This is a genomic window from Bacillus sp. FSL W7-1034 (assembly GCF_038593365.1).
In the GTDB taxonomy this organism is placed as follows: domain Bacteria; phylum Bacillota; class Bacilli; order Bacillales; family Bacillaceae; genus Bacillus; species Bacillus altitudinis.
Window position 1 is genome coordinate 2,302,680 of sequence record NZ_CP151989.1, and the last position, 115,343, is coordinate 2,418,022.

At 40.8% G+C, this 115,343-nt stretch carries 121 protein-coding genes and 3 pseudogenes (2 of these 124 cut by a window edge); 25 read left to right on the forward strand and 99 right to left on the reverse strand.

The window, feature by feature from the left end:
• The 5 genes from NST73_RS11860 to NST73_RS11880 form a co-directional block, all read right to left on the reverse strand.
• On the reverse strand, window positions 1-533 hold the 5' portion of the coding sequence (locus NST73_RS11860) for an ROK family protein (protein ID WP_284725471.1). Its footprint begins 385 nt before the window's first position; only the first 533 of its 918 coding nucleotides appear in the window; the start codon lies at window positions 531-533; its stop codon lies off the left edge, out of view.
• A gap of 140 nt (window positions 534-673) precedes the next feature.
• Window positions 674-1,102 carry a Fur family transcriptional regulator gene (locus NST73_RS11865; RefSeq protein ID WP_003217433.1) on the reverse strand — a complete coding sequence of 143 codons (429 nt, stop codon included), beginning with the start codon at window positions 1,100-1,102 and terminating at the stop codon, window positions 674-676.
• On the reverse strand, window positions 1,080-1,940 hold the full coding sequence (locus NST73_RS11870; RefSeq protein ID WP_007501274.1) for a metal ABC transporter permease: 861 nt from the start codon (window positions 1,938-1,940) through the stop codon (window positions 1,080-1,082). Before NST73_RS11870 ends, NST73_RS11865 begins: the two co-directional genes overlap by 23 nt.
• Window positions 1,940-2,716 carry an ABC transporter ATP-binding protein gene (locus NST73_RS11875; protein ID WP_008342368.1) on the reverse strand — a complete coding sequence of 259 codons (777 nt, stop codon included), beginning with the start codon at window positions 2,714-2,716 and terminating at the stop codon, window positions 1,940-1,942. The genes NST73_RS11870 and NST73_RS11875 overlap by 1 nt, the downstream gene beginning before the upstream one ends.
• Window positions 2,717-2,852: 136 nt before the next feature.
• Window positions 2,853-3,734 carry a YitT family protein gene (locus NST73_RS11880; RefSeq protein ID WP_007501276.1) on the reverse strand — a complete coding sequence of 294 codons (882 nt, stop codon included), beginning with the start codon at window positions 3,732-3,734 and terminating at the stop codon, window positions 2,853-2,855.
• A gap of 140 nt (window positions 3,735-3,874) precedes the next feature.
• Between NST73_RS11880 and NST73_RS11885 the strand changes: the two genes are divergently transcribed.
• Complete coding sequence (locus tag NST73_RS11885) at window positions 3,875-4,129, forward strand: DUF2624 domain-containing protein (RefSeq protein ID WP_008342377.1); 255 nt, start codon at window positions 3,875-3,877, stop codon at window positions 4,127-4,129.
• Window positions 4,130-4,178: 49 nt separating this feature from the next.
• Here the strand turns inward: NST73_RS11885 and NST73_RS11890 are convergent, their stop codons facing one another.
• On the reverse strand, window positions 4,179-5,072 hold the full coding sequence (locus NST73_RS11890; RefSeq protein WP_017358005.1) for a deoxyribonuclease IV: 894 nt from the start codon (window positions 5,070-5,072) through the stop codon (window positions 4,179-4,181).
• Between the two features lie 9 nt (window positions 5,073-5,081).
• The gene (locus tag NST73_RS11895; protein ID WP_024718822.1) at window positions 5,082-6,401 is read right to left on the reverse strand and encodes a DEAD/DEAH box helicase; all 1,320 of its coding nucleotides are present in this window, start codon (window positions 6,399-6,401) and stop codon (window positions 5,082-5,084) included.
• A 155-nt stretch (window positions 6,402-6,556) separates the two neighbouring features.
• Here NST73_RS11895 and vrrA point away from each other — a divergent pair, with 155 nt between their 5' ends.
• Together vrrA and NST73_RS11905 are read left to right on the forward strand one after the other, a co-directional pair.
• Entirely contained in the window at window positions 6,557-7,270 is a 714-nt protein-coding gene (vrrA, locus tag NST73_RS11900) for a VrrA/YqfQ family protein (RefSeq protein WP_342499108.1), read from the forward strand.
• A gap of 156 nt (window positions 7,271-7,426) precedes the next feature.
• Window positions 7,427-8,371: a 4-hydroxy-3-methylbut-2-enyl diphosphate reductase gene (locus tag NST73_RS11905; RefSeq protein WP_007501283.1), complete on the forward strand. Its 945-nt coding sequence runs from the start codon at window positions 7,427-7,429 to the stop codon at window positions 8,369-8,371.
• A 36-nt stretch (window positions 8,372-8,407) separates the two neighbouring features.
• Here NST73_RS11905 and NST73_RS11910 read toward each other — a convergent pair whose 3' ends face one another.
• From NST73_RS11910 to rpsU, 25 genes are all read right to left on the reverse strand, one after another.
• Window positions 8,408-9,529 (reverse strand): Nif3-like dinuclear metal center hexameric protein, encoded by a 1,122-nt coding sequence (locus tag NST73_RS11910; RefSeq protein WP_048001530.1) that lies wholly within the window; start codon window positions 9,527-9,529, stop codon window positions 8,408-8,410.
• Window positions 9,522-10,238, reverse strand: coding sequence for a tRNA (adenine(22)-N(1))-methyltransferase TrmK (locus tag NST73_RS11915; protein WP_135009252.1), 717 nt, complete (start codon window positions 10,236-10,238; stop codon window positions 9,522-9,524). Before NST73_RS11915 ends, NST73_RS11910 begins: the two co-directional genes overlap by 8 nt.
• A gap of 120 nt (window positions 10,239-10,358) precedes the next feature.
• Window positions 10,359-10,718 (reverse strand): cytochrome c550, encoded by a 360-nt coding sequence (gene cccA, locus NST73_RS11920; protein ID WP_008342390.1) that lies wholly within the window; start codon window positions 10,716-10,718, stop codon window positions 10,359-10,361.
• Window positions 10,719-11,019: 301 nt separating this feature from the next.
• Complete coding sequence (gene rpoD / locus NST73_RS11925; protein WP_008342392.1) at window positions 11,020-12,141, reverse strand: RNA polymerase sigma factor RpoD; 1,122 nt, start codon at window positions 12,139-12,141, stop codon at window positions 11,020-11,022.
• Between the two features lie 203 nt (window positions 12,142-12,344).
• Window positions 12,345-14,174, reverse strand: a complete 1,830-nt coding sequence (gene dnaG / locus NST73_RS11930; RefSeq protein WP_008342393.1) for a DNA primase — start codon at window positions 14,172-14,174, stop codon at window positions 12,345-12,347.
• A gap of 33 nt (window positions 14,175-14,207) precedes the next feature.
• Window positions 14,208-14,708 carry a YaiI/YqxD family protein gene (locus tag NST73_RS11935; protein WP_008342395.1) on the reverse strand — a complete coding sequence of 167 codons (501 nt, stop codon included), beginning with the start codon at window positions 14,706-14,708 and terminating at the stop codon, window positions 14,208-14,210.
• Window positions 14,709-14,969: 261 nt separating this feature from the next.
• The gene (locus NST73_RS11940) at window positions 14,970-15,791 is read right to left on the reverse strand and encodes a pyruvate, water dikinase regulatory protein (protein ID WP_008342399.1); all 822 of its coding nucleotides are present in this window, start codon (window positions 15,789-15,791) and stop codon (window positions 14,970-14,972) included.
• A 25-nt stretch (window positions 15,792-15,816) separates the two neighbouring features.
• Window positions 15,817-16,455, reverse strand: a complete 639-nt coding sequence (locus tag NST73_RS11945; RefSeq protein ID WP_024423017.1) for a helix-turn-helix transcriptional regulator — start codon at window positions 16,453-16,455, stop codon at window positions 15,817-15,819.
• A 166-nt stretch (window positions 16,456-16,621) separates the two neighbouring features.
• Window positions 16,622-18,667, reverse strand: a complete 2,046-nt coding sequence (gene glyS / locus NST73_RS11950; RefSeq protein ID WP_342499109.1) for a glycine--tRNA ligase subunit beta — start codon at window positions 18,665-18,667, stop codon at window positions 16,622-16,624.
• Window positions 18,660-19,547, reverse strand: a complete 888-nt coding sequence (gene glyQ / locus NST73_RS11955; protein WP_003217487.1) for a glycine--tRNA ligase subunit alpha — start codon at window positions 19,545-19,547, stop codon at window positions 18,660-18,662. Before glyQ ends, glyS begins: the two co-directional genes overlap by 8 nt.
• Before the next feature lie 329 nt (window positions 19,548-19,876).
• Complete coding sequence (recO, locus tag NST73_RS11960) at window positions 19,877-20,647, reverse strand: DNA repair protein RecO (protein WP_008342406.1); 771 nt, start codon at window positions 20,645-20,647, stop codon at window positions 19,877-19,879.
• Window positions 20,648-20,682: 35 nt separating this feature from the next.
• The gene (locus tag NST73_RS11965; RefSeq protein WP_008342408.1) at window positions 20,683-20,826 is read right to left on the reverse strand and encodes a YqzL family protein; all 144 of its coding nucleotides are present in this window, start codon (window positions 20,824-20,826) and stop codon (window positions 20,683-20,685) included.
• Window positions 20,827-20,973: 147 nt separating this feature from the next.
• Window positions 20,974-21,879 (reverse strand): GTPase Era, encoded by a 906-nt coding sequence (era, locus tag NST73_RS11970; RefSeq protein WP_007501305.1) that lies wholly within the window; start codon window positions 21,877-21,879, stop codon window positions 20,974-20,976.
• Window positions 21,872-22,270 carry a cytidine deaminase gene (locus NST73_RS11975; protein ID WP_008342410.1) on the reverse strand — a complete coding sequence of 133 codons (399 nt, stop codon included), beginning with the start codon at window positions 22,268-22,270 and terminating at the stop codon, window positions 21,872-21,874. The genes era and NST73_RS11975 overlap by 8 nt, the downstream gene beginning before the upstream one ends.
• A 112-nt stretch (window positions 22,271-22,382) precedes the next feature.
• Window positions 22,383-22,769 (reverse strand): diacylglycerol kinase family protein, encoded by a 387-nt coding sequence (locus NST73_RS11980; protein ID WP_024718818.1) that lies wholly within the window; start codon window positions 22,767-22,769, stop codon window positions 22,383-22,385.
• A complete protein-coding gene (ybeY, locus tag NST73_RS11985; protein WP_007501310.1) occupies window positions 22,747-23,226 on the reverse strand; it encodes an rRNA maturation RNase YbeY in 480 nt (159 codons plus the stop codon). The genes NST73_RS11980 and ybeY overlap by 23 nt, the downstream gene beginning before the upstream one ends.
• Window positions 23,227-25,317, reverse strand: coding sequence for an HD family phosphohydrolase (locus tag NST73_RS11990; protein ID WP_342468100.1), 2,091 nt, complete (start codon window positions 25,315-25,317; stop codon window positions 23,227-23,229). It abuts the gene before it with no gap.
• A gap of 138 nt (window positions 25,318-25,455) precedes the next feature.
• A complete protein-coding gene (locus NST73_RS11995; RefSeq protein ID WP_008342419.1) occupies window positions 25,456-26,415 on the reverse strand; it encodes a PhoH family protein in 960 nt (319 codons plus the stop codon).
• 3 nt (window positions 26,416-26,418) lie between these two features.
• Window positions 26,419-27,609 carry a sporulation protein YqfD gene (gene yqfD, locus NST73_RS12000; protein WP_041090989.1) on the reverse strand — a complete coding sequence of 397 codons (1,191 nt, stop codon included), beginning with the start codon at window positions 27,607-27,609 and terminating at the stop codon, window positions 26,419-26,421.
• Window positions 27,610-27,627: 18 nt separating this feature from the next.
• Window positions 27,628-27,909 carry a sporulation protein YqfC gene (gene yqfC, locus NST73_RS12005; RefSeq protein WP_012010618.1) on the reverse strand — a complete coding sequence of 94 codons (282 nt, stop codon included), beginning with the start codon at window positions 27,907-27,909 and terminating at the stop codon, window positions 27,628-27,630.
• Window positions 27,910-28,115: 206 nt separating this feature from the next.
• The gene (locus NST73_RS12010) at window positions 28,116-28,613 is read right to left on the reverse strand and encodes a hypothetical protein (RefSeq protein WP_024718815.1); all 498 of its coding nucleotides are present in this window, start codon (window positions 28,611-28,613) and stop codon (window positions 28,116-28,118) included.
• A 31-nt stretch (window positions 28,614-28,644) separates the two neighbouring features.
• On the reverse strand, window positions 28,645-29,637 hold the full coding sequence (floA, locus tag NST73_RS12015; RefSeq protein ID WP_008356247.1) for a flotillin-like protein FloA: 993 nt from the start codon (window positions 29,635-29,637) through the stop codon (window positions 28,645-28,647).
• Window positions 29,638-29,664: 27 nt separating this feature from the next.
• Complete coding sequence (locus NST73_RS12020) at window positions 29,665-30,978, reverse strand: nodulation protein NfeD (protein ID WP_073413896.1); 1,314 nt, start codon at window positions 30,976-30,978, stop codon at window positions 29,665-29,667.
• Between the two features lie 141 nt (window positions 30,979-31,119).
• Window positions 31,120-31,569: a GatB/YqeY domain-containing protein gene (locus NST73_RS12025; protein ID WP_007501319.1), complete on the reverse strand. Its 450-nt coding sequence runs from the start codon at window positions 31,567-31,569 to the stop codon at window positions 31,120-31,122.
• 14 nt (window positions 31,570-31,583) lie between these two features.
• On the reverse strand, window positions 31,584-31,757 hold the full coding sequence (gene rpsU / locus NST73_RS12030) for a 30S ribosomal protein S21 (protein ID WP_003152957.1): 174 nt from the start codon (window positions 31,755-31,757) through the stop codon (window positions 31,584-31,586).
• A 184-nt stretch (window positions 31,758-31,941) separates the two neighbouring features.
• Between rpsU and NST73_RS12035 the strand changes: the two genes are divergently transcribed.
• The gene (locus tag NST73_RS12035) at window positions 31,942-32,871 is read left to right on the forward strand and encodes a Na/Pi symporter (protein WP_039167243.1); all 930 of its coding nucleotides are present in this window, start codon (window positions 31,942-31,944) and stop codon (window positions 32,869-32,871) included.
• Window positions 32,872-32,911: 40 nt separating this feature from the next.
• Here the strand turns inward: NST73_RS12035 and mtaB are convergent, their stop codons facing one another.
• The 12 genes from mtaB to gpr all read right to left on the reverse strand — a co-directional run bounded on the left by mtaB (window position 32,912) and on the right by gpr (window position 46,912).
• Window positions 32,912-34,270 (reverse strand): tRNA (N(6)-L-threonylcarbamoyladenosine(37)-C(2))-methylthiotransferase MtaB, encoded by a 1,359-nt coding sequence (gene mtaB, locus NST73_RS12040; RefSeq protein ID WP_342468101.1) that lies wholly within the window; start codon window positions 34,268-34,270, stop codon window positions 32,912-32,914.
• Window positions 34,270-35,040: a 16S rRNA (uracil(1498)-N(3))-methyltransferase gene (locus NST73_RS12045; protein WP_342499110.1), complete on the reverse strand. Its 771-nt coding sequence runs from the start codon at window positions 35,038-35,040 to the stop codon at window positions 34,270-34,272. The genes mtaB and NST73_RS12045 overlap by 1 nt, the downstream gene beginning before the upstream one ends.
• 23 nt (window positions 35,041-35,063) lie before the next feature.
• The gene (prmA, locus tag NST73_RS12050) at window positions 35,064-35,999 is read right to left on the reverse strand and encodes a 50S ribosomal protein L11 methyltransferase (RefSeq protein WP_017358022.1); all 936 of its coding nucleotides are present in this window, start codon (window positions 35,997-35,999) and stop codon (window positions 35,064-35,066) included.
• A 22-nt stretch (window positions 36,000-36,021) separates the two neighbouring features.
• Window positions 36,022-37,155, reverse strand: coding sequence for a molecular chaperone DnaJ (gene dnaJ / locus NST73_RS12055; RefSeq protein ID WP_217966985.1), 1,134 nt, complete (start codon window positions 37,153-37,155; stop codon window positions 36,022-36,024).
• A 165-nt stretch (window positions 37,156-37,320) separates the two neighbouring features.
• Window positions 37,321-39,159, reverse strand: coding sequence for a molecular chaperone DnaK (gene dnaK, locus NST73_RS12060; RefSeq protein WP_282900826.1), 1,839 nt, complete (start codon window positions 39,157-39,159; stop codon window positions 37,321-37,323).
• 24 nt (window positions 39,160-39,183) lie between these two features.
• Entirely contained in the window at window positions 39,184-39,741 is a 558-nt protein-coding gene (gene grpE, locus NST73_RS12065; protein WP_096881636.1) for a nucleotide exchange factor GrpE, read from the reverse strand.
• Window positions 39,742-39,804: 63 nt separating this feature from the next.
• On the reverse strand, window positions 39,805-40,836 hold the full coding sequence (gene hrcA / locus NST73_RS12070; protein ID WP_008342473.1) for a heat-inducible transcriptional repressor HrcA: 1,032 nt from the start codon (window positions 40,834-40,836) through the stop codon (window positions 39,805-39,807).
• A gap of 81 nt (window positions 40,837-40,917) precedes the next feature.
• Entirely contained in the window at window positions 40,918-42,057 is a 1,140-nt protein-coding gene (gene hemW / locus NST73_RS12075) for a radical SAM family heme chaperone HemW (RefSeq protein WP_035390855.1), read from the reverse strand.
• 114 nt (window positions 42,058-42,171) lie between these two features.
• Window positions 42,172-44,010 (reverse strand): translation elongation factor 4, encoded by a 1,839-nt coding sequence (gene lepA / locus NST73_RS12080; protein ID WP_008342476.1) that lies wholly within the window; start codon window positions 44,008-44,010, stop codon window positions 42,172-42,174.
• Between the two features lie 165 nt (window positions 44,011-44,175).
• Entirely contained in the window at window positions 44,176-44,508 is a 333-nt protein-coding gene (locus tag NST73_RS12085; RefSeq protein WP_017358024.1) for a YqxA family protein, read from the reverse strand.
• 13 nt (window positions 44,509-44,521) lie between these two features.
• Window positions 44,522-45,730 (reverse strand): stage II sporulation protein P, encoded by a 1,209-nt coding sequence (locus NST73_RS12090; protein WP_007501337.1) that lies wholly within the window; start codon window positions 45,728-45,730, stop codon window positions 44,522-44,524.
• A gap of 66 nt (window positions 45,731-45,796) precedes the next feature.
• The gene (gene gpr, locus NST73_RS12095) at window positions 45,797-46,912 is read right to left on the reverse strand and encodes a GPR endopeptidase (protein WP_342499111.1); all 1,116 of its coding nucleotides are present in this window, start codon (window positions 46,910-46,912) and stop codon (window positions 45,797-45,799) included.
• Between the two features lie 198 nt (window positions 46,913-47,110).
• Between gpr and rpsT the strand changes: the two genes are divergently transcribed.
• Window positions 47,111-47,377, forward strand: coding sequence for a 30S ribosomal protein S20 (gene rpsT / locus NST73_RS12100; protein WP_024423042.1), 267 nt, complete (start codon window positions 47,111-47,113; stop codon window positions 47,375-47,377).
• Between the two features lie 135 nt (window positions 47,378-47,512).
• Here the strand turns inward: rpsT and holA are convergent, their stop codons facing one another.
• Window positions 47,513-48,532, reverse strand: a complete 1,020-nt coding sequence (holA, locus tag NST73_RS12105; protein WP_017358025.1) for a DNA polymerase III subunit delta — start codon at window positions 48,530-48,532, stop codon at window positions 47,513-47,515.
• Between the two features lie 238 nt (window positions 48,533-48,770).
• Here holA and NST73_RS12110 point away from each other — a divergent pair, with 238 nt between their 5' ends.
• Window positions 48,771-48,905, forward strand: coding sequence for a YqzM family protein (locus NST73_RS12110; protein WP_008342491.1), 135 nt, complete (start codon window positions 48,771-48,773; stop codon window positions 48,903-48,905).
• Window positions 48,906-48,944: 39 nt separating this feature from the next.
• Here the strand turns inward: NST73_RS12110 and NST73_RS12115 are convergent, their stop codons facing one another.
• The 3 genes from NST73_RS12115 to NST73_RS12125 form a co-directional block, all read right to left on the reverse strand.
• On the reverse strand, window positions 48,945-51,272 hold the full coding sequence (locus NST73_RS12115) for a DNA internalization-related competence protein ComEC/Rec2 (RefSeq protein ID WP_342499560.1): 2,328 nt from the start codon (window positions 51,270-51,272) through the stop codon (window positions 48,945-48,947).
• Window positions 51,265-51,834, reverse strand: coding sequence for a ComE operon protein 2 (locus NST73_RS12120; RefSeq protein ID WP_008342495.1), 570 nt, complete (start codon window positions 51,832-51,834; stop codon window positions 51,265-51,267). The genes NST73_RS12115 and NST73_RS12120 overlap by 8 nt, the downstream gene beginning before the upstream one ends.
• A 65-nt stretch (window positions 51,835-51,899) precedes the next feature.
• On the reverse strand, window positions 51,900-52,529 hold the full coding sequence (locus NST73_RS12125; protein WP_144679309.1) for a ComEA family DNA-binding protein: 630 nt from the start codon (window positions 52,527-52,529) through the stop codon (window positions 51,900-51,902).
• 90 nt (window positions 52,530-52,619) lie between these two features.
• Here NST73_RS12125 and comER point away from each other — a divergent pair, with 90 nt between their 5' ends.
• On the forward strand, window positions 52,620-53,468 hold the full coding sequence (gene comER / locus NST73_RS12130; RefSeq protein ID WP_008342498.1) for a late competence protein ComER: 849 nt from the start codon (window positions 52,620-52,622) through the stop codon (window positions 53,466-53,468).
• Window positions 53,469-53,515: 47 nt separating this feature from the next.
• Here comER and NST73_RS12135 read toward each other — a convergent pair whose 3' ends face one another.
• From NST73_RS12135 to NST73_RS12170, 8 genes are read right to left on the reverse strand one after another with little or no spacing between them, the layout of a single operon-like run.
• Window positions 53,516-54,259, reverse strand: coding sequence for a class I SAM-dependent methyltransferase (locus NST73_RS12135; protein ID WP_144668045.1), 744 nt, complete (start codon window positions 54,257-54,259; stop codon window positions 53,516-53,518).
• On the reverse strand, window positions 54,256-54,612 hold the full coding sequence (rsfS, locus tag NST73_RS12140) for a ribosome silencing factor (protein WP_342499112.1): 357 nt from the start codon (window positions 54,610-54,612) through the stop codon (window positions 54,256-54,258). Before rsfS ends, NST73_RS12135 begins: the two co-directional genes overlap by 4 nt.
• Window positions 54,613-54,624: 12 nt before the next feature.
• Window positions 54,625-55,188, reverse strand: a complete 564-nt coding sequence (gene yqeK, locus NST73_RS12145; protein ID WP_058336622.1) for a bis(5'-nucleosyl)-tetraphosphatase (symmetrical) YqeK — start codon at window positions 55,186-55,188, stop codon at window positions 54,625-54,627.
• A complete protein-coding gene (locus tag NST73_RS12150) occupies window positions 55,178-55,747 on the reverse strand; it encodes a nicotinate-nucleotide adenylyltransferase (RefSeq protein ID WP_160757513.1) in 570 nt (189 codons plus the stop codon). Before NST73_RS12150 ends, yqeK begins: the two co-directional genes overlap by 11 nt.
• Window positions 55,748-55,760: 13 nt before the next feature.
• Complete coding sequence (yhbY, locus tag NST73_RS12155; RefSeq protein WP_008342507.1) at window positions 55,761-56,051, reverse strand: ribosome assembly RNA-binding protein YhbY; 291 nt, start codon at window positions 56,049-56,051, stop codon at window positions 55,761-55,763.
• Window positions 56,045-56,887, reverse strand: coding sequence for a shikimate dehydrogenase (gene aroE / locus NST73_RS12160; RefSeq protein WP_047945491.1), 843 nt, complete (start codon window positions 56,885-56,887; stop codon window positions 56,045-56,047). The genes yhbY and aroE overlap by 7 nt, the downstream gene beginning before the upstream one ends.
• Window positions 56,888-56,908: 21 nt before the next feature.
• Window positions 56,909-58,009, reverse strand: a complete 1,101-nt coding sequence (yqeH, locus tag NST73_RS12165) for a ribosome biogenesis GTPase YqeH (protein ID WP_007501357.1) — start codon at window positions 58,007-58,009, stop codon at window positions 56,909-56,911.
• Between the two features lie 2 nt (window positions 58,010-58,011).
• A complete protein-coding gene (locus tag NST73_RS12170; RefSeq protein WP_008356191.1) occupies window positions 58,012-58,533 on the reverse strand; it encodes a YqeG family HAD IIIA-type phosphatase in 522 nt (173 codons plus the stop codon).
• A gap of 362 nt (window positions 58,534-58,895) precedes the next feature.
• Here NST73_RS12170 and NST73_RS12175 point away from each other — a divergent pair, with 362 nt between their 5' ends.
• Entirely contained in the window at window positions 58,896-59,036 is a 141-nt protein-coding gene (locus NST73_RS12175; RefSeq protein WP_003217327.1) for a sporulation histidine kinase inhibitor Sda, read from the forward strand.
• Window positions 59,037-59,172: 136 nt separating this feature from the next.
• Here the strand turns inward: NST73_RS12175 and NST73_RS12180 are convergent, their stop codons facing one another.
• From NST73_RS12180 to NST73_RS12195, 4 genes are all read right to left on the reverse strand, one after another.
• Complete coding sequence (locus NST73_RS12180; RefSeq protein WP_003217499.1) at window positions 59,173-59,322, reverse strand: hypothetical protein; 150 nt, start codon at window positions 59,320-59,322, stop codon at window positions 59,173-59,175.
• Between the two features lie 78 nt (window positions 59,323-59,400).
• Complete coding sequence (locus NST73_RS12185) at window positions 59,401-60,129, reverse strand: GDSL-type esterase/lipase family protein (protein ID WP_225310445.1); 729 nt, start codon at window positions 60,127-60,129, stop codon at window positions 59,401-59,403.
• A 71-nt stretch (window positions 60,130-60,200) separates the two neighbouring features.
• Entirely contained in the window at window positions 60,201-60,941 is a 741-nt protein-coding gene (locus NST73_RS12190; protein WP_017358034.1) for a polysaccharide deacetylase family protein, read from the reverse strand.
• Between the two features lie 166 nt (window positions 60,942-61,107).
• A complete protein-coding gene (locus tag NST73_RS12195) occupies window positions 61,108-62,229 on the reverse strand; it encodes a tetratricopeptide repeat protein (protein ID WP_007501361.1) in 1,122 nt (373 codons plus the stop codon).
• Between the two features lie 231 nt (window positions 62,230-62,460).
• On the opposite strand from NST73_RS12195, the gene sigK reads away from it, so the two are divergent.
• From sigK to NST73_RS12215, 4 genes and pseudogenes are all read left to right on the forward strand, one after another.
• Window positions 62,461-63,189 carry an RNA polymerase sporulation sigma factor SigK gene (gene sigK, locus NST73_RS12200; RefSeq protein WP_159145846.1) on the forward strand — a complete coding sequence of 243 codons (729 nt, stop codon included), beginning with the start codon at window positions 62,461-62,463 and terminating at the stop codon, window positions 63,187-63,189.
• Window positions 63,190-63,679: 490 nt separating this feature from the next.
• Window positions 63,680-64,339, forward strand: coding sequence for a hypothetical protein (locus NST73_RS12205; protein WP_058336616.1), 660 nt, complete (start codon window positions 63,680-63,682; stop codon window positions 64,337-64,339).
• Between the two features lie 27 nt (window positions 64,340-64,366).
• A pseudogene (locus tag NST73_RS12210) lies at window positions 64,367-64,519 on the forward strand (RNA polymerase subunit sigma-70); the annotation flags it as partial.
• A 230-nt stretch (window positions 64,520-64,749) separates the two neighbouring features.
• Window positions 64,750-65,451 (forward strand): FadR/GntR family transcriptional regulator, encoded by a 702-nt coding sequence (locus tag NST73_RS12215; RefSeq protein ID WP_178930350.1) that lies wholly within the window; start codon window positions 64,750-64,752, stop codon window positions 65,449-65,451.
• Window positions 65,452-65,524: 73 nt separating this feature from the next.
• Here NST73_RS12215 and NST73_RS12220 read toward each other — a convergent pair whose 3' ends face one another.
• The 12 genes and pseudogenes from NST73_RS12220 to NST73_RS12275 form a co-directional block, all read right to left on the reverse strand.
• Window positions 65,525-65,665 carry a GapA-binding peptide SR1P gene (locus NST73_RS12220; protein WP_017358037.1) on the reverse strand — a complete coding sequence of 47 codons (141 nt, stop codon included), beginning with the start codon at window positions 65,663-65,665 and terminating at the stop codon, window positions 65,525-65,527.
• A 129-nt stretch (window positions 65,666-65,794) separates the two neighbouring features.
• Window positions 65,795-67,135 (reverse strand): annotated as a pseudogene (locus tag NST73_RS12225) (MFS transporter).
• A 177-nt stretch (window positions 67,136-67,312) separates the two neighbouring features.
• The gene (fabG, locus tag NST73_RS12230) at window positions 67,313-68,071 is read right to left on the reverse strand and encodes a 3-oxoacyl-ACP reductase FabG (protein ID WP_008342528.1); all 759 of its coding nucleotides are present in this window, start codon (window positions 68,069-68,071) and stop codon (window positions 67,313-67,315) included.
• 16 nt (window positions 68,072-68,087) lie between these two features.
• Window positions 68,088-69,047 (reverse strand): transketolase C-terminal domain-containing protein, encoded by a 960-nt coding sequence (locus tag NST73_RS12235; protein WP_017358040.1) that lies wholly within the window; start codon window positions 69,045-69,047, stop codon window positions 68,088-68,090.
• Window positions 69,044-69,880, reverse strand: a complete 837-nt coding sequence (locus NST73_RS12240; RefSeq protein WP_017358041.1) for a transketolase — start codon at window positions 69,878-69,880, stop codon at window positions 69,044-69,046. The genes NST73_RS12235 and NST73_RS12240 overlap by 4 nt, the downstream gene beginning before the upstream one ends.
• 258 nt (window positions 69,881-70,138) lie before the next feature.
• A complete protein-coding gene (locus tag NST73_RS12245; protein ID WP_056705295.1) occupies window positions 70,139-70,411 on the reverse strand; it encodes a DUF3986 family protein in 273 nt (90 codons plus the stop codon).
• 30 nt (window positions 70,412-70,441) lie between these two features.
• Window positions 70,442-70,852, reverse strand: a complete 411-nt coding sequence (locus NST73_RS12250; RefSeq protein WP_058336613.1) for an Imm1 family immunity protein — start codon at window positions 70,850-70,852, stop codon at window positions 70,442-70,444.
• Window positions 70,853-70,872: 20 nt separating this feature from the next.
• Window positions 70,873-71,301, reverse strand: coding sequence for an NUDIX hydrolase (locus NST73_RS12255; RefSeq protein ID WP_144679962.1), 429 nt, complete (start codon window positions 71,299-71,301; stop codon window positions 70,873-70,875).
• A 228-nt stretch (window positions 71,302-71,529) separates the two neighbouring features.
• Entirely contained in the window at window positions 71,530-71,757 is a 228-nt protein-coding gene (locus NST73_RS12260; protein ID WP_342499113.1) for a hypothetical protein, read from the reverse strand.
• Between the two features lie 101 nt (window positions 71,758-71,858).
• Window positions 71,859-73,271, reverse strand: a complete 1,413-nt coding sequence (locus NST73_RS12265) for a polysaccharide deacetylase family protein (protein WP_342499114.1) — start codon at window positions 73,269-73,271, stop codon at window positions 71,859-71,861.
• A 154-nt stretch (window positions 73,272-73,425) separates the two neighbouring features.
• Window positions 73,426-73,980: a delta-aminolevulinic acid dehydratase gene (locus NST73_RS12270; protein ID WP_342473363.1), complete on the reverse strand. Its 555-nt coding sequence runs from the start codon at window positions 73,978-73,980 to the stop codon at window positions 73,426-73,428.
• Window positions 73,934-74,488 carry a GNAT family N-acetyltransferase gene (locus NST73_RS12275; protein ID WP_125589997.1) on the reverse strand — a complete coding sequence of 185 codons (555 nt, stop codon included), beginning with the start codon at window positions 74,486-74,488 and terminating at the stop codon, window positions 73,934-73,936. Before NST73_RS12275 ends, NST73_RS12270 begins: the two co-directional genes overlap by 47 nt.
• A gap of 335 nt (window positions 74,489-74,823) precedes the next feature.
• Between NST73_RS12275 and NST73_RS12280 the strand changes: the two genes are divergently transcribed.
• The 5 genes from NST73_RS12280 to NST73_RS12300 all read left to right on the forward strand — a co-directional run bounded on the left by NST73_RS12280 (window position 74,824) and on the right by NST73_RS12300 (window position 78,712).
• Window positions 74,824-75,150, forward strand: a complete 327-nt coding sequence (locus NST73_RS12280) for an uberolysin/carnocyclin family circular bacteriocin (protein WP_017358050.1) — start codon at window positions 74,824-74,826, stop codon at window positions 75,148-75,150.
• A 299-nt stretch (window positions 75,151-75,449) separates the two neighbouring features.
• Window positions 75,450-76,988, forward strand: coding sequence for a hypothetical protein (locus NST73_RS12285; protein WP_241215632.1), 1,539 nt, complete (start codon window positions 75,450-75,452; stop codon window positions 76,986-76,988).
• Window position 76,989: 1 nt separating this feature from the next.
• Window positions 76,990-77,490, forward strand: coding sequence for a stage II sporulation protein M (locus tag NST73_RS12290; protein ID WP_024718785.1), 501 nt, complete (start codon window positions 76,990-76,992; stop codon window positions 77,488-77,490).
• Window positions 77,491-77,511: 21 nt separating this feature from the next.
• Window positions 77,512-78,057 (forward strand): hypothetical protein, encoded by a 546-nt coding sequence (locus tag NST73_RS12295; RefSeq protein ID WP_045034088.1) that lies wholly within the window; start codon window positions 77,512-77,514, stop codon window positions 78,055-78,057.
• A complete protein-coding gene (locus NST73_RS12300; RefSeq protein ID WP_243824328.1) occupies window positions 78,050-78,712 on the forward strand; it encodes an ABC transporter ATP-binding protein in 663 nt (220 codons plus the stop codon). The genes NST73_RS12295 and NST73_RS12300 overlap by 8 nt, the downstream gene beginning before the upstream one ends.
• A gap of 52 nt (window positions 78,713-78,764) precedes the next feature.
• On the opposite strand, the gene NST73_RS12305 is transcribed toward NST73_RS12300, so the two are convergent.
• Window positions 78,765-79,058 carry a CotD family spore coat protein gene (locus tag NST73_RS12305; RefSeq protein WP_008342559.1) on the reverse strand — a complete coding sequence of 98 codons (294 nt, stop codon included), beginning with the start codon at window positions 79,056-79,058 and terminating at the stop codon, window positions 78,765-78,767.
• Between the two features lie 184 nt (window positions 79,059-79,242).
• Between NST73_RS12305 and NST73_RS12310 the strand changes: the two genes are divergently transcribed.
• Both NST73_RS12310 and NST73_RS12315 read left to right on the forward strand, forming a co-directional pair.
• Window positions 79,243-79,560: a hypothetical protein gene (locus NST73_RS12310; protein ID WP_342499115.1), complete on the forward strand. Its 318-nt coding sequence runs from the start codon at window positions 79,243-79,245 to the stop codon at window positions 79,558-79,560.
• Window positions 79,561-79,587: 27 nt separating this feature from the next.
• The gene (locus tag NST73_RS12315) at window positions 79,588-79,809 is read left to right on the forward strand and encodes a hypothetical protein (protein ID WP_224558471.1); all 222 of its coding nucleotides are present in this window, start codon (window positions 79,588-79,590) and stop codon (window positions 79,807-79,809) included.
• A 36-nt stretch (window positions 79,810-79,845) separates the two neighbouring features.
• On the opposite strand, the gene NST73_RS12320 is transcribed toward NST73_RS12315, so the two are convergent.
• From NST73_RS12320 to NST73_RS12335, 4 genes are all read right to left on the reverse strand, one after another.
• Window positions 79,846-81,186: a sugar porter family MFS transporter gene (locus tag NST73_RS12320; protein ID WP_007501378.1), complete on the reverse strand. Its 1,341-nt coding sequence runs from the start codon at window positions 81,184-81,186 to the stop codon at window positions 79,846-79,848.
• Between the two features lie 85 nt (window positions 81,187-81,271).
• Window positions 81,272-82,693, reverse strand: coding sequence for an L-arabinose isomerase (araA, locus tag NST73_RS12325; protein WP_340959320.1), 1,422 nt, complete (start codon window positions 82,691-82,693; stop codon window positions 81,272-81,274).
• A 17-nt stretch (window positions 82,694-82,710) separates the two neighbouring features.
• The gene (locus NST73_RS12330; protein WP_007501382.1) at window positions 82,711-83,415 is read right to left on the reverse strand and encodes an L-ribulose-5-phosphate 4-epimerase; all 705 of its coding nucleotides are present in this window, start codon (window positions 83,413-83,415) and stop codon (window positions 82,711-82,713) included.
• Window positions 83,409-85,034, reverse strand: a complete 1,626-nt coding sequence (locus tag NST73_RS12335) for an FGGY-family carbohydrate kinase (RefSeq protein ID WP_326377813.1) — start codon at window positions 85,032-85,034, stop codon at window positions 83,409-83,411. The genes NST73_RS12330 and NST73_RS12335 overlap by 7 nt, the downstream gene beginning before the upstream one ends.
• 272 nt (window positions 85,035-85,306) lie before the next feature.
• Here NST73_RS12335 and NST73_RS12340 point away from each other — a divergent pair, with 272 nt between their 5' ends.
• Window positions 85,307-86,419, forward strand: coding sequence for a GntR family transcriptional regulator (locus NST73_RS12340; RefSeq protein WP_144668582.1), 1,113 nt, complete (start codon window positions 85,307-85,309; stop codon window positions 86,417-86,419).
• Window positions 86,420-86,424: 5 nt separating this feature from the next.
• Here the strand turns inward: NST73_RS12340 and NST73_RS12345 are convergent, their stop codons facing one another.
• The 11 genes from NST73_RS12345 to NST73_RS12395 form a co-directional block, all read right to left on the reverse strand.
• Entirely contained in the window at window positions 86,425-87,441 is a 1,017-nt protein-coding gene (locus NST73_RS12345) for a serine hydrolase (protein ID WP_342499561.1), read from the reverse strand.
• A 10-nt stretch (window positions 87,442-87,451) separates the two neighbouring features.
• Window positions 87,452-87,907, reverse strand: coding sequence for a MarR family transcriptional regulator (locus NST73_RS12350; protein ID WP_231101392.1), 456 nt, complete (start codon window positions 87,905-87,907; stop codon window positions 87,452-87,454).
• Between the two features lie 94 nt (window positions 87,908-88,001).
• On the reverse strand, window positions 88,002-88,727 hold the full coding sequence (locus NST73_RS12355) for a DsbA family oxidoreductase (RefSeq protein ID WP_019743620.1): 726 nt from the start codon (window positions 88,725-88,727) through the stop codon (window positions 88,002-88,004).
• 148 nt (window positions 88,728-88,875) lie between these two features.
• Window positions 88,876-89,433 carry a 6-phospho-3-hexuloisomerase gene (gene hxlB / locus NST73_RS12360; protein ID WP_041506847.1) on the reverse strand — a complete coding sequence of 186 codons (558 nt, stop codon included), beginning with the start codon at window positions 89,431-89,433 and terminating at the stop codon, window positions 88,876-88,878.
• Complete coding sequence (gene hxlA / locus NST73_RS12365) at window positions 89,430-90,062, reverse strand: 3-hexulose-6-phosphate synthase (RefSeq protein WP_045034095.1); 633 nt, start codon at window positions 90,060-90,062, stop codon at window positions 89,430-89,432. Before hxlA ends, hxlB begins: the two co-directional genes overlap by 4 nt.
• 398 nt (window positions 90,063-90,460) lie before the next feature.
• Window positions 90,461-90,817 carry a winged helix-turn-helix transcriptional regulator gene (locus NST73_RS12370; RefSeq protein WP_029708013.1) on the reverse strand — a complete coding sequence of 119 codons (357 nt, stop codon included), beginning with the start codon at window positions 90,815-90,817 and terminating at the stop codon, window positions 90,461-90,463.
• Between the two features lie 71 nt (window positions 90,818-90,888).
• A complete protein-coding gene (locus NST73_RS12375) occupies window positions 90,889-91,755 on the reverse strand; it encodes an alpha/beta hydrolase (protein WP_243173043.1) in 867 nt (288 codons plus the stop codon).
• A gap of 451 nt (window positions 91,756-92,206) precedes the next feature.
• A complete protein-coding gene (locus NST73_RS12380) occupies window positions 92,207-92,818 on the reverse strand; it encodes a hypothetical protein (protein ID WP_135009332.1) in 612 nt (203 codons plus the stop codon).
• A 10-nt stretch (window positions 92,819-92,828) separates the two neighbouring features.
• Window positions 92,829-99,848, reverse strand: coding sequence for a DNRLRE domain-containing protein (locus NST73_RS12385; RefSeq protein WP_342473368.1), 7,020 nt, complete (start codon window positions 99,846-99,848; stop codon window positions 92,829-92,831).
• Window positions 99,849-100,017: 169 nt separating this feature from the next.
• Complete coding sequence (gene blaBPU, locus NST73_RS12390; RefSeq protein ID WP_342499116.1) at window positions 100,018-100,806, reverse strand: BPU family class D beta-lactamase; 789 nt, start codon at window positions 100,804-100,806, stop codon at window positions 100,018-100,020.
• Between the two features lie 115 nt (window positions 100,807-100,921).
• Entirely contained in the window at window positions 100,922-102,091 is a 1,170-nt protein-coding gene (locus NST73_RS12395) for an acyl-CoA dehydrogenase family protein (RefSeq protein WP_041090868.1), read from the reverse strand.
• A gap of 120 nt (window positions 102,092-102,211) precedes the next feature.
• On the opposite strand from NST73_RS12395, the gene NST73_RS12400 reads away from it, so the two are divergent.
• From NST73_RS12400 to NST73_RS12415, 4 genes are read left to right on the forward strand one after another with little or no spacing between them, the layout of a single operon-like run.
• Window positions 102,212-103,000, forward strand: a complete 789-nt coding sequence (locus tag NST73_RS12400) for an amino acid ABC transporter ATP-binding protein (RefSeq protein ID WP_096881664.1) — start codon at window positions 102,212-102,214, stop codon at window positions 102,998-103,000.
• Window positions 102,997-103,857 carry an amino acid ABC transporter substrate-binding protein gene (locus NST73_RS12405; protein WP_039167149.1) on the forward strand — a complete coding sequence of 287 codons (861 nt, stop codon included), beginning with the start codon at window positions 102,997-102,999 and terminating at the stop codon, window positions 103,855-103,857. Before NST73_RS12400 ends, NST73_RS12405 begins: the two co-directional genes overlap by 4 nt.
• Window positions 103,854-104,552: an amino acid ABC transporter permease gene (locus NST73_RS12410; protein WP_342499117.1), complete on the forward strand. Its 699-nt coding sequence runs from the start codon at window positions 103,854-103,856 to the stop codon at window positions 104,550-104,552. Before NST73_RS12405 ends, NST73_RS12410 begins: the two co-directional genes overlap by 4 nt.
• Before the next feature lie 12 nt (window positions 104,553-104,564).
• Window positions 104,565-105,278, forward strand: a complete 714-nt coding sequence (locus NST73_RS12415; protein WP_041090876.1) for an amino acid ABC transporter permease — start codon at window positions 104,565-104,567, stop codon at window positions 105,276-105,278.
• A 40-nt stretch (window positions 105,279-105,318) separates the two neighbouring features.
• Here NST73_RS12415 and NST73_RS12420 read toward each other — a convergent pair whose 3' ends face one another.
• From NST73_RS12420 to NST73_RS12440, 5 genes are all read right to left on the reverse strand, one after another.
• Entirely contained in the window at window positions 105,319-106,359 is a 1,041-nt protein-coding gene (locus NST73_RS12420) for a 2,3-butanediol dehydrogenase (RefSeq protein ID WP_008342621.1), read from the reverse strand.
• A 70-nt stretch (window positions 106,360-106,429) separates the two neighbouring features.
• On the reverse strand, window positions 106,430-107,650 hold the full coding sequence (locus tag NST73_RS12425; RefSeq protein ID WP_047946482.1) for an MFS transporter: 1,221 nt from the start codon (window positions 107,648-107,650) through the stop codon (window positions 106,430-106,432).
• Between the two features lie 371 nt (window positions 107,651-108,021).
• On the reverse strand, window positions 108,022-108,771 hold the full coding sequence (locus NST73_RS12430) for an SDR family oxidoreductase (protein WP_047946483.1): 750 nt from the start codon (window positions 108,769-108,771) through the stop codon (window positions 108,022-108,024).
• 277 nt (window positions 108,772-109,048) lie between these two features.
• Window positions 109,049-110,263 carry a formaldehyde dehydrogenase, glutathione-independent gene (fdhA, locus tag NST73_RS12435; protein WP_017367682.1) on the reverse strand — a complete coding sequence of 405 codons (1,215 nt, stop codon included), beginning with the start codon at window positions 110,261-110,263 and terminating at the stop codon, window positions 109,049-109,051.
• 425 nt (window positions 110,264-110,688) lie between these two features.
• Window positions 110,689-111,291, reverse strand: coding sequence for a methyltransferase domain-containing protein (locus tag NST73_RS12440; protein ID WP_017367683.1), 603 nt, complete (start codon window positions 111,289-111,291; stop codon window positions 110,689-110,691).
• 318 nt (window positions 111,292-111,609) lie between these two features.
• On the opposite strand from NST73_RS12440, the pseudogene NST73_RS12445 reads away from it, so the two are divergent.
• Window positions 111,610-111,684, forward strand: a pseudogene (locus NST73_RS12445) (YjcZ family sporulation protein); the annotation flags it as partial.
• A gap of 43 nt (window positions 111,685-111,727) precedes the next feature.
• Here the strand turns inward: NST73_RS12445 and NST73_RS12450 are convergent.
• From NST73_RS12450 to mtnN, 6 genes are all read right to left on the reverse strand, one after another.
• Window positions 111,728-111,883, reverse strand: coding sequence for a hypothetical protein (locus NST73_RS12450; RefSeq protein WP_223255651.1), 156 nt, complete (start codon window positions 111,881-111,883; stop codon window positions 111,728-111,730).
• A gap of 165 nt (window positions 111,884-112,048) precedes the next feature.
• A complete protein-coding gene (locus NST73_RS12455) occupies window positions 112,049-112,183 on the reverse strand; it encodes a YrzI family small protein (RefSeq protein WP_008342648.1) in 135 nt (44 codons plus the stop codon).
• 647 nt (window positions 112,184-112,830) lie between these two features.
• Entirely contained in the window at window positions 112,831-113,061 is a 231-nt protein-coding gene (locus NST73_RS12460; protein WP_342467461.1) for a YrhC family protein, read from the reverse strand.
• Between the two features lie 72 nt (window positions 113,062-113,133).
• Window positions 113,134-114,282, reverse strand: a complete 1,149-nt coding sequence (locus NST73_RS12465) for a bifunctional cystathionine gamma-lyase/homocysteine desulfhydrase (protein ID WP_327878395.1) — start codon at window positions 114,280-114,282, stop codon at window positions 113,134-113,136.
• A 1-nt stretch (window position 114,283) separates the two neighbouring features.
• Window positions 114,284-115,207, reverse strand: a complete 924-nt coding sequence (locus NST73_RS12470; RefSeq protein ID WP_024718360.1) for a cysteine synthase family protein — start codon at window positions 115,205-115,207, stop codon at window positions 114,284-114,286.
• A 45-nt stretch (window positions 115,208-115,252) separates the two neighbouring features.
• On the reverse strand, window positions 115,253-115,343 hold the final stretch of the coding sequence (mtnN, locus tag NST73_RS12475) for a 5'-methylthioadenosine/S-adenosylhomocysteine nucleosidase (RefSeq protein WP_144679901.1). Its footprint extends 605 nt past the window's final position; the window shows 91 of its 696 coding nt (coding positions 606-696); the start codon falls outside the window, past its right edge — the gene reads right to left on this strand; the stop codon is at window positions 115,253-115,255.

Genomic DNA, 115,343 nt, shown 5'->3' on the forward strand with positions numbered 1-115,343 from the left:
GTCGAAGCACTGCTGTTGAGTGTGGTAAACTGACCATTTTCTGTTTCTGTCAGCATCATACCAAATTCACCGCCGCGAAAAGAGGCACCGCGCACAAGCTCGCCACCAGCAAAAATACCACCGCCGACACCAGTCCCAAGCGTCATACATATAAAGCTGTCACACTCTTTCGCATGACCACTAAATTTTTCAGCCAGAGCTGCACAGTTCGCATCATTTTCTACTTCTACACGAAGTGATGTTTTTTCTTCCAAAAGCGTTTTGACATTTTGGCCATTTAAAGCAATAATCGCTCCTGCAAATTCCGTATAACCCGTTTGACTGTCAACAAAACCCGGAAGACTCATCGCAATCCCTTTGATATCCCAAGTCCTTTGATACTCTTTCACCACGTTCTCCATGTCCTCTAAAAACGGCTCAAGTTGTCGGCAGTTTGTTACGTAGTCGCCGCTCGTGATCAGCTCACCATTTCGATCCATGACCCCATGCTTTGTTTTTGTTCCGCCTACATCGAAAACAACATAATACGCCACCTTTGACCACTCCCCTATTTCAAAAGACTCAATGATGTTTCAATAGATGATCTATTGTTCTCATTGTAATGAAACAGCTATCCTTTGTAAAACGTTTTCAAGATCACAAAACAAAAAGCCAGCCCATCGGCTGGCTTCTTTCATGAATGAACTTCTTTCGGTTCGCAAGAAGGACACGTTCCGTAAATTTCAAATTTATGTCCGCTAATGTGATAATCCTCTAGATCAGCATCAAGCTTGTCCATAGGGCAAGCGTCGATTTCCTTTGTTTTACCACACGTCAAACAAATAAAGTGATGATGATGGTGGGAAAACGAACATTTAAAACGGAACAGTTTCTCCCCTGATAATTCCGTTGTCTCTAATATCCCAAGATCTTCATATAAAGACAGGTTTCGATAAATCGTATCAAAACTAAGCCCTGGGTAATCTTCACTTAATGCTGTTAATACATTTTTAGCGGTCAAGTATTTATCAGAATCAGAAAACAATTGAAGCATATCTTCACGTTTGCTTGTATATTTATAGCCTTTTTCCTTTAATAAATCAAGCGCTTCTTGTACGTTCATGATGATTCCCCCTTCTGAATTTCCCAATACTAATACACCCGATTAAAATCAAGATAGACAGCATCACAATGGTTCCACCCGGCGCTAAATCAAGATAATAACTTAAAATCAAGCCGACCATGACAGACAATTCCCCAAATAAGATGGAAAGGAAAATCGCCTGTTTAAACCCTTTGGCAATCCGAATACTTGCCGCAACTGGCAGTGTCATGAGTGCGGACACTAGGAGTGTACCGACAATACGCATCGATGCTGCGATGACAAGTGCAACGACTAAAATAAAAATAAAATGAATCCACTTAGCTGAAATACCAGAAGCCTTCGCATGTTCTTCATCAAAAGAAAGCAAAAACAATTCTTTATACAAGAGCACAACCACTAATACAACGACCAGTGAGATCCCAACAATAATCCAAAGATCGAGTCTTGAAACCGCACTGACACTTCCGAACAAATAACTGAACAAATCTGTATTAAAACCATTTGCAAGTGAAATGAAAATAACAGAGATCCCAATACCACCCGATAAAATAATGGGAATCGCCAGCTCCTGATAATGTTTATACACAGAGCGCAGACGTTCGATAAACAATGAGCCAGCCACAGAAAAAGCCATTCCTAAGTAAAGCGGGCTAACCCCTGTCAAAAGTCCAAACTTTTTATCAAGGAATAAACTTGCCGCTATCCCAGCAAGTGACACGTGACTAAGCGCATCTGCGATGAGAGAGAGCCTTCTCACGACAATAAATACACCAAGTAAGGGCGCAATAAAGCCGATCAGCATACCTGCGATAAACGCATTTTGTAAAAATTCATAATGAAAAAATGGAAATAGCATTATTCATGTCCCCCATGATGGTGATGATCGTGATGAATCACTTGAATGTCATGTCCGTAAAACTGAGAAAGCGCCTGATCATCCATCGAATCAAACGTTTCCGCATCTCCATGAAAATGAAGTGTCTGATTTAAACAAGCCACATGCGTGACTTTGTCAGAAACGGTTCCTACATCATGTGTAACGAGAATTAAAGACATTCCTTTTTCTTTGTTCAATGTTTCTAACAGCTGATAAAAGCCCTCTACTGTTCTTTGGTCTACACCTACAGTCGGTTCATCTAAAATAAGCAGCTTCGGCTGACTGACGAGTGCACGGGCAATAAATGTACGCTGCTGCTGACCGCCTGAAAGCTCACCAATGTTTTGATGTTTTAAGTCTTGTATGCCAACTGAGCGGATCGCCTCATCTACTTGAAGCTTATCCTGCTTACTCATGCGTTTGAATAAACCAATCTTCGCCGTTAAACCACTTGCCACGACCTCGTATACAGAAGCAGGAAACCCTGTATTAAAGCTATTCGCCTTTTGAGAAACAAATCCAATTTGATCCCAGTCTTTAAATTTTTGAGCTGGTGTGCCAAAGAGCTTCAATTCTCCCTGCTGGGGTTTAATCAAGCCAAGCAGGCATTTTAATAAGGTTGTTTTACCAGATCCATTCGGTCCAACAAGTGCTAGAAAGTTTCCTTCCTCTACTGTTAAATGAATGTGATCGATGACATTTCGCTGTCCATATGAATACGAAATGTCCTTCATTTCAATAATTGGCTTTGCCATAAATCTTTCCACCTTTAATCCAATATAAAAAGAATGATTACGATTTATACAACAAAAAGAAAATGGCAAAAGCCATTTTCTTTGTCAATACATATATTTCATTATATAAAAGAAAGATAAAAAAGTAAAATAAAAGCTAATGAATGGCTGTTTTGAATTTACCGCCTTTTGTTTCATGCGTATCCATAATCGTAATAAAGGCTTGACCATCAATTTCAAACACGATAGATTTCAGCTTCGTAATTTCAAGTCTTGTCACGACGGCGTAAATGACATCTTTTTCTTCATCGGTATAGCCACCTTTTCCTCTAAGCTTGGTGGTTCCCCTGCCGAGACGATGAAGGATCGCATCTGAAATTTCATCATAATAATCCGAAACGATAATGACTGCTTTTGTTTCATCAAGCCCTTGAATAACAGCATCAATTGTTTTCATTGCCAAATAATATGTCATGACAGAATACATAGCTTGCTCCGGTCCGAAGACAAAGCCCGCCCAAATAAAAATGAACACATTGACGATCATGACAAACTCACCGACGGAGAAAGGAATTTTTTTCGTCAGAAGAATTCCTAAGATTTCCGTTCCGTCCATTGAGCCTCCATTCCGTATCACAAGCCCAACGCCAAACCCGAGTAACAGCCCTCCAAATACAGTAGCTAAAATCGGCTGCGTCGTAAATGCTTCTACATGATGGAGTGAAGATTCAATCACGGCCAAGCTGACTATCCCAATCACAGTGGAAATCAAGAAGGTTTTCCCAATATGTTTGTATCCTGATATCATAAATGGAATATTTAAAATGACAACAATCGTCGCAAAATTAATGAATGGGTTATCCGTAAAAAGATAATCCAAAATAAGCGAAATACCGATGATGCCTCCATCAATAATATTGTTTGGCACTAAAAATAATTCAATGCTGACTGCTGCACATGCAGCTCCTACTAGAATCAGAAAAATTCTCAAAATAAAATGAGGCACTGATTCCTTTTTATGCTGTTTACTATTTGCCATACGTTCTCCCTTCTACACATGTTTAGTTTTCAATGAACATTTTATTCACTTTACTATTTTATCATTTCACAGAGTAAAATAAAATTTTTTGCACATTTTCCGTTTTCGCCCATACATTGATACAGAGGGGAGGAATGGAATTGATTTTAATTCAAAAAATTGTGTTGCAGCGTCTGAATCAGATCACAGCAAATGACTTGTTAAGGTATGCAAAACAGTATGGGGTCAGCTTAACATCCAATCAGGCTGCAGAGGTCGCCAAACTTATGAATGGGAAAAACGTCAATATTTTTAACGATGCAGAGCGCAACCGGCTGCTTAAGCAAGTGGAAGCGATTACGTCTAAACAGACAGCACAGACCGTCAATGATCTGTTTAATCAATTCACAAATTAGGCAAAAAAGGGCCGCATTTAGCGGCACCTCATCACATTGCATGCACTTTTTATTGACCCGTAATCTTATCTAGTAAACCTTCATCAAATTGCTTTTCTTTCAGCATCGCAATTTCGAATTTATAAGGTGGTTTCTTGTTCTTTTTATCTTCACCTACATAAGGCGTTTCTAGAATCTTCGGCACATCTTGAAGCTGTGGATGATGAACGATATAGCTCAGGGCATCAAAACCAATTTCTCCAAAACCGATATTTTCATGTCGGTCTTTTCTTGCGCCTTGTACATTTTTACTATCATTAATATGAAGAACTTTGATTCGGTCGATCCCGACAATTCGATCAAATTCTTCTAATACTCCATCAAAATCACTCACAATGGGATAACCTGCATCGTGCGTGTGACACGTATCAAAGCAAACAGAAAGTGCTTCGTTATGTGTCACACCGTCAATAATTTGGGCAAGCTCTTCAAAGCTTCTTCCACACTCTGATCCTTTTCCCGCCATTGTTTCCAGCGCAATTTGAACCTCCTGCCCCTTCACAATGACTTCATTGAGACCTTCAATGATTTTTTGAATTCCAGCATCTGCACCTGCTCCAACATGCGCACCTGGATGAAGAACAATTTGTCTTGCACCTAGCGCTTCTGTACGCTCTATCTCAGAGCGAAGGAAGTCCACTCCAAGCTCAAATGTCGCTGGATTCACTGTGTTCCCAATATTGATAATATACGGTGCATGAACGACGATATCTGTCATACCATGCTCTTTCATATGCGCTTGTCCAGCTTCAATATTGAGATCTTCAATTTTTTTACGGCGCGTATTTTGCGGTGCACCTGTATAAATCATAAAAGTATTTGAACCATAAGAGGCAGCTTCCTCACTCGCTGCAAGTAGCATATGTTTTCCGCTCATGGATACATGTGATCCAATCTTCAACAATGTGTCCCCCTACTTTCCGTTACGCTTTGACTTTCTACGTTCTTGTCTTTTGATCTTATCCATCTCACGTGTCATTTTCTTTTTATATCCAGGTTTGACGGCTTTCGGTTTTCTGACAAGACGTTTTGCTTTTTCTTCAATTTCATTTGGTGCTTTTTTACGTCTTTGACGCTTCAAACGATCATCTGCATCTCGCCATTCGCCATGAACAATCGTTTTGTTTTCAAACACAACACCCATTTTTTCAATTTGAACGAGTGCATCCTCATCAGCAAGATCATAAATGGTCATCGCAATGCCAGATGAACCAGCGCGAGCCGTTCTTCCCACACGGTGAACATAAAAATCAAGATCGGATGGGAGCTCATAGTTAATCACGTGGCTGACACCCTTAATATCAATCCCACGGGCAGCAAGATCAGATGCCACAATATATGTGAACTCCAAATCTTCAATTTGTTTCATCACTTTTTTACGTTCACGAGGCGTTAAACCACCATGAAGTACCCCAATTTTCATTCCTTTTTCCTGTAGGAATGAGGCAATTTCATCAACAGTTGATTTTGTATTGGCAAAGATGATCCCTAAATAAGGCTGTACATTCGTCACCATTTCATGAAGTAATTTTAATTTATCACGTTGTTTAGATGGAACTAAAATATGCTGAATGTTTTCAGCCGTAATGCGTTTCGGTTCAACATGTGCATATTTCGGATTATCCATATATTTTTTGAGGAAAGGTTTTAATTTTTCTGGAATAGTTGCTGAGAACACAAGCATTTGCAACTGTTCTGGCATTTGTGAACCAATACGATCCACATCTTCTAAAAAGCCCATATCCAGCATAAGGTCGGCTTCATCAATGACAAGAGATGTTGCTTTGTACACATTCAGCGCTTGCTCATGAATAAGATCAGCAATACGTCCAGGAGTGCCGACCACTAAGTGCGGCTGATTCTTTAACTTTTGAATGGATTTCTGCTTGTCCGTTCCGCCAATGTAAAGCTTTGCCTTGATTTCTTCTTCTGGAGGCGTATTTTTTAAGATCGTTTGTGCTTCTTTAAAAATTTGATTCGCTAATTCTCGTGTCGGTGCAGTAATGACCACTTGTACTTGCTCTTTGCTTGGATCAATTGAATGAATAAGCGGCAATAAATACGCATGGGTTTTCCCTGTCCCTGTTTGAGACTGTCCAATCACGCTTTCACCTTTTAAAACAGCAGGTATGATTCTTTTTTGAATATCAGTCGGCTCATAAAAGCCCAGTTCATGAATAGCATCTATAATAAAAGACTTTAATTCATATGTCGTAAATTTCGTTTCTTTCATGTTTTCACTCCTTAAGGCAATGCCTTTTTGCTCATCTCCTCATTATAGCTGATTTCCCGCAAAAAAACCATGTCCGCTTTTCTCACAGGAAACCAAATGATACTTCCCTGCATAACCTATGAAGAGAAAGAGAATGCAGTAAGGGAGGTACAAGTATGTTAGGGCAAAGGCCTATGGGCGATTTTCAGCCGCATCGCCCCTCACGCCGGCACCTTGGAAATGGCGGACAGCCCGGGATTTTTCAACGGAGACAGCAGGCTCCGATCGAACAGCCTTTTCAAGGGCAAGGCAACCAATTTCAACAAATGATGCCTCGCTCTCCGTCTGTACAAGGCGGCGGTCTACGCGGGATGGGTGGCATTCCTGGAGGCGAAAGCCGTGCACTAGGCGGCGGAGCCGGAATTAAGGGCATGCTGGCAAAATTTCTTCCTGGAGCTGGAGGAGCAGGGATCTCTGGAGCTGGAGGTGGTGCGGGATTACAAGGAATCCAGAGCTTCGCAAACCCTGCGAACCTTTCAAGCATGTTAGGAAATGTTCAAAAAGTACTCGGAATGGCGCAGCAATTCACGCCTATGATTCAGCAATACGGTCCTTTAGTCAGAAATTTGCCTGCCATGATTAAACTCTATAGCCAGCTTGGCAGTGCGGATGATGATGAAACAAATACGAATGATGCAGACGAAGAACCACAAGAAATCACTGCAGAAACAGATGTTCCGCACGAACCAGTTGATGATGAAATAGAAGAAGGAAACGAAGAAGAACCAGAGGACATCCTTGTCAAAAAAGGGACTGTACACACATCAGCTGCTCCTGAAGCAAAACCGAAAAAAAGATCGGGTAGTTCCATTCCGAAACTATATGTCTAGTGATCTTTTAAAGGCGAAGTGTTTCCCATGTATAACAATCTTTGATATATGCGCTTACTTTGGCTATAATGAAGGAAGAGAATGATCAAAAGCCGTTTTTCACGGCTTTTTATATTGTTCTTCTCTAGCAGCACTTCCCTACAGGAGGACGAATAAATGAATGTAATTAAAATTTCGCCGCGTGGCTATTGCTATGGCGTTGTAGATGCAATGGTCATTGCTAAAAATGCCGCACTTGATAAAAACTTGCCACGCCCAATTTATATATTAGGTATGATTGTGCACAACAAACATGTCACAGATGCCTTCGAAGAAGATGGAATATACACACTGGACGGACCAAACCGTCTGGATATTTTAAAACAGGTTGAAAGTGGCACAGTGATTTTTACCGCTCACGGCGTATCTCCTGAAGTCCGTCAAATTGCAGAAGAAAAAGGCCTTGTCGCCATTGATGCGACCTGTCCAGATGTCACGAAAACACATGAACTCATTTCAGAAAAAACAGCTGATGGATATGACATTATTTATATCGGGAAAAAGGGTCACCCTGAGCCAGAAGGAGCCGTCGGTGTTGCACCTGACAAAGTGCACCTTGTCGAAACAGAAGCTGATATTAAAGCGCTCGATTTAACGTCAGATAAACTGCTCATCACCAATCAGACGACAATGTCTCAGTGGGATGTTCATGATCTGATGGAGCTCATTAAAGAAAAATATCCTCACGTCGAGTACCATCAAGAGATCTGCCTTGCGACACAGGTACGTCAGGAAGCTGTGTCACAGCAAGCAGGCCAAGCCGATCTGACCATTGTGGTCGGCGATCCAAAAAGCAATAACTCAAATCGTCTGGCGCAAGTGTCAATGGAGATTGCAGGAACGCAGGCTTACCGAATTGGTGATCTCAGTGAGTTAAAGCTTGAATGGCTCCAAGGGGTAAAAACAGTTGCCGTTACTGCAGGTGCTTCCACACCAACACCTATTACAAAAGAAGTCATTCGTTTCTTAGAAAACTACGAACCTGATGATGAATCAACATGGAAAATTGAACGGACGGTTCCTCTTTCTAAGATATTACCTCGTGTGAAAACAAAGAAATAAAAAAACGTCAGAGCTGCTATGCTCTGACGTTTTTGCTTACACAAATTGAAACGGGTTTGTGTTTGATTCTGATACAAAGAACTGCACATCATATTTTTTATCTGTACATAGTGATTCTAGCTTTGTCTTCACGCCCTCTTTCATGATCTTTTCTGCGTAATGACCTGGGTCCACTACATTCAGTCCGAGCATCATGGCATCGTGAGCGACATGGAAATAAAGGTCGCCAGTCACATACACATCTGCACCCATTCTTTTCGCTTGATGGATATATTTATTTCCGTCTCCTCCAAGCACAGCTACTTTTTTCACGACCGCTTCCTGATCTCCTACAAAACGCGCTCCATTCACATCTAACTTCGTTTTCACAAATTGAGTGAAGTCTTTAAGTGTCATAGGTTCTTTTAATTCACCAATACGGCCAAGGCCTTTTTGAATAGGAGGAAGATCTGTCGTGTGTACACTGTAAGCCACTTCTTCATAAGGGTGTGCTTTGATCATTTCACGAATCACTTGTTTTTCAATACTTGCTGGGAAAATGGTTTCGATTCGTACTTCTTTCACAAATTCCAATTTACCCGTCTCACCAATAAATGGCACAGCTTCTTCTGATGGCAGAAAACTGCCTGTCCCTTCATTTGAAAAAGCGCAATGACTGTAGTTGCCAATATGGCCAGCTCCCGCATTTCCTAAAGCCGTCCTGATGGCCTCTTCAAATTCCACGGGGACATACAATGCTAGCTGCTTAATTGGATCTTCGTATGTTGGAACTAGCACTTTTGTTTCCCCGAGCTCTAAAGCCTCTGCAAGCAAGTCATTGACTCCTCCATCAGCCACATCCAGGTTTGTATGTGCTACATACACCGCAATATCATGTTTGATGCATTTCTCAATGATCCGTCCTGCCGGCTGATCTGTCGCCACATGTTTTAATGGACGGAAAATTGGCGGATGGTGGGCAATAATGAGATCCACCTTCCGCTCAATTGCCTCATCTACCACATTTTCTAATACATCTAAGGTGATCATGACATTGGTCACTTTTTTATTCAGCGTTCCAATCTGGAGCCCAATTTTATCACCTTCCACCGCATATGCCTTTGGTGAGAATTGCTCAAATAATTGGATGATTTCATGCCCGTTCACTGTTTTAGCCAACAGTCAAAACCTCCTTTAGAATTTTTATTTTCGCATTCAGCTCATTCAGACGTTCTTTGTTCTCTTCCGTCGGCGCTGCTTGTTGAATCTGGCTTTCTATATGCTCCATGTGCTGAAGCTCATTCATCCATTTGCGCCGGAAGACATCATTTTGCTCTTTGGCAAGAAACGGACCAACGAGCATGCCTGTTTCAATCGACATGCCTTCATAAGCTTTATCTTTGTCGCCAGTTTCGGCAATGATGATTTCGTATATTTTGCCATCTTCTTCTAAAATCACTTCATCCATCAGTTCATACCCCTCTTGATAGAGCCATAAACGAATATGGTGGGCATGAATATTAGGCTGAAGAATAAGCCGCTCCTGCCCTGTGAGCTTGTGTTTACCTTCATTTAGAATGCTTGCAATGAGTGCCCCGCCCATTCCTGCAATTGTAACAGCATTTACCTCGCCTTTTTCAATCACTTCAAGGCCATTGCCTTTTCTGACTGAAATCTGCTCATCTAATTCAAGCCTATGTACTTGCTGCTTCGCAGATTGAAGCGGTCCATCAGTAATTTCACCAGCAATGGCTTTCAATGCTTTATGATGTAATATCGCATAACATGGCAAATAGGCATGATCTGAGCCGATATCAGCAAAGACCGCCTCTTTTGGTAAAAAGTCTGCGACTCTTTTTAATCGTTTTGACAAATTCATTTCATTCATCCATATCACTACTTTTCTTTAATGTTCATACTTGTCTATCTTATATAAATTATGGACTTTTTAAAAGTCGTTTTCAAATGAAAAAAGCTCTTCTGATGAAAAAGAGCTTTTTGCGCTTTATTATTTAATTTTGGATACCCATTCTGACATTTCATCGAGCTTTTCATTCGGAATTAGCCCGCCCGGCATCCCATTTCCGCCTTCTTGAATTTTCTTCTTGATGTCTGCTACTTCAAGCTTGTCGCCAACACCTTTTAATGCAGGACCAGCGCCACCTTCGTAGTTTTCCCCATGACAGCTAATACAGTTCTGCTTATACAATTCTTCCGGCGTTGCATTTGCGGTCTCTTCTTGCTTTTGCTCTTTGCCCCCAGAGGCAATTTTGTCTTCATCTTTCAGCCCCTTCATTGATAAGAAAAAAGTGAGTCCAATACCTAAAATGGCAATCAATAAGAATGGTATAAGTGGATTCCGTTTCATTTCTTTCATCCTCCCCTTTGTGAAAAACCCCTTTGAGACTATGCAAACAATTCTAATTCTACTTTAATTTTACAAAAAGTAAACGAATTATGATACAAAACTTTGGTCAAGTTCACAGATTAGACAAAAATGATTCAAAATGAGAAAAGAAGCCTTCAGCACATTTAGATGTATTTTTTATACATCTTTTCTCTAAGAACGTTGCAAATTCATTTGTTATTCAGTAAAATATAATCAGATCAAAAAAGCGTTTTCATTTTGATGAAGAAAGAACGGATCTCTCTCAAGATCCGTCCGGTTTCTATTCTAAGAAGTCTTTTAATCGTTTACTTCTGCTTGGGTGTCTTAATTTACGAAGAGCTTTCGCTTCAATTTGGCGAATACGCTCCCTTGTTACGCCAAACACCTTTCCTACCTCTTCTAATGTGCGTGTTCTTCCGTCATCTAGTCCGAAACGCAGTCTCAGCACATTTTCTTCACGGTCCGTTAGCGTATCTAATACATCTTCAAGCTGCTCTTTTAAGAGCTCATAGGCAGCATGGTCTGATGGAGAAGTCGCCTCTTGGTCTTCGATAAAATCACCAAGATGCGAGTCATCTTCCTCACCAATAGGTGTTTCTAAAGATACTGGCTCTTGCGCAATTTTAAGAATTTCTCTTACTTTCTCTGGTGTTAAATCCATGTCTTCCGCAATTTCTTCTGGCGTTGGTTCTCTACCTAGATCTTGTAGAAGCTGTCTTTGAACACGGATTAATTTATTAATGGTTTCCACCATATGAACCGGGATCCGGATTGTTCTCGCCTGATCGGCAATCGCACGTGTGATCGCCTGTCTAATCCACCAAGTCGCATATGTTGAGAATTTGTATCCTTTGCGGTAATCAAACTTCTCAACCGCCTTCATGAGCCCCATGTTTCCTTCTTGAATCAAGTCAAGAAACAGCATACCACGACCAACATAACGTTTCGCAATGCTGACAACGAGACGAAGGTTCGCTTCCGCTAATCTTCTTTTTGATTCCTCATCGCCTTCTTCAATCTTTTGAGCATACGTAATCTCTTCTTTAGCAGATAGCAAATTGACGCGCCCGATCTCTTTTAAGTACATACGAACAGGATCATTAATTTTGACACCTGGTGGTACGCTTAAATCATTCAGGTCAAATTCCTCTTCTGCCTTAGCCAGCTGCTGAACATTTGGGTCTTCAGTCTCTTCATTTTCACTGATGAGTTCTACACCCTGTTCGCCTAAGTATTCATAGTATTCATCCATCTGGTCTGATTCAATTTCAAAGCTAGACATACGCTCTGCAATTTCTTCGTATGTTAAAACGCCCCGTTTTTTACCCGTTTCAGTGAGCTTATCTCTCACCTGTTCAAAGGTTAATTCAGTTTCAGTTTCGTGGGCTTGTTTATCAGCCATTATGGATCCCTCCTTCCAAAGCTTGCAACGAATTCTAAAGTAACTTGCGATTTGCTTCTGCTCTGCCTTTCTCTCTCTATCAAACAGAATGAGCAAATAGGAATAAAATAAATAATGATGAAGGCAAGATGCTTGCGGTCTTATGCTCCTCCCATTAAAGGATTCATTGCCAGCCGTAAGTCTTGTCATAAATAGTAGACGTATTACTTCAGCGAACGGTTCAACTGAATAATTTCTTTTGCAAGTGTTGCCGCTTTGAAGAAATCTTTTTGTCTCTCCGCCTCTGCACGTTCTAGTTCTTTTTCCTTTATCATTGACAAATTCCGATGATTCAACACTTTTTTTACATAATCACTTAATTCAGCTTCACTTAGTTCGTCTCCAACTTGAATCATGAATATATCCGTCAGGAGCTGATTGATCACATCATCTTCTATACGGTTCATCAGATGCTGCGGGGTCGGCTCCTTGCCTTCTTCATACAATGCATAAATGTATGTTGCCAGCGCTCTGTGCGAATCTATATTAAATTCAAACCCTATCCTATCAAGCACTTTTCGGATCACGTCATCATTTTTCAACATATGTGCAAGGAGCATTCGCTCTGCGTTTTCATATGCCGGCCTTAGACGTTTTCGTCTTACCTGTGTTGACAGATGTGCACGCCGCTTTTCAAGTCCATTTTCTTCTTGCGAGCTCTTGGCCTCTTGTCGCTGCTGCTTTTCAAAAAGCTCCAATTGCTCCTTTAATGAGTCAAGTGAAATGGAGAACTCCCCAGCCAGCTGCTTCATGTAAATCTCTTGTTCCAAGGAACCGTTTAATCGGCTAATTTCTCGGAGAACCTGCTTCATATAAGTCAGGCGGTCTCCTTCGTCAGACAAATTCTTTCCTCTTCGGAAAAAATTCATCTTAAATGTCATTAATGTCACACTTGCATCTATGATGTCATTCCTAAATTTCTCGCCGCCATATTTACGAATGTAATCATCTGGATCAAGTCCATCTGGTATCATGGCAACGCGAACTTTACATCCTCTTTTTCCAAGCAAATCTGATGCTTTCATGGTCGCTTCATACCCGGCCGTGTCAGAGTCATAACATAAAATGATCTCTTCAACGTTCCGCCTAAGAAGCTTTACGTGCTCTTCTGTTAAAGACGTACCCATTGTTGCAACACTTTCACCAACACCACTTGTGACAGCCGAGATGACGTCAGCAAATCCTTCGAAAAGGACTGCACGTTCGCGTTTTCTAATATGCATACGCGCGTCATGAAAGTGATAAAGCAGCTTACTTTTATGAAAAAGTGGCGTTTCAGGACTATTCATATACTTTGGCTGCTGATCACCAAGTGATCTTCCAGAAAAAGCGACGACCGTCCCGTGATGATCATGAATTGGAAACATGACACGATCTCTAAAGCGGTCAAAAAAACCTGTGCCGTTTTCTCGTTGAATCAAAAGACCAGCCTTCTCCATCATCGCAGGATCAAACCCTCGTTTTTCTAAAAACTTGGTCACGAAATCCCACGAGTCGAGAGCATACCCGATCTCAAACTTGGCAATTGTTTCATCCGTAAAGCCCCTGGACCTTAAATAATCGAGTGCGTTTTGACCTTCCTTTGTATTTACCAGCAAATGGTGGTAAAATTTCTTAAGAAGCTCATGTGCCTCAATCATTTTATGATCTGCTGTATCCTCTTGCTGTGAGGAACTGATCTGCGCATTCGCTACATGATCCGGCAAATCAATATGGTACTTATCAGCAACATGTGAAACGGCTTCAATAAATGAGTAGCCTTCCATTTGTCTGAGGAACGAAAATACATTGCCTCCTGCACCACAGCCAAAACAATGGAAGATTTGCTTATCTGCTGAAACAGAGAATGAAGGAGTATTTTCACCATGGAATGGACAAAGACCGAAGTAATTCCGACCTTGTTTTCTAAGCTGTACGTATTCTCCAATCACTTCGACAATGTCTGCGTTTTTTTGGATTTGCTCCAAAAGTTCATCTGGTATACGTTTGCTCATCCTAATAACACTCCGTCGTACATTATTCGCCTTTTAATTCAAAAATCCTTCATGATTCGACAGGATTTTTTGTAGTTGGGCAATAAATCGCTTTTTATCCTCTTCTAAAAGCTTTTTGGGACCTTTTCCGTATACACCTTTTCTTCGCTGTTTACTGGAAACATGCCTGCGTTCCAAATCAAAATCAATTGTTTCGTTTGTGTACATTCGTCCTCTTTCAGACAGAACAATGACTTGTCTTGGAAGCAGTAAGGAGGCCAGACCAATATCCTGGGTGACAACAATATCGTGCTTGACAGCTAAGTTCGCAATGACTAAATCTGCTGCTTCCTTATGTGTATCAACAAACCGCCAATCTTCAAGTGGTGATCGTTTGGTTTGAAAATGCTCATATGAAGCAATGAAAGTCACAGGTACTTGAAATTGAGATGCGACAGAAAGGATTTCGTCTTTTACAGGACAAGCATCTGCATCGACATAAATCGTCCTTTCTTTTTTACGTTCATTCAGGTGACTAATTCTCCATCCCTCCACCTTATTCCTGCTTTAGAGAAGCAAAAAGACCATACTTTTCCCCCATAAAGCAATCAACAGTAAAACTCATTTTGTCGAAAAGTTATGTTCAGAATCACTTGACTTCTGCCAATATTAGTTTATTCGTTCTTGACTTAACTTAAACCTAAAATCAATCATTTTATCACAATTTTTTATTATAATACAAATGCAGCAAATATGCCATTGTTTTTGTTTACCCGTTTCCCACCATAGGAAAAACCCAGGAGGAGCATCCTGAGTTTATTCGGAACCTCTTTTGGTCAGCATTTGATGAATGACATTTGCTGTCTCCTCAACTGCTTTATTCGATACATCAACAACTTGACAGTTAATGCGGTCAACCACTTTTTCAAAATATTCTAGTTCCTCTTTAATCCGCTCGATATTCGCATAAATGGCACGGTCATTTAAACCGAGTGATTTTAAACGTTCTTTACGGATATGATTTAGTTTATCTGGACTAATTTTCAGGCCGATGCATTTTTTTGGATCAACTGAGAATAACTCCTCTGGCGGATCAACTTCAGGAACAATCGGAACGTTTGCTACCTTCAAGCGTTTATGTGCTAAGTATTGAGAAAGTGGTGTCTTAGACGTACGCGATACACCAATCAGCACAATATCAGCCTTTAGAATACCTCTTGGGTCCCGGCCATCATCATATTTCACAGCGAACTCAATGGCTTCTACCTTTTTAAAATAGTCCTCATCTAATTGACGTACACGACCTGGCTCATGTTTCGCTTCATTTCCATATGCCGTCTCCATTTTATCAATAAGTGGACCGATAATGTCATAGTACACGACGCCATTCGCTTCTGCTTCTTCTATTAAGAATTGGCGCATTTCTGGCACAACAAGAGTAAAGCAAACGATCCCATTATCTGCTTTCGCCAATGAAATCACTTCTTTAATCGTACCGACATCCTCTACATATGGGATTCTTCTAATATTTGAATGGTCGGATGAGCCGCCATCAAATTGGCTAAGTGCCGCTTTGACCACGAGCTCTGCCGTTTCTCCTACTGAATCTGATACAACAAAAATTACGCGATTACTCATAACATCCCCTCGCAGTCTTCTGTAATTAGATAATTTCGTTCTCTGATAAGCTAACAAGTATTTTCGTCATGTTTGTTTTCGTAATTCTGCCGACCACTTCAAAGCCTTTATCCGTATCTTTTATAACAGGAAGTGCATCTATTTGCTTTTCAATCAAGTGCTTGGCCACATCCATAATAAAATCTTCTTTGCGGCAAACGGTAATGTTCGGCATTCTTGTCATAATAATATGGACAGGTATAGATGGAAGCTCTTGTTTCCCAATACTTGCTCGAAGGAGGTCTTTTCTTGATAACACGCCTGTTAAAATAGAGTGATCGTCCACAACGAATAATGTGCCCACATCCTCTAAAAACATCGTACAAATCGCATCATAAACCGAAACATTCTCGTGTATCACGACCGGAATGGACTGAAAATCTTTCACTTGAAGTTTTTTCAGCTTATCTGCCAGAAGCTGCGTGCCTGTTTTGCCTGTAAAAAAGTAGCCGACCCTTGGTCTTGCTTCTAAAAAGCCAGACATCGTTAAAATGGCTAAATCCGGTCTGAGGGTAGCCCTTGTTAAGTTCAGCCGATCGGCGATATGCTCTCCAGTGATCGGACCATTCTCTTTGACAATCTGTAAAATCTGCTCTTGCCGTTTATTTAACTCGATTGTACTCACCACCTTTAAATAGAGAGAGCGAATCCTTACTTTATGTATATCAATTTCATAACTCATCATATTATAGCGCATCTTCGTCCGAATGAAACAAAAATCCACTCAAAAACCGTGAATTAAATGAGTAAAAAACGATTGCCCTTCGAAAAAGGCAACCGTTCTTAGGTATTTATTTTACAATTAAATTGTTCATATTCGCAAATGATTGAATGACTTTTGCAAGTTTGACCATTTGTGCCAAACGATTTTGTTTCAGTTTTTCATCATCGGCATGAACCATGGTATGGTCGAAATAATGAACAATTGGTGCTTTTAACGTATCTAACGCTTCAAGTGCTGATTGGTACTGACCTTTTGCCATATACTCGCTGACGGCTTTTTCCGCTTGCTGATACGCTTCAAATAGCTTTTGTTCGTGTTCATTTTCAAACAGTTCAGGCTGAATCTGTGCGTCTTCCCCTTTTTTACTGATTGAAATGACGCGGCCTAGTGCCTCAGCCGTTTCTTTGAAACTCTCCTGTTTCACGCTCTCTTCAAGAACAGCCGCTTTTTTCACAACCGCATATGGTTCAATATTTTCAACATCAAGGACTGCTTCCACCACGTCATGACGGATATGTTCTGCTTGGAGAACATATTTCAAACGGTGTGTTAAAAATTCAATGAGAGCCGCTTCATGTTTTGCATCTACTTGAGCTAGTGCTAAAAGCTCTTTAAATGAAAGATTCCATTGGCGGTCGAGCAGGATTTGAACGATACCGCTCGCTTGTCTTCTTAATCCATAAGGATCTTGAGAGCCCGTTGGAATGACATCAATTGAGAAGAATGAACAAATAGAATCTAACTTATCCGCCACTGCAACAATCGCCCCAATAAGTGTTGACGGCGCATCGTCACCGGCAAAACGCGGCATATAGTGCTCGTTGATACTCTTTGCCACTTCTTCATGCTCGCCAAGTGCTCTAGCATATTTTTCACCCATGATTCCTTGCAGTTCTGGGAATTCATAGACCATCTGAGTCACAAGGTCAAATTTAGAGATACTAGCTGCTCTTGCAGCGCGTTTAGACGTTTCTTCATCTGCACCCACATGACTAGCAAGGCGGACGGCAATGTCTGTTACTCTTTTCAGCTTGTCGCCAATCGTGCCAAGTTTCTCATGGAATACGACTTTATCAAGCTTTTGAATGTTGTCTTCAATGACGAGTTTTTCGTCTTCTTTATAGAAAAATGCCGCATCTGATAAACGTGCACGAAGGACCTTTTCGTTCCCTCTTGCCACATTTTCAAGTGCCTCACTGTTTCCGTTTCTGACCGTAATAAAGTGCGGCAGTAATTCCCCTTGTTCATTTTTCACTGGGAAATAACGCTGATGCTCTTTCATTGTCGTGACAAGCACTTCTTCCGGCAGCGCAAGAAATTCTTCTTCAAAAGAACCAAATAGAACGGTTGGATATTCAACGAGATCGTTCACTTCTTCTAGAAGCTCAGGATCAACTGGAATGACCCAGCCTTTTTTGGAAGAAAGGTCATGTAATTGCTCAGTAATTAATTGTTTTCTTTTATCTGAATCAACAATGACAAATTGATCTCTTAATGTTTGCTCATAAGAAGCTGGTGTGTCAATGCTGGCTGTCGTCCCTAGGAAACGATGTCCTCTAGTCTCCCGTCCACTTTTCACTCCTGCAATTTCGACAGGAATGATCTCTTGACCAAATAAGCAAACAATCCATTTAATTGGACGGATATAGCGTAAATCCTCGCTTCCCCATCTCATGTTCTTTGGAAAACTTAATGAAGCGGCAATGTCCCCCAATGCTGGAAGAAGGTCTTTGACTTGCTTACCTTCTTGAAACTTTTGGACATGAACATAATCCACACCTTTGATGTCTTTGAAATACAGATCATCTGTTGAAGCGCCTTGTCCGCGGGCAAAACCTTCGGCAGCTTTTGTCCAATTGCCTTCAGCATCTTGAGCAATCTTTTTAGCCGGTCCTTTTGCTTCTTCTTTGATGTCCTCTTGTTTTTCTGCAACACCTTTGACGAGTACAGCTAGACGTCTTGGTGAATTAAATAAAGCAACGTCTTCGAATGAAATATTTTGCGCTACGAACCAAGCTTTTACTTTGTCACCTAGCTGCTTTGTGCTTTCTGGCATGAAACGAGCCGGCATCTCTTCTAAGCCGATTTCAAGTAATACATCTTGTTTATTCATGAGAAGCCGCCTCCTCTTTTAGCATAGGGAATCCTAGTTTTTCTCGTTCTTCGTAATACGTTTTGGCTACTTTTCTCGCTAACTGACGTACTCTTCCGATATAGCCTGTTCGCTCAGTCACAGAAATCGCGCCTTTGGCATCAAGCAGGTTAAATGTGTGAGAACATTTGAGTACATAATCATATGCCGGGTGAACAAGCCCTTTGTCCATTTGGCTATGTGCTTCTTTTTCATATGTTGTAAATAAATCGAACAGCATATCCGTATTAGATGTTTCAAACGTATACACAGAATGCTCGTATTCAGCCATTAAGAATAAATCTCTTACAGTAAAGCCATCTGTCCATTCAAGATCAAATACATTTTCTTTGTCCTGGATGTAAGAAGCAAGACGCTCAATTCCGTATGTGATTTCAACAGAAACTGGCTTACATTCTAAACCGCCGACTTGCTGGAAATACGTAAATTGCGTAATTTCCATTCCATCAAGCCAAACTTCCCAGCCAAGTCCTGCGCAGCCAAGAGATGGGTTCTCCCAGTTGTCTTCAACAAAACGAATATCATGTTTCAGCGGGTCAATGCCAAGCGCCTTCAATGATTCCAGATACAGTTCTTGAATATTGTCAGGTGATGGCTTAATGATCACTTGAAATTGATGATGTTGATACAATCTGTTTGGGTTTTCTCCATATCTGCCGTCAGCCGGGCGTCTTGAAGGTTCTACATAGGCTACCTTCCATGGCTCTGGCCCAATGCTTCTGAGGAACGTGTATGGGCTCATCGTTCCAGCACCTTTTTCTGTGTCATATGCCTGCATTAATACGCAGCCTTCATTTGACCAATGCTTTTGCAGTGTCAAAATCATGTCTTGAATATTCAATGATCGCACCTCCATCTTTTTTACACCATCCGCTATGTATGGCGGTGGGGCCTAGAACCTTTTTGCAAAACACAAAAACTCCCGTCTCTATGCTCACAAGGTTCCTTGCAAACATAGGGACGAGAGTTTTTCCCGCGGTTCCACCCTATTTGCTGGTGTCGTAGCACCCAGCCGCTTTGTTTTACGTTGCTCAAGAATGCCTTTCGTTACGTGTCCATCCTTAGCTCACACCGCCCTAAGGTCGCTTTTATGGCTGATACGTAAGTACTTCTTTCTGTCAATGCAACATATTTGATCTTAGATGATCTTACAAAAAGTCACGAGAGATGTCAACTTTTGTTTTCACCGTCCATTAGCTTTTTCATGGATTCCATTTGATTCATGAATTTTTTTGATTTTAAATAAAGACCTGAATACTCTTCATAATAATGATCGAGCACTTGACGAATTTCTTGTTTCGTTTGTGGTTTCACGTCAACCTGACCAAGCCTTGATAAATCAAAATAATGAAACAAACGGAGCAGTCTTGCTGCTGCTGGGGATAAGGGCAGTTTATATGGATCTTTAGAAAAGCATTGCTTACAGATGAATCCGTTATCTCTAATTGAGAAATGGAACTGCCCTTCTTTTTGACCGCAGTGTACACATTGGTCCAGTTCAGGCTTCAACCCCATCACTGACAGCATTTTAACCTCTACGATAAATAAAATAATATCAGCATCTGTGCCTTCATTGAGATGGCGTAAAGATTGAAGAAGAAGTTCAAACAAGTAAGGGTTTGGCTTCTTTTCTTCTGTTCCTTTATCAAGTAATTCTGTCATATATGCGGCATATGCGGTCAGAAATAAATCTTCCCGAATGGTTCGCATGCTTTCCATCATTTCACCTTGCTGGAGCGTTCCAAGTCCTGTTGATGATTGGATCAGGAAGGTTCCGTATAAAAACGGCTGGCTTATGGCTGACAGGCGGCTGTTCGATTTCTTAGCGCCCCTTGCCATCACACCAATTTTCCCATGTTCTCTAGTGAGCAGCGTGACAATTTTGTTTGTTTCGCCATAATCTGTTGTTCTAAGGACGATTCCTTCACTTTTAATGAGCATTTGTCTACACTCCGAGCGTTGGAGGGGGTCAAGAATTATAAGATTGGAAAATCAAGTCGTGCTATTTCTTCTTCAAGTACATCGGGTCTTTCCAGGTTCTCCTTTTCTAACTCTTTGAAAAGCAGATACGTGTCAACGCTTCCTGTTTGTGAAAATACGTTCCATGTAAAATTCAACATAAAAACCCCACCTTTCTTTATTAGAAGCAGCAACGCTACATCCAACATATTAACTTTATCTTGACCAGGCTACCTCCATTTCATGATAAACAATTTTTACTAATCGAACCGCACCATTGTCAGATCTACTAACAACTGTATCGGTTTTTAATATTCGTCTTCTCTAAATCCGAAATCACGAAGATGTGTGGATTTATTACGCCAGTCCTTCTGCACTTTTACCCAAAGCTCTAAATACACCTTTGAGCCTAAAAGTGCTTCAATGTCTCTGCGCGCTTTTTGTCCCACTTCTTTTAATAAGCTGCCGCGCTTACCAATCACAATCCCTTTTTGTGAATCACGTTCGACGACGATGGTCGCTGCAACATGAATCTTGCCGTTTTCATCTGGCTTGATCGATTCAATCGCAACCGCAATACTGTGAGGGATCTCTTCTCTCGTTAAATGCAGCACTTTTTCACGAATTAATTCAGAAATAATAAATCGCTCTGGGTGATCTGTTACTTGATCTGCCGGATAAAATTGAGGGCCTTCTGGAAGATAACCTTCAATTTGCTGAAGAAGCGTATCAATGTTGTTGCCTTCAAGTGCTGAAATTGGCACAATTTCCTTAAATGGGTAACGTGTGCGGTATTCATCAATTAAAAGGAACAGTTCATCCGGATGAATTTGGTCAATTTTATTGACGACAAGGAACACCGGTGTCGATGTTTGCTTTAGTCGTTCAATGATGAATTCATCACCTTTTCCATAGCCTTCCTGTGCGTTGATCATAAACAAGATCAGATCAACTTCCTTGAGTGTATTTTGAGCCACCCTCATCATAAAATCGCCAAGTTTGTGCTTCGGTTTATGAATTCCTGGTGTATCGATAAAAATCGTTTGTGACGTGTTCGTTGTCAGAACACCTTGCACTTTGTTTCGAGTCGTTTGGGGCTTATCACTCATAATCGCAATCTTTTGCCCAATCACACGATTAAGAAAGGTCGATTTCCCTACATTTGGTCTTCCAATAATTGATACAAATCCTGATTTGAAGCTTTCGTTAGTCATTTAAATCCTCCGGTGAAAATGCGCCTGGCAATAGTTCGTTTACTGTCGTTTCGTATATATGTCCTTTTAAGTTCGTTAGAATCACTGGCATATCAGGTGCACATAGCTCTGAAATGACCTGTCTGCATGCGCCGCATGGTGAAACAGGTCGATCTGTATCAGCCACTACTGCAAGCATTTGAAAAGATGTGATGCCCTCTGAGTAAGCTTTAAAAAGTGCTGTTCTTTCTGCACAATTACACATACCATATGCTGCATTTTCAATATTGCAGCCGCCATACACTTTTCCGTCATGCGATAATAATGCTGCACCGACTTTGAATTTAGAATAGGGTACATATGCAAAATCTCTTGCTTTGACTGCTTCTGAAATCAACTCTTGTTTGTTCATTCTAGTTCCCACTTTCAGAAGAAATGGTACCACTGTCACATTTATATTTTACATAATTCACGTGACATTTTCACGCCCATTTCTAAAAATGTTAATAAATAGTAATATTGTTCTATTGCATGATCTTCGGTAAGAAGATCATCAACCCAATCATAACCGAAATGGCGGCGTAAACGCAAACAGCGCCTGCTGCCGCGTCCTTCGCTCTCTCAGCAAGAGGATGCTTCTCTTCTGTGAAAAGATCTACTGTATGTTCAATCGCTGTATTCACAAGTTCTAACGCAAACATCCCGCCGCATAAAAGCAGAATGATCATCCATTCAACCGGATGAATGTGAAACCAAAAGCCGCAAATCACCACGATGATGGCTGCGACTGTGTGAAACCGAAAATTCCGTTCATTCAAGAAAGTTCGCCATATTCCTCTAAATGCATAATAAAAACTCCGAAAAAAACGGACAAGCGGCGTTCGCTTCTTACGATGATCTCGAAAGGCCATAATCATCCAAGATTTTTGTCTGTTTGGCGAACATTTCTTTTTCATCTTCTTCTGTCATATGATCATAACCAAGCAAATGAAGAAAACCATGAATCGTTAAAAATCCTAGCTCTCTCATGAAGGAATGTCCATATTCCTCTGCTTGCTCTTTCGTACGATCAACACTAATGATAATGTCACCAAGTACAGGCGGAATGTCATCAGCTCCAATGATTTCAATTTCCCCTTCGCCTTCTTCCTCAAGGGCAAATGAAATTACATCTGTTGGTGCATCTTTTCCTCGGTATTCTTTATTAATTTGATGAATTTCTTCATTTGAAACGATCGATACTGATACTTCTGCTTGATCTTTTACTTCAAGAGCATCCGCAGCAAATTGAAGAAGTTTTTCCACTTCTTCAAGCTGCTCTTTCGATACTTGTCCTGTTTCATCTATTAAATCGATTAACAATGTCATTTACTTCACCTTCTGCTTCGGGGCATCTGGATATTCAATCCGAGAATGGAAAATCCCCTTTAATGTTGTACAAATTGTTTGGCTAATAATATTTAATTCTTTAAATGTCAGATCACATTCACTAAATTGTCCATCCTGCATCTTATCTGAAATAATGCCTTTGACAAGCTTTTCAATCCGCTCAGGGTTTGGATTATGCATCGAACGAACCGCCGCTTCCACGCTGTCAGCTACAGAAATAATGGCCGCTTCTTTCGATTGCGGTTTTGGACCAGGATAACGAAATTCTTCTTCTGTCACCTGATCATCCCGTTCTTTTGCCTTATAGTAAAAGAACTTCAGCAGGGACTTTCCGTGATGCTGTTCTGCAATGTCCACAAGTTCCTCTGGAAACTTCTTTTCTCTCAGCATTTCAGCACCATCTGTCGTATGGGCAATAATAATATTCTTGCTCAGCTGAGGAGAAAGCTTGTCGTGCGGATTATCAATGTTCATTTGGTTTTCAATAAAGTATTGTGGCCTTTTCGTTTTCCCAATGTCATGATAATAAGCTCCAACCCTTGCTAACAATCCATTTGCACCGACTGCTTCACATGCAGCATCCGCTAAATTCGCCACCATGACACTATGATGATATGTACCTGGCGTCTCTGTTAAGATCTTTTTCAGCAGCGGATGATTCGGGTTCGATAATTCAATAAGCTTCATGGTCGAAAGAATGCCAAACATGCTCTCAAAGACTGGCATTAACCCAATAACCAGAATAGCCGATGCAAACCCTGACACAATCGCCATGATGAGGTTTACACCTATTTCAAGCCCTGATGGAGAAGAATTTTGAATCAGCGTAATGGACAGCACGACAAGTACATTAACTAAAGCCACCCAAAGCCCGGCCTGCAAAATTTTCGATCTCGCATTATGTGTTCTCAAAAATAAAATTCCCGCCATCCCGCTTATTAGATAATAAGCACAGATGACATAGTTAAAGACACCTGTTACTCCTTGATTAAACATCATACTGCCGCAAAGGGCAAATACAAGGCCGGAGAAGATCGCCAGCCGCTCATTGATCAGCAGCTTAATCAGCATCGTGCCAAGTGCCACAGGCACGACATAGCCTATGGTCGTATACTTCGTTTCCTGGAAGAGACTGAATACTTCCATGATGATTAAAATAATGGTGAAAATGAGCGAGTACAGCAGTAACGATTTATTCTTATGGACGAGCGACTTTTTCCTCGATTCCAGTGAGTGGACAATCGCCGCTAAGAAGAGACCGATTAAGATGATAAGACCGCTTACAGGCTTAAACAAATTGGAACTGTTTAAAAGGCCGGTCAGTTCTAATTTGCGATAAACTTCGCGGTCAATGAGCTCGCCTTCTTCTACTAAAATTTGCCCTTGCTTGATTTGAACCGGCTGGATATTATCAGCTGCTTCTTGTCTTTTCTTCTCTGTTGCGACCGGGTCAAATACATAGTTTGGAATAATCGCAAATTCACCAATTTCTTTCGCTGCATTTAAATATTTTGATGGAATCGAATTGTTTTCAAGCTCTGCTTTCACTTGTTTCTTTTCATCTTGCAGCTTAGAAGCTGTGATTTCTTTACCCATGAGAGAATTGACCACTGTGATGATGGAATCCTTTGTAAAAGAAAGGTTTTCGTCACTTGCTTGGAGCAGTGCTTTAATCGATTGATCCGAAACAGCTTCCTGCATATCAGTTGTGAGTTTCTCTTTTACACGCTTCACCATCTCTTGATCTGTTGGCGGGTTCTCTTTATCATCAGCTGCTGCTTTCTTCTCTTCTTTAATGGCTTCAAAGAGGGATGAAATGAGGTCAACACGATTATCAGAATACGCTTTTTTGAGTGTATATTGGTCTTCTACTTGATCCGTTGCTTCTTGTTTCTTTTCTTCTGTTGCTTCTTGATCATCAACGGTAGACGGAGAATAGATGGTCTGCTCGCTCACTGAAAACAAATCTAGGTCGAGCGATTCAGGCTTTACATGGAAGAAGAGCACCACAAACAGAATGGCTGCTAAACCAGCGTATAGCAGTACGTTTAAATAGCGTGAGCGCTCCATTTTTTGAGGTTCTTTTTTAGACAGCAGTCTTTTTCGCTTACTGCCTTTCTGATTCTTTCTCAAGGAAAGTACCTCCTTTTTTACTTTAAACCACGATCGAAACAAAATGACCCGATTAAGGCGATCGGGTCACTCAGTTCATTTTTGCTTTTCGTATGCTCCAATGATCTTCGCCACAAGCGGGTGTCTGACCACATCTGTCTGATCTAATTCAATGAATGAGATACCCTTGATCTCAGCAAGCATGTCCTTTGCAGCTGCAAGGCCTGACTGCATACCTTTAGGCAGATCAATTTGTGTAATATCTCCTGTAATGACCATTTTAGAACCAAAGCCTAGTCTCGTCAAAAACATTTTCATTTGAGCTGGTGTTGTATTCTGCGCTTCATCTAAAATCACAAATGCATCATCAAGCGTCCGCCCTCTCATATAAGCAAGAGGGGCAATTTCAATGACACCGCGCTCAATTAAGCGTTCCGTATGATCACTGCCAAGCACATCGTGCAGAGCATCATATAGAGGTCTTAAATAAGGATCGACTTTTTCTTTTAAATCTCCTGGCAAAAAGCCAAGACTTTCCCCTGCTTCAACAGCTGGCCTTGTCAGGATAATCCGTTTGACATGTCCATTTTTGAGGGCATGTACTGCGTTGACCACTGCCAAATACGTTTTACCTGTACCAGCAGGGCCAATCCCAAAGACCAGATCATCTTTTTTCATTGCCGCAGCATATTCACGCTGGCCGATCGTTTTGACTCTGATCGACTTTCCTTTGGCATTTTTCGTAATTTCATCTTCATACATATTTTCAAAATAATTGAGCTTGTCTTTTTGCGCCATTTTAATGGCATAGACGACATCCCGTTCAGAAATCTCAATTCCTTTACGAATGAGATGTAAGAGAGATGTTATCAAACGGCTCACAGTATCTCTCGATGCTTCCTGACCAGAAACATACACTTTCTCTCCACGTGTGATAATGGAGACATTCAGCTCGTTTTCCATCAGTTTCAGATAAGCATCTTGATTGCCAAATAAAGCAATGGCTTCGTTTGGGCTATCCAATTTTTGTTGAATCTCAAGTAAATGTTCTGTCATTCTCTAGTCTCCCTGAACAATAGGTGTTGGTTGAACAATATCTTCTATTACTTGGTAAAGGATGATTAACTTAACTTTACCATTCCCTGTTGTCTCGTGCAAAACTTTTTCACTTTTCACCTCACCTGTTTGACCTAGCTTTTCTTCTAATTCTTTTTTACCCATTTTAATCCCTGCTTGAACCGCTTCTTTATTTGTGTATTCTCGATTTATTTTTTCACTTTCTCGTGTGATTTCCTTTTCATAGGAGAACGGTAGTTGCATATTCAAAAAATGAAGCGGGTGAACTTCTGTTTCTGTTTTCGGCTGCTGAAAATCATCTTTTTTAAAGGAAAATCCCCAAAATGGGATGGAGCCTCCAAACAAGGATAGCTTGTGCTTTGTCTTCATTTTACCCGTAAAGACATCAAAAGATGTTCGGAGAGGGACAGAAACTTCAGATCGGTACCATGTTTCACCATAGATTTTCGCTTTTGCTCCGACCGTTTTTTTCTGATCTTCACTCCCAATTAAACCTGAGACGAGCATCTGCCCTTTTTTCACATGTTCATCGACTTGGGCAAGCGGTTCCCCCTTTTCTACATACATTCTCGTAATGACCGCCTTTTTCTTGGCAACGATGTGCTGAGGACTCGTATATTTCTCCTTTTCAGGTTCATTTTTTTCGACCACTTTCATTTGAAACGTCGTTCCGTTCAGTTCAACTCCGACCCATGTAATGCTCTGAATATTGGTCGTCAATGACTTTTGTATTTTTTCAGGTGTCCCCATAAGAAACTGAAAACGCCCTTTTTGTACCCCTATTTCGTCCAGATGCTTTCTCATTTGGTGTTCTGTTTCTGGATTCGCACCTTTAATCTCAATTTTCCACACCATATTTGAAAGAGCCAATATCGTCACTAGGAAAAAAGCCATCCCGAGGGTAAATCCAATATTTCTTCTCGACCATAGAAGAAGAAACGGGAACCCTTTCTTTTGATGAAATGAACATTTCACCTCATGATGTCTGCGCACTTTTCTAAAGGCATGTACATCTGAGAGGCGAATAAATAAGCGCACGCTGTCTTGACGGCGGCTCACTTGAAAAATTGTGATCCCCTGTCTCGTGCACTCATTGATTAACCGCTCAATACCGCTTCCTCTTATCTCCACTTCCACTCTGCCAATAAAATAAGCAAACCATTTGTTCTTCACGTTTCTCCCCTCCGTCAGTTAAGAATCAATATAACGGACCTCATCGATTTTCCCCTCTAATAAGATCTCTTCTGGCAAAATCGTTTTAATCACAAAGTCTTTTCCTGAAATAATGCACTGTCCTTGCTTGAGCATCAGCCTTACCTCTTGATCACTGAAAAGTAAAAGCCCTTTATGGTTCTCTATGTAAATATGGAGTCTGCCAACCATCGTAATACGGGGAAGATCCATCATCACGTCCGGAGGGATTTCAAGTGTTCTTGTCAGCCATGCTTTAAGTCGATTTTTTCTTTTTCCCATTCAATAAGAACCCCTTCCCACCTCATGTGTATGAGATCAAACTGAAAGATGGTGAGACTGATGAGAAAGCCTCTATATCATCCTATTCCTCAGCGGTTCATATCATGCTAATGAATCCCGTAAAACAGCCGTTTCATCATTTTGACTAAGAAAAGTCTCCATTACACAACAAAAAAGCCCCCTTAAGGATGAGGGGGCTTACTTCTTTATCTTTTATATGGTCGTTTCATCGTTCGATGCGGCTTTTTCGCACGAGGCTCTCCAAATACTTCACCAAGGATCATCCCTTGAACGACCGTATCTTGGTTGAGTTTCTCAATCATTTTCGGCTTCATTCCAGCAGATGCTGCTTTTGGCCTTGTAAGTTCTCTTTCAAGCGATTGAAACTCTTTATTCAGCTCGCTTTTTCTTTCTTCCATTTCGGCAAGTGTAGCTGTATAACGATCCTGTAAGGATTGTGAACCTTGTTTTTTCATCCCGCCATGATCATGTACATCGCCAAAATCGTCAAGCTGGTCCGTTACGACCGGATCTGGACTTGTTTGTTTTGTTTGCTTTTGCGGCACTGGTTTACGCTGAGGAGCCGGTTTGTTTTGCTGGTTCTTTTGTTCGTTCTCCTCTTGTTTACCGATTTTCCCAAAAACCGCAGAAATGATACCGATGATAATCGCGATTAATAGCGGATTTTCAAATAGAATGTCCAATGGGCTCCCTCCTTAAAGCGTGAGAGGATGCTTATTTGTTTTCATTATCAGATGGACCTTTTGTCATTTTGCCAAATGAATCTCTCATATCCGTATCAGCATCGATATTCTTAATGTTCATGTAGTCCATGACACCGATATTACCTTCACGTAGTGCTTCGGCCATTGCAAGTGGTACTTCCGCCTCTGCTTCTACTACTTTCGCGCGCATTTCTTCAACTCTCGCACGCATTTCTTGTTCTTGTGCAACAGCCATTGCCCGGCGTTCTTCTGCTTTCGCCTGTGCAATGTTTTTGTCGGCTTCTGCTTGGTCTGTCTGCAGGATTGCCCCGATGTTCTTACCGATATCAACATCTGCGATATCAATCGAGAGAATTTCAAATGCTGTACCTGAATCTAATCCTTTACCAAGAACCGTTTGAGAAATCATATCAGGATTTTCAAGAACCTTTTTATGATTATCTGATGAACCGATTGTCGAAACAATCCCTTCACCTACACGAGCAATGATCGTTTCTTCCCCTGCACCACCGACAAGTCTGTCAATGTTTGCACGAACTGTAATACGTGCTTTTGCTTTTACTTCAATCCCGTCCATCGCAACACCTGAGATAAATGGTGTTTCAATGACTTTAGGGTTTACACTCATTTGGACAGCTTCAAGTACGTCACGGCCTGCTAGGTCGATTGCCGCACAGCGAGCAAAGTTCAATTCGATATTCGCACGCTGAGCTGCGATCAGTGCGTTGATCACGCGGTCTACGTTACCACCTGCAAGATAGTGGCTTTCTAATTGGTTAATCGTCGCATCAAGACCTGCTTTATGCGCTTTGATGAGCGGGTTGACCACTCGGTTTGGAATCACTCGGCGAAGCCTCATTCCTACAAGTGTAAAAATGCTCACTCTTACGCCAGCCGCTAGGGCAGAAATCCACAGCATCACCGGTACAAAGGTGAAGAAGATCGATAGAACGATCAAACCTGCTGCGATAATCACAAATAATAGTAAAGTAGATGGATCCATTTTATTCCTCCTATAAAATCAGTATATCTATACTTTCCTCACGACAATGCGTGAGCCTTCCGCTTTCACAATTTTTACTTGTTCATCCTTATCGATAAAAGCACCTTCTGACACAACATCAATGCGCTCGTCTCCGAATACAATCGTACCAGATGGACGAAGTGCTGTTGCTGTCACTGCGATTTGTCCTACAAGATCATCTCTTGTTTCATTTGAGACATAACCACTTTCTTTATTGGTTGAATCGGTTAAAATGAACTTTTTAAAAAATTTCATACGTTTCCCCAACACCTTTGTCAATAAAATAACTGCTATGATTGAAACAGCAGTGGCAATCAAGATGGAAATCGCCATTTCTGTAAAGCTTCCAGCTGCTAAAAATAAGCTGACAACGACACAGATTAGTCCAATGACACCCACGATTCCCCCTGGCAAAAATAATTCCAGAATGATCAACACAATCCCTGCCAAAAACAGGAACAATGTCTCATATCCTGCAAAACCTGCCACGAGATGACCATAAAAGAATAGAAGAAGCGCTGTGACTCCCATGGTGCCTGGAACCCCAAAGCCGGGAGAATATAATTCAACAATTAATCCTAAGCTCGCAATGGATAAAAGGATAGGAATGACGATCGGATGCGTGAGAAAACGCGCAACCTTTTCAGCAAAGCTCACTTCATCGTATTGAACAGAGGCATCTGCTAAGTTCAGCTTCTGAACCAAGTCATCCATATTTTTCGCTTCTCCTTCTGCATAACCGAACTGAAGCGCCCGATCTGTGTTAAAGGTCAGCAATTCTCCTTTTGGTGCACCAGCTTCTTTTGCGTCTATATCTACATCTGCCATCGCAAGAGCATATTTTGGATCACGCCCCTGCTTTTCAGCAGCGTCACTCATTTCAGCAAGCCATAGAGATTCAGATTTTTGATCGGCAGCGTTGCCTTCACCGTCAATGATCGCAGCAGCCCCCATCTTTCCGTTTGGGGTCATATAAATTTGATCGGCATTTAGGGCAATGAATGCCCCGGCTGAAAGCGCTCTATGATTCACAAACGCTGTCACTGGGATGTCGGATGCACGAATGGTATCGGCTATTTCAAGTGCCGCATCGACTGCACCACCTGGTGTATTGATGTCGAGAATGATGTGCTTCGCCCGTTCCGACTTTGCCTGCTCAAATGATCGTTCAATGAATTTAGAAAGTCCTTTTTCTACTGTATCTTCAATTGGGATTACATGAACTTTCTGATCTGCTGATTTCGCGGTCAATTGAACCCCTAATAACAAGCATATTATAAAACAACTGAAGAGAGCAATAGAAATTTTCATTTTTTTCATCTATTTGGTGATCCCCCCTCTCTTTCTTTCATTTTACCGTTCCTTTACATACGTTACAAATGTATCATAGGTTTCATTTTTATATGACAGGTTTATGGAGGCATAAAAAAAGTACCCTTCTAACATGAGAAGGATACTTTTTTATTGAGACAGTTGCTCGCTGACAAGTCTGTTAATCACAGCACCATCAGCTTTACCTTTTACTTTTGGCATAATAGCGCTCATCACTTTACCCATATCAGCTTTCGATGAAGCACCGGTTTCGGCGATTGTTTCTTTCACAACCGCCTGCAGTTCTTCTTCAGAAAGCTGTTCAGGTAAATAAACGTCTAAAATGTCAATCTCTTTTTGAACTTTATCTACTAAATCTAAGCGATTAGCTTTCGAAAATTCATGGAGGGAGTCTTTACGTTGCTTAATCTCGCGGGAAAGGACGGTTAGTTCCTCATCTCCGGTCAAACTGTCTTTCTTAAGCTTTATTGCTTCATTTTGCAGTGAAGCCTTTACCATACGAATGACAATAAGCTTGTCTTTCTCTCGGTTTTTCATAAAAAGCTTCATATCAGAATTTAATTGCTCAAGAAGACTCATAAAATCCACCCTCTTTAGAATTTACGTTTTCTAGCAGCTTCAGACTTTTTCTTACGCTTTACGCTAGGCTTTTCATAAAATTCACGCTTTCTTGCTTCTTGCAATGTTCCAGTTTTGGATACACTGCGTTTAAAGCGACGAAGAGCATCTTCAAGCGATTCGTTTTTTCTAACGACCGTTTTTGACATTCTCTTTCCCTCCCTCCGAATACACCAATCGACTGCATTAAAAAAAGATATACATATGCAAAACATGTACCTAGACATTATAATATAAGCCTAGGTTGAGGTCAACTAAGTGATTTGGAAATATATTTTCGTCATGAGCAGGTAGACAAGTCCATATATTCATTGGTAAGAGGAGGACTTTTCTATGATGGCGATCATTTATTTTTGTGCACTTATTTTCATTTTTTTATGGGCAATGGGTTTGCTTAGGAAAGGATTAATGGCACTCACGTCGTCTCGTATTGAGAAATCACTTCTTCTCTTTACAGATCATCCAGTCAAAGCATTCTTGGTCAGTATTGTGTTTACAGGGGTTCTTCAAAGCAGTTCGGCGTTTATGGTCATCGTTATCGGCTTTGTGAGTACAGGCATTCTCACGTTTAAAAAATCCATACCCATGATTCTTGGAACGAATATCGGCTCAACATTTACGACAGAATTTATTGCCATTAAGATGGACGTGTTTATGTGGGTTCTGATTGCAGCTGGTCTTTTATGTATCATTTTGGGCAGGAAGTCTTTTCGATATGCAGGAAAAAGTTTATTTGGGCTTGGCATGATCTTTTTTTGTATTCAAGGTTTTTCAAAAATTGCAGGTATGATGACCAGTCAGCCAGAGACACTGCGTTTCCTTGAAATGATGCAGCATTCCGATTGGACAGCTCTTCTCTCTGGTACAGTGTTCACGGCGATTGTTCATTCAAGCTCTGTATGTATCGGTATTTTGATGGGATTTATGAATGAAGGGACTGTCGCTCTAAAAGAAGGCATCAGCTTTGTTTTAGGGTCCAATATCGGAACATGTATTACTGCCGTGATGGCTGCTATCTCTGGCGGTTATGCAGCCCGCCAAACCGCGTATGCACACGTCGTGTTTAATGTTCTAGGTGTTCTTTTATGTCTTCCTTTTCTCACCTTTATCACAGAGTTTGTTGCACTTTTAGCAAGCTCTCCTGCCCAGCAGATTGCGCACTTTAGTCTGCTGTTTAATGTTGCAAGTTCTCTCCTCTTTTTCCCGTTCATCCGCCCTTTTCACGCCTTGATTTTGTTCCTTCTTCCAAATCAGTCAACATAAAAGAAACCGGCTTGCCTAATGGCTGCCGGTTTTTCATTCATTATGAGGTCATTCTCACTTGATCCGTCTGCACGTCATCACTTATACGGACGAATTGTCCTTCGTTATAAGGATAGCCTGCTTTCGTAATCTTCACTTTTACCAAACGGCCGATCATGTCCTCTGTTCCTTCAAATACGACCTTCATGTAGTTATCAGTATATCCTACATACAGATTGTGCGTTCCGTCTTGTTCTTTGAAGGATTCTTCTGGAATAATCTCTAAGACGTCGCCTTCATATGCCGATGCATATTCTTTTGCAAGCTGATCAGAAAGAGCAATGAGGCGGTGAACGCGTTCGTTTTTCACATTCTCATCTACTTGTTCTTCCATTCTTGCAGCAGGCGTACCTGTCCGTTTGCTGTAAGGAAACACATGGAGCTCAGAGAATTGATGGTCTTTGACAAAATTGTATGTTTCCATAAATTCTTCTTCTGTTTCTCCTGGGAATCCAACGATCACATCTGAAGTGACAGCAAGACCTGGCAATGCTTTTTTGAGCTTCGTTAAACGCTCTGCAAAGAATTCCATTGTGTATTTACGGCGCATTCTTTTCAGTACAGTATTAGAGCCAGATTGAAGCGGAATGTGCAAGTGTCTCACAATTTTATCTGACTGATCGAGCACTTCAATCACTTCGTCTGTAATTTGACTTGCTTCAATGGATGAAATGCGGATTCGTTTTAATCCAGCCACACGTTCATCTAATTCTTTCAGAAGCTTAGCAAAGTTATAATCCTTTAAATCTTCACCGTATCCACCTGTATGAATACCTGTTAATACAATTTCTTTGTAGCCAGCATCGACAAGCTGCTGCGCTTGATTGATGACTTCTTCTGGATCGCGAGAACGCAGTAATCCGCGAGCCCAAGGGATAATGCAGAATGTACAGAAATTGTTACAGCCTTCTTGGATTTTTAATGAAGCACGTGTTCTATCAGTAAACGCAGGAACATCTAGTTCTTCAAAGACCCGTGCTTTCATGATATTGCCAACTCCGTTGATCGGCTGTCTTTCTCTTCTGTATTCTTCAATATAACCAAGCAGTTTATGTCTGTCTTGTGTGCCAACCACAATATCAACACCAGGAATCGCCATGATTTCTGCCGGAGACGTTTGTGCGTAACAGCCTGTTACACAAATGACACCATCCGGATTATGACGAATGGCTCTTCTAATGACTTGGCGGCTTTTTTTATCGCCTGTATTGGTGACGGTACATGTATTAATGACATATACGTCTGCTTTTGATTCATAATCTTTTCTTTCATAGCCAGCTTCTTTAAACAGCTGCCAGATGGCTTCTGTTTCGTAGTGATTGACCTTACAGCCAAGTGTATGGAACGCTACTGTTCCCATCATGATTCACCTCTTAATAACTCTGTTTGATAAGATATAGCAGAAAGCGCGTAAAGAGGAGCTGTTTCTGTTCTTAAAATGCGTGGTCCAAGCCCGCAAATGACTGCACCATGCGCTTCAAGTTCTTCAATTTCCTTTTCTGCTAAACCGCCTTCTGGACCAAAAACCACTAATACGGTTTGTCCGCCCTTCATCTGTTGGAGCACCGTTTGAAACCGGCTTTGCTCGCCTTCTTTCGATGATTCTTCGTATGCAACGACACATTTATCGAATTCACCGGCCAGTTGAATCAGCTCTTTAAATGTTGATACTGGATGAACGCGCGGAATGATATTCCGGTAAGACTGCTCGGCAGCTTCTTTCGCAATTTTTTCCCAGCGATCTCGTTTTTTTAATGACTTTTTTTGGTCAAGTTTTGTAATCGAACGAGTCGCTTGAAACGGAATAAAAGCACTTGCGCCAAGCTCGGTGCCTTTTTGGATAATCCATTCAAGCTTATCCCCTTTTGGCAGACCGCTTGCAATCGTTACCTTGATCGGAAGTTCTCGATTCTGATTCGTCCAGCCTTCCAAGTGACAAATCACTTCTTCCTTTGTTATTGTATCAATTTTACTGAGCGCTTCAAAGCCGTCTGTCGTTAAGCAAAGGATGTCTTCTCCTGCTTTCATCCGCATGACGTTTGCAAGGTGATGAACATCTTCACCCTTTATGACGATGTTTCCCTTTTCCGTCACTTCTTCTTTTGTGAGGTCGATAAAATATCGTTGCATACGTGTCCTGACACCTACTCGCTTTATTTTTTCGCTATTATGCTGACCCAATCTTCCATTGACAGCACTTCAACAATCTCAAAACCGGCTTCTTCTAAAGCAGTTTTGACTTGTAATTTCTTTTGTCCGATAATGCCTGATGTAATAAAGTAACCGTCTTTCTTCAATAGATCATACGCTTGATCTGTAAAGCGCATGATGACCTCTGCAAGGATGTTGGCCACAATCACATCGCGTTCACCTGAAATCCCATCAAGTAAATTATTTTGTTTTACCGTTACTTGCTCGCTCACACCATTTAATTCGATGTTCTGCTTTGCACTTTCCACTGCAACGGTGTCGAGATCAAATGCATGAATGTCTTTTGCACCGAGCATTGCAGCGGCAACACTTAAAATGCCAGATCCTGTTCCAACGTCAATCACCGTGTCGTTTTCCTTCACATAGCGCTCAAGCGCCTGAATGCAAAGAACCGTTGTTGGATGTGTACCGGTTCCAAATGCCATTCCAGGGTCCATTTCGATGATCAATTCATCAGAATGAACGGGTGTGTACTCTTCCCATGTTGGGACGATGGTAAATTTCTCAGAGATTTTCACAGGATGATAGTATTTCTTCCATGCAGTCGCCCATTCTTCTTCGTTTACTTCACAAATTGACAGTGTATTTCGTCCAAGGTCAATATCGTATAGAAGAAGATTATTGATGGCTTCTTTGATCTCATCTACCGTTTCCATCAAAAAGCTATTCATCGGAAGGTAGGCTTTGACGATGACCCCTTCCTCAGGATAATCATTCGGATCGAGCTGGTAGATCTCACCGTATACATTTTCACGTTCCTTGACTAAATCAAGCGGGTCCTCAATCACGACACCACTTGCACCTGCTTCATGCAAAATATTGGTGATCGGTTCCACCGCTTCATTTGTTGTATGGACGCTTATTTCTGACCACTTCAATACTACCAACTCCTTATCCGTCTTACTCGCCTTTAAATGCGCGTTTCACCTTATCGAAAAAGCTCATTTCTTGTTCGTCCGGTTTATTTCCGCTCACTTCAGCAAATTTTCTAATGATATCTTTTTGATTTTCAGTTAAATTCGTCGGTGTTACGACGCGTACAACGATATGCTGATCGCCTTGACCATAACCGCGTACATTTTTTACACCTTTTCCTTTGAGTCTAAACTTCGTGCCCGTTTGTGTGCCCGCAGGAACTTTTAATTTGACTTTCCCATGTAATGTCGGCACTTCAATTTCATCACCTAGTGCAGCCTGCGCAAAGGTAAGCGGCATTTCGCAGTAGATGTCATCTCCATCTCGTTCGAAGAATTCATGCGCCCTCACATGGAAAACAACAAATAGATCGCCTGGAGGTCCTCCATTTACACCTGGTTCACCTTGACCAGATACTCTAAGCTGCTGACCATCGTCCACACCTGCTGGGATCGTCACATTGATTTTCTTACGCTTACGCACTTTACCAGATCCACCACATGTTGAACACTTATGTTCAATTTGTTTACCAGTTCCGCTACAGTAGTTACATACTCTGCGGTTGACTACTTTACCAAATGGCGTGGATTGCTCGACATTTAGTTGACCTGATCCGCCGCAATGTGAGCATGTCTTCGCCTGTGTTCCAGGTTTTGCACCTGATCCATGACACGTTTCACATGATTCCTCGCGGGGAATCTCGATCGTTGCTTCTTTCCCAAATGCCGCTTCTTCAAATGAAAGGGTCATTGTATATTGAAGGTCCGCTCCTTGACGCGGTGCATTTGGATCTCTTCTTCTGGCTCCGCCGCCAAAAATACTAGAGAAGATGTCATCAAATCCGCCGAAGCCGCCAAAGTCTCCTCCACCGCCAAATCCGCCGCCACCAAATCCTTGGTTTGGATCGGTGTGACCGAACTGGTCATACTGTGAACGTTTTTGATCGTCAGAAAGGGTTTCATAGGCTTCTTTTACTTCTTTGAATTTCTCATCTGAGCCAGCTTCTTTATTAATATCAGGGTGATACTTTTTTGAAAGCTTGCGGTATGCCTTTTTGATTTCGTCCTTTGAGGCGCTCTTACTCACGCCAAGCACTTCATAGTAATCACGCTTACTCATCTCTTCACACTCCCGATTTTCTCACATAAATACGATTGTATCATTTTAAATTGATCTTTTTCAATTCCTTTTCATCGTTGAAAAGAAAAAAGTCAAAGCCAAGAGATCCTGACTTTGACTTTCTGACGAGTACGTTTCAGCAGTCTTTTTCAAAAGTAAAGGTGATTATTTTTTCTCTTGATCGTCGTTTACTTCTTCGTATTCTGCATCCACTACATTGTCATCTGCTTTTTGAGCACCTTCAGCGCCTTCTTGCTGAGCTTGTGCTTGTTTTGCAGCTTCTTCATAGAGCTTTGTCGTTAGTTCTTGAACGATTGTTTGCAGCTCATCTTTTTTCGCTTTGATGTCTTCAAGCTCGCCTTTTTCGATCGCAGCTTTTAGTGCATCTTTCGCGTCGTTTGCTTTTTTCACTTGCTCTTCATCGATTTTGCCTTCAAGATCTTTTAATGTTTTTTCTGTTGTAAACACTAATTGATCTGCTTCATTGCGCACTTCGATTTCTTCTTTTTTCTTTGCATCTGCTTCAGCATTTTCTTCTGCTTCTTTGACCATTTTTTCGATCTCATCATCAGAAAGACCTGAAGAAGATTTGATTGTGATGTTTTGTTCTTTTCCAGTACCCATATCTTTCGCACGTACGTTTACGATACCGTTTTTATCGATATCAAAAGATACTTCGATTTGTGGTACGCCGCGTGGTGCTGGTGGAATGTCAGTCAATTGGAAACGACCTAATGTTTTGTTGTCTGCTGCCATTGGACGCTCACCTTGTAAGACGTGAATGTCTACAGCAGTTTGGTTGTCAGCAGCCGTTGAGAATACTTGAGATTTACTTGTTGGAATTGTTGTATTACGTTCAATCAGCTTTGTGAATACGCCGCCCATTGTTTCAATTCCTAAAGAAAGTGGTGTGACGTCAAGAAGAACAACGTCTTTGACATCTCCTGTGATAACTCCACCTTGAATTGCCGCACCAAGTGCAACCACTTCATCAGGGTTTACGCCTTTATGAGGCTCTTTACCTGTTTCTTTTTTGATTGCTTCTTGTACTGCAGGAATACGAGTTGATCCACCAACAAGGATAACTTTATCAATCTCGCTAGCAGATAGACCAGCATCTTTCAGTGATTGACGTACAGGTGTCATTGTACGCTCTACAAGTTCTGCAGAAAGCTCTTCGAATTTAGCACGCGTTAGCGTTAATTCTAGGTGAAGAGGACCTGCATCTCCAGCTGTGATAAATGGCAGTGAGATTTGTGTAGAAGATACACCAGAAAGATCTTTTTTCGCTTTTTCAGCAGCATCTTTTAAACGCTGAAGCGCCATTTTATCTTTAGAAAGATCAATGCCGTTTTCTTTTTTGAACTCAGCCACTAGATGATCGATGATGACTTGGTCAAAATCGTCTCCACCTAGACGGTTGTCCCCAGCAGTTGAGCGTACTTCAAAGACGCCGTCTCCAAGCTCAAGGACTGATACGTCAAATGTACCGCCACCAAGGTCATATACAAGGATCGTTTGATCTTCATCTGTTTTATCTAAACCATAAGCAAGTGCAGCTGCTGTTGGTTCGTTGATGATACGTTCTACTTCAAGACCAGCAATTTTACCAGCATCTTTTGTTGCTTGGCGCTCTGCATCGTTGAAGTAAGCAGGAACTGTAATAACCGCTTTTGTTACTTCTTCGCCAAGATAAGCTTCAGCGTAAGATTTAAGGTGTTGAAGGATGATTGCAGAGATTTCCTGCGGCGTGTAGTTCTTGCCCTCAACTTCTACTTTATAATCTGTACCCATATGTCTTTTAACAGACATGATGGTGTTTGGGTTTGTAATTGATTGACGTTTTGCTACTTCACCTACTTGGCGCTCTCCATTTTTAAAAGCGACAACAGATGGTGTTGTACGTGCTCCTTCAGCGTTTGCAATAACTTTTGGCTCGCCGCCTTCGAGTACTGCAACACATGAGTTTGTTGTTCCTAAGTCAATACCAATGATTTTACTCATATTCGATGACCTCCCATTATGTAGTTATTGATTTACTTTTACCATTGATGGACGAATAACTCGGTCTTTGAGTTTATAGCCCTTTTGCAATTCTTCTACAACGATGTTTGAATCGTAGCTTTCATCTTCAACTTGCATGACGGCTTGGTGAAGGTTTGGATCGAACTCTTTGCCGACAGCTTCAATTGGTTCAACGCCTTCATTTTTCAACGCTTCTACCAGCTGGCGGTAAACCATTTGCATACCTTCTAACAAACTTTTCGTCTGCTCATTGTCTGGATCGATTCCAAGCGCTCTTTCAAAGTTGTCGAGAGCTGGGAGAAGGTCGCTGACAACATGTTGAGAACGATATTTTTGCACGGTCTCCACTTCAGTTCGAGCACGGCGTTTATAGTTTTCAAAATCTGCTTGAACACGCAGAATTTTGTTTTCTTTTTCATCTAGAAGCTGCTGCAATTCATCAATCTTCTCTTGGAAGGCAGACTGTTCATCGTGCTTTACTTCCTCAGTTTCTGCTTGAACTGCTTCTTCTTGTGCTTCAACCTCTGCTGCTTGCTCAGGTGTCTGTTTTTCTTCTGACATTGTGTTCACCTCCCTCAAAAGATTCAATTATACGAAGGGGCTGTGCCCCCACCTTTTATCACCCTACTCATCATACAAATTGGAAAGTGCGTTTGACAAGTCTTTTGATACATGATGCAAAAGACTAACGACTCGCCCGTAATCCATACGGGTTGGACCAATGACAGCGATGGAGCCGAGTGATTTTTGATCAATCGCATAAGTTGCTGTGATTAAACTGCAGTTCTCCATTGCTTCCAAATTGTTTTCTGAACCGATTTTAATGGTGATTCCTTGCTGATTTGGATGAAACAGCTGCATGACATCATTCTTTTGTTCAATCAGCATCATGAGTGAACGAATACGGTCAATGTCATGAAACTCTGGCTGATTCAACATATTAATCTTCCCGCCAAAGAAAAGTTTTGATTCATTTTGTGTTGAAGTGAATGTGTTACCAAGCGCATCTAAAATATGATCATAGTCTTTTAAATGCGTACGAAGGAGCATCACTACTTCTTTATACATCCTGTCCTTCAGCTGATCCATCGGGACTCCGGCTAAGCGGCTGTTTAAAATATTCATCAGCTTCTCAATATCGGAGACATCAAGATGCTCAGAGAAGGTAATGGTTTTGTTTTCAACATGCCCGCTGTCTGTAATCATAATCGCTACTGCTTTATTAGGCTGGACAGGGACAAGCTGAATTTGCTTCAATCGATTTTCACTTAGCTTTGGACCAAGGACAATCGATGTGTAGTTTGTGAGATCTGATAAAATTTCCGCCGATTTTTGAACTGTTTTTTCCAGCTCAAAAATTTTCTCCTGAAATACTGACTGGATGAGCACAAGCTCTTTAGATGACAGTTTTCGCGGAGAGAGCAAATGATCTACATAATAACGATATCCTTTTTCGGAAGGAATTCTTCCTGATGAAGAATGGGTCTTTTCAATAAAACCGAGTTCCTCCAAATCAGCCATTTCGTTTCTAATCGTCGCAGAGCTGAATGTAATGTCTTCTTTTTTGGAAAGAGTCCTTGATCCAACTGGCTGCGCCGAACGAATAAAGTCATTAATAATGACTTGTAGAATCAAAAGCTGACGATTTGTTAACATCATCATCACCCCTGTTAGCACTCTCTTTCAACGAGTGCTAATTGTATAAACAAAATTACCAAACTCAAATTAAAATGTCAATTATAACTCACCGAGAAACGCTTGAAATACTTCATTCCCTAACAATTTTCCTTTTCTTGTTAAACGAATGCCAATCTCATCCTGTTCAATGAGACCTTTTTCTGCTAATTCTTCAAGAATGGCGGGAAAGAGTGCTTCTGGTGATGCTCCAAATTTCGCTTGAAAGTGAGCACTTTTCACGCCTTCAATTTTCCGCAAACCTAAGAACATTTCTTCTTCGATCTGTTCTGCTTTTGTCACCTGATGCGTTTCCTTATATGGAAACCCTGTTTGTTCAATGAGCTCTAAGTAATGCTTCACTGGTCCAGCGTTCACATTGCGGACGCCATCTACATACCCGTGCGCTCCTGCGCCAAAACCAAAGTAATCTTCGTTGCTCCAATAGGTGAGGTTATGCTGGCTTTCAAAACCTGGTTTGGCGTAATTGCTAATCTCATATTGTTTGAGTCCGTGCCGCTCCATTTCATCCATGACGAGCTCATACATTTCAGCCTCACGTTCTTGCGGTGGTAAATGCAGTTTCCCTTTTTGCATCAAATTGTAAAAGACCGTCTTTGGCTCGACAATCAGCGAATAAACCGAATAATGTTCTGCACCTAATGAAAAAGCGGTCTCTAGTGAATGCATGACATGATGCTTCTCTTGATGAGGCAAACCAAACATAAGATCAAGACTAATGTTGTCAAACCCAACTGCTCTTGCTCGCTCGAAAGATGTGAGAACATCTTTCTTTTGATGAACCCGTCCGATTTTTTTGAGCAGGTCATCTTCAAATGTTTGAACACCAAAGCTCAGCCGATTAACGCCTGCTGATTTTAAGACATTCAATTTCTCAAGCGATAGTTCGTCTGGGTTTGCTTCTACTGCAAACTCGATTAAGTTTTTGGTTGGTTTTAATACGCGGTGAATGCTGTCCATAAGCTGATCTAACTGGCTGGTTGTCAGTGATGTCGGGGTTCCCCCGCCAATAAAGATCGTCTTTAGTTCTTGCTCCCCTTTTTGATCGATCGTGTGCTGCATTTCTTTTTCAAGAGCGGCTAAGTATTCATCGACCGGCTGGGTTTTAATGAAAAATTTATTAAAATCACAATAGTGACAAATGTGCTCACAAAATGGAATGTGAATGTATGCTGCTTTCATTTGTTGACACCTTCTTTACAGGTAAAGAGCCGCAGTTTATCGCTGCGGCCTCTTCGTTTGTTTTCGACTATAAACGTCAAGGCGAGCATTGTAAAGCAGGTTGCCTTGAGGATGTTATTTTTTCGGTGTGCTGTCGTCCATTTTCAGCACGGCCATAAATGCTTCTTGTGGGACTTCTACAGAACCCACTTGCTTCATGCGCTTTTTCCCTTCTTTTTGCTTCTCAAGAAGCTTTCTTTTCCGGGAAATATCTCCACCATAACACTTCGCTAGTACGTTCTTGCGCATTGCTTTAATGGTAGACCGAGCAACAATCTTTTGACCGATCGCTGCCTGAACTGGTACTTCAAAGTGCTGGCGCGGAATCAGTTCTTTCAGCTTTTCTACAATGATCTTTCCGCGTTCATATGCATAATCGCGGTGAACAATAAAGGAAAGTGCGTCAATTTTTTCGCCATTAAGCATGATATCCATTTTCACTAGAGTGGATGGGCGATAGCCGATCAGCTCGTAATCAAAGGATGCATACCCTTTTGTATTGGACTTTAATTGATCAAAGAATTCGTATACGATCTCTGCCAGAGGAATTTCGTACACAATGCTCACGCGGTTTGCATCAAGATATTGCATATCAATGAAATTGCCGCGCTTTCCTTGGCAAAGCTCCATCACAGAACCAACATAATCATTTGGCACCATCATTGTTGCCTTCACGTATGGCTCTTCAATTCGCTCAATCTTTTGCGGATCAGGCAAATTGGACGGGTTATCTACAACGATTTTTTCTCCGTCTGTCATATACACATCGTAAATAACACTTGGCGCTGTCGTAATAAGGTCGATTTTAAATTCACGTTCAATCCGTTCTTGGATGATTTCCATATGAAGCATGCCAAGGAAGCCGCAGCGGAAACCGAAGCCCAGTGCTTGGGATGTCTCTGCCTCATATTGAAGTGAAGAATCGTTTAATTCAAGCTTTTCTAACGCTTCACGCAAATCGTTATATTTCGCTGTGTCAATTGGATAAAGGCCGCAGTACACCATTGGGTTCAGCTTTCTATATCCAGGTAGAGCTTCTTTCGCAGGGTTTACCGCACTTGTGATCGTATCCCCTACACGTGTATCGCCAACATTTTTAATAGCAGCTGTTAAATAGCCAACATCTCCAACAGTGAGTTCGTCTGTTGGCATTGCTTTCGGTGTAAATACGCCGACTTCAAGCACTTCAAATTCTTTGCCTGTCGCCATCATCTTGATTTTTTGACCCGGTTTGACGGTTCCTTCGACAATTCGTATGTAAGCAATGACGCCACGATACGCATCGTAGAGAGAATCAAAAATGAGGGCTTGAAGTGGTGCTTCTGGATCTCCAGCTGGTGCCGGCACCTTTTCGACGATTTGTTCTAAAATATCCTCGATCCCGATGCCCGCCTTAGCAGAGGTAAGAACAGCTTCAGATGCATCCAACCCGATGACATCTTCAATTTCTTGTCTTACACGTTCAGGTTCTGCGCTCGGCAGATCAATTTTGTTAATGATCGGCAGGATTTCTAAGTTGTTATCAAGAGCTAAATAAACGTTCGCTAGTGTCTGTGCTTCAATGCCTTGTGCTGCATCCACCACAAGAATTGCACCTTCACAGGCAGCTAGGCTTCGAGATACCTCATAGGTGAAGTCGACATGCCCTGGTGTATCAATCAGGTGCATAATATATTCTTCTCCATCCTTCGCCTGATATTTCAGCTGGACAGAGTTTAATTTGATCGTAATGCCGCGTTCACGCTCTAAGTCCATGGAATCAAGTAATTGTTCTTTCATTTCTCGTTGCGTAATCGCCGCTGTTTTTTCCAAAATACGGTCAGCCAATGTGGATTTCCCATGGTCAATATGGGCGATAATGGAGAAATTTCGAATTCTTGATTGCCGTTCTAATCGTTTTTCTTTATCTGTCACAATCTATCACTCCTACTATAAAACGCGGGTTGCGCTAGGTTAGATTATATCAATAGGGCTGTAAAGATTCAATCGAAATCAAGAAAAGCCGCTCATCGGTTAGCGGCTTTCACGAAAAGGTGTGATATCTTATGAAATAACATCCAACATGATGCTTACAACAGTTTATTTACCATTCACCCAATCATAAAGTGTACGGGCTGCATGTGTCATACCATCTGATAATGCTTTTCCAGCCTTAGAGAAGGCATTAAAGCTCTCCATTTCTTCTAGCTGCTTTTGCTTTTCTGCTAAGTCTTTTTGTGTGACAGCTGTTCCGAGGATAGAAGCTTCTTTTTCTTGATCATCATTCGTTTGGACAGTGAAGGCACCTTTTAATTGCGGATCATGATACCCTTTCATTTGCAGCATGCCATTATTGGCTTGCTGCATTCCTAAAAAGACACCAAATAGCAATACGAGCGATAAAATAATGGTTTTTCCGATAAATGAGCCCATGTCCTCCACCACCTTAAGACCGTTTTTTCTCATCCTTTGCTTTGCCGTCTACCTTTTCTGCGTCCCAGAAAATTTCACTGAACACATCAGCTGCTGCATTGGATGCGTTTTTCAGTTCTTCCATATTATTATCCACACCGCCAAATTCTAATAGGAGGGCTTTATCAGATAAATCTTGATTATAGATTCCATTATCACCAATTTCTCCTTTGGCAAACACACCGACACTAAGTCCTTTATATTTTTTCTCCATCAAATGGTGGAACTCTGTCGCCAGCTTTAAGTTTTTCTCATAGCTTTGATTCTTCTTCCCTACAACAAACGCGATTCTCGCATATTTCTTGCCTTTGATTTCTACTGTCGTATCTTTCTTTCTTCTTGAATCCCGGTGAATATCGATTAAGTAATCTAAGTCATCATTTTTAGCGAGAGCTTCTTTTACAACCAATCTGGATTCATTATACGATTGTGGGTACTTCAACCCTTTTTTCAGCAGTCTTTTTTCAATTTCTGTTTTATCCACTGTGTTGCCGATTCCTTGCTGATCGAGCGCTTTACCAAACATCTCCCCGACAAGGGTGACGTTCACTTTTGAGTGGCGCGCATTGTTTGGGTTTGTTTCTCCTTTTAAAAATGGTAAATATGATTCCGTATTATGTGTGTGATAAATGTATACAGCTTTTCGTTTTCCTGTCGACTGGTCCGGCTCTTTTGCAGGCGTTTTCGGTTCATCTTCATCAAGCTTGTCCAGCTCAGCTAGATTTGCTTCTTTTTCATCTTTGATGACTTCACTTGGAGGCGGCGATTCCATTGGCATATTCGTATAGTCTGTACCTTCACCTGCTAGGATGATTTTTGTATCAAAATGTTCAAAGCCTGGCAGCTCTCTTCCTAGAAAACTGCGGGGGTCTTCTAAATTGATACTTGTGGCAAGTTTGAGTGACAGCCCAGAGAAATGAAACCCTTTTTGATCTTCAGGGACTGCTGAGGCAAAATATTGATTTTCCATCCCCATTAGAGTTGCAAAGAATGCCCCTGACAGCTCATCTGCCACACCATATAATGATGCTTGAGGCCTAAGCTCAGGTTTTAAAGACGTCAAAGCCCCTGACATGACAAACACAACCACCAGAGAGACAATAAACAAAAAAATACTCTTCACTACTTTTGTTCCATTAATCGCAACGACCAACTGTCGAGGACGGCGAGGTCTTTTTTTCATGATTTACTCCCTCCAGCACGCTTTCTAGTAATTACACTATGAGCGAGCTAGAGAAAGTAGAACTGATTAATGATTATAGGAACCCATGTTGTCTTGAGAGATTTTTTGATGAAGTGCTGTATTTAACCCATTGGCGAGTACGTTCGCCATGTCATCAATGAATGTATCCACTTCCTTCGGTGTGACCATTAGATTTTGTCCAAGCGGTGCAAGCACTTCATGGATCAACTGTCTTTTTTCTTCTTCAGGAAGCGTTCCGACGATTCCTAAAAAGGATTGACGCGTTTCATCATCTGGCAAATCTTCTTCATTCAGCACTTTTTTCTTCCCAAATGTCAGACCCGCTGGTACTAAAGATCGGGAAGGTCTATCATCTTTCAGTTCTCTACCAAAATGCTTTAACACGTAATCAATCGTGTCACTTGCGATCGTCACTGCATCGACCACTGTCGGTACACCAATGGCAATGACTGGAATCCCCAAGGCCTCTTTGCTTAATTCTTTTCGTTTATTTCCGACACCCGATCCTGGATGTATACCTGTATCAGAAATTTGAATCGTCGTATTCACCCGTTCTACTGCGCGTGCAGCTAGTGCATCGATGGCGATCACAAAATCTGGTTTAGATCGTTCAATGACACCTTGTATAATGTCACTTGTTTCTATACCAGTCAGCCCCATGACACCAGGCGATAATGAAGACACTGGGCGATAGCCTTCCTGCACATTCTCAGGCTGTAATTCAAATAAATGGCGTGTCACCAGCAAATTCTCAACTGTGAGCGGCCCTAAAGCATCCGGCGTGACATTCCAGTTTCCGAGTCCTACGACAAGACAGCTCGCATCTGCCTGAATGCCGTGATCTTTTAAAAACTGAGCAAAATGATGGGCAAAAACTTCAACCACTTTTTCTTGCATCTCAGAGTCTTTCTCCCGAATTCCTTGCGCCTCAAGCGTCAAGTATGTCCCTGCCTTTTTTCCGGTCAACTCTTCTCCTTCTGTCGTAATCTCCACAGTGCGGATGCGGATGCCGTGCTCTTCCTTCTCCTTCTCAACAATTCCTTGAATACCGTCCTTTTTGACCACATTCGGATCGTTCTCTTGTTCTAGTATCTCTTTTGTTTCAACGGCCAAATCGGTCCGGATTTGATAAACGCTTAAATCGAGTTTCTGTTTCTCCATAAAAAGACTCCTTCCACTAAGTAATTAACAGTAGTCTTTCCATCTCTTTAAAGAAACATTCGAGCACGTCATCAATGAAAAATACTTTACATTTATATTGCATTCTAAAGGTGTGTTTGATAGAATACAATTTGTTCTATTGTGAAGATTTAACCTTAAGACAATTGTGTTTAGGTTGTATCTTAGGAGGTGAAACACATGCCAAATATTAAATCAGCGATCAAACGTACAAAAACGAATAACGAACGCCGTGCACATAACGTAACAATCAAGTCTGCGATGCGTACTGCGATTAAACAAGTTGAAGTTTCTGTAGCTAACAACGATGCTGAGCAAGCAAAAGCTGCTCTTGCTTCTGCTGCAAAACGCATTGACAAAGCCGTTAAAACTGGTCTTGTACACAAAAACGCAGCTGCGCGTTACAAATCAAGACTTGCTAAACAAGTAAACGGACTTTCTGCATAATGTTTGCAACGCCTCAGTGATGAGGCACCTGTTTAACTGTACGTCCGTCCTGAACGGCTCAGCCATAAGGACAGACTGGCAATTATACATCTAAACAAAAACGACCCTCTTTTGAGAAGGTCGTTTTTTTTATGTTCAAGCCCCTAATAACCGAAGCAGGAACAATTCTAATAATAGCTGCTTGTCCTTTTTACCCGTTTTCATTTCATAATCAATCGTGGAGAGCTCTTTGACGATGTACTTTAGCTCTTCTTCTGAAAACAGTCTTGCCTGATCCATCGCGAGTTTGACCCGAAATGGGTGGACTTTCAAGTTTGACGCAATTTGTTTTTGCCCGTATCCCTGTTGAGCAAAGTACTTTGTCTGCAATATCAACCGAAATTGATTTGAAATGAGTGCCAATATTTTAATGGGCTCCTCATTTTGCTTTAGGAGATCATAAAACATTTGCATCGCTTCAGACCGGCGCCTGTTCACAATTTGGTTAATCAGTTCGAAAATATTCTGCTCCAAACTTCGTGCAACGAGCTGATTGACATCCGCCAGCTCAATTTCCTCTCGCTGCCCAATATATGTACTTAGCTTTCGAACCTCTTGAAAAAGTGAGGACAGGCTCCCGCCACATAACATGACAAGCTGTTCTGCCGCTTCAGCCGAGATTGTTTTTCCTTCTGTTTTCACCAGCGTGATGGTGAAATCTGTTGTTTCTTTCGGATTTAACTCTTTCGCCTCAACCACAGCCGCTTTCTTTTTTAACAATTTGGTGATTTTCTTACGTTCGTCCAGTTTTTCATATGGTGCTAATAACACGAGAATCGTGTAGGGTGCTGGCTTTTCTAAATAAGCTTCTAACACAGAAAGCTGATGCTCGATCTTTTCTTTTTTCTTTTCTGCAGTGAGGAAATAAGGGTTCTTGATCACAACGAGACGCCGCTCTCCCATAAACGGAAATGTTTCTGCGTCCGTCACAGCCTGCTCAAGCGGCACCTCTTCCATATCGAAGACAGAGTAATTAAAATCCTTTGTTTCTTCGTCGACGACAGCTTGTCTCAATTTTGCAGCTGTCTCTTGAAGTAAATACGTTTCTTTTCCATATAAGCAATAAACGGGATGGATATCCCCTTTTTTTAAATTGTTCCATACTTCAAAGACCATTCGCTTAAATCCCTCTCTTTCACTTCCTCCTCTATCCTAAAGTGTGTAGAGACATTAGTAAAGAGGAAGCTGAAAGTGCCGCCTCCTCATTTATAGTAAACGTCTCACGTAAGCTCCCGGGTCAGCTTACAGTCAGACGATATTCACAAAATGATCATGAAAATGGAAAACGGTTACTTTACCTTCTAGCAATTCCAAATGAGTTCAAGTATACTAAAAATAGCCAGGAGGGATGAAAATGAATGAATTTGAAAAGAATGTTCAAAGCAAGCGGAATGATGTGACCGACTCAGCTGTTGGTTTTATCGTCACATTCGGATTTTTCGCCTCAATGTTTATTTTGGCAACAGTGATACACCTCGTTGGATCTTAACTACATGAATGCAAGATGACTGCCGTTTTGGCAGTTTTTTTATTGATTTTGTAAGATATCATATGGAGGATGAGCGTAAAATGTTCCATCCTCTTCAAGAAATTCATAGGTCACACTTCCATTGATATCTGTACGATACACCTTTGTTTGATGCTCATTTAATTTTTTCAAAACTTCTTGATGAGGATGGTGATACCGATTTCGTTCACCTGCTGAAATCAGTGCATATGACGGGTTCAAATGCTGAAGCCATTCTTCACTTGTTGATCCTTTACTCCCGTGATGCCCAACCTTCAAGACATCCGCTCGTAGCTTGGGGTAAGCTTGAATGATGTCTCGTTCCCCTTCTTGTTCAAGATCCCCAGTCAGCATAAAACGCTTGCCGCCAAGCGTAAAGGTGAGGACCAGTGAATCATTATTTTTACTCGTCACCTGGTCACGTGCGGGATGCAGAACGTCGAATTTTTGTCCTCCAATTCTCAGCTGATCCCCTCTTTCTAACTCATCTACAGGAATCCTTTGATCAGCCGCTTCCTTTAAAAGCTGCGCATCCTCTGGATTTCGAGCAAAGCCTTTTGGGATTGCAACGCGTTTGACTTTATTTCGCTTTATTAACCGCATCGCTTCTCCCATATGATCTTGATCTGCATGGGTAAGGATGAGGACATCAAGTTTTGCTATGCCTTTAGAATGCAGAAATGGAATAAGCGTTTGATCCCCAATTGTAGATACTTTACGTCTTTTTTTCCATGGCTCTTCTTCAAAAGAAAGTCTGCCTCCTGTATCGACTAATATATGCCCAGTTCGATAAGGTAGCTGAATAAACAAACTATCCCCTTGTCCTACATCTAACATTGTGACCTCTCCTCTTTGAAGAAAATTCGGCGTGAAATAGTGTACAGCCAGCACACAAACGAGAATCAAAATAGGCACAAGATAAGATTTGATAGAAGTTTTACATTCCATCACAATGAATAGAAAAACAATGGAGGAAACCTCTAGGAGCACATGCCACCATGTCGATTTCATAAAAATGAGAGTAAGACTATCGTAAGCAGCCATGTGTGCAGACAATTGATGACTAAACTGGATCACCCAATCAAGCAGCTGAAACAGTGTTTGTCCAAGCGGAAGATAAATGATAGATAAAAGAAAAAAGAATAAGGACAGAGGCAGGACAACCATTGTATAAAAAGGAACAAACATCATATTTAAAGGAACACTCAGCAAGGAAAATTGCTGAAAATAATATAAAAGAACAGGAAGCGAAGCAAGCTGTGCAATCAAGGAAATGAGGAATAACTGCATCACCGAACTTTTTGCTTTTGATAAAATACTAGTGGATAGCAAAATAAATAAGGTCACCACAAATGACAGTTGAAAACCGACATCAAATATATAAAGTGGTTGAATGGCTAATAAAAGCAAGAACGCTGCACTTAACACGACCGCAGAAGGCTGTTTCATTTCTTTTGGCAGGCTTGTGATGACTAAATAAATTCCAGCCATGAGACAGGCTCTTAACACAGACGGTGCAGCACCTGTTAAACAAGCATAAACCGGCAAAAAGGATAATAAAAGAATACGTGCTGTCTCTCTTGTCACGCCAGCGCGGAGTAGACACCAAAATAGACAAGCGAGCAATGTTTGAACATGAAGTCCTGAAATGGCTAATAAATGAATGATGCCAAGCATTTGATAATCTCTTAATGTATCAGGGTCTATTAAATCACGATCGCCAAAAATAAGTGCCTGCACAATCCCAACAGAACTCTTCGGAACGTGATCTTCTAGAAATTTCAACCCCTTCTGCCTAATAGATGAAAGGTAATGTGAAGGGCTGTCATGTTTCGTGCAGCTTTTCATAGACTGCGTTAGGAAAATAGCATCAATGCCTTTTGTTTTTAGAAATTGATCATATTGAAAGCCATTCGGTATGGTTGCATGTTTGGGCAACCGCATCTCACCTGTCATATGACAGCTCATACCTGGCCCAACATCTTTTAGCGCTTCTTTTTCACGCTCCGTTTGAATCGTATAAAATGCCGCTAGTCGACGATTCTCTGATGAAACAGTCGCTGAAAAGCGATTGCCATCTATTTTCGGAATCGTTTCAATCACAACCGAATGAGAAAATGATTTTTCTTGTACGGGATGATCCGTTTCAAAAGACTGATGCACCATAAAAATGAGCATATAGATCGTTCCACACAAACTGACCATTAGAAAGAGCTGGGGTGTTTTTTTCAGCAAACTGAAAAGAAGACATACAAGAAGAAAAAGGAGAAAATACAAATGAAGATGATATGCGGCCAGAGCAATTCCAACAGCTGCTGAAATCGCCCCGAACGGCAAATACTTAAACATAGGAAGTAAATAATTGATTCGCCTTTTCATGCATTTGACGAATTTCTGTTTCGCTACGTCCTGATTCACTTAGTTTGCCTATTAAATCCGCAACAAAGGCTAATTTTTCTTGGTTTTTTAAGTCAATAATCATCTCATCTAGTTCAACCTGTTCTGTTTGAACTCCGGCCTGTTCAAATAAATCAACAGCATATGGATGATTTTTATAATCCTTCGCATAATACACTGTTCGAATACCTGCTTGAATAATCGCTTTACAGCACTGCAAGCAAGGAAAATGCGTCACATATATTTCAGCATCAGCCGTTGGTGCACCAAATTTGGCACATTGTAAAATAGCGTTCATCTCCGCATGGATTGTACGAACGCAGTGATGATCTATGACATAGCACCCTACATCTGCACAATGCACGTCGCCGGCAATGGATCCATTATATCCACCTGCGATGATGCGCTTGTCTCTTACGATCGTTGCCCCAACAGCTAACCGCTCACAGGTGCTTCGCAAAGCAAGCAGATGGCTTTGAGCCATAAAATATTGATTCCATGAAATTCTCTCCACGAGCTGATCCCTCCAGAATGATGTATGGTATTAAGTTTACATGCCTTTCTTCTATACCGTCAATTCTACTTAACCGTCAGTTGATTTTTCAGCCGTTCAATGGTCTTCTCTCCAAAACCCGAAATATTCCGCAAATCTTCAATTTGCTGAAATACTCCATGTTCTTCTCTATACGCAATGATGGCTTCCGCTTTGGCTGGGCCTATTCCGTTAATGGTCTGCAATTCCGCTGCATCAGCTTGATTGACATTCACCCCTTGACTCTGTTCATTTCCCGGCGGCGTATTAGCCGCTGCTGTTTGTCCCTGCTTGTCACCTTCCCCCTTCTTTCGTACATAAATCATCATACTGTCCTCTAATTTTGCTGCTTGATTGATGTCAACTGTATCTGCCTTACTCGTAAAACCACCTGCTCTTTTAATCGCTTCTTCAACTCTGTCCTCAGCCATAAATGCATAAACGCCCGGCTTCCGTACAGCTCCTTTGACCTCTACTACGATGGATGTTGGCTCTTTTTCTGCACTCTCTTGTTTTTCTTCTAATGTGACCCGCGTTTCATGTTGTTCTTTCAATACACTTGGCTCGGCGCTGCCTTTCTCTTTTCCTACTAAAAAGCAGAAACAGATGATGATAAGGATGATGATGCCCGCTATCAGATAAAGACGGTATTTTTTCAACGAATTGAGCTGCTTCACTTGTTCACGCTTCTTTCAATCATATTTTCACGCTGCTTCACATAGTGTTTAGAAGATAACAGATCCTATGCGTCTAAGGAGGGAGAACGTTTGAATATAGGGTTAATCGGTACAGGAAACATGGGTACCATACTTACTGAGGCATTTATTGAATCAAAAGCAGTCAATCCCTCATCCATCACCATTACAAATCGGACCATCGAAAAAGCGTTCAATATAAAAAAGAATCACCCAGAGGTCGAAGTGACGAAACAGCTTTCAGGAGCTGTAACGGATAAAGATTTCATCTTTGTTTGTGTCAAACCACTTGATATTTATCCGCTTTTAAAAGAGCTGAGCCCACTTTTAAAAGAACAGCAAACCATTGTCATCATTACAAGTCCGGTTCATCCTGAACAGCTTCAAGACATTGTTCCTTGTCAAACAGCCAGACTGATCCCAAGCATCACCAACCGCGCATTATCAGGCGCATCACTTTTAACATTTGGTTCTTCATGCAATGTCACGACAAAAGCAGCGCTCAGACAACTCGCTTCCCGCATTTCAACACCAATAGAAATTCATCATTCAATCACACGGGCAGCCTCAGATATTGTCAGCTGCGGTCCTGCCTTTATTAGCTTTCTTGTTCAGAAAATGATTGAAGCCGCTGTTGAAGAAACGGATATTTCAAAAGAAGAAGCCACCACCTTATCAGAAGATATGCTTGTAGGACTTGGCCGTTTGATTGAAAAAAGGGTGTATACCCTGCCGACACTGCAAGAGAAGGTGTGTGTAAAAGGCGGCGTCACCGGCGAGGGCATTAAAGCACTTGAAGCAGGTGTTCAAGATATGTTCCATCAGCTTTTCCAGAACACTCATGACAAGTTCGATGAGGATGTAGAAGCGGTTGCGCATCAATACCCACCGAGTGTGTTTACTGATGATCTCAGAAATTAAACATGTTCGCAACAAGCGAAAAAAGGGTTTTAAAAAACCATCGTCCATTAAACGATGGTTTTTGGTTTCTTCGCTGAAATAAAATATCTTTCTGCACATTCCTGAGGTGCTTCATTTGTAAAATCAGCGGTCACTTCAATCTGTTCAAAGCCAGCGGACTCAAGGAACGCTGCATAAGTTTCAAAAGGAAATGTACGTTGTTCGTGCGTTTCATCATAACGCTCATACACGTCTCCGTCTTTTACAAAAAAGCTTAAATCATGAATAACCGAATATGGGTCATCCCCTTTATCACTCTGCCAAATGTAGCTGATTTCTTCATCTTGATCGGCATAAGTAGAGCCAGGAAATACCTCTTCCATTTTATAAGGGGTATGAACATCAAACAATAAAACCCCACCTGTCTCTAAAAGCTGAAACATGTTTTTAAAGGTTTTTTTGACGTCATTTTCGTTTTTTAGATAATTCAAAGAATCACAGCAAATAACCGCTGCTTGAAAAGTTTGTTCAAACCCCTCAAGCTCTCTCATATCTTGATGTAAAAATTGAATAGACTGCTTATGAGCCTGTGCTTTTTGCTGCGCAAATGCCAGCATCTCTTCACTTAGGTCAATTCCTGTGACCATGTGGCCTTTTGCAGCTAACCGAAGAGAGATTTCTCCAGTTCCACAACCAACATCGATAATGGCACTATTTGGCTTGATATACCGCTGTATCCACTGAACCCATTCATCATAAGGAGCATGTGTCATGAGCTCATCATACACACCTGCAAACCCTTGATAAATCATGAGTTAATGCCAAGCGAAAGTGTTTCTCTCGGCGCATCTCCCCAAAGCTTCTCTAAGTTATAGTATCCTCTTTCCTCTTTGTGGAACACATGAGCAATGACATCTCCTAGATCAATCAAGACCCATCTTGCTTCGTCGAAGCCTTCCATCTTTTTAACTTCGATGCCGCCTTCTTCTGCAAGTTGTTTCACTTCTCTTGCAATGGCCTGTACTTGTTTGTCAGAATTCCCGTGACAAATGAGAAAATAATCTGCAACAAGTGAGATCCCTTGCATATTCAGGGCGATAATGTCCTCTGCCCGTTTATCATCGCACGCTCCTGCTGCGATGTTTAAAATTGATGATGCATCCATCAAAATTCCTCCTTAGTTGTTCTTTTGCACAAGTGAGTTATAAGTAGCAAGTGTATCTGGGAAAACTGGCTGATTCTTTTTCATTAAAAAGCTGACGGTGTTTTTTAAAGATTGAATCAAGGCAAGGTCCAAATCCTGCTCTGCTAACTCTCTTACTTCCTCCACACCAGGAAAATGGCGTCCTGGCTCTATATAGTCGGCGACATAAATAACTTTTTCAAGCAATGTCATGTTCGGTCTGCCGGATGTATGGAATTCAATGGCTGTTAAAATATCTTGGTCGTCAATTCCAACTTCTTTTTTGACCAAATAGGCACCAACTGGGGCATGCCAAAGCTCAGATGAATATTTAAGCAATAGAGGGTTCATCTGTTCTTGCTGGATGATGCCCTTCATTTCTTCTTTCGGTCTAAATTTAGCATAATCGTGGAAAATAGCCGCGACCTCTGCTTTTTTCACATCTGCACCAAAACGTTCAGCTAATGAAATGGCCGTCTCCATTACCCCAATTGTATGTGTATATCTATGCTCTGTTAACTGCTGTTTGACACAGTTTAAAGCTTCTTCACGATTCATATAAATGATGCTCCTTTATATAACACTCAACCGCTTTCGGAATCAAATAATCAACAGGTTGCCCCTGCTTCATTCGCTGCCTAATCAATGTCGATGATACATCAAAAGCCGGAACATCTGCAAACAAAAGAGGATACGCCGTATTTCCTTCATAACCTGGTCTTTTCATCCCAATAAAGGTGATCATCTGAAGCAAATCATCGATTCTGTGCCATTTCGGCAAATACTCGACCATGTCCGCTCCAATCATAAAAAAGAACTCATCTTCAGGATGGCGCTTCTTTAACAGCTCAACCGTATCTACTGTATAAGATGGGCCCTCCCGCTCCATTTCAATAAGCTCAACTCGAAAATGAGGATTTGTCTGAATCGCTTTTTCCACCATTTTTACGCGGTGATGACTCTCTGCTCGTTTTCGGTCCGTTTTATGAGGGGGCTGGTGATTTGGGATAAACCAAATTTCATCAAGCCCTACTTGGAAACGCACCTCACTTGCCATCAGCAAATGCCCATTATGCGGGGGATCAAACGTACCGCCGAACAATCCTATTTTTTTCATATCATATCCACCTTTACGGCAGCTTAATTTGTTTATTTTCCTTTGATTCCTTATAAAGGACAATCACATTTCCGATCGTTTGAACGAGTTCAGCTTTTGCACCTTTTACAAGTGCTTTTGCAACCTCTGTTTTGTCCTCGTCGCAGTTTTGCAATACGCTAACTTTCAAAAGTTCTCTTGCTTCAAGCGCCTCGGAAATTTGCTTGACCATATTGTCATTTACCCCGCCTTTTCCAACTTGAAAAATAGGTGATAAATGATGTGCTTGCGCACGTAAAAAACGTTTTTGCTTACCTTTTAACATGGTGTTCCTCCTAATTTCTCTATGACAATTGACTTCATTTTTCGGGCGTCAGGTGTAATGCCAGTCCACAGTTCAAAGGCTCTTACCGCCTGACCAACAAACATGCCGACGCCATCGACTGTTTTCAAACCTAACCCGGCTGCTTCGCTTAGCAGCTTTGTTTCTATTGGATTATACACAATATCACAAACGACCGCTGTTTTTTTTGCGTTCGCTAAAGAAATGGGTGTTTCTTCAACATTCGGATACATACCAATCGAGGTCGTATGGATGATGACATCATATTCCCCAAGCCGCTCTTCTGCTGTATTTAATGCAATGGCACGAGAGGTGATTTTCCCATCGGCACTTTCAATTAAAGCCTCAGCTTTTTCAATGGTGCGGTTGGCGATATCAAATTGTTTCGGTGCATACTCAGCAATTGTCGTGTAAATTGCTCTTGCTGCTCCACCAGCACCAAGCAGGAGAAATGACAGCTCTGATAACGGCTGATCCAACGCTTCAAGCAATGAATGAAGAAAACCCTCTCCATCTGTATTGTACCCAACGAGCTGACCATTTTCGAGGCGAACCGTATTGACGGCACGCAGGCGTTCAGCTGTCACATCAATTTTGTCAAGGTACTGCATGATGTCTACCTTGTGCGGAACAGTGACGTTAAAGCCGCTGATTCCTAAGGCTTTCATACCGTTAATGGCATCTTTCAGGTCGTTTTCTTCTACTTGAAAGCCATGATAATGTCCATCAATTCCAGCATCCTTTAATGCTGCATTATGAATATCTGGAGACATTGAATGGCCAACAGGGTTACCGATTACTCCGTATAAAGGTTTCAAAGTCTCTCCCCCTCTGAACATTTAAATTAACGAACGTCTCATAAACACGTGCACGCCTTTTGGCGCATACACTTTGATTTGTTTCCCAGCATCATTCGCAGTCACCCAGCCTAATCCTGAAAAGACAATGTCCATTTTTGGCTGATCGATGGTGAAAGTGTGCGGAACGAGCGGCGGGAAATCTTCCATTCCCTCTTTTGATGGCGGTGAAAGCAGTTCACCTGCATGCTTTTCATATAAGTCATCTGCATTCTCCATCTTCGTTCTATGAATGTTGAGTTCATTTGGCATATAGCAAACAAAGGATGTTCTGCCGCCTTTTACATAATCAAATCGAGCCAGTCCGCCAAAGTAAAGCGTTTGAGCTTCATTTAACTGGAACGTTCTCGGTTTCAATTCTTTTTTCGGCGTTAAAATCTTTAAGTCATTTTTGCCGACATAGTGCGCCATTTGATGGCGGTTGATGATCCCCGGTGTATCGAATAAAGCAGACCCGTCATCAAGCGGAATTTCAATCGCATCAAGTGTTGTCCCTGGGTATTGGGATGTGGTGATCACATTCTCTTCTCCAGACACCTCTTTGATAATGCGGTTAATAAATGTTGATTTCCCAACATTTGTACAGCCGACAACATAGACATTTCTGCCCTCACGGTAATGATCAATGGCCTCCATAACCTCAGGCACACCTTGTCCTCTGCTCGCACTGATTAAAAACACATCAATCGGATTGAGCCCATTTTCTTTTGCTTCCCGCTTCATCCATTGAACGAGACGGTCTTTTTTCACGGATTTCGGTAAAATATCTACCTTGTTGCCGACAAGTAAAATGGGATTACCACCAACAATACGGCTCAGTCCATTAATCCAGCTTCCGTTAAAGTCAAAAATATCAACGACCTTGACGATCAGAGAATCAGTCTCGCCAATGCTGTGTAAAATATTTAAAAAGTCGTCTTCTGTTAAAGATACATCCTGAATTTCATTGTAGTTCTTTAACCTAAAACAGCGCTGACAGATCACATCTTCTTTCAATAGAGATGCTGCCGGCGCATATCCTAATTGATCTTTATCTTCCGTCTGAATGGCTACACCGCAGCCAATACAAACAACCTTTTCCATTATTACTCTTCCTCCCACTGAATGTGGCCCTTACGCTTTAAGGCTCCTAAAATTCTACGTTCAATCTGCCTGTTAAACTTCGTGAAAAATCCGTCCGATGCCGCAACAGGTACAACCAAAATGGTATGGAAGCCATGCCTGTTTCCGCCAAGCACATCTGTCATAAGCTGATCGCCAATGACAACCACATCTTCTTTCTTCAATTGCATATCAGCGACGGCCTTATTAAAGGCTCTTCCCATCGGTTTTCTCGCTTTATAAATAAACGGGATATGAACCGGCTCAGAAAAAAGCTTGACCCTTTTTTCATTATTGTTCGATACAATCGTCACCTGTATCCCGTGATCTTTCATCTCTTGAAACCATTCAATTAAACGCGGGGTCGCACTTGGACGATCCCATTCTACTAGTGTGTTATCTAAATCCGTAATAATTCCTTTTACATTTCGTTCTTTTAGTTTTTGCGGCGAAATGTGGAAAATACTTTTCACAAATTCATCCGGTAAGAAATACTTCTTTAGCACAATTTGCACCCTTTCTTCCATTGGTTTTTCAGCGATTGTGTCGAATCAAATCACAATTTGTCTGTCTATCGAATACAATGAAAAAGTTTTCGACATATGATGAGGACCTTCAACAGGTGTGGATAATTTTACACACATTATCCACCTATATTTCATCACGCTTTCATTCAATTATAAACACTCTACCCACAAGTTATCCACTTAACCATGTGGATAACAGAACGATTGTTCTTGTTTCCCATTCATGGTAGATTAAAGGTACTTCAAAGACATTCGATCAACCTATGATGATATGTCTTTTCCTCAAGTTTTATGCCAACTTTTTCAGGGGAGGTGTTTTTCCCATCATATGGGTTTCTAGTATGAAAAAGCTGTCAGATGATTTACTTATAGAATCGTATTATAAAGCAAATGAAATGAACTTAAATCGCGACTTCATTGAATTAATTGAGACAGAAATGAAAAGACGTTCGCTCGGGCATATGCTCTCTGTTTCCTCTTAATTCCATATATCCAGGAACCATGCCTCCCGAGCACTCTCCTTTTTTAAACTCAGGTGACTGATATTATATCACTTGCGCTATAGGCTTACTACTATTTTCCGTAAAAAACACCCCTTCTGATCAAAGAAGAGGTGTCTTATTTGCAAGGCTGTTCATTCCAAAACCATAACCCTCCACCTACGACCAAAATGACGACAAGGAACACAACAAGAAAAGCGTAACCGATTCCTGCTCCTTGAGCTGGATAAGGCGAACACGCAGGGTAAGGATAAGGACATCCCCACATATCAGTTACCTCCTTCTAAGAAGATATACTGTTAGACTATGCTGGATGGATCGTCTTGTTTAGGCAGATGGCCTGCTTTTAAAAATGTTTAATGACATCACGCTCTTTGATTTCGTTATAAATGATTCTTGCCCCTTTTGGTGTCATATGATTGCCAGAAGGGTCAATGAGGCCAGACTGAATCAAGGCGTTGTCACTATCTTCACCTGCTTCTCGGATGAACGCTTTCCAATTGTCGACAAGCGGCACTTGCTGTTTTTCAGCTACTTGTCTTGTGATGTCATTGTATGAGTTTTGCCAAGCTCTCGCCCCGCCTCTCTCAGCAAAATAAGATGACTTATATCTAGAATAATAATACAAGCCCTTTTTGCCTCCTTCCACCACAGGCACGCACGTCATGAGGATCGGGGTAATTCCCTCTTTCCTACTTTCAGAAATGAAGTAGGATAAGTTTTCTTTAAATCGTTTTTTGGTCACACGGGGATGTTTCCCGTCTAGAATCGCCGCATCATTTGTACCGAACATGATGAGGACGTAAGTTGGTTTTTGTTTTAAAATATCCTGCTCAAAGCGAAGCTTCGCATCTTCTGTTGTCTGCCCGCCAATTCCGGCATTCTGTACCTTGATTTGGCCGCGCTCGACGTTTTTCATGAGATTCACCCATTTTTCAGATGTGGGATAATCTCGAAAATCCCAGTTCGATCCTCTTGTGTTACTGTCACCAAATGCAATCACACTTTCCTGCGCCTGCTTCGAGCATCCAGCAGCAACACATAACAGAATGAAAAGGAAAACAAATTTCTTCACAACATTCACCTCCAAAAGCCCTCTTCATATAGTAAACGACAAGACTTTTGGTTTCAATGAATGACTGTTTCTTATTGTAATTGAACCGGCAGATAATCTCTGTCATGGTGCAGTAGTTCGCTTACTTTCACAAACTCATAGCCCCTTTTCTTTAGTTCAGGTACGACTTGCTTCAGCGCTTCTACTGTCTGCTTACGATTTCCTCCGCCATCATGTAAAAGGATGATATCACCGCCCTGAATATTCTCAATAATACGGCTGGCAATTTTGTGTGCACCTGGCCTTGACCAGTCCTTCGGATCTTGCGTAAAGGACCACATCACGACATCGTATCCTTGCTTAGAAAGAATGCGGAATGACTTCATCGTCAAGCGCCCGCCCGGGGGACGAAATAATAAGGGTCCGCCAGGCTGGAGAGAAGCGATATGAGCCGCTGATTCTTTTAATTCTTGTTTGATTTCTTTCGATGACAAAAGGTCAAAATACGTATGGTTCATCGTGTGATTGCCAAGCTCATTTCCTTCGCTCACAATCCGCTCTGCGAGCAGGGGATATGCATGAATACGGCTTCCGATGACAAAAAAGCTGGCATTCACTTCATGCTCTCTCAGTACATCTAGTATTTGATTTGTGTATACCGGATGAGGCCCATCATCAAAGGTTAACGCAATCTTTTTCCGTTCCTCTCTCATGTCCCAAAAGGCTCGTCCCGTTTTTTCTAGGTCGATTCTTTTTAATGTACGCGCCTCTATGTTACCAGGAACAAAAGCGCATATTACCAATATACATAACAAGATATGCAACCCTTTCATCAGACCGCCTCCACAGAACATCATTTCACATTAAATTGCCCGCTTTCTGATGAATTCATTCAAGTTTCGTGATCGTCTACGCTTCTTTTTCACATAAAAAAAGCCGGCCCATTAGGCCCGCTTTTTGTCTCACGTTTGGTTTCTCTCTTCAACTGTCGAACGTTGCTTAGAATTCATACAGACACTCTCCTTCTTGAATTTGATTTTGAGCCCATAGCAATTTTTGATAATACTGGTTGGACTTCTGGTATTGTTGAGAGGTTTCTAAGGCTGTCGCAATTTCTAGTGAGATATCCTCTATATAAGAGTATAGGCTAAGTTTTTCCAAATAATCAATGGTTTTTTGCAGTTGTTCTTCATTGATTTCCTGAACATATAAAGCATCCAGATACTCAAACATATGACAGAACAGCTGGTCTTCATGCTTCTTTGCGGCCAATTTCCCATCCTCTAATATGCGCCTTGCTTCAGTCTGCTCATTTTGTCTAAAAAGCAGCTTGGCCAGTGTATAAAGTGTATGAGGCAGCGTGGGAAGCAGCTCTTTTTTGGCGAGGTCAGCCGATTCGGTTAAATATCGTTCTGCTTCTTCTCGATAACCTAACTCCCCGTAACATTTCCCTAAATTATAGAGTGCTGAGCTATAAATGCGCGGGTGATCAATTTCGGATGCGAGTTGTTTCGCCTTTTTCAAGTGAGGCAGTGCTCGATCTTTACGTTTTAAATCTTGATAATTTCCCGAAATGACAAAGAGGCACTGAATAATGCGAATGGAATATGCATCATGCTGATCGTATATTTCAAGCGCTTTTAAAATATGGTGCATGGAGACATGCGTTTGTTTCATTATATAGTAGGCTTCTGCTACTTTAAAATGAAACTCGGCCTGCTCAATATCATCAAATACCATAGACAGCTGTTTTTCTGCCATGCGATAATATTTGACGGCCTCCAAATATTCTTTTTGACTAAACTCATGCATGCCACGAAAAAATGCATGGTAATAATGCAGCATATCAGATAACTCATGATTGGAATTTTCGATTTTATCGACAAGGTTAGATACTGAGAAAGGTTGATATTTTGAAGGGTGTATATAGTCGAGCATAATTTGGTGCCGAAAACACATGAGCTGATAATAAATCAGTAAATGCTGGTCCTCTTCCATACGTTCAATTTCCGCTTCTACTTCCGCTTTCAAGATTTCCGCATCTGGAACACTGAACTGCCGTATCATTCGATACCATTCATTAATTTTCATACCGACATGTGAAGAAAGAACCTTCCCCATGTTCCGAAAAAACCCCTTCCTTTTCGGTCTAATATTACATATTTTAGCACGCTTCTAGGCCGCCAAGCACCGCAAAGAAACCGCAAACATATGAGAGGGGCAGCAAAAACATACGCACAGAAGCACGTTTCTTTCAAATAAGATGATTTTTTCATCGTACAGACACAGACAATCCTTCCTTCACATACATTTGAGGATATAGGCAGCGGCCTAAACATGGTGGAGGTGAAAATCGTGACAGGAGTATTTACAGCGATGGGATTGATGGTCAAAGAATTGGTGTTTTTAGTGTCCTATGTCAAAAACAATGCCTTTCCACAACCCCTTTCGGGAGATGATGAGAAAAAATACTTAGCCCTTATGGCAGAGGGCGATGAACACGCAAGAAACATGCTGATTGAACATAACCTTCGGCTCGTCGCCCATATTGTCAAGAAATTTGAAAATACCGGGGAAGACGCTGAAGACCTCATCTCCATCGGGACGATCGGACTCATTAAAGCCATCGAAAGCTATTCCTCTGGAAAAGGAACAAAGCTGGCAACATATGCGGCGCGGTGTATTGAGAACGAAATCCTCATGCATTTACGCGCACTCAAAAAAACAAAAAAAGACGTCTCTCTGCATGACCCCATCGGTCAGGATAAAGAAGGCAACGAAATTTCATTAATTGACGTCTTAAAATCAGAAAATGAGGACGTGATTGATACCATTCAGCTCAACATGGAGCTTGAAAAAGTAAAAGAATATATCGACATTCTCGACGGCCGGGAAAAAGAAGTGATCGTCGGCCGGTTCGGTTTGGACTTAAAGAAAGAGAAAACGCAGCGGGAAATAGCCAAGGAGCTCGGAATATCGCGGAGCTATGTGTCCCGGATTGAGAAGCGAGCGCTGATGAAGATGTTTCATGAGTTTTACCGGGCAGAGAAGGAGAAGCGGAAACGGGAGAAGGGGAAGTGAAAATGAACTTCCCCTAACTTCTAACAAAAACAGACCTTATTAGGTCTGTTTTTTATTTCGGCACTAAGCTACTGTCTCGCTGCATTTCTTTTGATAATAGCTGCCGCCTTAGCCCTCAAGAACAATGGCAAGATTTTGGTGATGAATTTTGGGTCATGCACTTAGACATGAAGGAAATCAACTGATTACACCCCACTGTTTAGAGAATTGTGGAAAATGAAGGACAAACGGTTTGCATATAAGTTTTGTATTTCAACTTTTATGTTTAGAAAAATAATAGCTATTCAGACTTATAATAATTTCACAAATGAAATATCAGCACTTTTTAATGTTACATACGAATTCACCACCGAACGTTTCGTGACTTTAAACCCATGCTATAAGTCATGAATTATTTTGTCTTATTTTGTCGAAAATCATCAATTTAATATTTTTTATATTATAATGTTTCCTGTATTACTAAAATGTGTATATAGAAGGGTGCAGACTAATGAAAAAAGCTAAACTAATTTTATTCTTATGCTTTATGGCAGTTCTAACTGCTTGCGGTAACACTAACAGTTCAACTGATCCAGCAAAAAAAGAAGAAACGAGCAAAGAGGCTTCAAAAGAATCAGCACAAAAAGAGAATAAACCAACGTCAGGACGCTTATCAAAGATTGGGGAGTGGAAGAAAGATAAAAATGGTTCTACACTGACTTTGAAAAAGATAAACGACAAACAAAAAGAAATAGATTTAAGTCCTATTAAGATGAAAATACAAGATGTTAAAGTTTTTGAATACAGTAATTTAGGTGAAGACGATAAAGAGCTTCTTTCTGATAATCAATATGAAAAAGATAAATATCATAGAATACAAATTACTTACACGACTGAAAACACTTCCGATAAAGATGTTTTGTTTTCTGGTGTTAAAGTTATTACCACTAATACAAAAAAACAAATTGAAGTCAATGAGTCTAATTTGTATACGGATAAAGGTGTTGGTTCTTTTTATGGTAAAGTCGAAAATGAAGGTATGGTTGTAGTTCCTTTACTTGTAGATGATGTTTCAGATTTGAGCTCAATCACACTTCACTTAGGAGATGTATTTCTAAATGACGAACCTGAATTATTGCATGATGGGGCAAAAGTGAAATTCGATTTTTAAATTCTGCACCCCCCTTTTGACTTTAATAATGAAATCCTCATGCATTTACGCGCACTTAAAAAAACAAAAAAAGACGTCTCTCTGCATGACCCCATCGGTCAGGATAAAGAAGGCAACGAAATTTCATTAATTGCCTTCTTAACATCTGAAAATGAAGATGTGACTGATACCATTCAGCTCTACATGACCGGTCCGGTTTGAAGTTAAAGAAAGAGAAGGCGAAATGAGCAGGGAATTTTAATAGAAAACATTTTGCAACAGAACAGGCCTTATAAGGTCTGTTTTTATTTGTTTAGGCTCTTACCATTTATGAATTATCTTTTAATTTTAAAAATGGTTTCAGTATATTTTTTTGCCCTTCAAATCTGAAAAGTATATAATTAATATACTTGTATGACAAATAAAGAGGGGTGATTTCTATTACATTCAATCCTGTTTCCAATAAAAAATTATACATACAAATTTATAATCAGATCCTTTCTGAAATACAGTTAGGCTCTTTTCAAATAGGAGATAAACTTCCTTCAGAAAGGGAATTATGCGAACAATTTGGTGTCAGCCGCGCACCTGTTAGACAAGCCCTCAGTGCACTAGAAATGAATGGTATTATTTATTCACGTCAAGGAGAAGGTGTTTTCGTTAAGAGTACGACCATACACAATGAAGGGTCCATCTCTATGACATCGGCATCACCTGAGGATATCGTGGAAGCTAGAATGCATATCGAGCCTTTAATTATTCATTTTGCTGCTTTGAGAGCGACTGACGAAGATATTTTAGAACTGAAACAAACCATTAAAAAAATGGAAGAAGAAACACATTCAGGTGTATACGTCCCGGCAACTGACGAGCAGCTACATATGGGAATTGCAAAAGCGTCACATAATGATTTATTCATTACCTTTATGTCTTCCATTACGAATGCTATGAAGCAGCAGGAAATGTGGAGGTTTATACGTGATCGAACCGTTACCCGTTCTGACTATCGTGAGGTCAACTTTCAGGAGCATAAACTGATTATAGAAGCACTCGAAGAACGGAACGCAGCAGAAGCTGTGAAACGTATGACTGCCCACATGCAAAACCTATATGATCGATATTGGAAAAGCTAGGATCTTCCACTTCCAAATAAGACGCATACAACAAGTAGAAGCCTTGCTGTTATGCGTCTTTGTCTTTTTAAATTCATTTATTTTCCGATGCTCGGCACCCTTCGCATATTCCGTATAAGACTTTAACCCCTTCAGAGCCGTAAGCGATGTCAATGATTTCTCCACATTCCCGGCAAACGATCGTATTTTGTGGTACATTTGTCTCTTTTTCCATGAAAATTTCAGCTCCAATCGTTTTATCCTCATGTATTGTCTCGTTTTCTTTCAGAACTTCTCCTGACAGCTAAATCACCACAATATTTCCCCTTACTACTTCCATCATAGTTTTTTTTATGACCCTCGTTTAAATAGACTTTTCTATACTGGATTTTTCTGTACTTGCTTTTACAACTAGTGCTTTTCCTGACTGTTTAACTAAAAACACAATAATAAAAGAAGCCAGTATCATACTAATACCTAAAAAAATCATACTGATGTGAAAAGAACCTGTGACATCCTTAATGTATCCGACTATATATGGCCCAAAGAAACCGCCAAGATTGCCAATACTGTTGATTAGTGCGATCGCTCCACCGGCGGCTGCTCCTGTTAGAAAAGAAGGGGGAATGGCCCAAAATGGAGAATAAGCACCAAAGGCTCCGCACAAGGCAATGGTTAAGAACACAAAGGATAAGATCACACTGGAATTTGCTATATAACTGCTAATGATCATGGCCATCGCACTGACAGTTAAGCAGGCAGATACATGCCATCGCCTCTCGTTTTTCTTGTCAGAATGATTCCCGACCAGCACCATTACAATGATAGCGACGGTATACATGAAACCTAACAGTCAGCCCATTCCCTGCGTACTTAAGGAAATGGTGTCAGATAATCCTTTAGAGATTGTCGGCAAAAACATATTGATGCCGTAAAACCCAACCATCCAGCAGAAATAGCCTGCCGATAAAATGAGTACATCTCGATCTTTTAAAGCTTGAGTAAATGTATATCGCTTGACCTGTTCTTTTTCAAGCTTTTCTTTTGTTGTGACATGAATCAGCCACTCTTTTTCATCTTGATTCAGCCATTTTACATCTTCAAGTTTGTCATCCAAATAAAAGAATGCAATTACTCCAAGAATGAGTGCTGGAATCGCTTCTAAAATAAACAGCCACTGCCATCCAGACATATCCAGCCAATCAACACCTAATAGAAATGTAGAAAGTGGTGCACCTAGGGCATTCGCTCCCGGAATCGCCAGCATAAATCCAGCAATGGCTTTGGCATGATGTTTGGTTTGATAAAAACCGCTCAAATAAAACACCATACATGGATAAAAACTAGCTTCTGCTGCACCCAATAAGAAACGTGCTGTATAAAACTGCCATGGTTCTTGGACAAAAGCCATTAAAATCGCAATAATTGCCCATGTCACCATAATTCGGCTGATCCATTTACTCGCACCGATCTTTGCCATAATGGCACTTCCCGGAACTTCTAATAAAAAATACCCTAAAAAGAATATTCCAGCCCCAAGTCCAAATACAGCATTTGAAAATCCCAAATCTTCATTCATTTGAAGAGCAGCAAATCCAATATTCACACGATCTAAAATAGCGATAACAAAACATAAGGATAAAAATGGGATAAGGCGAAGTGTAACTTTACGAGTCGTCGACTTTTCTAATGCTTGTTGATTCAACATGATTCCCCCTTCAAGTTGCTTTGTCCAACTGCGTGAAGATGTCTAAATGGCATGACATATTTTTATTAAGCGCTTACAAAATATCATTTCATCAATCATTTTGACTGTGACTCTACTTCCTTTTTATTTAAAATAGAGTCAGGCATGTTCATGTGCCTGCTCCATTTCTTTCTACTAGTCCATATGTGAACCACCATTGATATCGATTTCTTCTCCTGTAATGTAGGATGCTTCTTTAGTAGCCAAAAATGTAATGGCGGCTGCGATTTCTTTCGTTTCACCTGGTCGGCCAAGTGGTATATTATCAATTACTTTTTCGGCTTCATCGATAGGAAGTGACTTCCAAATATCCGTATTCACAAGGCCTGGTGCCACACAATTCACTGTGATACCATCTTTCCCTACTTCACGGGCAAGGTTTTTAGAAAAACCTAATACTGCTGCTTTGGAAGCTGAGTAATGTGCTCCTCCAAATACGCCTCCTCCCCTTTTAGCCGATACAGAAGACAGGTTGATAATACGCCCATATTGCTGCTTGATCATTGGTTCTAGCACGGCTTGTGTACACAAGAACAAACCAAACATATTTACATTAAATACTCTTGTCATATCTTCAAGTGTCATGTTCTGAACGGTTACTTTTTGAGAAATACCTGCATTATTCACCAATATGTCAATGCGGCCAAACGCCTCAAGCGTTACAGCCACCATTTGATCAATTGATTCCTTATTTGTTACATTTACTACTACGCCTAACGCTTTTCCTCCGGCTTTTTGAATGGCTTCTACTGTGAAGCGAATCCCTTCTTCATTGATATCTGCTACCACGACAGCAGCACCCTGTTTAGCAAGTGTTAGAGCGATTGTTCGGCCAATTCCTTTTTCAGAACCGCTCCCTGTTACAATAGCTACTTGATTGTTTAATGTAAACATTGTAAATAACCTACTTTCAAATGTGATTGTTCAGCATGTCTTTTGCTGTATTTATGATGTTTTCGATTGTTATTCCATTTATTTCTAAAAGTTTTTCGTAAGGTGCAGATTCTCCAAAACGGTCTTGCACTCCGATCCGTTTGACTTTTCCTCGACCTTCTTCTGCTGCTACTTCACATACAGCACTGCCTAATCCGTTCAAAATGTTATGATCCTCTACAGTGATCATACGTCCAATATCAAGACACTCCACAACCGCCTCTCGATCTAGAGGTTTGATCGTATGCATATCTAAAAGTGATGCTTCAATCCCTTGTTCTTCTAATTTTTTAACCGCTTCCAAAGCAAGATATACTGTATCACCATTTGCAATGATCGCAATATCTTTGCCAGACCTTAATTTTTTGGCTTTTCCAATCACAAACTCCTCATGTTCATCATAAATCATCGGCACAGCATCTCGGGTAAAGCGCAAATACATGGGGCCATACGTATTCGCTGCCTCTTTGATCAATTTTCTCGTCGAATAGTAATCAGAGCCCATGATGACCGTCATGTTGGGAAATGTTCTTAAAACGCCCATATCTTCTATCGCTTGATGACTTCCACCGTCATTTCCCGGTGTCAATCCTCCGTGCGAGCAGGCAATCTTTACATTCAAATTCGGATAGCATATTTCTTGGCGGATTTGCTCTGCCATGCGCAGCGAGCCAAAAACTGCGTAAGTGCTTACAAATGGAATTTTTCCAGTTGTCGCAAGACCAGCTGCCAGCCCGGCACCATTTTGTTCGGCAATTCCAACGTTCACATGCTGATTGGGAAGCTGCTTAATGAATTCTCCTGTTTTGCATGATTTGCCGATATCAATATCAATCACGTAAATATGTTGATTCTCTTTTCCTAACTTAACAATTTCATCACCGAAGGCTTCACGTGTCGCTTTTTTCTTAATGACCGCTTTTTCAGTTTGGCTCATGATCTCAAACCTCCTGCTAATTCTTCTAATGCTTGTTCATACTCTTTCTCATTTGGCGCAACACCGTGCCATGAGCAGATATTTTCCATGTAGGAAACGCCTTTGCCTTTAATCGTGTCTGCTACAATACATTTCGGCTTTCCATTTTTCATGTTTTTCACTTGATTCAATGTTTCGACTATCTCTTCCATCGAATGTCCGTCAATTCGCTTTGTTTCAAACCCGAATACTTCAAACTTCATTTCTATGTCTTGCAGCGGCATGATTTCCTCGCAGAAACCATCAATTTGCAGACGGTTATTGTCAACAAAAACAATTAAATTATCAAGACGATATTTGACTGCGGTTTGAACCGCTTCCCAAATTTGTCCTTCTTGACATTCGCCATCGCCTACCATCGCAAATACCCGATAATCTTTTTCATCCCGTTTACCCGCAAGCGCCATACCAACCCCACAAGAAAGTCCTTGGCCTAATGAACCTGTTGAAATATCAATTCCAGGGCATTTCTTCATATCAGGATGACCTTGGAACGGTGAACCGTACTGTCTCAATTTGTATACGTTTTCAAAAGGGACATAACCTTTTAGCGCTAAGGCAGCATATTGAATAGGTGCAACATGGCCTTTCGATAAAACAAAACGATCTCGATCTTCCCAGTTAGGATTTTGAGGATCGATATTCATCTCTTTGAAATAAAGGGCCGTGATGATATCAGCAGCTGATAAAGAGCCGCCAGGATGCCCCGATTGCGCTTCATAAATCATCGTAATCGCCGTTTGTCTAAGTTCAATCGCTTTTGCTTTTAAATTCGCCAAACTTACATCTTTCACTGGATCACCTCATTTTATTATTTGAAATCCAATCTTATATTCTTAGTTACTTGTTCACTTGTATGACAAGTAATTTATGAGAACACTATACAATTCTTGCAAGCATTTGTCTATCTATTTTTTGAATTTTTAAACAATCAATGCAGATTTGTATTAGATGCTCTTTAGATTACATAGAGCAAAATTTTAGAAAAACAGTATCCAACATAAAAAAACATCACTCGTCATTTTCATTGAGTGATGTTTCACATTCTGTATTTATCTCACTACCCCGTTTTCTTTTAAAAAACGCTCAAACAGCTGATTTCCTTCCTCTTCAATTTTGTCATCTTCAATAGAATACTCGCCAATCAACAGCCCTAAATCTTCATATTTTTCATAATGCTTTAAAAGCGTTATCCCATACCATGTATGATCAAAGAATAATTGCCACTTTCCTGTTTCTAAACTCTTAAAAAACACTCCTTCAACATCAAGACCCTGTTCGTAATAGCCAACATGTACATGCATGGTATCATCTAAACGACACATTTTATTCTCCTTCTCGTTCCCCGTAAGAATTTATAGATCTTGCTGAAAATCAATCGTCCTCAACTCCACCCATTCAACACTATCAGGTATCGATTTTGTTTTTAGAAAATGTTGAACGATTTCATAAGCTTGATGTCGATCGACGTAGCTGCATGAAGGTACATACAATGGTGCGCCTGCAACGACATGCTTGATCGTTTCTATCTTCTCTACTTTTTTAAAAGGAACCAAAAAATCTGGATATCTCATGAGAAAAAAGCCATAAGGTTCATGATAAAAGAAAACAAGACTTTCCGTTTCCCAATCTTCATCCACTTCAATAGAAGATTCTCCATTCCCTTGTTTCCAATAGTCTTCACCCTTATGGAAGAAGATTTCTTTCATCCATTCTTCTCCTGGATTTTCCACTGGAGCACCGGTTGGTCCATAATACAAAAACATTCCATTCTCTCCTTATTCATTTATTGATCCCTTGTTCTCTTTCCTTCAAATGTGTAAAATGCACGCGTCTGTTTATTTAATTTTAGCATGCTGAATAACTGTGGATTTAATTTTTCAGCATCCTGGATGCTTACCCATTTTACTTCTTCAATATCATGATCAGGATCTAAAATATTCATGTCTCCCCCGATGATTTCCGCAAAAAACGTAAAAATAAGTGCATGATGCATGTTATCTTGAAAAAGTATTTCTCTAACAGAATGAAGTTCATTTACTTTGATCACATATCCTGTTTCTTCTCTCACCTCACGGATCACAGCTTGCTGCAGATGTTCTCCTTTTTCCACTGCACCACCGGGAAACTCCCAATAACCTTTCACATTTTTCACCATGAGAATATGTTCATCCATGTCATAAATCAAAGCTGACACCACGTCTACTCTCTTCAACTGAATCCTCCTCACCCATTGTCGAAAATATAAAACGAGCTGTTCATATCAATCTTTTCTCATTATACTGTATCCTTGTTACGAAAGATTGGAGGGCTTAGCTCGTGGATCATTATGCTCTTATTGATTGTCCAAATCAGATTTACGAGGAACATCGTCTCTCTTTTGAGACAATTCAAGGAGTCAAACGAGAAAATCATTGAAAAACAGACAAGTAAAAAACCTCCTTCATTTAGCAGGAGGTTTGTTTATTTGATTCTCTTTCAATTGTTTCTCATCGTATAACAAATATCTGATCCGCTGTAGATAATGGAGCGCAATGTGAACGAGACAGAACATAAGCCCGATCATTGAAAGTATATAGATGGGCAGCATCAAACGAGGTACATTGTTTATGACAAAAGCCAAACCAACCACTGTCAGCATAACGAGACTTATAAATCTTATCAATACCATTTGAAGTCCCCCTTCATATTCACCATAACAGATTTTCCCTTTTTTTCATGACCTGCCTAAAAAAAGATGCGAATCCGCTAAGATTCACACCAAAAGGGGTATTACTTATTCGACTCACTTCTCTTCTCACGCGCTTCCTTCCACTGCTCAAGCTCAGATACCGTCAATAATTGATATCCTTGTTTGGTGAGTTCTTTGATAATCGTGACGGCTGCGTTGGCTGAGGTGTCATAGATGTCGTGCATTAAGACCGTTTCACCGCTAGATGCATGGGCTAGAATGTAGTTCGCAACGTATTGGCTATTTCGATATTTCCAGTCTTCAGGATCCACATCCCAAAGGGTCACTTTCATGTGAAGAGCTTCGTTGATTTGTCCATTTGTCCCGCCATATGGTGGTCTAAAATGAGTCGGTGTGAACCCGCTCGCTTTTTCAATGATTTGCTGCGTGTCTTCTACTTGTTTGATGGCTTGTTTTAAAGGGAGTCTTGTGAGCAAAGGGTGGTTATAGGAATGGTTTCCAATTTCATTTCCACCCTTTCTGATTTCACTTAACATATCGGGATAATACTGAACCCTGCTGCCTAATACAAAAAATGTGGCATGTCCTTTGTTCTCTTTTAATGCTGTTAAAATTTTTGAGGTCGTTGATGGATTGGGCCCATCATCAAATGTGAGTGCAATGGCTTTTTGATTCGGATGAAATGTGGATGTTTTCGGCAGTTTCACAATCTTTCTTGTTGGAATCGGTTCTTTTTTCTCGTTTTTGTTCATTTCTTTCTTCATATATTCAGGTTTTAATATTCCTTTCAGCAGTGTTTTCTTAATCGCTAACACTTGAGGCCCTTGATGATTTGGAGCGATTTGTCCTCTTGGAAAGTAGAATTCGATATAGCGATCCTTGATGGCAAAATACTGATAGTTCTTCGCCGCAGGAGACGTTCCCTGTTTGAGCAGCGGCTGATTTTCAGCTAGCGTTCGATCTTTTTTTAATTCCTCAAAAGTCATATGAGATAATTTTTGAAGATTGTCCTTCTTTGATAGAAAGATATCGTTGATTGATAAAAATGTCTGTTTCTTGAAATCAAAGTTCATCACCTTCGTTTGATTGACGCCTTGCTTTCCGCCCTTCACTTCATATGTATTGAATTTGATTGCGACTGTTTGCTTGGCATAATGAATGATCTCATAATCAATGTTTAATTCGTATCGTTTTTCTTCATTGACATCACTCGCTTGACTAAATGATGTTTTAAACTTTTCTAACGCTGTCTCTGCAAATCTTTTGATCTCCTGATCTAGTTTTTCTTGATGAAACAGCGGATAGTTGACAGCATATCTCATGAATTTCCCGTCATTCACAAGTGTGACAATTTCAACTTGTTTGTAGCTCGCATCTTGTTCTACTTTTTTTCTCTCTGTCCCGCTTGCTTGCTGGTTATGATAAAACGCAGCGATACCGATGACGATCGCAAGTCCACATAGGACGAGGCTGATCTTCCCTTTCGTTGGCACAATGATTCTCCTCTCGTGATGCCGTCCTGTCTGGATGACGTGTGTTTGTAGGATAGACTTTTCGCAGCCCCTTTTTAGTTTGCAAAAAACACATTTGTCACATTTTCGACATATTTTACGAGAGACATATAAAAAGGGCTTGATCGCTCAGCCCTTATTTTTGCATATACAGTTGGAATAACTTAGTTTCTTCATCAATAGAGCGTGCCTGGTCAAAAGCTGCTCTGACTGTCTTTGAGTTGTTCACCAGCTCATACAGCATGGTGAGAACAAAAATAAATGACGCATTTCCATCAATGTAGTCATCGGGCGCTGTATAGGATATCGCCCCTGTTTCTAAAAAAGCTTCTGCCACCTTTTTTTCGCCTAGTGTACAGCCTGTACATATAATGTGGACTCCATTTAACGAAGCATACCGCTTTATGTCATCTGCATCAAAAGCAGCACCTCTCGGCTCACCCTCTTCGTATACATCTTCTCCTAACTCCGGCATGAGAAACGCTCCTTCTTCTCCGTGAAAGGATAAAAGAATGAAATCCGTCTCGCCTCTATTCCTCCCGGATAATACATCAATCAGGTCATTCGGTCTGCCTATCCAATGCATATCGACTTTTGCTCCAAAGTTTTCAAGTGCTGCACGCAGCGCAAAGGATTCCAGCTCACTATTTGGTCCGGCTGCCAATGTGATGCGCATGACTGGCTGGCTCATTTATATCCCCTCCAAACGATGATAAACATAGCACCATTTTTTCCTCATCTACATAAGCACCATTTATTTTTAGTGCTTTTTCCTCTACCACATACGACTTAAATCCAACAGACTTGTAAAGATGTTTGGCTGAGTCGTTTGTTGTGACCACTGTTAAATACAGTTGTTCGATATCTTTTCTTTCGCGCGCAAAAGAAAGAACTTTTGTCAGGAGCGCTTTCCCAATTCCTTTTCCACGGCCATTAGCCTTTACATACATCGCTGCCACATTGGCACGGTGCTTTAATTTCTGCAAGGTTTCTTGTATGAGTGTAACCGAGCCGACCAGCTGACCTTGATGAAAGGCGCCGAATGTCCACATAGATTGTGTAGAGGCAAAACGAGCCTTATATTTATTCTTCGTATCTAGCTTCTCTTCCTCGTAACTCATAGCAAAACTCTCTGGATTTAATCGGAGTGCTTCTAATCTCAAGTTCGCATATTCTTGAGCATCTTCTGGTGTTAACAATCGAATATTCAGAAAATCGCCTCCATCAGAATGAATTGATACTTCCAATTTTATCTTGAAAGGCGCTTTTGATCAAAGAATATTGGTTCATTTACATATAGCACATTTCTTATAGACTTTTAGGCTCTCTTTCGTTTTTGTGAAAACAAGGTCATTTTGATCATGTTCACTCGATATTTCCTATCCAAAACGATTCTTTTCTCACTTATCTTTTCACTTTTTTTATATTAACCTATAACTAATTCATAAAAAAAAGAAAAAAAAGGATTGATATGAACAAAAACATATCATAAGATAGAATAGTAATAAAAAGACAAAAAAGGGAGGAATTTGATATGACAGAAACAAGAAATGAAATCAAACTACATGTTCTTTTTGGTGCTTTAGCAGTAGGATTCCTTATGCTAGCTCTTTTTTCCTTCTCGCTACAAGTACTGCCAGTTGCTGATCTAGCAAAAGAATTTGGTATTCCAGGCAGTGTTGCCGCTGTAGTTCTTAATGTGGTTGAAGCGGGTGGAGCTGTCACTACAATTGTCTCCATTTTAACTGCTGTAGGTTCAGGCGGTCTTTCTCTTATTGCTGCGGCTGGTAAAGAGACAATTCGTCAATACCTTAAAAACGAAATTAAGAAAAAAGGCCGTAAAGCCGTTATCGCTTGGTAATTTATTTAACGACTCAATAGAAGGAGACTCTGTTCTCCTTCTATTTAAATTTTAGTGCAGGTGAGAAGATGTTATATCCATTATTATCACTACTTCTATCCATTAGACTGGAGCAACAGTATTCTAATATCGCTCAGTTCGTTATACGAAAAATTCCATTTCTCAAGTCGTTTTCATCAAAACAGTACATATTTTTTTCTTGTATTCTTGATATCATATTCGGATGCATGATTGTATTCGTTATATCTTCATTTCTTTACTCCCCCGTCTATCAAATAGAATGGGAAAGTGCTTTTGTGATGTTTTTATTTCTATTTTCTATCGTCAAAGGAATTGAATCTTATAGAAGAACTCATCTTCTTCCTTTTAAAGAATTGATACAGCTAGCACCTGTTTCCTCTAGACAACTTTTTCAAACGCTTCTGTTTTCAGAATTGATTTGGCTTGTGTTTACGAGTTTGAGCACTTATTTGATCTATTTTTTGTTCCAATATGATATTGTTCAAACACACGATCTGGCATTCTGGTTAAAACATGTCAATGTGATGCTGACAAGTATCTTCCTATTTATCATCAGCAATAAGATATTCGGTGCTTATATCTATAACATCGTCGTGAAAAAAATCGGGGCTATTCGTGTCCTCTTTTTTGCAAGCATCGCTTTGCTTTTTTTCTTTTTCGGAAGGGTTCTCATATTAAACATCATTTTCCCTTTTTATCACACCTTCCGGCAACTATTTCAATCGATCTCATCGCTTGCAGAGGATTCGTTTTGGATCACTCTTTCAAACAAGCTGATCTCTTTATATCAACATGATCTTCAGCAAATGCATCATGCTTTATTTTCAGATGGCTCTGTTTTTCTACAATTTCAAGCTCTGTTCCATTCACCTATTACATTGATTGTTGTGCTATTAGGTAGTGCGCTTGTCATGAGAAGTCCTGTTCGATGGATTCCAACGGAAAAAGATCAAGACCAAAGCTCAAAGCATTTTCGGGATTTATTTTATTGGTACTTTCAAGTACTGCATAAAATTCAGGGTTCGCTGTTTAGACAAAATGTGTTGATCCAAAAAGACATCAAGCTGCTGAAAGAAAAAAGGTGGCTCTTATCTAAAGAATTTTTTAATTATATGTTCATGTCATATGAAGCCTTCTTTTATATTGGTGTTTTTACCGGATTGATCTCGATCATCGATCATCAAGCCTTGCAAATTCAGCTGCTATTCACACTCAATATTATGATACTAGCGAATCAATCTTATGAGATGAGAATGCTGACACCTTCTATTTTTGCTTTAAGTGCTGAAAAAAAGAACATTTGGCTTTACGAGCTTTCTCAAATATCTCTTTTGCAATTTTTCTTATCAAAAATCCAGTTATTTTATTGTTTATTTTCCATACCAGCGCTCTTTTTACTATTCATTAATCTATCTATTATGACTGTGTATCAACTGTTTCATGTTCAGATGCTCATTCAACTGGTGGTATTAGGGGTTGGCTTTTTCATTTTTCCTTTGATTCAGCTTTACTTGTTTCCATTCACAACGAAATTCAATTTTATTCATGAGCATGAAATAGGGACAACAAATGAGGAACTAGAGATCATCGATAAAGGTCAGGCATTTGCAAGAAACTTTCTTGTTCTGCCTTTTATGTACTATTTGATTTTGACCTCTTTTCTCCCTATATTGCAGCAATCCTCAGGGCTCGTAAACGTGCTGTTCGCTATATATTTTGTGATCGTTTCAGTGATTTGCTGGATATTATGCCGCAAGACCATTTATAAAGGAATTGAGTATGTTGAAAAAAATAAGATATTTTCTATCGGAGAATAGATTGATTCTACGCCTCGGCTATCTTTATGCCAGTGTATTTATTGTAGCTTTGCTCATTGGAAGTCTCCTTCCTTATGATCAGATTCCTTATTTAAAAAAGGATGAAGACATGTTTTTTCTCTCTATTTTTTCAAACAATTTACAGGTTGGGCTTGCCATTCTAGGTATCGGGGCTTTTACTGGCGGCATTATGTCTGCTGGCATTCTTTTTTATAATGGCTATATCATTGGAAAACTCATTCAGTTTTTGATAGCTCAGCATGAAGTGCAGCAGTTATTCACTGGCCTCATGCCACATGCTTTTGTTGAGGTTCTTGGTTTGATCCTATTTTCAATCGTCAGTGCTTTTCCATTTATTTATCTTTACCGGTTTATGAAAGGTAAGGCCATTGATGTAAGAAAGCTGACTCGGACTGTGATTCAGTTAATCTTTGCCGCTGTAGTGCTCTTGTTGATTGCCTCTCTTTTAGAGGAATATGTCAGCCATGTACATCTATCTTAGAAGAAAGGAGAATGTGGTTCTATGGAGCTACTTCTACGCCCTAAGCAATTTTTCAACCAACATCAATCGACCAAAACTGTTATAGGCTTAGTCTTACTATCTTTATTTGTTTCAACTGTTTTTTTAACATTTTTCATTATTGATTTGTTAGTAGAGGAACCATTATCTGCGGGAAAACAATTAGCCAGCATTGTGTTTATCTTTTTACTGACAATCCCACTTTATTTCATATTGAATTTTCTCGGTACTGTCGTGACTTCAATTTATATGTACTTTTTTCATAAAACGTTTATTTTGCGCAAAATGTATTTTGTCATCTTGCTTTATAATGCGTTTCTTCTATTAGTGAATAGCGCAGCAATCTATTGTGTGATGGTACTCGATTTAGATCATTATTTTATCTTCATCCAAGCGGTTTCGTTTTTGATCAACTTGTACCTTTTACGCATCCTATATGATGGGATCATTTATTATGCTAAAGGGTCAAAAAAAGCCGCCCTTGCGACCGTCATCTTGTATATGCTGGTGACCACTGTTTTTGTTATTGGAGGATTTATCAATGGCTAGTTTGCAAGTGTCTCAGCTATCTTTTCGTTATGAAACAACTGAAGAAAGCTCTCCCCTCCTTGATCAAGTATCCTTTCATCTGAAAGAAGGTGATCGTGCTTGTATTATCGGAAAAAACGGCAGCGGTAAATCGACACTTTTAAAGATCATCGCAGGTCTGCTTCCTTCAGTATCCGAAACGGTTTTACTCAATGAACAGCATCATCCTGGGTCAGCTCTTTATAAAGGGTTGGTCGCGTACATCCCAGATAAGCCTTTGGTTTATGATGCGCTGACTGGTATCGAGCATATGACTCTTATACAGTCGCTATGGAAAATGAATCAGTCAGAAAAAGAGGTATACAAAAAGACCTTTCTCTCGCTTTGTGATGCATTTGATTTAACTCATGCACTTAAGATGCCTGTCAAACAATATTCACTAGGTATGAGATATAAGCTTTTCTTTAATTGTATGGCGGCCAGATCACCAGAGCTAATCATTCTTGATGAACCTTTTACATCTCTTGATGAGGCATCTCAAATGCAGTCTATTTCTTTATTAAAAGAAGAATTCTCTGATCAATGTGTTTTATTTACAAGCCATCAGCGCTACCTTTATTCAGAATTAGGAAATCGTTTTTTCGAGCTTGATCACGGACAACTAAATGAGCGTTAAACATACAAAAGGCATCCCATCACAGGATGCCTCACTTCTTTATACCATTATCTTACCATTTACAGCGTTTGACCGGGCGGCAGCAAGGATTTTTGATATCGCTGCCACAGTCATATTCTTCCACAATATACTCATTTCGAGTAGATTGCGTCACAGGGTAGTAGTTTTCAATTCTTTTGATGTTTTTATTGACGTTTGTGATATGAGTTGGATGAATTTTTCTAATCGTTTGTTCATTTGTTGTCGTGTTGACAATTTGACGTGTAGGGGATACAACCGTTTCAACTTCTCCATGATTCCCTCTGCGAGGCCCAAAGAAAAAATTGTCTAATCGATTCCGGCTCATTCTCAACACCCCTTCAAGTTGTCTTTCACTTACACTCTATCGTATGTCAGAGGCACGATCAGTGATTAGATGCTTGTCTATTTTTGAAAAAATCCGCTTGTGATCTAGTAGTCTCTTTCTTTACAATAGGACAATTTTAACATATTATACAAATGATCTCTTGTGAAGGAAAGGACATTCATTGATGACGACAAGACATAAACTTTTTTCATTTTTCATCCTGCTCGTCGTAGTTATCACCCTTCCCTTGCTGTCGCCTATGATTTTTACAAATGCGACTGAAAGAGGAGCGATACGGCAGGCCATTTATCAAGAAGGCTACCCTTACCAAAGCTATTTTGCTATTTTGCAAAAAAAGGACGATGTAGACCCTCAATATGGTCAGCTGTATGATGTGTATTGGCAGGCTTGGAAAAGCGAGACAGGAATGACACCTTCCGTCTGTTATTCAAAAAAGATAGAAGACCATGAATATAAGGTCAGCTGCGGAACTGCACCATAACATTTTTCAATAACTTTAAAATTAGAGGTGAACGATTTGATCAACACAACACAAACCATCGAACGAAACAAACTGGACATTGCACTTGAACTGACGCAATTGCATTTGAATCGATATGAAGCAAATCATCCTGATCAGCTGAGTGAAATTTATGCGAAATATTATGCGCTTCTTGAAGTACTGGACGTATCCTCATCTGATCAATTAATGGATTTACTGCCAGATGAACTGAAACAAATACTTGATTAAAAAAGCCATCTATCCACACAGGATAGATGGTTTCCTTTAGACACGTGCAGCCATATCGGTTTCGATTTGCTCTAAGCTTCTTCCTTTTGTTTCGACTAATACAAAGCGCGTGAACAACAGGCCAATTAAGCAGATGACCCCAAATGAAGAGAAAATGACGCCAAAGCTGAATTGGTCAGCCAAGATAGGAAACACAAGGCCAACTGCTAATGATCCCGTCCAGTTAAAGGCAGAGGAAATGCCCGCTCCAATACCCCTGACAGAAAGTGGGAAAATTTCACCGATGATAATCCATGTGATCGGTGCCCATGAGAAGGCATAGCACAAAATAAAGCAGCAAAGTGAAATCAATGTGACCCAGTTTAATATGCCTTCACTCACTCCGAGCGCACCTAATGCCGCTGGTGCAAAGAAAGACAGGGCCATCCCCGTTCCCCCAACTGTGAGAATCGTTCGGCGGTCGAACCGGTCGACGAATTGTAAAAAGATTACGGTCGTCACAACAAATATGACACCAACAATGACGGTAAAACCTGCGGCAACTTGCGGAGCAAGACCTACATTTCTTGCGATACTCGTTGCATAATACACAATGGAGTTCGCCCCCTGTATTTGCTGGAGTGTCGCCATTCCGACCCCAATAAAGAGAGCCATTCGGAATTTCTTTTGAAATAATTCACGAATGCCTGAGCGTTCTTCTTTTGCCACTTCTAAAATTTCTTGCATTTCTGCTTCAATCTCTTCACGTGATGAACGAAGTGATCCTAATACTTCACGTGCCTTATGAGCCATTCCGTGTTTAATTAAATATCTTGGAGATTCAGGAAGTTTCAGCATGCCAATATAAAGCACGATCGCAAATAAAGCAGCACTTCCCAGCATCCAACGCCAGCTGTCTGGAATTGGTTCAAACACAAATGCGACGATATAGCTAAGCAATAATCCACTCACAATCATCAGCTGATTCAGGCCGGACAATTTCCCGCGAATTTTAGCTGGAGCGATTTCAGACATGTAAGCAGGCACGAGCGATGAGGCTGTCCCTACAGCTGTTCCTAAGAAAATCCGGGCAATGGTTAATGAGATTTCTTCTGGTGCAATGGCTGAGCCAAGCGCACCGACAAAAAAGATAATCGATGACACCAAAATGAGCTTTCTGCGGCCAAACTTATCCCCCATCAGACCGCTTAAAATGGAACCAATGATCGCCCCGCCCATTAATGAAGAAACGACGATGCCAAGCCATAACGGGCTGAGCTGAAATTCTTCCTGAATGTGCCCTTCTGCCCCTGCGATAATACCAATATCATATCCAAATAAGATACCTGCAAAGGACCCGAAAAAGAAGATAAATTTACTTGATACTTTTTTCTCCAAGTGGATGACCCCCCCTCACTTAATAAACCGCTTTCATTTCTCCCTGCCATTCTACCGTTCACAGTAGAATGCATTTCACCCTTCTTTATAAAACCACATATTCTGCATTCACAAGCTTTGCAAAATGAACAATTTGATCAACTGTTAAATTGAGAGATACGACTGTATGATGACCTCCGCCGTGCTTAATCCATGCTTTGATGCCATCTTGAAAGTTCGGTTTGATTTTCCAGAGGACTCGTGCCACCGGTAAATGTGGTGCTGCTTCCTGCGGCTCAAAGGCTTCTACTTCTTGAATCAGCCATTTGAAATGTGTTCCAAAATCAGCAATGGAGACAACAACGCCCTCGCCTGCTTTTCCATCAAACACAAGACGTGCTGGGTCTTCCCGGTTTCCAATGCCTAGCGGAGACACGACAATGACAGGTTTTGTATGTGCAAGCGCAGGATCTACTTCTAGCATATGAGATTGCAGCACTGCTTCCTGACCAGCAGTCATTTCATATGTGTAATCTTCCATAAAACCAGTCGATTGATGATGGCTCATCACCTTTAATAAACGATCCAGTGCGGCGGTTTTCCAATCCCCTTCACCCGCAAAGCCATATCCCTTTGCCATCAGCCGCTGAACGGCTAAACCCGGAAGCTGCTTCATGCCATGTAAATCTTCAAAGTTTGTCGTAAAGGCATTGTAGCCGCCTTCATCTAAAAAACGTTTGATGGCAATTTCATATCGTGCCTGCACTTTCACACTTTGTTCCCATTCTTCCGCCGAATAGCTCCCATAATCCACGTCATATAATGTTAAGTACTCAGCAAACAGAGCATCAACTTCTGTTTCTTCCACAGCATTTACATAGTTCACAAGATCGCCAATTCCAAAGTAATCAACGGTCCATCCCAGCTGGATCTGCGCTTCAATTTTATCTCCTTCTGTCACCGCAACGTGGCGCATATTGTCACCAAACCGAGCCACTTTAATGTGGAAGCTCTCATGATAGGCAGCCGCAACGTCCATCCAATCAGCGATTTGCTGCTTCACCTCCTGCTTCGACCAATGACCTGCAACGATTTGGTTTTGCTTATTTAAACGTGCATTGATATAACCGTACTCTCTGTCTCCATGTGCCGATTGATGGAGATTCATATAGTCCATATCAATCGTGTCCCATGGAATGTTTTCATAGTATTGCGTGACGAGATGCAAAAGAGGCTTTTGCAAAAGAGACGTACCACGTATCCACATTTTTGCTGGAGAAAACGTATGCATCCAAGTCATCACACCGATGACCTCATCACGATAGTTGACCTCTTTCATCAGCTGTGTGATTTGATCCGCACTGACCGCCAGTTCCTGCAGAATAATTGGATAAGGCAGCAAACCGCTCTCATTTAAGGCATCTGTTATCTTTTGCGCATCTGCCTTCACTTGCTTCAGTGCCTCGTCCCCATATAAGTGCTGTGACCCGACGACAAACCAACATTCTTTCTTCTGACTTGTTAACATAGAAATCCCTCTTTTCTTTATCTTGAAGGTTTTTGTCCGTAATACGCATGTGTTCCATGTTTTCTTAAATAATGTTTATCTAAAATCACCTGCGGAAGAGGCTCTGCATATTCGTTCAATTGCTTTGCAAACAGGTTCATTTTCGCTACTTCATCTAAAATGACACTGTTCGTTACCGCACTTTTTGCATCTTTTCCCCACGTAAAGGGACCATGACCTTGTAGCAAAATACCAGGAACCGCCATGACATCTATTTGTCTTTTCTCAAACGTTTCAATGATCAAGTGTCCTGTTTCCACCTCATACCCGCGATTCACCTCTTCTTCTGTGAGAAATCGAGCGCACGGAACAGGTCCGTAAAATGTATCTGCATGTGTTGTGCCCATTGCTGGTAAATCAAGTCCAGCTTGCGCCCATACCGTTGCCCACATTGAATGGCTATGTGAAATGCCGCCAATTTCCTCAAAGTGTTTGTAAAGAACAGCATGTGTGGCAGTATCGGAAGAAGGATTGAATTCTCCCTCGACCACTTGACCGTCAAAATCGACCACGACCATGTCTTTTGCTGATAATTTGTCATACGCTATGCCGCTTGGCTTAATGACAAACAGTCCACTGTCACGATCGCACGCACTGACATTGCCCCATGTAAATTTCACAAGTCCGTACTTTGGTAGATCTAGATTTGCTTGAAACACTTCTTCTTTTAACCGCTCTAACATACAGGTGCCGCTCCTTTCTGTGGCGTCAAATGTTCTACTGCCGCTTTTTCTATCGGGAGTCCTTCTTGATAGCGCTTTATAAATTCCTCAAAACCTTTAACATCCAGTGGATCAGGATCAATAAGCTCTTCTAATGTATGGGCAAATACTTGATGCTTGAGAAAATGGCTCAGTGTTTGCTGCTGGTGATTGATCATATATGAAGCAAGGACCGCCATCCCAAACGCACCGCCTTCTCCCGCCGTTGATACGACGGATACAGGTGTCCCGAGTGCAGCAGCGACCATTTTTTGTCCAACTATCGGTGTTTTAAATAAACCGCCATGTCCTAGTAAGCGATCAATCTTGACTTGTTCATGTGCTTTTAACCGATCCATCCCGATTTTCATTGCGCCAAATGCAGAGAAGAGATGCGTCCGAATGAAATTAGCAAGGGTAAACCGGCTTTGAGGAGATCTAACAAAAAGGGGTCTTCCTTCTTTTAGTCTCGTAATATTTTCACCAGAATAATAGCCATAGCTTAAAAGCCCGCCCCCATCATGATCTGCTTCTAAAGCTTGATTTAATAGAGTTTCGTACAATCTTTCTGTTTCAACTGGCTGACCCATTGCTTCAAACGCTTCTCTGAATAGATTCATCCAAGCGTTGAGGTCACTTGTACAATTGTTGGCATGAACCATCGCGACTGGCAGGCCATCTGGTGTCGTGACAAGATCCACTTCTGGGTACACACCTTTTAGATGATGTTCTAACACAATCATGGCAAATACAGATGTCCCAACTGAAATATTCCCAGTTCTTTTTTCCACACTGTTTGTTGCGACCATTCCTGTTCCTGCATCACCCTCTGGCGGGCAAAAAGGGATACCTGGCTGCAACTGTTTGCCTTGGTCTAAAATCGCTGCTCCAGCTGCTGTTAACACACCAGCTTCTTCGCCTGCTAAATAGATGCGCGGCAAAAGATGACGAAGCTTCCACGGGTAGCCTTTTTCTGCAATCAATGCTTCAAATTGATGAAGCATCACTTCGTTGTAATCCTTCGTTTTTTCATCAATGGGGAACATTCCCGACGCATCGCCAATTCCGATGGCCTGCTTCCCTGTTAACAGCCAGTGAATGTAGCCGGACAAAGTGGTCACATACTCTAACCGGGACAGATGTTTTTCCTCTCCTAGTATCGCTTGATATAAGTGAGCGATACTCCATCTTTCTGGAATATGAAATTGGAATACATCTGTTAGCTTTTGACTCGCCTCGGTCGTTGTTCCATTCCGCCACGTTCGAAACGGGACGAGGAGCTCTCCTGTATGATGACAGGCGACGTAGCCATGCATCATCGCAGATATCCCGATGGAGCCAATGGTTTGAATCGTCACCCCATACAATTGTGCAGCCTGTTCTTTCATCTGTCGGTACGCCACTTGAAGACCTGTAATGATCTCAATTAAGTTGTACGTCCATATTCCTTCTTGAAGAGAACTTTCCCATTCAAATGCACCTTGCGCAATTGGCTGAAACTCTTCATCTATTAAAATGGCTTTAATTCGTGTCGAACCAAACTCAATGCCCAAAGATGTCCTGCCTTCTCTAATGGCTTTGGCCGTCTCTTCACGATTCATTTTGTTCACCCCCATAATGATAGCGGTTTCAAATATCTATTTCGTTTGATCCATCTTTACCTGTGCACAAAAACAATATAATATTTGTACGTACATATGTCAATAATAAATATAGTTGTGCATACACAATCAGACAAAAACTTTCATATTCTCTAAGGATTAGACGGTAGACACTGCAAGCGCCTGTTTTTGATTGAGCAACCATGTTAAAATATGTCCATACAAGTTCTTCTCAATCCGAGTAGAGGATCAACTGTGAAAGAAGTGAAACGATGAAAAAGAAGTACCAGATCATTATGGATGATATAAAAAGCAAAATACTGACAGGGGATTACCGGATCGGGGAGCGTATTCCAACCGAATCAAGCTTACAAGAGATGTATCAAGTAAGCCGGCATACGGTGCGAAAAGCCATCTTGGAATTATCAAGTGAAGGTTTTTTACGAAGCGAAAAAGGCTCGGGCACATTTGTCACCAATCAATATCAAACAAAACCTGCTGGACATGCTCATATGAAAACGATTGGTGTCATCACCACATACATATCAGATTACATTTTCCCGTCGATCATTCGGGGCATCGAAAGCCGATTAAATGAAGAGAACTATTCTTTGTTACTGGCGAGTACAAATAACGATGTGGAACAGGAGAAAAAAGCGCTTGAAATGATGCTGTCCTTTGGTGTGGACGGATTAATTGTCGAACCGACAAAAAGCAATTTATATAATCCAAATATTTCGTACTACCTATCCTTTAAAGAGCAGGATGTCCCGCTTATTATGATCAATGCCTACTATGAGCAGTTAGAGGTTCCCTTCCTTTGTTTGGATGATGTGAAGTCCAGCTATTTAGCGACAAAGGAGCTGATCACCTCTGGACATCAGCACATTGGACTGATTTCAAAAACAGATGATTTACAAGGGAAATATCGAATGAAGGGCTATATTCAGGCACTTGGTGAAGCCAAGCTCAATTTCCTGCCAGAGCATGTCCTTTTTTTCGATACAGAATCGAAGCAGTATTTGGGGGATCATATCAAAACCTTTTTACAAGCGCACCAGCTTGAGCTGACCGCCCTTGTTTGCTATAACGATGAAGTCGGATTAGAAGTAGCAAATGTATGTAGTGAAATGGGTTTATCTATTCCAGATGATCTTTCCATTATTGGACAGGATAACTCGTATATTGCCCAAAAAAATGCCCATGTGAAACTGACAACGCTGACACACCCTCAAGAGCAAATGGGACGAGATGCGGCAGACTGGATGATTAAAAAAGTACAAGGGAAAAAGAATCTCCCTGATCAAACATTTTATGAGCCTGAACTCGTTCCTGGTGAAACGATTAAAGCGCTTAACGCAAGAAAAAATGAGCCCTCTTCATAGGAGGCTCATTTGGCTTTAGGCTCTTGTTCAACCATATTCATCACATCATAGGCAATTCGGTCAGGAGAATCTTGCGTGATACGATTGCGATAGTTAGACAAGACGACCACTCCTGTTTTTGAATGCGGGCGGAAGCCCATGAAGCTGGAGAAACCAGAAGTTGCACCATTATGGCAAATCAATCCCGTATCATCTATGACCCACCCAAGTCCCATTGACATGTTTTTCCCTATCTTCACCTTTGGCTCGTGGGTCAATTTCCATGGAGAAGCGACGTCTGCACTCATATGCGCAGAGAGAAATGAAAGCAAATCAGTGATCGTCGAACGAATCGCACCAGCCCCTTGATAGTCATGCATCTGAAGCGGAGGAACCTCTTTTCCATTCTCTTGATGACCGAGGATCATCTTCTCTTTGACATCCTCCTTGATCGTAATAAAGGTGTTCGATAGTTTCAGCTCATCCACGATATATTCAGTCAGCAGCTCTTCATATGTTTTGTGAAGAGACCATCCCATGATCAACCCGAGAAGTCCCATCCCTACATTGGAGTAACGAGATGGGTATTCTTTTCGCTCATTCCATTTTTTCGAGTGTAACAGTTTCATTAATTCATCAAGGGAGTATTGACAGTACATATCTCTTCTCACTTTTGGAAGGAACCTTAGTTGTAAATCTCTGAGAAAACGATGTGAAGGAAGTCCAGACGTATGGGTTGCCAGCTGTTCCAATTGGATAGGGTGATTCTTTCTTATTTCGGGACAATACAGTGAAATGGAATCGTCTAGCTTCATCTGCCCTTTTTGAATCATGCTTGCTAATATACTTGTCGTAAAGACTTTTGAAATAGAGCCGATTTCAAAAATGACCTCCTCAGGCTGCACGCGCTGCTGTATGGGGTGATCTCCGAAATGAAAAACGTGTCTTTCTCCTTGATGAATCAGTCCGATCACAAGCAGTGCCTGTTTCTTTTTCTCCGTATAAGAAGAGGCAATTCGCTGTACTTCTTGTTTGAGCATCATCAATGGATCATCATCCTTCCCCTTCATTTTGATCTACAATCAATTGATCAAGCTTTGTATAAATGGATGTCAATGTGTTGATCTCTTCGAGGCTTAATTTTGAATAGTATTTTTCAATGATCGCAAGTTCTATCTTTCTCATATTCTCCAAGTACGTCTTTGCCTTTTCAGAAAGTTCAACGTGCAATTCCCGACGATTTTGCGGGTTGATGGTGCGGCGAACCCATTCTTTTTTTTCAAGCGTGTTTAACAACTGGCTCACAGCACTTTGGGTGATGCCTAGTTGCTGAGCAATTTGAATAGGTGAGCTTCCCCCTTTTCGCTCTACGAAATCAAGGACAATATGCTGCTTATCAGTTAACTCATCTACAAATAACTCTTCAAACTCTAATCGGAGCTTTTGATGGATGCGCGCTTCGATTTGGTTTAACTCTTGGATCATCGTTGTTTTGGATGTCACTGTCATCACCTTCATAATTAAGATAACTTAAGCATAAAGGTATATTAATTATTAATCAACAAAAATCCCTATCTTTTATCAAAGATAGGGAAAATGCCGATTATACTTCTTCTTTAGGTGAAGGTACTGCACATACGCCATCTGCACATGCTTCTTCAAATGAAGCATCAGCCGCTTTCTCCGTTTGCGCTGCCTCTTCTGTCCAAGCCGTTTCAAGTGCACGAAGGAACGTATCTGCTGGCTGTGCACCAGCAACCGAATATTGATCATTGATCAAGAAAAAAGGCACAGCAGAAATCCCGAGCTGTCTTGCTTCTTTTTCATCTTCTCGTACATCGTCTGCAAATTCTTGCCCGTCTAGAACCTTTTGTACTTCGTTCTGATCAAGACCTGCTTTTTCTGCGATATCTAAAAGGGTTTGACGATCACCAACATGCTTTCCATCTGTAAAATACGCTTGAAACAGCTCTCCCATGACAAGATCGCCTTTTCCCATTTTTCCAGCATATTGTGCGAGCTGGTGGGCATCAAAGGTGTTTGTCAAAACGAGTGGATCGAATTGAAAATCGATTCCTTTCTCCTTGCCCGCCTGTTTCACCTGTTCATTCATTGCGATGGCCCGGCTACGGCTCATGCCATATTTTTTGACAAGCATATCATGCACATCATAATCCACTGCAACAGGTGCATTCGGATCAAGCTCAAAGCTTTTAAACTCTACTTCTACCTGTTCTTTATGAGGGAATTGCTCAAGCGCTGTTTCCAACTGTTTTTTTCCTATATAACAAAAAGGACAGGCGATATCTGACCAAATTTGCACTTTCATCTTCATCTTCCTTCCGTTGCTTACGTTTTTTCTTTCGAGATGTAACTATTATAGTTACATCTTATCCTTTATGTCAAGTGATCCTTCTTTTTAAGTACCATGTATTAAAAAAACCTTTCCTTCAAAAAAGGAAAGGTTTTCATCACGGCTATTCTAAGTTCGCATGGTGACCGTACATTTTATGGGTGTCGAGCTCTTTCATTTCCATCAATCTCAAGATGACCGCATCGTACATAAGAAGCAAAGTTTGCTCAAATAATGAGCCCATCGGCTGAATCGTATGATGGTTTCCTTCATGTTGATCCTTTGGCGCACCTGACAGTAAGATGACTTCATCCGATAGATCAGCTATAGGTGACTCAGCTGAAAGTGTGAACGACGCCACGCTTCCGCCAATCGCCCTTGCCTTTTTCGCGAGCACAAGCAGCGTCTCTGTTCGGCCAGAACCGCTCCCTACAATCAATAAATCCTCAGATGTAAAAGCAGGCGTATTCGTTTCACCGATCACATAAGCTTCGACACCAATATGCGTGAGTCTCATCGCAAACGATTTCCCCATCAAACCAGACCTGCCAGCCCCTGCGACGAAGACCTTTCGAGCCGCTAAAATGCTTTTGACAAGCTGCTCTGCTTGTTCGTCTTGAATCGCGGGCGAGTGCTCAGAAAGCTCGCTTAGAATCGCTCTCACATAGTCACTTGTTTTCATGATTGTGCAATCAACTGCTTCATTTGCGCAGCCACTTCTGCTTTATTGTCTTGGCTCGCAATGCCGCCGCCGACAATAATCAAATCTGGATTTAATTTGACGACTTCAGGTAACGTATCAAGCTTAATACCGCCTGCAATCGCTGTTTTTGCCTGTTTGACCACTTGTTTAATGGTCATGAGGTCATCAAATGAGTTTTGACCAACCGCTTGCAGGTCATAACCTGTGTGCACACAAATATAATCTACCCCAAGCTCATCAAGCTCTTTCGCGCGGCCGGCGATATCTTTGATCCCAATCATATCGACTAAAATTTGTTTCCCTCTTGCTTTTGCTTCTTTCACCGCTCCTTGGATAGACATATCTTCCGCTGCCGCAAGAATGGTCACGATATCCGCTCCAGCCTCAGATGCCTGCTGCACTTCATAACCGGCAGCATCCATAATTTTGAGATCCGCCAGCACACGTAAATTCGGAAACGCCTGTTTAACTTCTTTTACAGCACGAAGTCCTTCGTTGATCACAACAGGTGTCCCAATTTCCACCACATCAATAGACGCTTCTACTTCTTTGATCAGCTCGATCGCTTCTGGTATATTCACTAAATCTAACGCTAATTGTAATTTCATCTACATTCACTCCTGTTTCATCATGTCATCTTCAAGAGCTCCGCGGATGATGCATCTTGAATCTTTCTTGCATGAAACGAGTATAACAACAGGAATGGCGCAATCCTAGTACGCACTTTTTTTTTACATACTATACTTTTTCGCATATGGGCACAAAAAAGATACTGTCTTTCGACCAGTATCTCAGCGTGTAGACAAACCCTCGCATTCGGTGTCAGTCCTGCGTGGTGGTGCTCACGAATATCAAATTCGCTCCGCGCCAGTACTCGTCCTTCCTAGGGCTGCAAAGGTTTTCTATCACGCTGAAAGGAAGACAAAGGGCTAAAATCAATTCATTTTAGCCCTTTGTCAACAATCTGAGATACTGTCTCTCGTTCAGTATCTATTTGTAGGTATTTCTATTTATCGTCCTTTAAAAAATTGCTGTCGAGATATTGTTTGCCCCAATCATACATCGCCTCTAAAATTGGCATTAAGCTTTCTCCGAGTTCTGTGAGAGAATACTCAACCTTTGGCGGAACGACAGGATAAACCTCCCGGTGCACAATGTGATCTTCCTCTAATTCTCTTAGCTGATTGACAAGCATTCTTTGCGTAATTCCAGGCATTAACGACTTTAACTCACCAAACCGTTTTGTCCCTTCTCTGCCAAGGTGCCATAAGATCAACATTTTCCACTTACCGCCGATAATATTCAGCGTCAGCTCTTTTTCGCAATTGAACACTTTATTTTCCATACGTGATGACAACAACATACACTCCTTTAATTTCAAACCACTTTATCATATACTTCGGCAAAATGGATTGCCCTAGCATACAGTCTTTGTTATTGATTTTGTTTTTTGACGAAAGCCATCACAGCCTTTGTCATCTCTTGCGCTTCTTTTGGCGCTCTGTCAGATCCAAACCATTTATTTAAATCACTGTGGCTCAGCGAATGAACCCGAAACACAAACCGTGAGCCTTGATCATGGTTCAGTTTTTCTGCAAATCGGTACACCTCTGGATTTTCCCAGCCTGTGACCAAATAAACAGGCGGTACATTCTTTTGATTCATATAAGTGACCGGTGATGCCTTTGTCCAGTTCTTCTCCTGTTTGCCAAACACTTTTTTATACGATGGAATGGCTTGTATAAATTGATTGATGTTTAACGGCCCATCTAAAATCACGATAGAATTAATCGTTTTTGGCGACAGCCCCACACGTTTTAAGTAAGTCGAATCTGTAGCAACCAATGCTGTCAAATGACCACCCGCTGAGTGACCCATGACATTGATTTTTGACGAATCGATTTGATATTCATCTGCATGATCCTTGACCCATTTAATAGCGCTTGCCGTATCATCTGCCATCTGCTCATAATTGGCATAAGGGTGAAGCCTGTAATTCATTGAAACAAACACATACCCTTGACCCGTAAAATAATCAGCCTTTGAAGCGACTCTATTCTTATCGCCGCCTGTCCAGCCGCCGCCATGGAGATAGATCATGACTGGATGCTTCTTCTTGTCTTCATCTTTTCCCTTTGGCATATACATATCGAGTGTTTGCTGTTTGTTTTGTGTGTCTGCATAATGGATGTTCGTCGTCGGCTTAGGCTGGTTGAAGCGGAACACAAAAAATGCGCACACCAATAAGCCAGCGATGACTGCCGCAAATAAGAGCCATTTCATGATTCGATTCAATGTCATTGCACCTTTCTGTGTTGGGATGGGGAAGACTGAATGTCCAATAAAAACTAGAATCGTCTGTTAAGTACAAACCTTTGATTTAAACAGAAGGTAGATTGGTGAATTTTAGATGTATGTCGGCTTGAATCACAGATTCAAATGGGTTGTGCACGTCAATACAATAGATCAAGTCGTTATGTTCATTATACTCTTTAAAGTAGTGAAATTCATTGATTTGCTTTAGATGATTGATTTTGAAATCAGGGATTTGTTTCTGGATTTTTTCATATAAAAACCAAAACATAATAAGTGATACCGCTTAAAATATTTCCAATTAGATAATAAGAAAAGCTGCCAAGTTTCCTTGACAGCTAACAATGGTTGCTTCAAAAAAGTTTCTCAACAAATTGTCAAATGAAAAACAGTTACTTTTCTTAGATTTCCCAAATTTGTATATTAATCAAAAGCTAATTCAGGAATAATTACTGGCTAACTCTCCCCAAAACTCGTCAAATTTTTTTCCATCACTAAATAGTAGCGCTAACCACTCTTTCAAATTACTATTCAGAGGTTTCCAACCATCTTCTGATAATAAATTTTGCATAGAATATTTTTTAGATTTTGTGGCTAAAATACAAATTTCCAAATCCCTATCTCCCCAAATTGCCCAATCCAAAGAATGAGATAACCAAACAACGATATTTGAGTTAGTGAAAATATCATCAGCTATAGAATCTTCTGGGCTAGTCCAAAGTGCATTTACATAATCCTCACCAGAAATTTCAACACTTGTTCTTAGCCAATTATAATAACCAAATTCCTTCAAATAATATTCTACTGGATCTGGCTTAAGGACCGCCGTTAAAAAGTCCTTATCTTGTGTTAAAACTGATAGCTTTTTTATTGTTGTTAAAACCTCATCACTCAATGCCCAATCAAACTCTTGAAACAAAAAATAATTAAAATTCTCTCGAAATACTTGATGAGGCAAATGTTTTTTTGTATAAAAAGCTTTTTCAATCATAACTTTATATTTCTTGAATTCATTATCTGAATTAATAAATAAAGCTTTACTGTTAACCAATAAAGAACACCTACTTCTTTAATCTTATTTTAAGAGAAGGACGCTTGGCTCCTTTTGGAATGTAATCAGCAGAAGGGCCATCATAATCTCTTGACTTATTTCTCAGTGTATATCTTGATCCTTTTTTACTCATAATGATTACTTGCCTATCTTTACTTATTGACTTTTTCCATCCTTGCCTTCTAAGATTTTTCTCAAAATTCCTTTTTGTTACATTAGTAGCCCTGTTATTAACTATAGCTGTTTTCTTTTTTACATTTCTATAACTAGAATATGTTCTTTTTGCTTTAACTTTCTTCCTTGAAAGTTTATAAGACTTCTTCCCAGCACTAAATACCTTTTTCGCTCCCTTTAACTTTCCACCACCCAAAAATCCTGATGCTGCTGCAACTGCTGTACCTTTCCAGCCTTTACCCGATTTATAAGCTTTGTATCCATCATATACAGCAAATCCTGCATTGACAACAAACCATACCCAATGACCATCCGGGTCAACATTCATGACTGGGTTGTTGTTTCCATAGGTATATCCGTTTTGATCTAGTGCATCTCCATCGCTTCCTGGGTCTGGGTCAAGTGATAGGAATACGCCATTTTTTGGTTCATAGTAGCGGGCGATTAGATAGTAAAGTCCTGTTTCTTCGTCGAAGCGGTAACCAGCATAGCGATATGGGTTTCCTTTTACTTCTTCATTTTCTTTTACTTTTGTTGGAACGCCCCATGTATCGTATTCGTACTCAGCAACGATTTTTCCTGCACTATTTGTGATGGCTATGACATCACCGTGTGCATTGTAGTGATAGAAATATTTGTTTCCATTTTGCGTGAATGCAAGGAGTTGTCCACTCTCACCGTATGTGTATGTTTTTGTGACTTCGTTGTCTCCATCTGTTTCGTATAAAACATTCAGACTATCACCGTCATAAAAATAATTGGTGACTTTTCCATTCACTGTTTTTTGAATTCTATATCCACGCTCATCATATTTGTAAGTGACAAATGGCTTGTCTTCCCCTTTTTTCGTGATGGCCGTTATGTTATCTTCTGCATCCCATTTATAAAGGAATTGCCCGTCAGACGTTCGGTTGCCATTTTTGTCATAAGTTAAAGTCTCATCATTTACCTTTGTCAGTTGGTTCATGATGTTGAATGATGCGTTGATTGTTTTTTTAGTGCCATTTTTTTCAGTCGTGACGGTTTTTCTGTTTCCAAACCCGTCATATGTGTACCCAATGACCGTGCCATCTGGATAAGTTTCTTTGATCAATTGATCTAATTTTCCATATTCATAACGAATCTTCCCGTTGCTTCCTTGATCAACCGTTATTCTGTTTCCATTTTGATCATATTCGTAAGCTTCGTTTAAGATCGTTACCCCTTGGCTTGTTCCAATGTGCAAATCATTAATTAAATTGCGCTCATCATAAGCAAAGCTAGCACCACTGCCGTTACCTGTAATAAAGGACTGAACATTTCCATTTTCATCATAATCAAACGAATACGTAGAACTCGAATCCTTCATCTGCGTCATTTGATCAAGCTTATTGTAACTGAATTGGTTCGTTCCTTTTTGATTTCCGTGTGTCCATTCAAAGGATTTCAGTTTATCTGAATTGGCTGGATACGTCCAAGTTTGGCTGCTGCCACGCTCTGTTAACTTTGTGATGCGGTTTTGTTGGTCGAACGTTCTGTTTTTGGTTGTGTTTTGTTCTTTGTTAACAACCGTTGTTTCGTTTCCGTTTTTATCATAGCTAAAGTTATATTTTTCTGTCCCATTGTATGACTTGGATTTCACTCGGTCTGTTCCATCATACGTGAGAGACACTTCATGTCCATTTGCAGAAATTGTTTTGATTAAGTTGCTATTCGCATCATATTCACTTTTCAACACATTCCCTAATGGATCAATGGTTTTTGTCAATTTGCCCATTAGGTCGTATTCGAATTGATACGTCTGATCTGACTCTGCACGAATGGTTTTCGACTGTTCATTGCCCTCTTTATCATACGTTCTCACAATGGATGTCCCGTTAGATAAAGTGATTTTCTTCAGCTGATCAGCCTGGTCATATTCAAATGTTGTTTTTTCGCCTTTCGCATCTGTTTCAGAAAGTTTTTTGCCTGTTTCATCGTAGGCAGATTGAGATGAGTAACCAAGCTCGTCCTCTTCTTTAACTGCATAGTTCCCTTTTTCGTCGTAAGTGGTTTTCGTTAAAAGACTACCTTCTACTAGTCGGATATCATCAAACCAAGCCGTTCCCGTCGCACTTTTTTGGAAAACGATCTGTACGTCGACTTTTTTCAATGGTTTTGTTTTTGGTATGACAACCGCTGCTCGGTTCCATTCCTGTGTACCGGTTGGGAATTTCGCATTAAATGTTCCTGTTGTGCCATCTGTATACGTAACGAACGCTTGAAGTGAGTAATCATTTTCATTTGAGGCTTTGACATTTTCAGCCTTAGACATCCCAGTCAATGTGACATATACAGATTGATCATTCGCACTTTGTTCAATCGGTACAGATTGTTTATAGATGGCATTTGCTTGAGTTGAAGAGGTTCTTGTCATTTTTAACGAAACGTCATCGTTAAAGCCTTCTTCATTATCTAATGAACCACCTGTTCCGCTCCAGCTTGTTGTTTTATCCGTAAAGGAATTATTTTTGACAGGATTATAACTTGATGAAACTTCGCCTTTTTCTAGCTGAATCTCATCGAACCAGGCTTTTCCTTTTCCAGCCTTATCTCGATGATCCACTTCCATATAAATCACAGCTTTGCCTGCATGAGATGGCGTCGTAAACGTGACTTGGCGTTTTGTCCAATCGTTTTTGCCTGATAATGTGCTGTAACCGTTGCTGATCCATTGAATTCGTTTGTTGTTTGTATCTCTTAAATCGATGTTAAAAAATGCTCTTGCTTTTGTTAGCTCTGTCTTTATTTTCCCACTAAGTGTATACGTCGTATTTGGCTCTAGTGTCACTTCTTGAGTAGCAGAAGAATAGCCAAGTTCAGTTCCTTCAGTTGTCGACTGTGAACTGACCTCTAATACTCTGCCGCCAGATAACGGACCACTTTTCCCAGCTGTTTGCGCTAATTTCCCGTCATCCTTAGATGCTGTAAGCTTCCAGCCAGTTAGCGTATCTTCAAAACTGCCATTTTTCAATATACTCGCACCTGCAGCAAGTTCTTTACTCGTTTGTACCAAATTCCCGTACGAGTCATAAATACTTGCTGAAGACATATTTCCACTTTGATCCGTTTCAGATACAGCATCTAATCCATCGTAGGCGATATCTGTAATATCTCCTTCTGTATCTTTCACTTTAGTAACATCATTGTTTTTGTTATACTCGTAGGTTTCTGTCCCGTAAGCATCCTTAGCTTGAATGACGTTGCCATTTTTGTCATACGAATAGCTTTCTGTAGCTTTTCCTTTTTCTACATCATTGGGATCAGTTTCTTCTACGATTTGGTTGCCTTCATATTTCGTTTTAGTAGTAATTTTAAGCCCTTCCGTATCATCTACAACTTGAATTGGATTAGCTGCTTCATTATACGTATACTGTATTTTCCGGCCGTTTGGCTGCGTCAGCATGAGTGTCTTTTTAGACATATCATATGCATACTCAAAAGTTTCTTTTTTTGCATTGATCGCCTTAACTAAACGGTGATTTTCATATTGGTATTCTGTAAAAACAGGCTGATCTTCTGTGCTGTTTTGAGAGAATTGTTTAATCAATCTGCCTTCTTTGTCGTATTCATACAAGATGCTCGTTCCATCTAAATCAATGACTTTCACTAGTAAGCCTGCATCATACTCAAATGAAAGTTTTTTCCATTTTGGTCCTTGAACCGAGGTGATATGACCATCTTCATCATATTCCATTGTTATTTTTCGGCCAGATGCATCTTCCATTGAAGTGAGCTGATTGTTTTCGTTATATTTGTATGTCGTTGTATTTTTATGTCCATCTACAATCTTGGTGATTTTCCCACCATTTTTACTAAAGTGTGCAAAGGTTTGATCCTTCGTTTTTAACATGTATTCATCTTTTGATTCCGTTAATTCAAGGAAAATACCTGTTGGTGGTTGATACGTACCATCTGCTTTTTTTGTAAAAATATGAGTTGTAGCATCCTCATCAAGATAGATGGCACCTTCTTTTGTTGGCGTGATACTAGTTTCTACATCTGCGTACCACCCTTGTCCAAACAAGTGGTCAGCTGCATCTAAACTGTTGTAAGTTCGACCAATTCCAAGTCCTGGTCCTCTTCCATCAATCGACATTTCTTCTTCACTGACAATCACATTACCAGTTGCACCATTCAGCTGGCCGTCTGGTATATCAATAATCGACCAGTAATCCTCTGTCCCAAGGAATTCGGCACCTTCATGGAATGTCGGGTTAAAGGCTGGTGTCGGAATGGTTTCTCCATTTGCATCGTAGGCGGAAAGGGTAAAGGAGTAGTTCTTGCGTCCTTTATAATTTCCATTCGCATTTTCATAAACTGGTGATGGGTCTAGCGCTAATTCCCCGCCTTTACCATCTGTATGAAGCACATATTTCCCACTTTTAACTTCAGTAGGAGTCGGCCAAATATTCTTATTTTGTGTTGTCCAATGATCGACATCACCAACATCAAATGATTGATATGCCTTACCATTATAGATGTTAATTTTATATCCTTTTGCATTTTTTACTTTGTCCCAATGTAAATTGATATAACCTGTTTGGCTCTCTTTCGTATTCGTATAAGCATATCCAGATAAAGCTTTCGGTCTAGATAGATCAGGTAAAGTAGGTCCAGATGGCGGTGAAGCAATAGCTTCTCCATCTTTATTGTAGGCAATCACTCTGAAGGAATAATGTTTTTGAGCCGCATCTCCTCCAGCATTTTTATAAGTCGCACCAGGATGAATTGGAAGCTCAGCCCCTTTTCCATCTTGGAGGTGCAATGCAAATTTACCTGCTTTAATCTCAGCAGCTGTTGGCCATACTTTTTTTCCTTTTGTTGACCATGATGTTTGATTCCCAAGATCCAATGTCTCATAGCTTTTCCCATTAAACATTTGTATTTTATAACCGGTCGCACCGGAAACTGAAGTCCAAGAAAGATCAAAGTAACCTGTTGCGTTATTATTATTGAATCCTTTTGTACTAGGTGCTTTCGCTCTAGCCACATTCGGCACGACAGGTTTTACTTTTGCTGACATTGCGCCTTCACCTTGGTCAAAAATCGCACTTACAGCTACCCAATAATTTTTGCTTGTCGCATAATTACCACCTGAGTTTTTGTAAACCGGGGAAGGATCAACTGCTAATTCTGTCCCCCCTTTTCCATCTAAATGAAGTTTATATTTCTTAGCTGCAATCTCACTTGCTGTCGGCCAAATATTCTTTCCTTTTGTACTCCATGATGCCACATTCCCAACTGAAATGGCTTCATATTCTTTTCCGTTGTATAGCCACACTTTGTAACCTTTTGCGCCAGACACCTTTTTCCAACTTAAGTTTAAGTAACCTGTCCCATTTCCATTACTAAAACCTTTTACAGTTGGTGCATTTGCTTGTGGAATGGTATACGTGACTTCAATGACTGGTTTTTTGGTTGAGTTTGTTGATGAGATTATTTTTTTCCAATGGTCTTGTCCATTTCCATTAGCATGTAATTTAAAGCCGTAGTTAGCTGTTCCGCTATTCCAAGCTTTGATGGTCGATGTCACATCATAACTCGCCCATTGTCCTTTATATACGTTGGCCTTACCGATGTTTTTAGAACTTGGTTTATTGTTCCATGTTAGCTTTGTATGATCATAGTTGGCATTCACTGTATCAAGCCAAAGACCAGTTGCTTTCGTCCCGTAATATGAATGAGCAACATACGTTTTGAGCGTCGCTTTTGTTACATTCATATTTTGAATCGGTTTGAATGAATTAAACTTCATGAACGCGTAGTTTGTACCAGTTGTTTTATCATAATAGCCGGTTTTCAGGACATAACTTTTCAGATTAGCATCCCATTTTTGCGTAGATATTGAATAGTTTGTTGTTGGGTATGCACTCATAATGAATGTGTCTGATGAAACAGATAAAGAAGTCGATGGATCGATAGACACAGGATAAACTCGTTCAGGATCCTTGAGCCATTTCTCATCAGCAGTTACACGAAGTAAATAGCCATCATCTTCTTTTTGCAATTCAAAGCTCACATCTTCTGATCGAGCCACTTCGCCTGACTTTTCATCTAGATTTGAATCGGTCATAAACGGTTTTGGAACTTGAAAAATGGTCTGTTTTTTCTGATCAAAAAATCTAATAGAACCATCTTCCTCAATTTCTCCAGTTAGATCTGTCTTTATTTTAAAAATAAAAGAATTGTAGCCATCATATCGTTTGAGTACAATATCTTCTTTGATATTTTCATTAAAAGTAAATGATCGTAAATCAATATGTGGAAATACCTCTTCGTATGTAAGTTCGTTGGTGTTCTCTTTAAATTGTGCAGAGGTATCTTTGGAACGAATTTCTGATTTGTTTGTTCCTGAAGCTTTTAAAATTGAAAATTCAATTTGATGCTTCTTGTGTTCGAATGTAGCATAGAGCCCTTGCTTCATTTGTTTTTGAAAGGTTGAATCTAACCTTGCATTTTCCGTTTCTATTTCTTTTTTCGAAGTTGCTTTTAACTCTGGAGAGATGTCCTCCCACTCAGCATCTGGTGACTCTTTTATATGAATGGGGTCAGGATATACTTCTTGCGTAAATACTCCCTCTCCTTCATAGAAAAGTTTGCTATTGGCTGTTCTTTCCGAAAGAACTTCTCCGTCTTTTCCAATTTCAGCTTCATCAATCCCTGCTATTTCAAGGGTTTTTGAATCGTCTGTTTCTGGCATGCTGTTATGACTTGATTTTGTATTTTCTACATGTTCTTCTGCAAAAATGTCAGAAGGTAACATTGATATAAGCATCACAAAGGCTAGAAGCGCTGCAATATTTCTTTTCCAATTTACTTTTCTTTTTAGATTCATATTAATCTCCTTATCATATATTTGTAACATTTGTAACAATACGTCATATATCATAATATATTTAAGATATCGTTTCAATATTTTTCTAAAAATATATCATTCTTTCAAACTAAACCAAGTATCATCTTTTTATCAATATATCCCCAAATTCACTCATAAAAAAAGCATCCTAAACGGATGCTTCTACCAAATGATATTTTTTCAAAATACGATAGGTGATTTCTTTTGCTTCTAGTCCGGTGCCTTCTATATTTGTGGTGAAGATGTAGGTTTTGTTTTCATGTTTGATGAAGCCTGCGTACCAGCCGATGCCTGATCCGGAGCCTGTTTTTCCGTATAGCGTGGCGTGTTTCTCTTCTTCTTGTATCATCATTCGCTTGACGGTTCTCATAACAGATAGGTCAAATGGGAGACTTTCTTCATATAGCTGTTTAAGGAAATGGACTTGTTCTACTGGAGAAATGCGCAACGTACTGCTTAGCCAAAACTGATCAATTCCGCCAGATATGTCTTGATTCCCATAATGAATGGCTTTTATCCAATGGCCCATGCGTTCTTCCCCGATGTCACGTGCCATGGCTTGATAATACCAGACGACTGAATCTCTCATGCCAGAGCCCAGTGTATGGTCCTTATTCCAGTTATCAATCTCTCTTTTTACTCCGTCCCAATATTTGATGTCGTATTCATCTTTAACTGCACCTGTTTGAAGTCCAATTAAGGCATTTGCTATTTTAAACGTTGATTGAGGTGCAAAGCGCTTGTTCGCTCTTTTTTTGTTATACACCCATGGTAATTTTTCTTTTACTTCTTGAATCACAAATGTGCCTTCCTGCTCTTTCATGAATTCATCGACGGACCATTTTGGAGATGTTCCTTCACTTGATGCAGGCTTGCTCATACAAAGTGCTGCAAGCATCACGCCAGCAATCAGCCATTTCATCTTCTTTTTTTGCAAACAATCACCCTCTTTGCTCATGATTGCAATCGATTGTAGCATGCTGACTGATCAGAAATAAGAGCCGCTCGTCCTCTTTTTCAATAAAAAAAGCCGGTTTTATCCGGCTTTCTGTTTATTGTACGTTCAATTTTTTCTCTTCTATCGCTTGCTTTGCAATTTTCGAAATCGTCATATCGTCCATTGGTGGGTTATGAAGGCCAGCACGAATGTCTCGATAGTAACGTTGAAGCGGGCAGCTAAGGCTTAAGCTTTTTGCACCGACTAAACGCATGGCTTTATCGACCACTTGCAGACTATCATTAACGACTGTATGCTTCACAGCACCGAATTCATTGATTAACAGCTCTCTTTTCTCTGGCTGCTCATATAATGTTGTCGTTGAATAGATGACATGGCGTGCTTGCTTTAGTAGTAAATCAATTTCGCCAATCAGTGTTTGGACATTTGGCAGTTCGCTAATCGTTCCGCTAATACTGTTCGGTGAATGGGTGATGGCATACTGAACAGCATAGTCTCTTGCCGCTTGTGCAATCCCTAAATAACAGGAAGGAATATGTGCGATCCAAGGGTTTAACGTACCGCCCCGAGGTCCTTTTTGCACTTCAACCAACATGTCATCTGGAACTTCCACATGATCTAGAATTAAATCATGGCTCTCTGTTCCTCTCATGCCAACAACATCCCACGTTTCTTCTATAGAAACACCTTTTGTATCACGGTGAATTAAGAAGAAGCCCATCGCTTCTTTTTCTTCGATCCATACACCGACGAGAAAATATGTGAGTGCTGGTGACATCGTTGTGAATGTTTTCCTGCCACTGATCACCCATTGATCTCCTGATCTCGTTGCAGTTGTTCCAGGTTTGCCTCCTCTTGTTGGACTCCCTGTTTGCGCTTCACTGACGGCCCGGTTCACAAGAGCCCCATTTTTGATTTCTTCAGCAAAAAATTGCAGCTGCTTCTCATTCCATAGTTTCTTTTCATAAATTTCACCAACAACTCCTTGGTGCCAGCCGATCGATAAGGCAGTTGCTCCATCCATACTTCCTAGTGTTTCTTGAAAAAGGACCATATCCTTTACAGATTGACCCCCGCCCCCGTACTCAACAGGCAGAGACAACGTTGTATAGCCCAGTTTAACTAATGATTCGATATTCTGTTTAGGAAAATAGGCACCCTCATCATGTTCTTTTGCAGATTGTTCGATCGTTTCACGAAGGGATTCTAGTTGATCTAGCCAATTTTTTTGAAAATCTGTATCGACAAATAATGCTTTAGACAAAACGTATCCAACTCCTCTGTTTCTCGCAATCTATCATATCCGATTTATCCAATAGGTATTATTAAAACACACTTTACTTATAGGATTTAATGTGTTAAATTTTATCAATATTAAGTACATATGTCAAAGGAACGTGATGCTTTTATGATTTCTGCTACTAATCTACATAAATCCTATGGGTCAACTCATGTGTTAAAAGGAATTGATTTCACTGTACACGAAGGTGAAGTGGTCGCCATTATTGGACCGAGCGGATCAGGAAAAACAACCCTTCTCCGCAGTTTAAACAGCCTTGATATCCCAGACAAAGGAACGCTGACAGTTGGAGAAGCCACGATTCAATTTGAACAATATCGAAAAAAAGATCTTCTAAAACTCAGACAGCAATCATCTATGGTGTTTCAGCATTATCACTTGTTTCAAAATAAACGAGCACTTGAAAACATCACAGAAGGATTGATTGTGTCTCAAAACATGTCTAAAAAAGAGGCGGAAAAAATCGGAGAGCAATTGTTAACGCGAATTGGGCTGCTTCATAAAAAAGATGCGTTTCCAAGTGAATTATCCGGCGGTCAACAGCAGCGGATTGGGATTGCCCGTGCTCTTGCCATGAATCCTGCGGTGCTTTTGTTTGATGAACCAACGTCTGCACTAGACCCAGAGATGGTCGGAGAAATCCTTGAAATGATGAAAGATATTGCGAGCCAAGGCATGACGATGGTCATTGTGACACATGAAATCTCGTTTGCAAAGGATGTAGCGGATACGGTGATCTTTATGGCAGATGGGGAAATCGTTGAAAAAGGCTCACCAGAAGACGTCTTGATGAAGCCTCAGCATGAACGGACGAAACAATTTTTATCAAGAATTCATCGCGGGATGTGGCAAGGATTGGAGGAAGACAGATGAAGCGCAAGACTTTATTCACCGCCGCTAGTATCCTTCTGTTTCTCCTCTCTCTCATTGGCTGCAGCAGTGTGAAAACGACAACAGATGACGGCAGACAAATTGTCAAAGTCGCACTAAGCGCAGAAGTCAATCCGCCTTTTTTAGCCACAAATGACCGCAACGAGCCGATTGGCTATAACATCGATTATTTAAATGAAGTCGAGAAACGTTTGCCACACATTCATTTTGATTATATCTTTGGCGAGGAAGAATCCAATTTAATTGGGATCGGCGCTGGGAAATTTGAAATGGCGGCTAATTGGTTTTTTAGTAATCCTGAACGTGAAAAACGCTTTCTTTATCCTAAGGTTCCATACGGCTATTCGATGACAGGTTTAATTGTGAATGAATCAGAGCAAGATATTCAATCTCTAGACGATATGACATCAAAAAAGCTCGCTCCCGTCAGTCCTAGCGGCGGCCTTCGTTCCATATTAAATCAATATAATGAAGAAAATGATCGGAAAATTCCGCTCACGACCATTGAAAGCCCTTCAAACGAACTCAATTTAAAACGAGTCGAAAGTGGACGGTCCGATGCGGCTTTTATGAATATTTCGACCTTTGATACGATTCAAAAACATCTTCACCTGAAAGTCAAAGTGGGCGGCATTGTCTCAAAGGAACCTATTTATCTTGTCTTACAGCCTAGTCAAAAGAAACTAGCATCACAATTGGACCGAGTGACACAAGAGATGATAGAAGACGGAACATTACCTGACCTTGCGAAGAAATGGTTTGGCGTTGATTTCTTTCAAGATATTGACTATATATCAGAGCAAGGCTATCAATATGAAGAAAGGAAGGAAACGCCATGACGTTTACAGCTGGAGATTGGCTAAGAATCTTTTTACAAGTGGTGGATCGTCTGCCACTCACATTTCTGATGATTGTGGTGTCATTGTTTTTTGCCATCATCATCGGATTGCTGTTTGCTTGCATTCGAATCAAACAAATTCCAGTGCTGAAACAATTGGCGGTCATTTATTTGTCATTTACACGAAGTACGCCGCTCATTGTTCAGTTATTTCTGATTTATTTTGGCCTGCCTCAGCTTTTACTCATGGCCGGAATTCAAATCAATCATTGGGATCGTGTGTTATTTGTGATGATCACATTCTCGTTACATACGGGCGCTTATTTATCTGAAGTCTTTCGCAGTGCATATTCCTCTGTTGGGAAAGATCAGCTTGAAGCAGCTTACATTGTTGGGATGACAGATACGCAGGCATTAATGAGGATCATTATTCCGCAAGCCTTTCTCATTGCACTTCCGAACCTCGGAAATTACACCATTGATCTCGTAAAAGATACCGCCATTGCATTTACAATCGGACTCATTGATATGATGGGACAGGTCAAAATCATCCTAGGCAATAACTACGGGATAGGGATGTTTGAAGTGTACGTCATCATTGCAGTTGTGTATTGGCTGATTTGCATCAGTATTGAACTGATCACGATGCTACTGGAAAGAAAATTTGTGAAAGGCCGCACCAGCCTGTCACGCTAAGGAGGCGATTTGATGCAAACCATTGATATATCATTTGCGATTGACCAAATACCACATATTCTAAAAGGCGTTCCCTTTACCTTATTGATTGCACTTGTTTCTATGGCTGTGAGCCTTTTGATTGGATCTGTTTTTGCTTTCATTCGCCTCTTTCGTATCCCTGTGCTCCGCCAGCTGGTCACGCTCTATGTCTCATTTTTTAGAGGAACACCTCTCATTGTTCAGTTGTTTGCTTTCTTTTATGGCATTCCATTTGTTCTGACCAAAATGAATAGCACTTTTGGGTTGACCTTTCACCCGGATATGGTCTCCCCACTTACCGTTGCCCTTATCACCTTCAGCCTGCATTCAGCCGCACATTTAACAGAAGTGGTCCGCAGCGCACTCCTTGCGGTAGACAGAGGACAGCTTGAAGCGGCGAAAATCGTTGGCATGACCACCAGACAGGCGATGATGCGCATTATTTTACCGCAAGCGTTTGTGGTTGCCCTGCCAAACCTAGGGAATCAGCTCATTCAGCTGTTAAAAGCCACATCCCTTTCGTTTACAATTGGTGTACTGGAAATCATGGGGATCTCTCGCATCATTGCAAATGACGGCTACAAATTTTTAGAAACGTATCTTGTCTCTGCTTTGATCTATTGGATGCTTAGTATTTTCTTTGAACTCGCTTTTGCTTTGTTAGAGAAACGAGTCAGCGTGTACGGAAAATCTCTTGGACGTTAAAAAAAGAGAACGGCATCTGCCATTCTCTTTATCGTCCTACTTATTCAGCACTGACTAAAATTTTCACTTGATCTTTTTCATTGATTAATGCATGGAAGCCATCTTCGATCACATCGTCCAGCTTGATTTTCTTCGTGACGAGTGTATCTGCAGAGAAATAGCCTTTTCTCATTAAGTTTAATACAGATGGAAATACGTCTCTATAGCCGATGATTCCTTTGACTGTACGTTCTTTAATGACAATGTCATTCGGCATAATTTCTGCGCCTTTTTCCCAAATGCTTACAATGACTGTTTCACCTGAAATTCTAGTTGATTGGATTGCTTGCTTCAATACAACAGGTACACCTGTCACTTCAAAAGAAACATCGACTCCACCATTTGTGCGGCGTGCGATTTCTTGAACAACATCTTCATACTGAGAAGGATCTACAATGATCGCTCCAAGTTCTTTTGCTTTTTCTTGGCGCTCTTTTGATAATTCCACTGCATAAATGTCAGTAGCACCAGCTGCTTTTAATGCTTCAATGACAAGTAAACCGATTGGCCCACAGCCAAACACAGCTGCTGTATCCCCAGCTTGCACTTTACTAGAACGAACCGCATATAAAGCAACTGCAGAAGGTTCAACAAGTGCACCTTGCTCATATGAAATTTCGTCTGGTAACAAATGAAGTAATTCTTCATCGACAGATACATATTCAGAGAATCCTCCACCGCCACCAGCAAGTCCTAAGAAGCCCATGTTTTCATCTAAGTTGTAAGCACCTTGGTGCCCGTGAGTTGCAAAAATAGGTTCAACAACCACTCGATCGCCTACTTTGTAATTACTCACGCCTTCTCCAACTTCTACAATTTCACCAGAGAACTCGTGTCCCAGTGTAATGGGTGCTTTTTCTTTTGTAAGTGGATGAGGTTCATTCACAGGAATGAAAATCGGTCCGCCTAAATATTCATGTAAATCACTACCACAAATGCCGCACCATTTTACTTTCAGTTTCACTTTTCCTGGAGCAACTGTTGGTTCGTCAATTTCCTCTAGTCGAATGTCCTTTTGATCGTGCCAGCGTAGTGCTTTCATTTGTAAGACTCCTTTTCTCATCAATTTAATTAACTTACTTAAATAATGATAACATAATTTTTTTAATTTTCTAAGTAAGATGCACTATTTTTTTGACAGTCAATGGACGAAAAATGACAAAACATAGCAACAGACAAATAAGAAGCATACATAGGCAGCCAATCATGACAGAAGTACGTATCGATAAAACATGCGCCAATGCGCCGCATATTCCTGTCATCATCATCGTCAGAACAGCTTCACATAACGCATAAAAACTTGCCACTCTCCCCATAACCTCTACCGGGATATTCGTTTGATAAAAAGTCATAAAACCGGTGTTTGCAAATGCTAAAAAGAAAGCGAGAACAAAAAAGCCAGCTGCTGCGACAGTCAATGTGCTTGAAAAAGCATAGATCAAGTATCCAAAAGCCACAAACAAACTTCCCGCACCAAGCATCACTGAGATAGGCAGCCTTTCGACAATGACCGTATTGAGACATGCCCCTGCGATAATCCCTGCTCCAGCTACACTGACAAGAAACCCATATTCGGTATTGGTCAACATCAGCACTTCCTTTGCAAAAGCTGCTTCAAGTGAGTCAATGGCAGTCGGCAGCACTGTGATAGCGGCACTAAATAATAAATACACCACCATCACTTGGCGGGATGAGAGACTGAAACGAAACACAAGTTTTGCATCTTCCTTTAATACTGAGAGAGAAAAGCCTTTTTGTGCCCCGGCTACTTTTGACAAAATCGGTAAACACATCGTCAAAACAGCAGATATCAAAAGGCAGATTGCATTTACATAAATTGAAAGGACTGGTGTACCAATGAGAAAAAGCAACCCTGCTACGGCGGGTCCGAATAAAAATCCACCAGACTGAAGCAAAGATCGAATGGCATTAAACCGTTTTCGTTTATCCGCCGGGATTAGTGCTGTCATATACACCATCGAAGCTGGATGAAACATGGCTTGTGCCATATGAATGAGAAATAGCATCACATATACGATCAATAAGTGGCCTGAAAATAAGGCAAAGGGTAAACAAGCAATCAGAATGGCCCGGCATAAATCTAGACTGATCATGACATTCCGCTGATTCAGTCTATCTATTAAACTACCAGACCAGCTATTTGTTAAAAGAGCCGAGACAGGTCTTAACATATAGACGGCTGTTACAGCAAGAACGGAGCCCGTTTCCTGAAAAATCAGCAGATGGAGAGCAATTATATAAATCCATTCTCCTATGTTCGCAATACCAATCGCTCCAAGTAACATGCTCATATCCCGCCAATGTTTTTTCATCGTGGTGCCCTCCTTTTTGTCATAAAAAAATCCCGCCCCCAAGACATTTCTGTCTTGAGGACGGGATTGACTCCGCGTTGCCACCTCAGTTCATTCACCTGTTACCAGATGAACCTTAGCAGGTTATCGCTAACCCTTCTCTATAACGGGAGAATGCCGCTGCATCACCATCACAATGAATCCGGTGCAGAGCTAAGAGGCTTGGTTCTGTAACGCTTCCCAGCTCCTTCTCAGCTTCACGGAGTTCTCTGTGTGAGGCAGCCATTACATACTCTTCTCTATTTGCGCTTTATCTTTTTTTCATCACGATCTTCAGCTGAATTGTTCTATATTGTACTGCGCCTCCGTCAAGGCGTCAATATTTTTTCATGTTAATCCGCATAAATCATTTTTCTAGTCATGCCGCCATCAACAACCAAATCGGTTCCTGTCACAAATTGATTGTCTTCATCTGTTAAATAAAAACAAGCTTTGACAATATCCTTTGGCGTTCCTACTCGATTGGAAAGGTGCTGCTGATGGTCAATTTCTCGCAGGCTTTTCTCATCCTTCGTTTCAATCCATCCAGGGGAAATGCTGTTTACTGTTATGTGATCCTGACTAAAAGAAGCAGCCAGCGCATGAGTAAGTGCTGATATCCCGCCTTTTGATGCAGCATACGCTTCTGTATGAGGCTCTGACATGGTCGCACGGGTAGATGAAATATTCACAATGGAACCGCCGTTTGGATTCTCTTTGATATAACGTGCCGCTTCCCTTGCACATAAAAAAGCACCTCGTAGGTTTGTATGCAGCACATGATCAAACTCATCAACCGTTAGCTCATAAGGCGATTTTGTACACATAACCCCTGCATTATTGATGAGAATATCGATCGTTTGATAACGAGCCACAGCAGCCGACATGATGTCTTGAATACCCTTCTCTTGTTTCACATCCGTCTTTTTAAAAAAAGCCTCAAAGGACTCCTTTTTCAGCTGATCTTCCAAGCGCTTGCCCTTCTCTTCGTCAATATCCGCAAGCACAACACGCGCCCCTTCTTTCGCATAGCCATACGCGATCGACTCACCAATTCCATTGGCTGCGCCAGTGATGACAACTGTTTTATTGTGAAAGTTCATCGTTTATCCTATCCTTTCTCTCTTGAGATGTTGTCGTCTATCATACCACTCATGTATACATGATACCTAGTCAACTTATTGAACCATGCCAATCAATTACTTCACCATTAGGCCCTAATAAAGCAAGTGAGGCACTTTTTAATACTTGTTATCTTCATAATCTTTTATGATGATTGTGCTTTTAGCATGAAATGCATCAGAAATAGCAACACCTTTTTATATTTAAAAACACAAAAAACTTACAGGAAAAATCCTGTAAGTTTTTTTCGATGGATCATTATTTAGAAATCATGCCATGCGGGTCAATCACAAATTTCTTCGCCACACCCGAATCAAAATCGCTATATCCTTTAGGGGCCTGATCAAGGGAAATGACTGTCGCATTAACGGCTTTGGCGATTTGTGCTCTTCCGCTTAAAATAGATTTCATCAAGCTGCGGTGATATTGCATGACAGGGGTTTGGCCTGTCACAAAGGTATGGGCTTTGGCCCAGCCAAGTCCAATTCGCACTTTCAGAGATCCAACTTTTGCATCTTCATCCACAGCACCTGGATCTTCTGTGACGTAAAGTCCTGGAATTCCAAGTTTACCGCCAACTTTGGTAATATCCATAATTGTATTTAAAACGGTGGCTGGTGCTTCTCCTTGATCTCCATGACCCGAAGCTTCAAAACCGACACAATCGACCGCACAGTCGACTTCTGGCTCTCCAAGGATGTTTGTCATTTGTTCACCGATTCGATCATGTTTTCGTAAATTAATCGTTTCGCAGCCAAAGCTTCTCGCCTGCTCGAGCCTTTGTTCATTGAGATCGCCGACGATGACAGCAGAAGCGCCAAGGAGCTGAGCGGAATGCGCTGCTGCAAGACCTACTGGCCCTGCACCAGCAATATAGACAGTAGAGCCTGGTTTTACGCCAGCCGAATACGCACCATGAAAACCTGTCGGGAAAATATCAGAAAGCATCGTCAAATCAAGTATTTTTTCCATCGCCTGATCTTTGTCCGGAAATTTGAGTAGCTGGAAATCAGCATATGGCACCATGACGTACTCTGATTGGCCGCCAACCCATCCGCCCATATCTACATATCCATAAGCTGATCCAGGTCGATCGGGGTTCACATTTAAACACACATGGGTTTTTTGTTCTTTACACATGACGCAGCGACCACAGGCAATATTAAATGGAACTGATACGAGATCACCCTTTTGGATAAACTCTACATCTCGTCCAACTTCAACGACTTCACCAGTAATTTCATGACCAAGGACAAGTCCTTCAGGCGCAGTTGTACGCCCTCTTACCATGTGCTGGTCGCTCCCGCAAATGTTTGTTGTCACCACTTTTAAAATGACGCCATGCTCACACTTACGTCCAACATTGGCTTTAGGTACACCAGGGCCATCCCTTAAAACCAAATCAGGGTATCCAATATCCTCAACTGCTACATTTCCTGCTCCTTTGTAAACGACACCTTTGTTTCCCGACATGTTTTCATTCCTCCCTTTTTGTTTAAAAATGAAGTCTCTCCAAAATTCTCTCTTTCTCGGGCTTTTTCCTTCTTTTAACCGCACATTGACTCAAAAAATAAGTGACAAATGTCTATCTAGGAGAGAAAAATGTATTTTCCAGTCAAATAAAAAAGAAAATATTGAAAAAAAAGCTAAACATTTGCAGAACATTGTCGATATAAGGAATAAGCCAGACAGGTATCCTTAATCGACAAACAAATTCCTTATATATACTATCATTCCTTACACACCTGGCTGGCCCCTACATATGAAATGAATGCAAAAGACTCTTCTTGTGAAGAGTCTTTTTTATTGATGAATGATCAATTCCCACATGCAAAAAAGGCCCTTCTGGCGAAGAGCCTTTTTTTGAGTGCTTGTTCATTACCTGGGAAATATTTTCATCATTTTAAGGCTTTGATACAGATGTATGTATCATAATGGTAAACAGAGACGTCTCTAAAGTGATACGCTGAAAAAAGACAGCTGATGTCTTCTTCACTGTACGTTGAAAGAGACTGTGAGCGTTTTTGTTCCTTCATTAGTTCCTGCTTTTGAAAAGATAAGAATACTTCTCCATCCACTTGAAGAACACGATATACCTCTTTCATGACTTGTTCGATATCTGGCAAGTAATAGATGGTCTGCACTGTGAACAATTTATTGAATGATCTGTCTTCAAAAGGTAATTGCTCAGCTTTTCCAAGTGTGATAACGGCTTTTTCCTGCTCGACAAGCCTCTTATGTTTTCTTTTCGCGTATTTTACCATATGACGCGAAGCATCGATTCCATATACTTTCCCTCGATCAAGTTTTTCCGCTACTTTAGATAATGTCATACCTCTTCCAGTACCAATTTCTAAAATCCGGTCGTTTTCTTGTATATTTAAGAGTTGAATCGTCCATTGATTGATATTATGATGATTTTTCTCCATATAGCGGGCAACCCATTTTGAGAACAAGCCCTTTGGTTCCCTCATTTGTTTTCCAATCCAGCTTTGAATCAATGTCAACACCTGCTTTGCACCAGTAAATAAAACTATTTACGAATTTTCTTACTTTTCATATCGGCTCTCGCCTAACAAAAGTTAAGACCTAGTCCTAATTTCTTTGTCTTTTATTAGACGGCACCTTTTCTGAAAATGTTTCGCACGTAATGAAAAATATTTAAACAAATAGGCATTTTCATTAATTGTGCTCAGATTGATTTCGTTTTCTGCATGAGCTGCATATTTTATGAATGTATCTTGATTAGATAAAGGTGGTGCTAGATTATGGGCTTTGGCGGTTATTCTGGAGGCTACTGCGGTGGCTACGGTGGCGGTTTTGCAGGCGGATTCGCATTGCTTGTTGTACTGTTCATTTTGTTAATCATCATCGGTGCAAGCTGGATTTGCTAATGTAAAAGGAGCAGGAAACGATAACGTTTCCTGCTCCTTTTCTTTAATACCAATAGGTTGGATAATTGTACATATAGCGTCTGAGCATTTCTTCTTGCTCTCTTTGCATTCTGTATGGATTGCCGTACCCGTGCTTTAAAGAATGCGGAATAGACGCATACCCGTGCCCCACTGACGGAAACCTCATATATGGTGACATCGACATTCATTGATCACCTCACAATCTCCTTTTACGGTTATCATATGTGCAGGTGATCAATGTGGAGCGTGTCTAAACCTGGTCCTTCTCCCTTGTATAACAATCAAGCATTGCAAGCATCATAAACATGTCAATCTCCTCCTTTTCATGTTTTTATTGTCCTTTTTAGTTCATGTACTTTAGTTGTTTCTGCTTCATTTCTTCATAAAACGTTTCGACTTGTTGTTCATAAAGAACGGTTTCAATGTCCTTGTATTTACGCTGGATCGTCAAAGTAATAAAAAATAAATGGATTGTCATATACGCTCACCTCCCTTCAGTTCGCAGCACGCGAAATAGCCCGCAGATCTTCTTTATCAGTTGACCTGCGGGCACACAAAAATGCAGATCAAAAGACAGTGTCTTCTAACCTGCGATGGATGATACGTGAAATCCTCGTTTACTTAAACAGTTTTGTAGCGTGAACCGTAAAAGGTAAAGGAAGGACACGAGCTCTTCCACAGGCTGATGACATGATGAAATTGGTTGTTGAATTGATCACAAGTAGATACGAATAACATATTCTTCAGCCTCCTTTACGTTTTTAATTACTTTGTAAGTATATCCAGCAAGCACCATTTTGTAAACCTGTTTTTAGTAAATTAGATGATTTTTGTGTGTTTGACTAAATTTCTACAGTGATTCTTGTCCGATTATCCAGTGCAATTAAAAAAAGTCTCCTCATCACATGAGGAAACTTCAGAATGTTGACAAAGGGCTAAAATGAACTTGATTTTAGCCCTTTGTCTTCTTTTCAGCGTGATAGAAAACCTTTGAATTCTAGGAAGGACCAGTACCGGCGCGGAGCGAATTTGACATTCGTGAGCACCGGCACGCAGGACTGACAAAGAATGCGAGGGTTTGTCTACACGCTGAAAGTCTCCTCATCATATGAGGAGACTTTTTGCTTAATCTTCATCTAGTTCTTGTAGCTTTTTTTGAAAAAAGATCGCACGTTTCACGCAAAGGAAAGCAGCCAATAGGAAAACACAATCAACTGCCAGCATCAGCATTTTTGGTGATGCTGGCAGTTGCTGATTCGGTAAAATCGTACCAATATATAAAAAGGTGCTGACAGCAAGCAAAATAAAAGCGTATTGCTTGTAATCTGTCACTAAACCATCCCACTTTTTCTTCACTTGATTCACCTTCCCGTTATCAATGTCTATTGATAGCTTACCATAGTGAGAGAAAGCGAGGGGCATGTAAATCTATCCATTCGTTACTGCGTCGAGCCCTTGTTCAATATCATGTAATAAGTCATCAATATCCTCAATACCGACAGAAATACGGATTAAACCATCTGTGATACCAAGCTCTTCTCTGCGCTCTTTTGGAATGGATGCATGGGTCATGCGAGCAGGAACAGAGATTAAACTTTCAACCGCCCCTAGGCTTTCTGCGATTGTAAACAATTTCAATTGGCTTAAAAACACGTCGACATTTTCTTCTTTTCCAATATCAAAAGAAATCATACCGCCAAAGCCTGTTGCTTGAGTTTTTGCAAGCTCATGACCTGGGTGAGCGGTTAAACCTGGGTAATAGACACGTGTAATCGCAGGATGCTGTTCTAAAAACTCAGCAATTTTCTGTGCGTTTTGTTGATGTGCTTCCATTCTTAGTCCGAGCGTTTTCATCCCTCGCATTAGAAGCCACGCATCTTGCGGTCCAAGAATACCGCCTGTAGAGTTTTGAACAAAGTGCAGTTCTTCACCAAGCTCTTCAGTAGCTGTCACGACAAGTCCGCCCACCACATCACTATGGCCGCCTAAATATTTTGTGGCACTGTGCAAGACAATGTCAGCCCCATATGAAATCGGCTTTTGAAAATATGGGGTAAAAAACGTATTATCGACAATCATCAAGATGCCAGCTTCTTTTGTGATCCGGCTTATGGCTTGTAGATCGGTCATTTTCAGCAATGGATTGGTTGGTGATTCAATATAGACGGCTTTTGTTTCTGGTAAAATTGCTTTTTTCACCGCTTCAGGATCACTTGTGTCTACAAATGTGGCTTTAATGCCAATCCGGTTGAGCACCTTTGTCATCACACGATAGGTTCCGCCGTACACGTCGTCAGTCAGTACGATATGATCTCCGCTGTTAAACAGCATCATCACAGCTGTAATTGCAGCCATCCCTGAACCGAATGCATAGCCGTTTGCCCCGCCTTCAAGATCACGAATGACTGTTTCCAGTGCTGTTCTTGTTGGATTCGCAGTTCTGGAATATTCATATCCAGTGTGCTCGCCTGCTTTAGGCTGCTTATAGGTGCTGACTTGGTAAATAGGAACCGACACCGCTCCTGTTTTTTCATCACCAGTGATTCCACTATGAATCATCATTGTTTTTGGCTTCATTTTATTTTCCTCCCTCATAAATACCTTTACTTAGATAACGTTCACTGCTATCAGGAAAAATGGTCACGATCACTGTCCCAGGTGATGCCTTTTTCGCTTCCTCTAAAGCGGCAAATAGAGCGGCTCCAGAAGAGCTTCCGAGCAGAACACCTTCCTTTTCAGCTGCTTCTTTCACCATTCGGAAAGCATCATCGTCACTGACGGTATAAATCTCGTCAAATAAAGTCGATTCCATATAATCTGGAATAAATTCAAGGCCAATTCCTTCCGTTCTATGCGGTCCCGGCTTTCCGCCATTTAAAATAGATCCTTCTGGTTCCACGATCACTGTTTTTAGCGCTTCTTTTTGCTCTTTTAAATAGGCAGCACAGCCTTGAAACGTTCCGCCAGAGCCCGCTCCTGCTACAAACACGTCTATGTTCCCTTGGAGGTCAGACCATATTTCTGGCCCGAGCGTTTTATAGTAAGTCAATGGATTTACTTGGTTTTTAAATTGTAAGACGCAATAAGCATTGTCAAGGCTTGCCTCTAGTTCAAGGGCTCGATCAATCGCACCCTTCATCCCATCTTTTCTTGGTGTATGAATAATCTCTGCACCAAGCGCCTTCATGAGCTGTTGTTTCTCTTGACTAAAATGTTCTGGTACACAGAAGATCGGATGCAATTGATGTTTTCTTGCACTTAGCGCAAGCCCGATGCCTGTGTTTCCTGCAGTTGCTTCAATAATGGTTCCGCCTGGGCGCAGTTTGCCCGATGCCAGCGCTTCTTTAATCAGCATATCACCTAAGCGATCCTTAATACTTCCGCCTGGGTTCATCATTTCAAGTTTTGCATAAACATCAACACCTGCCGGCACACCCATCCCTGACAGTTTTAAAAGCGGTGTGTGGCCAATTAATTCCGTAATATCATGTATGACAGCCATATAAATCCCTTCCTTTGTATGGAAAAGAAGGGGAAACCCCTTCTTTTATTGTGTTTGCTTTATCATACGCAGGACAAGGTCTGTTGAGTGAATCGCTGCTTGCTCTAGAAATTGATCAAAAGAGATATTGGATTCT

Excerpts from the sequence above, each read along its gene's own strand:
- yqeH (WP_007501357.1), bottom strand. The coding sequence starts at position 58,009 with ATGGAAAAGGTTGTTTGTATTGGCTGCGGTGTAGCCATTCAGACGGAA.
- NST73_RS12300 (WP_243824328.1), top strand. The coding sequence starts at position 78,050 with ATGGCTAGTTTGCAAGTGTCTCAGCTATCTTTTCGTTATGAAACAACT.
- hxlA (WP_045034095.1), bottom strand. The coding sequence starts at position 90,062 with ATGAAATTACAATTAGCGTTAGATTTAGTGAATATACCAGAAGCGATC.
- NST73_RS12450 (WP_223255651.1), bottom strand. The coding sequence starts at position 111,883 with ATGTCACCATATATGAGGTTTCCGTCAGTGGGGCACGGGTATGCGTCT.
- mtaB (WP_342468101.1), bottom strand. The coding sequence starts at position 34,270 with ATGGGAACAGTAGCGTTCCATACACTTGGCTGTAAGGTCAATCACTAC.
- NST73_RS11940 (WP_008342399.1), bottom strand. The coding sequence starts at position 15,791 with ATGAGTAATCGCGTAATTTTTGTTGTATCAGATTCAGTAGGAGAAACG.
- yqfC (WP_012010618.1), bottom strand. The coding sequence starts at position 27,909 with ATGGGAAAAAGAAAAAATCGACTTAAAGCATGGCTGACAAGAACACTT.
- NST73_RS11905 (WP_007501283.1), top strand. The coding sequence starts at position 7,427 with ATGAATGTAATTAAAATTTCGCCGCGTGGCTATTGCTATGGCGTTGTA.
- hrcA (WP_008342473.1), bottom strand. The coding sequence starts at position 40,836 with ATGTTAACAAATCGTCAGCTTTTGATTCTACAAGTCATTATTAATGAC.
- fabG (WP_008342528.1), bottom strand. The coding sequence starts at position 68,071 with ATGTTTACATTAAACAATCAAGTAGCTATTGTAACAGGGAGCGGTTCT.
- NST73_RS12400 (WP_096881664.1), top strand. The coding sequence starts at position 102,212 with ATGTCAAAGGAACGTGATGCTTTTATGATTTCTGCTACTAATCTACAT.
- NST73_RS11880 (WP_007501276.1), bottom strand. The coding sequence starts at position 3,734 with ATGGCAAATAGTAAACAGCATAAAAAGGAATCAGTGCCTCATTTTATT.
- NST73_RS12425 (WP_047946482.1), bottom strand. The coding sequence starts at position 107,650 with ATGAAAAAACATTGGCGGGATATGAGCATGTTACTTGGAGCGATTGGT.
- NST73_RS11975 (WP_008342410.1), bottom strand. The coding sequence starts at position 22,270 with ATGAACAAACAAGAGTTGATTTCAGAAGCAGTCAAAGCAAGAGATTTT.
- NST73_RS11980 (WP_024718818.1), bottom strand. The coding sequence starts at position 22,769 with ATGGCCTTTCGAGATCATCGTAAGAAGCGAACGCCGCTTGTCCGTTTT.
- yqeK (WP_058336622.1), bottom strand. The coding sequence starts at position 55,188 with ATGAATCGTGAAGAAGCTTTAAACTGTGTCAAACAGCAGTTAACAGAG.
- NST73_RS12150 (WP_160757513.1), bottom strand. The coding sequence starts at position 55,747 with ATGAAAAAAATAGGATTGTTCGGCGGTACGTTTGATCCCCCGCATAAT.
- hxlB (WP_041506847.1), bottom strand. The coding sequence starts at position 89,433 with ATGAAAACAAGTGACTATGTGAGAGCGATTCTAAGCGAGCTTTCTGAG.
- dnaJ (WP_217966985.1), bottom strand. The coding sequence starts at position 37,155 with ATGAGTAAGCGTGATTACTATGAAGTGCTTGGCGTGAGTAAGAGCGCC.
- NST73_RS12410 (WP_342499117.1), top strand. The coding sequence starts at position 103,854 with ATGACGTTTACAGCTGGAGATTGGCTAAGAATCTTTTTACAAGTGGTG.
- gpr (WP_342499111.1), bottom strand. The coding sequence starts at position 46,912 with ATGGAGAAACAGAAACTCGATTTAAGCGTTTATCAAATCCGGACCGAT.
- NST73_RS12250 (WP_058336613.1), bottom strand. The coding sequence starts at position 70,852 with ATGTTTTTGTATTATGGACCAACCGGTGCTCCAGTGGAAAATCCAGGA.
- NST73_RS11990 (WP_342468100.1), bottom strand. The coding sequence starts at position 25,317 with ATGGAGCGCTCACGCTATTTAAACGTACTGCTATACGCTGGTTTAGCA.
- NST73_RS12195 (WP_007501361.1), bottom strand. The coding sequence starts at position 62,229 with ATGGGGAAGGTTCTTTCTTCACATGTCGGTATGAAAATTAATGAATGG.
- araA (WP_340959320.1), bottom strand. The coding sequence starts at position 82,693 with ATGTTAACAAGTCAGAAGAAAGAATGTTGGTTTGTCGTCGGGTCACAG.
- dnaK (WP_282900826.1), bottom strand. The coding sequence starts at position 39,159 with ATGAGTAAAATCATTGGTATTGACTTAGGAACAACAAACTCATGTGTT.
- glyS (WP_342499109.1), bottom strand. The coding sequence starts at position 18,667 with ATGAATAAACAAGATGTATTACTTGAAATCGGCTTAGAAGAGATGCCG.
- NST73_RS11875 (WP_008342368.1), bottom strand. The coding sequence starts at position 2,716 with ATGGCAAAGCCAATTATTGAAATGAAGGACATTTCGTATTCATATGGA.
- NST73_RS11965 (WP_008342408.1), bottom strand. The coding sequence starts at position 20,826 with ATGTTGAATTTTACATGGAACGTATTTTCACAAACAGGAAGCGTTGAC.
- NST73_RS12190 (WP_017358034.1), bottom strand. The coding sequence starts at position 60,941 with ATGAAAGGGTTGCATATCTTGTTATGTATATTGGTAATATGCGCTTTT.
- NST73_RS11995 (WP_008342419.1), bottom strand. The coding sequence starts at position 26,415 with ATGACAGAACATTTACTTGAGATTCAACAAAAATTGGATAGCCCAAAC.
- NST73_RS12295 (WP_045034088.1), top strand. The coding sequence starts at position 77,512 with ATGGAGCTACTTCTACGCCCTAAGCAATTTTTCAACCAACATCAATCG.
- NST73_RS12085 (WP_017358024.1), bottom strand. The coding sequence starts at position 44,508 with ATGGGCTCATTTATCGGAAAAACCATTATTTTATCGCTCGTATTGCTA.
- rpsU (WP_003152957.1), bottom strand. The coding sequence starts at position 31,757 with ATGTCAAAAACGGTCGTTAGAAAAAACGAATCGCTTGAAGATGCTCTT.
- NST73_RS12355 (WP_019743620.1), bottom strand. The coding sequence starts at position 88,727 with ATGAAAGTGCAAATTTGGTCAGATATCGCCTGTCCTTTTTGTTATATA.
- recO (WP_008342406.1), bottom strand. The coding sequence starts at position 20,647 with ATGCTCATTAAAAGTGAAGGAATCGTCCTTAGAACAACAGATTATGGC.
- NST73_RS12175 (WP_003217327.1), top strand. The coding sequence starts at position 58,896 with ATGAAAAAGCTGTCAGATGATTTACTTATAGAATCGTATTATAAAGCA.
- vrrA (WP_342499108.1), top strand. The coding sequence starts at position 6,557 with ATGTTAGGGCAAAGGCCTATGGGCGATTTTCAGCCGCATCGCCCCTCA.
- ybeY (WP_007501310.1), bottom strand. The coding sequence starts at position 23,226 with ATGACATTGTTAATCGATTTAATAGATGAAACAGGACAAGTATCGAAA.
- NST73_RS12260 (WP_342499113.1), bottom strand. The coding sequence starts at position 71,757 with ATGGTATTGATAAGATTTATAAGTCTCGTTATGCTGACAGTGGTTGGT.
- rsfS (WP_342499112.1), bottom strand. The coding sequence starts at position 54,612 with ATGGATGCATCATCAATTTTAAACATCGCAGCAGGAGCGTGCGATGAT.
- NST73_RS12375 (WP_243173043.1), bottom strand. The coding sequence starts at position 91,755 with ATGACATTGAATCGAATCATGAAATGGCTCTTATTTGCGGCAGTCATC.
- yhbY (WP_008342507.1), bottom strand. The coding sequence starts at position 56,051 with ATGTTAAAAGGTAAGCAAAAACGTTTTTTACGTGCGCAAGCACATCAT.
- floA (WP_008356247.1), bottom strand. The coding sequence starts at position 29,637 with ATGGATCCATCTACTTTACTATTATTTGTGATTATCGCAGCAGGTTTG.
- dnaG (WP_008342393.1), bottom strand. The coding sequence starts at position 14,174 with ATGAGCAAACGTATACCAGATGAACTTTTGGAGCAAATCCAAAAAAAC.
- NST73_RS12270 (WP_342473363.1), bottom strand. The coding sequence starts at position 73,980 with ATGAGCCAGCCAGTCATGCGCATCACATTGGCAGCCGGACCAAATAGT.
- NST73_RS12020 (WP_073413896.1), bottom strand. The coding sequence starts at position 30,978 with ATGAAAAAAATGAAAATTTCTATTGCTCTCTTCAGTTGTTTTATAATA.
- NST73_RS12350 (WP_231101392.1), bottom strand. The coding sequence starts at position 87,907 with ATGACAGTGACATCCAAAACAACGATGATCCAAGAGTTAAACCAAATC.
- NST73_RS12405 (WP_039167149.1), top strand. The coding sequence starts at position 102,997 with ATGAAGCGCAAGACTTTATTCACCGCCGCTAGTATCCTTCTGTTTCTC.
- NST73_RS12025 (WP_007501319.1), bottom strand. The coding sequence starts at position 31,569 with ATGAGTCTTCTTGAGCAATTAAATTCTGATATGAAGCTTTTTATGAAA.
- cccA (WP_008342390.1), bottom strand. The coding sequence starts at position 10,718 with ATGAAACGGAATCCACTTATACCATTCTTATTGATTGCCATTTTAGGT.
- NST73_RS12115 (WP_342499560.1), bottom strand. The coding sequence starts at position 51,272 with ATGTTTAAGTATTTGCCGTTCGGGGCGATTTCAGCAGCTGTTGGAATT.
- NST73_RS12245 (WP_056705295.1), bottom strand. The coding sequence starts at position 70,411 with ATGTGTCGTTTAGATGATACCATGCATGTACATGTTGGCTATTACGAA.
- NST73_RS12235 (WP_017358040.1), bottom strand. The coding sequence starts at position 69,047 with ATGAGCCAAACTGAAAAAGCGGTCATTAAGAAAAAAGCGACACGTGAA.
- NST73_RS12305 (WP_008342559.1), bottom strand. The coding sequence starts at position 79,058 with ATGAGCCGGAATCGATTAGACAATTTTTTCTTTGGGCCTCGCAGAGGG.
- NST73_RS12280 (WP_017358050.1), top strand. The coding sequence starts at position 74,824 with ATGACAGAAACAAGAAATGAAATCAAACTACATGTTCTTTTTGGTGCT.
- NST73_RS12385 (WP_342473368.1), bottom strand. The coding sequence starts at position 99,848 with ATGAATCTAAAAAGAAAAGTAAATTGGAAAAGAAATATTGCAGCGCTT.
- NST73_RS12205 (WP_058336616.1), top strand. The coding sequence starts at position 63,680 with ATGAAAAAAGCTAAACTAATTTTATTCTTATGCTTTATGGCAGTTCTA.
- NST73_RS12330 (WP_007501382.1), bottom strand. The coding sequence starts at position 83,415 with ATGTTAGAGCGGTTAAAAGAAGAAGTGTTTCAAGCAAATCTAGATCTA.
- NST73_RS12180 (WP_003217499.1), bottom strand. The coding sequence starts at position 59,322 with ATGTGGGGATGTCCTTATCCTTACCCTGCGTGTTCGCCTTATCCAGCT.
- NST73_RS12340 (WP_144668582.1), top strand. The coding sequence starts at position 85,307 with ATGAAAAAGAAGTACCAGATCATTATGGATGATATAAAAAGCAAAATA.
- NST73_RS12420 (WP_008342621.1), bottom strand. The coding sequence starts at position 106,359 with ATGAAAGCACTACGCTGGCACGATCAAAAGGACATTCGACTAGAGGAA.
- holA (WP_017358025.1), bottom strand. The coding sequence starts at position 48,532 with ATGGTCTTTGAAGTATGGAACAATTTAAAAAAAGGGGATATCCATCCC.
- NST73_RS12285 (WP_241215632.1), top strand. The coding sequence starts at position 75,450 with ATGTTTTTATTTCTATTTTCTATCGTCAAAGGAATTGAATCTTATAGA.
- NST73_RS12415 (WP_041090876.1), top strand. The coding sequence starts at position 104,565 with ATGCAAACCATTGATATATCATTTGCGATTGACCAAATACCACATATT.
- rpsT (WP_024423042.1), top strand. The coding sequence starts at position 47,111 with ATGCCAAATATTAAATCAGCGATCAAACGTACAAAAACGAATAACGAA.
- rpoD (WP_008342392.1), bottom strand. The coding sequence starts at position 12,141 with ATGGCTGATAAACAAGCCCACGAAACTGAAACTGAATTAACCTTTGAA.
- NST73_RS12455 (WP_008342648.1), bottom strand. The coding sequence starts at position 112,183 with ATGACAATCCATTTATTTTTTATTACTTTGACGATCCAGCGTAAATAC.
- NST73_RS12310 (WP_342499115.1), top strand. The coding sequence starts at position 79,243 with ATGACGACAAGACATAAACTTTTTTCATTTTTCATCCTGCTCGTCGTA.
- era (WP_007501305.1), bottom strand. The coding sequence starts at position 21,879 with ATGACTAACGAAAGCTTCAAATCAGGATTTGTATCAATTATTGGAAGA.
- NST73_RS12220 (WP_017358037.1), bottom strand. The coding sequence starts at position 65,665 with ATGGAAAAAGAGACAAATGTACCACAAAATACGATCGTTTGCCGGGAA.
- NST73_RS11870 (WP_007501274.1), bottom strand. The coding sequence starts at position 1,940 with ATGCTATTTCCATTTTTTCATTATGAATTTTTACAAAATGCGTTTATC.
- NST73_RS11895 (WP_024718822.1), bottom strand. The coding sequence starts at position 6,401 with ATGAAAGAAACGAAATTTACGACATATGAATTAAAGTCTTTTATTATA.
- NST73_RS12335 (WP_326377813.1), bottom strand. The coding sequence starts at position 85,034 with ATGAATCGTGAAGAGACGGCCAAAGCCATTAGAGAAGGCAGGACATCT.
- NST73_RS12135 (WP_144668045.1), bottom strand. The coding sequence starts at position 54,259 with ATGATTTATCAAGGGTTTGCAGGTGTGTATGATGAGCTCATGACACAT.
- NST73_RS12035 (WP_039167243.1), top strand. The coding sequence starts at position 31,942 with ATGATGGCGATCATTTATTTTTGTGCACTTATTTTCATTTTTTTATGG.
- NST73_RS12465 (WP_327878395.1), bottom strand. The coding sequence starts at position 114,282 with ATGAAGCCAAAAACAATGATGATTCATAGTGGAATCACTGGTGATGAA.
- NST73_RS12345 (WP_342499561.1), bottom strand. The coding sequence starts at position 87,441 with ATGATGCTCAAACAAGAAGTACAGCGAATTGCCTCTTCTTATACGGAG.
- NST73_RS12045 (WP_342499110.1), bottom strand. The coding sequence starts at position 35,040 with ATGCAACGATATTTTATCGACCTCACAAAAGAAGAAGTGACGGAAAAG.
- hemW (WP_035390855.1), bottom strand. The coding sequence starts at position 42,057 with ATGAAAGCAGCATACATTCACATTCCATTTTGTGAGCACATTTGTCAC.
- fdhA (WP_017367682.1), bottom strand. The coding sequence starts at position 110,263 with ATGTCGGGAAACAAAGGTGTCGTTTACAAAGGAGCAGGAAATGTAGCA.
- NST73_RS12470 (WP_024718360.1), bottom strand. The coding sequence starts at position 115,207 with ATGGCTGTCATACATGATATTACGGAATTAATTGGCCACACACCGCTT.
- NST73_RS11865 (WP_003217433.1), bottom strand. The coding sequence starts at position 1,102 with ATGAACGTACAAGAAGCGCTTGATTTATTAAAGGAAAAAGGCTATAAA.
- NST73_RS12090 (WP_007501337.1), bottom strand. The coding sequence starts at position 45,730 with ATGAAAAAAAGACCTCGCCGTCCTCGACAGTTGGTCGTTGCGATTAAT.
- NST73_RS12110 (WP_008342491.1), top strand. The coding sequence starts at position 48,771 with ATGAATGAATTTGAAAAGAATGTTCAAAGCAAGCGGAATGATGTGACC.
- NST73_RS11915 (WP_135009252.1), bottom strand. The coding sequence starts at position 10,238 with ATGAATGAAATGAATTTGTCAAAACGATTAAAAAGAGTCGCAGACTTT.
- grpE (WP_096881636.1), bottom strand. The coding sequence starts at position 39,741 with ATGTCAGAAGAAAAACAGACACCTGAGCAAGCAGCAGAGGTTGAAGCA.
- NST73_RS12430 (WP_047946483.1), bottom strand. The coding sequence starts at position 108,771 with ATGAACTTTCACAATAAAACAGTTGTCATCACTGGCGCAGCCAATGGA.
- NST73_RS12370 (WP_029708013.1), bottom strand. The coding sequence starts at position 90,817 with ATGTTGTTGTCATCACGTATGGAAAATAAAGTGTTCAATTGCGAAAAA.